Source organism: Caulobacter sp. S45, assembly GCF_009765965.1.
Lineage (GTDB): Bacteria > Pseudomonadota > Alphaproteobacteria > Caulobacterales > Caulobacteraceae > CAHJWH01.
This window is the reverse complement of the sequence record NZ_LMUL01000014.1, coordinates 520,815-635,692: the sequence shown is the minus strand read 5'-3', so window position 1 is coordinate 635,692 and position 114,878 is coordinate 520,815. Positions and strand designations below refer to the sequence as shown.

The 114,878-nt window shown below is 67.1% G+C and carries 95 protein-coding genes, 3 tRNA genes and 1 pseudogene (1 of these 99 only partly in view); 42 read left to right on the top strand and 57 right to left on the bottom strand.

What is annotated here, in order from left to right:
- Positions 1-241: the start of an HNH endonuclease gene (locus tag GSQ87_RS10045; protein WP_158915317.1), read on the bottom strand. It extends 320 nt beyond the left edge of the window; the window shows 241 of its 561 coding nt (coding positions 1-241); the start codon lies at positions 239-241; its stop codon lies off the left edge, out of view.
- A 432-nt stretch (positions 242-673) separates the two neighbouring features.
- Here GSQ87_RS10045 and GSQ87_RS10040 point away from each other — a divergent pair, with 432 nt between their 5' ends.
- On the top strand, positions 674-3,331 hold the full coding sequence (locus tag GSQ87_RS10040; protein ID WP_158915316.1) for an EAL domain-containing protein: 2,658 nt from the start codon (positions 674-676) through the stop codon (positions 3,329-3,331).
- A 75-nt stretch (positions 3,332-3,406) separates the two neighbouring features.
- Complete coding sequence (gene cysQ / locus GSQ87_RS10035) at positions 3,407-4,219, top strand: 3'(2'),5'-bisphosphate nucleotidase CysQ (protein WP_216839198.1); 813 nt, start codon at positions 3,407-3,409, stop codon at positions 4,217-4,219.
- Positions 4,220-4,231: 12 nt separating this feature from the next.
- Here the strand turns inward: cysQ and GSQ87_RS10030 are convergent, their stop codons facing one another.
- Both GSQ87_RS10030 and otsB read right to left on the bottom strand, forming a co-directional pair.
- Positions 4,232-6,016, bottom strand: a complete 1,785-nt coding sequence (locus GSQ87_RS10030; protein WP_216839417.1) for a glycoside hydrolase family 15 protein — start codon at positions 6,014-6,016, stop codon at positions 4,232-4,234.
- Between the two features lie 92 nt (positions 6,017-6,108).
- Positions 6,109-6,858: a trehalose-phosphatase gene (otsB, locus tag GSQ87_RS10025; protein WP_158915313.1), complete on the bottom strand. Its 750-nt coding sequence runs from the start codon at positions 6,856-6,858 to the stop codon at positions 6,109-6,111.
- 217 nt (positions 6,859-7,075) lie between these two features.
- Between otsB and otsA the strand changes: the two genes are divergently transcribed.
- Positions 7,076-8,473 (top strand): alpha,alpha-trehalose-phosphate synthase (UDP-forming), encoded by a 1,398-nt coding sequence (otsA, locus tag GSQ87_RS10020; RefSeq protein WP_158915312.1) that lies wholly within the window; start codon positions 7,076-7,078, stop codon positions 8,471-8,473.
- A gap of 29 nt (positions 8,474-8,502) precedes the next feature.
- Here otsA and GSQ87_RS10015 read toward each other — a convergent pair.
- Positions 8,503-8,576: transfer RNA gene (locus GSQ87_RS10015), tRNA-Cys, on the bottom strand.
- A 122-nt stretch (positions 8,577-8,698) separates the two neighbouring features.
- Between GSQ87_RS10015 and GSQ87_RS10010 the strand changes: the two genes are divergently transcribed.
- The 5 genes from GSQ87_RS10010 to GSQ87_RS09990 all read left to right on the top strand — a co-directional run bounded on the left by GSQ87_RS10010 (position 8,699) and on the right by GSQ87_RS09990 (position 12,763).
- A complete protein-coding gene (locus tag GSQ87_RS10010; protein ID WP_158915311.1) occupies positions 8,699-9,340 on the top strand; it encodes a protein-L-isoaspartate O-methyltransferase in 642 nt (213 codons plus the stop codon).
- Positions 9,341-9,440: 100 nt separating this feature from the next.
- The gene (locus GSQ87_RS10005) at positions 9,441-11,147 is read left to right on the top strand and encodes a TolC family outer membrane protein (RefSeq protein ID WP_158915310.1); all 1,707 of its coding nucleotides are present in this window, start codon (positions 9,441-9,443) and stop codon (positions 11,145-11,147) included.
- Positions 11,148-11,317: 170 nt separating this feature from the next.
- Positions 11,318-12,163 carry a hypothetical protein gene (locus GSQ87_RS22460; protein ID WP_216839196.1) on the top strand — a complete coding sequence of 282 codons (846 nt, stop codon included), beginning with the start codon at positions 11,318-11,320 and terminating at the stop codon, positions 12,161-12,163.
- Positions 12,164-12,244: 81 nt separating this feature from the next.
- Positions 12,245-12,544 (top strand): PsiF family protein, encoded by a 300-nt coding sequence (locus tag GSQ87_RS09995; protein WP_216839195.1) that lies wholly within the window; start codon positions 12,245-12,247, stop codon positions 12,542-12,544.
- Positions 12,545-12,678: 134 nt separating this feature from the next.
- Positions 12,679-12,763: transfer RNA gene (locus GSQ87_RS09990), tRNA-Leu, on the top strand.
- A 27-nt stretch (positions 12,764-12,790) separates the two neighbouring features.
- Here the strand turns inward: GSQ87_RS09990 and trpC are convergent.
- From trpC to GSQ87_RS09975, 3 genes are read right to left on the bottom strand one after another with little or no spacing between them, the layout of a single operon-like run.
- Positions 12,791-13,576: an indole-3-glycerol phosphate synthase TrpC gene (trpC, locus tag GSQ87_RS09985; protein ID WP_158915309.1), complete on the bottom strand. Its 786-nt coding sequence runs from the start codon at positions 13,574-13,576 to the stop codon at positions 12,791-12,793.
- Positions 13,573-14,607 (bottom strand): anthranilate phosphoribosyltransferase, encoded by a 1,035-nt coding sequence (gene trpD / locus GSQ87_RS09980; RefSeq protein WP_158915308.1) that lies wholly within the window; start codon positions 14,605-14,607, stop codon positions 13,573-13,575. Before trpD ends, trpC begins: the two co-directional genes overlap by 4 nt.
- The gene (locus tag GSQ87_RS09975; protein ID WP_158915307.1) at positions 14,607-15,200 is read right to left on the bottom strand and encodes an aminodeoxychorismate/anthranilate synthase component II; all 594 of its coding nucleotides are present in this window, start codon (positions 15,198-15,200) and stop codon (positions 14,607-14,609) included. Before GSQ87_RS09975 ends, trpD begins: the two co-directional genes overlap by 1 nt.
- Before the next feature lie 160 nt (positions 15,201-15,360).
- Between GSQ87_RS09975 and GSQ87_RS09970 the strand changes: the two genes are divergently transcribed.
- Positions 15,361-15,555: a hypothetical protein gene (locus tag GSQ87_RS09970; RefSeq protein WP_158915306.1), complete on the top strand. Its 195-nt coding sequence runs from the start codon at positions 15,361-15,363 to the stop codon at positions 15,553-15,555.
- 48 nt (positions 15,556-15,603) lie between these two features.
- Here the strand turns inward: GSQ87_RS09970 and trpE are convergent, their stop codons facing one another.
- Entirely contained in the window at positions 15,604-17,142 is a 1,539-nt protein-coding gene (trpE, locus tag GSQ87_RS09965; protein WP_158915305.1) for an anthranilate synthase component I, read from the bottom strand.
- A 27-nt stretch (positions 17,143-17,169) separates the two neighbouring features.
- Complete coding sequence (locus tag GSQ87_RS09960; RefSeq protein ID WP_158915304.1) at positions 17,170-19,071, bottom strand: peptidylprolyl isomerase; 1,902 nt, start codon at positions 19,069-19,071, stop codon at positions 17,170-17,172.
- 209 nt (positions 19,072-19,280) lie between these two features.
- Between GSQ87_RS09960 and tpiA the strand changes: the two genes are divergently transcribed.
- A complete protein-coding gene (tpiA, locus tag GSQ87_RS09955) occupies positions 19,281-19,988 on the top strand; it encodes a triose-phosphate isomerase (protein WP_158915303.1) in 708 nt (235 codons plus the stop codon).
- Between the two features lie 43 nt (positions 19,989-20,031).
- Here the strand turns inward: tpiA and GSQ87_RS09950 are convergent, their stop codons facing one another.
- Positions 20,032-20,652: a YceI family protein gene (locus GSQ87_RS09950; RefSeq protein ID WP_158915302.1), complete on the bottom strand. Its 621-nt coding sequence runs from the start codon at positions 20,650-20,652 to the stop codon at positions 20,032-20,034.
- Positions 20,653-20,867: 215 nt separating this feature from the next.
- Here GSQ87_RS09950 and secG point away from each other — a divergent pair, with 215 nt between their 5' ends.
- The 5 genes from secG to GSQ87_RS09925 all read left to right on the top strand — a co-directional run bounded on the left by secG (position 20,868) and on the right by GSQ87_RS09925 (position 24,592).
- The gene (secG, locus tag GSQ87_RS09945) at positions 20,868-21,431 is read left to right on the top strand and encodes a preprotein translocase subunit SecG (RefSeq protein ID WP_158915301.1); all 564 of its coding nucleotides are present in this window, start codon (positions 20,868-20,870) and stop codon (positions 21,429-21,431) included.
- Positions 21,432-21,475: 44 nt separating this feature from the next.
- Positions 21,476-23,110: a CTP synthase gene (locus tag GSQ87_RS09940; protein WP_158915300.1), complete on the top strand. Its 1,635-nt coding sequence runs from the start codon at positions 21,476-21,478 to the stop codon at positions 23,108-23,110.
- Between the two features lie 19 nt (positions 23,111-23,129).
- Positions 23,130-23,411: a hypothetical protein gene (locus GSQ87_RS09935; RefSeq protein WP_158915299.1), complete on the top strand. Its 282-nt coding sequence runs from the start codon at positions 23,130-23,132 to the stop codon at positions 23,409-23,411.
- Positions 23,412-23,555: 144 nt separating this feature from the next.
- The gene (rpmF, locus tag GSQ87_RS09930) at positions 23,556-23,738 is read left to right on the top strand and encodes a 50S ribosomal protein L32 (protein ID WP_158915298.1); all 183 of its coding nucleotides are present in this window, start codon (positions 23,556-23,558) and stop codon (positions 23,736-23,738) included.
- A 95-nt stretch (positions 23,739-23,833) separates the two neighbouring features.
- Positions 23,834-24,592 (top strand): SDR family NAD(P)-dependent oxidoreductase, encoded by a 759-nt coding sequence (locus tag GSQ87_RS09925; RefSeq protein ID WP_158915297.1) that lies wholly within the window; start codon positions 23,834-23,836, stop codon positions 24,590-24,592.
- A 4-nt stretch (positions 24,593-24,596) separates the two neighbouring features.
- Here GSQ87_RS09925 and GSQ87_RS09920 read toward each other — a convergent pair whose 3' ends face one another.
- Positions 24,597-25,523: a polysaccharide deacetylase family protein gene (locus tag GSQ87_RS09920; protein ID WP_254062866.1), complete on the bottom strand. Its 927-nt coding sequence runs from the start codon at positions 25,521-25,523 to the stop codon at positions 24,597-24,599.
- Positions 25,524-25,527: 4 nt separating this feature from the next.
- Positions 25,528-26,799, bottom strand: coding sequence for an SGNH/GDSL hydrolase family protein (locus GSQ87_RS09915; protein WP_254062865.1), 1,272 nt, complete (start codon positions 26,797-26,799; stop codon positions 25,528-25,530).
- 210 nt (positions 26,800-27,009) lie between these two features.
- Between GSQ87_RS09915 and GSQ87_RS09910 the strand changes: the two genes are divergently transcribed.
- The gene (locus GSQ87_RS09910; RefSeq protein WP_158915296.1) at positions 27,010-28,128 is read left to right on the top strand and encodes an NADH:flavin oxidoreductase/NADH oxidase; all 1,119 of its coding nucleotides are present in this window, start codon (positions 27,010-27,012) and stop codon (positions 28,126-28,128) included.
- A 10-nt stretch (positions 28,129-28,138) separates the two neighbouring features.
- On the opposite strand, the gene GSQ87_RS09905 is transcribed toward GSQ87_RS09910, so the two are convergent.
- The 6 genes from GSQ87_RS09905 to GSQ87_RS09880 form a co-directional block, all read right to left on the bottom strand.
- Complete coding sequence (locus GSQ87_RS09905; protein ID WP_216839193.1) at positions 28,139-30,313, bottom strand: prolyl oligopeptidase family serine peptidase; 2,175 nt, start codon at positions 30,311-30,313, stop codon at positions 28,139-28,141.
- Positions 30,314-30,483: 170 nt separating this feature from the next.
- Positions 30,484-31,362: an alpha/beta fold hydrolase gene (locus GSQ87_RS09900; RefSeq protein ID WP_158915295.1), complete on the bottom strand. Its 879-nt coding sequence runs from the start codon at positions 31,360-31,362 to the stop codon at positions 30,484-30,486.
- Between the two features lie 163 nt (positions 31,363-31,525).
- A complete protein-coding gene (locus GSQ87_RS09895) occupies positions 31,526-33,700 on the bottom strand; it encodes a TonB-dependent receptor domain-containing protein (protein ID WP_158915294.1) in 2,175 nt (724 codons plus the stop codon).
- A 157-nt stretch (positions 33,701-33,857) separates the two neighbouring features.
- Entirely contained in the window at positions 33,858-34,514 is a 657-nt protein-coding gene (locus GSQ87_RS09890) for a CAP domain-containing protein (RefSeq protein ID WP_158915293.1), read from the bottom strand.
- 57 nt (positions 34,515-34,571) lie between these two features.
- Positions 34,572-35,834, bottom strand: coding sequence for a multidrug effflux MFS transporter (locus tag GSQ87_RS09885; RefSeq protein WP_254062864.1), 1,263 nt, complete (start codon positions 35,832-35,834; stop codon positions 34,572-34,574).
- A 112-nt stretch (positions 35,835-35,946) separates the two neighbouring features.
- Positions 35,947-36,642: a MarC family protein gene (locus GSQ87_RS09880; RefSeq protein ID WP_158915292.1), complete on the bottom strand. Its 696-nt coding sequence runs from the start codon at positions 36,640-36,642 to the stop codon at positions 35,947-35,949.
- A gap of 194 nt (positions 36,643-36,836) precedes the next feature.
- On the opposite strand from GSQ87_RS09880, the gene GSQ87_RS09875 reads away from it, so the two are divergent.
- The gene (locus GSQ87_RS09875) at positions 36,837-37,685 is read left to right on the top strand and encodes an oxidoreductase (protein ID WP_158915291.1); all 849 of its coding nucleotides are present in this window, start codon (positions 36,837-36,839) and stop codon (positions 37,683-37,685) included.
- A gap of 6 nt (positions 37,686-37,691) precedes the next feature.
- On the opposite strand, the gene GSQ87_RS09870 is transcribed toward GSQ87_RS09875, so the two are convergent.
- A complete protein-coding gene (locus GSQ87_RS09870; protein WP_158915290.1) occupies positions 37,692-39,011 on the bottom strand; it encodes an APC family permease in 1,320 nt (439 codons plus the stop codon).
- Positions 39,012-39,198: 187 nt separating this feature from the next.
- Between GSQ87_RS09870 and GSQ87_RS09865 the strand changes: the two genes are divergently transcribed.
- The 3 genes from GSQ87_RS09865 to GSQ87_RS09855 all read left to right on the top strand — a co-directional run bounded on the left by GSQ87_RS09865 (position 39,199) and on the right by GSQ87_RS09855 (position 42,751).
- Entirely contained in the window at positions 39,199-40,233 is a 1,035-nt protein-coding gene (locus GSQ87_RS09865; RefSeq protein ID WP_158915289.1) for a 5-methyltetrahydropteroyltriglutamate--homocysteine methyltransferase, read from the top strand.
- 236 nt (positions 40,234-40,469) lie between these two features.
- The gene (locus GSQ87_RS09860) at positions 40,470-42,362 is read left to right on the top strand and encodes a thiamine pyrophosphate-binding protein (protein WP_254063134.1); all 1,893 of its coding nucleotides are present in this window, start codon (positions 40,470-40,472) and stop codon (positions 42,360-42,362) included.
- A 17-nt stretch (positions 42,363-42,379) separates the two neighbouring features.
- Positions 42,380-42,751 (top strand): cytochrome c, encoded by a 372-nt coding sequence (locus GSQ87_RS09855; RefSeq protein ID WP_158915287.1) that lies wholly within the window; start codon positions 42,380-42,382, stop codon positions 42,749-42,751.
- Positions 42,752-42,785: 34 nt separating this feature from the next.
- Here the strand turns inward: GSQ87_RS09855 and GSQ87_RS09850 are convergent, their stop codons facing one another.
- Positions 42,786-44,240, bottom strand: a complete 1,455-nt coding sequence (locus GSQ87_RS09850) for an amidohydrolase family protein (RefSeq protein ID WP_158915286.1) — start codon at positions 44,238-44,240, stop codon at positions 42,786-42,788.
- A gap of 78 nt (positions 44,241-44,318) precedes the next feature.
- Positions 44,319-45,347, bottom strand: a complete 1,029-nt coding sequence (locus tag GSQ87_RS09845) for an aldo/keto reductase (RefSeq protein ID WP_158915285.1) — start codon at positions 45,345-45,347, stop codon at positions 44,319-44,321.
- A 177-nt stretch (positions 45,348-45,524) separates the two neighbouring features.
- On the opposite strand from GSQ87_RS09845, the gene GSQ87_RS09840 reads away from it, so the two are divergent.
- Positions 45,525-45,614: transfer RNA gene (locus tag GSQ87_RS09840), tRNA-Ser, on the top strand.
- 667 nt (positions 45,615-46,281) lie between these two features.
- Positions 46,282-48,090, top strand: coding sequence for a DUF885 family protein (locus tag GSQ87_RS09835; protein ID WP_254062863.1), 1,809 nt, complete (start codon positions 46,282-46,284; stop codon positions 48,088-48,090).
- 87 nt (positions 48,091-48,177) lie between these two features.
- On the opposite strand, the gene GSQ87_RS09830 is transcribed toward GSQ87_RS09835, so the two are convergent.
- Positions 48,178-50,421, bottom strand: a complete 2,244-nt coding sequence (locus GSQ87_RS09830; protein WP_158915284.1) for a CocE/NonD family hydrolase — start codon at positions 50,419-50,421, stop codon at positions 48,178-48,180.
- 100 nt (positions 50,422-50,521) lie between these two features.
- Positions 50,522-51,343: a LytTR family DNA-binding domain-containing protein gene (locus GSQ87_RS09825; RefSeq protein WP_158917530.1), complete on the bottom strand. Its 822-nt coding sequence runs from the start codon at positions 51,341-51,343 to the stop codon at positions 50,522-50,524.
- Positions 51,344-51,828: 485 nt separating this feature from the next.
- Between GSQ87_RS09825 and GSQ87_RS22725 the strand changes: the two genes are divergently transcribed.
- Complete coding sequence (locus GSQ87_RS22725) at positions 51,829-52,305, top strand: hypothetical protein (protein ID WP_254062861.1); 477 nt, start codon at positions 51,829-51,831, stop codon at positions 52,303-52,305.
- A 290-nt stretch (positions 52,306-52,595) separates the two neighbouring features.
- On the opposite strand, the gene GSQ87_RS09815 is transcribed toward GSQ87_RS22725, so the two are convergent.
- Positions 52,596-53,501 carry a LysR family transcriptional regulator gene (locus GSQ87_RS09815; RefSeq protein ID WP_158915282.1) on the bottom strand — a complete coding sequence of 302 codons (906 nt, stop codon included), beginning with the start codon at positions 53,499-53,501 and terminating at the stop codon, positions 52,596-52,598.
- A 171-nt stretch (positions 53,502-53,672) separates the two neighbouring features.
- Here GSQ87_RS09815 and GSQ87_RS09810 point away from each other — a divergent pair, with 171 nt between their 5' ends.
- From GSQ87_RS09810 to GSQ87_RS09795, 4 genes are all read left to right on the top strand, one after another.
- Positions 53,673-54,518 carry an alpha/beta fold hydrolase gene (locus GSQ87_RS09810; protein ID WP_158915281.1) on the top strand — a complete coding sequence of 282 codons (846 nt, stop codon included), beginning with the start codon at positions 53,673-53,675 and terminating at the stop codon, positions 54,516-54,518.
- A gap of 132 nt (positions 54,519-54,650) precedes the next feature.
- On the top strand, positions 54,651-55,640 hold the full coding sequence (locus GSQ87_RS09805; RefSeq protein WP_158915280.1) for a zinc-dependent alcohol dehydrogenase family protein: 990 nt from the start codon (positions 54,651-54,653) through the stop codon (positions 55,638-55,640).
- 56 nt (positions 55,641-55,696) lie between these two features.
- Positions 55,697-56,443, top strand: coding sequence for an SDR family NAD(P)-dependent oxidoreductase (locus tag GSQ87_RS09800; RefSeq protein WP_158915279.1), 747 nt, complete (start codon positions 55,697-55,699; stop codon positions 56,441-56,443).
- A 191-nt stretch (positions 56,444-56,634) separates the two neighbouring features.
- Positions 56,635-56,964 carry a hypothetical protein gene (locus tag GSQ87_RS09795; RefSeq protein ID WP_158915278.1) on the top strand — a complete coding sequence of 110 codons (330 nt, stop codon included), beginning with the start codon at positions 56,635-56,637 and terminating at the stop codon, positions 56,962-56,964.
- A 108-nt stretch (positions 56,965-57,072) separates the two neighbouring features.
- On the opposite strand, the gene GSQ87_RS09790 is transcribed toward GSQ87_RS09795, so the two are convergent.
- The 6 genes from GSQ87_RS09790 to hutI all read right to left on the bottom strand — a co-directional run bounded on the left by GSQ87_RS09790 (position 57,073) and on the right by hutI (position 64,486).
- Positions 57,073-58,263, bottom strand: a complete 1,191-nt coding sequence (locus GSQ87_RS09790) for a CehA/McbA family metallohydrolase (RefSeq protein ID WP_158915277.1) — start codon at positions 58,261-58,263, stop codon at positions 57,073-57,075.
- 423 nt (positions 58,264-58,686) lie between these two features.
- Positions 58,687-59,265, bottom strand: a complete 579-nt coding sequence (locus GSQ87_RS09785) for a HutD family protein (protein WP_158915276.1) — start codon at positions 59,263-59,265, stop codon at positions 58,687-58,689.
- A complete protein-coding gene (gene hutU, locus GSQ87_RS09780; RefSeq protein WP_158917528.1) occupies positions 59,262-60,929 on the bottom strand; it encodes a urocanate hydratase in 1,668 nt (555 codons plus the stop codon). The genes GSQ87_RS09785 and hutU overlap by 4 nt, the downstream gene beginning before the upstream one ends.
- A gap of 4 nt (positions 60,930-60,933) precedes the next feature.
- Positions 60,934-61,752, bottom strand: a complete 819-nt coding sequence (hutG, locus tag GSQ87_RS09775; protein WP_174241423.1) for an N-formylglutamate deformylase — start codon at positions 61,750-61,752, stop codon at positions 60,934-60,936.
- Positions 61,749-63,284, bottom strand: a complete 1,536-nt coding sequence (gene hutH / locus GSQ87_RS09770; RefSeq protein WP_158915275.1) for a histidine ammonia-lyase — start codon at positions 63,282-63,284, stop codon at positions 61,749-61,751. The genes hutG and hutH overlap by 4 nt, the downstream gene beginning before the upstream one ends.
- Entirely contained in the window at positions 63,281-64,486 is a 1,206-nt protein-coding gene (gene hutI / locus GSQ87_RS09765; RefSeq protein ID WP_158915274.1) for an imidazolonepropionase, read from the bottom strand. Before hutI ends, hutH begins: the two co-directional genes overlap by 4 nt.
- Before the next feature lie 81 nt (positions 64,487-64,567).
- On the opposite strand from hutI, the gene GSQ87_RS09760 reads away from it, so the two are divergent.
- The 5 genes and pseudogenes from GSQ87_RS09760 (at position 64,568) to GSQ87_RS09740 (ending at position 69,569) form a co-directional block, all read left to right on the top strand.
- Complete coding sequence (locus GSQ87_RS09760) at positions 64,568-65,929, top strand: formimidoylglutamate deiminase (protein WP_254062860.1); 1,362 nt, start codon at positions 64,568-64,570, stop codon at positions 65,927-65,929.
- Positions 65,926-66,406: pseudogene (locus GSQ87_RS09755) on the top strand (GntR family transcriptional regulator). The gene GSQ87_RS09760 and the pseudogene GSQ87_RS09755 overlap by 4 nt, the downstream one beginning before the upstream one ends.
- 322 nt (positions 66,407-66,728) lie before the next feature.
- On the top strand, positions 66,729-67,991 hold the full coding sequence (locus tag GSQ87_RS09750) for an MFS transporter (protein WP_158915273.1): 1,263 nt from the start codon (positions 66,729-66,731) through the stop codon (positions 67,989-67,991).
- Positions 67,992-68,312: 321 nt separating this feature from the next.
- Complete coding sequence (locus GSQ87_RS09745; RefSeq protein ID WP_158915272.1) at positions 68,313-68,891, top strand: RNA polymerase sigma factor; 579 nt, start codon at positions 68,313-68,315, stop codon at positions 68,889-68,891.
- A gap of 3 nt (positions 68,892-68,894) precedes the next feature.
- A complete protein-coding gene (locus tag GSQ87_RS09740) occupies positions 68,895-69,569 on the top strand; it encodes a zf-HC2 domain-containing protein (protein WP_158915271.1) in 675 nt (224 codons plus the stop codon).
- Between the two features lie 214 nt (positions 69,570-69,783).
- Here GSQ87_RS09740 and GSQ87_RS09735 read toward each other — a convergent pair whose 3' ends face one another.
- Positions 69,784-70,131: a cupredoxin domain-containing protein gene (locus GSQ87_RS09735; RefSeq protein ID WP_158915270.1), complete on the bottom strand. Its 348-nt coding sequence runs from the start codon at positions 70,129-70,131 to the stop codon at positions 69,784-69,786.
- A gap of 373 nt (positions 70,132-70,504) precedes the next feature.
- On the opposite strand from GSQ87_RS09735, the gene GSQ87_RS09730 reads away from it, so the two are divergent.
- The 3 genes from GSQ87_RS09730 to GSQ87_RS09720 are packed head-to-tail and all read left to right on the top strand — an operon-like array spanning position 70,505 to position 73,756.
- Positions 70,505-71,182 carry a class I SAM-dependent methyltransferase gene (locus tag GSQ87_RS09730; protein ID WP_158915269.1) on the top strand — a complete coding sequence of 226 codons (678 nt, stop codon included), beginning with the start codon at positions 70,505-70,507 and terminating at the stop codon, positions 71,180-71,182.
- A gap of 1 nt (position 71,183) precedes the next feature.
- The gene (locus GSQ87_RS09725) at positions 71,184-72,245 is read left to right on the top strand and encodes an amidohydrolase family protein (RefSeq protein ID WP_158915268.1); all 1,062 of its coding nucleotides are present in this window, start codon (positions 71,184-71,186) and stop codon (positions 72,243-72,245) included.
- An 8-nt stretch (positions 72,246-72,253) separates the two neighbouring features.
- Complete coding sequence (locus GSQ87_RS09720) at positions 72,254-73,756, top strand: hypothetical protein (protein WP_158915267.1); 1,503 nt, start codon at positions 72,254-72,256, stop codon at positions 73,754-73,756.
- 125 nt (positions 73,757-73,881) lie between these two features.
- Here the strand turns inward: GSQ87_RS09720 and GSQ87_RS09715 are convergent, their stop codons facing one another.
- Complete coding sequence (locus tag GSQ87_RS09715; RefSeq protein WP_158915266.1) at positions 73,882-74,994, bottom strand: radical SAM protein; 1,113 nt, start codon at positions 74,992-74,994, stop codon at positions 73,882-73,884.
- Positions 74,991-76,235: an O-antigen ligase gene (locus GSQ87_RS09710; RefSeq protein ID WP_158915265.1), complete on the bottom strand. Its 1,245-nt coding sequence runs from the start codon at positions 76,233-76,235 to the stop codon at positions 74,991-74,993. The genes GSQ87_RS09715 and GSQ87_RS09710 overlap by 4 nt, the downstream gene beginning before the upstream one ends.
- A gap of 356 nt (positions 76,236-76,591) precedes the next feature.
- Here GSQ87_RS09710 and GSQ87_RS09705 point away from each other — a divergent pair, with 356 nt between their 5' ends.
- Positions 76,592-77,731 (top strand): nucleotidyltransferase family protein, encoded by a 1,140-nt coding sequence (locus GSQ87_RS09705; RefSeq protein ID WP_158915264.1) that lies wholly within the window; start codon positions 76,592-76,594, stop codon positions 77,729-77,731.
- Here GSQ87_RS09705 and GSQ87_RS09700 read toward each other — a convergent pair.
- Genes GSQ87_RS09700 through GSQ87_RS09685 form a run of 4 tightly spaced genes read right to left on the bottom strand, consistent with a single transcriptional unit; the run spans position 77,683 to position 82,224 of the window.
- A complete protein-coding gene (locus GSQ87_RS09700; protein WP_158915263.1) occupies positions 77,683-79,266 on the bottom strand; it encodes a B12-binding domain-containing radical SAM protein in 1,584 nt (527 codons plus the stop codon). The two genes, GSQ87_RS09705 and GSQ87_RS09700, sit on opposite strands and share 49 nt — an antisense overlap.
- On the bottom strand, positions 79,263-80,066 hold the full coding sequence (locus GSQ87_RS09695; protein WP_158915262.1) for a class I SAM-dependent methyltransferase: 804 nt from the start codon (positions 80,064-80,066) through the stop codon (positions 79,263-79,265). Before GSQ87_RS09695 ends, GSQ87_RS09700 begins: the two co-directional genes overlap by 4 nt.
- Positions 80,063-80,881, bottom strand: coding sequence for a bifunctional 2-polyprenyl-6-hydroxyphenol methylase/3-demethylubiquinol 3-O-methyltransferase UbiG (locus GSQ87_RS09690; protein WP_158915261.1), 819 nt, complete (start codon positions 80,879-80,881; stop codon positions 80,063-80,065). Before GSQ87_RS09690 ends, GSQ87_RS09695 begins: the two co-directional genes overlap by 4 nt.
- A gap of 2 nt (positions 80,882-80,883) precedes the next feature.
- Positions 80,884-82,224 carry a B12-binding domain-containing radical SAM protein gene (locus tag GSQ87_RS09685; RefSeq protein ID WP_256375885.1) on the bottom strand — a complete coding sequence of 447 codons (1,341 nt, stop codon included), beginning with the start codon at positions 82,222-82,224 and terminating at the stop codon, positions 80,884-80,886.
- 124 nt (positions 82,225-82,348) lie between these two features.
- On the opposite strand from GSQ87_RS09685, the gene GSQ87_RS09680 reads away from it, so the two are divergent.
- Positions 82,349-83,266 (top strand): hypothetical protein, encoded by a 918-nt coding sequence (locus GSQ87_RS09680; protein ID WP_158915259.1) that lies wholly within the window; start codon positions 82,349-82,351, stop codon positions 83,264-83,266.
- Here the strand turns inward: GSQ87_RS09680 and GSQ87_RS09675 are convergent.
- From GSQ87_RS09675 to GSQ87_RS09665, 3 genes are read right to left on the bottom strand one after another with little or no spacing between them, the layout of a single operon-like run.
- Positions 83,243-84,793, bottom strand: a complete 1,551-nt coding sequence (locus tag GSQ87_RS09675; protein ID WP_158915258.1) for a hypothetical protein — start codon at positions 84,791-84,793, stop codon at positions 83,243-83,245. The two genes, GSQ87_RS09680 and GSQ87_RS09675, sit on opposite strands and share 24 nt — an antisense overlap.
- Complete coding sequence (locus tag GSQ87_RS09670; RefSeq protein ID WP_254063132.1) at positions 84,790-85,488, bottom strand: bifunctional 2-polyprenyl-6-hydroxyphenol methylase/3-demethylubiquinol 3-O-methyltransferase UbiG; 699 nt, start codon at positions 85,486-85,488, stop codon at positions 84,790-84,792. The genes GSQ87_RS09675 and GSQ87_RS09670 overlap by 4 nt, the downstream gene beginning before the upstream one ends.
- The gene (locus tag GSQ87_RS09665; protein ID WP_158915256.1) at positions 85,488-87,554 is read right to left on the bottom strand and encodes an NAD(P)-dependent oxidoreductase; all 2,067 of its coding nucleotides are present in this window, start codon (positions 87,552-87,554) and stop codon (positions 85,488-85,490) included. The genes GSQ87_RS09670 and GSQ87_RS09665 overlap by 1 nt, the downstream gene beginning before the upstream one ends.
- A 275-nt stretch (positions 87,555-87,829) precedes the next feature.
- Between GSQ87_RS09665 and GSQ87_RS09660 the strand changes: the two genes are divergently transcribed.
- Positions 87,830-89,011 carry a glycosyltransferase family 4 protein gene (locus GSQ87_RS09660; protein ID WP_158915255.1) on the top strand — a complete coding sequence of 394 codons (1,182 nt, stop codon included), beginning with the start codon at positions 87,830-87,832 and terminating at the stop codon, positions 89,009-89,011.
- Here GSQ87_RS09660 and GSQ87_RS09655 read toward each other — a convergent pair.
- Genes GSQ87_RS09655 through GSQ87_RS09640 form a run of 4 tightly spaced genes read right to left on the bottom strand, consistent with a single transcriptional unit; the run spans position 89,008 to position 95,081 of the window.
- Positions 89,008-90,276, bottom strand: coding sequence for an oligosaccharide flippase family protein (locus tag GSQ87_RS09655; RefSeq protein WP_158915254.1), 1,269 nt, complete (start codon positions 90,274-90,276; stop codon positions 89,008-89,010). The two genes, GSQ87_RS09660 and GSQ87_RS09655, sit on opposite strands and share 4 nt — an antisense overlap.
- A complete protein-coding gene (locus tag GSQ87_RS09650) occupies positions 90,273-91,682 on the bottom strand; it encodes a hypothetical protein (protein WP_158915253.1) in 1,410 nt (469 codons plus the stop codon). The genes GSQ87_RS09655 and GSQ87_RS09650 overlap by 4 nt, the downstream gene beginning before the upstream one ends.
- A gap of 19 nt (positions 91,683-91,701) precedes the next feature.
- Positions 91,702-92,913, bottom strand: coding sequence for a glycosyltransferase family 4 protein (locus GSQ87_RS09645; RefSeq protein WP_158915252.1), 1,212 nt, complete (start codon positions 92,911-92,913; stop codon positions 91,702-91,704).
- Between the two features lie 2 nt (positions 92,914-92,915).
- A complete protein-coding gene (locus GSQ87_RS09640) occupies positions 92,916-95,081 on the bottom strand; it encodes a polysaccharide biosynthesis tyrosine autokinase (RefSeq protein WP_158915251.1) in 2,166 nt (721 codons plus the stop codon).
- A gap of 385 nt (positions 95,082-95,466) precedes the next feature.
- Here GSQ87_RS09640 and GSQ87_RS09635 point away from each other — a divergent pair, with 385 nt between their 5' ends.
- A complete protein-coding gene (locus GSQ87_RS09635) occupies positions 95,467-97,188 on the top strand; it encodes an ABC transporter ATP-binding protein (RefSeq protein WP_158915250.1) in 1,722 nt (573 codons plus the stop codon).
- A gap of 56 nt (positions 97,189-97,244) precedes the next feature.
- Here the strand turns inward: GSQ87_RS09635 and wecB are convergent, their stop codons facing one another.
- From wecB to ribA, 7 genes are all read right to left on the bottom strand, one after another.
- Positions 97,245-98,396, bottom strand: coding sequence for a non-hydrolyzing UDP-N-acetylglucosamine 2-epimerase (gene wecB / locus GSQ87_RS09630; protein WP_254062858.1), 1,152 nt, complete (start codon positions 98,394-98,396; stop codon positions 97,245-97,247).
- Entirely contained in the window at positions 98,393-99,508 is a 1,116-nt protein-coding gene (locus GSQ87_RS09625) for an NAD-dependent epimerase/dehydratase family protein (protein WP_158915249.1), read from the bottom strand. Before GSQ87_RS09625 ends, wecB begins: the two co-directional genes overlap by 4 nt.
- Entirely contained in the window at positions 99,498-100,535 is a 1,038-nt protein-coding gene (locus GSQ87_RS09620; RefSeq protein ID WP_158915248.1) for a polysaccharide biosynthesis protein, read from the bottom strand. Before GSQ87_RS09620 ends, GSQ87_RS09625 begins: the two co-directional genes overlap by 11 nt.
- Positions 100,536-100,743: 208 nt before the next feature.
- Positions 100,744-102,207 (bottom strand): glycosyltransferase family 2 protein, encoded by a 1,464-nt coding sequence (locus tag GSQ87_RS09615; protein WP_158915247.1) that lies wholly within the window; start codon positions 102,205-102,207, stop codon positions 100,744-100,746.
- Positions 102,208-102,298: 91 nt separating this feature from the next.
- Complete coding sequence (locus GSQ87_RS09610) at positions 102,299-102,877, bottom strand: cytochrome b (protein ID WP_158915246.1); 579 nt, start codon at positions 102,875-102,877, stop codon at positions 102,299-102,301.
- 67 nt (positions 102,878-102,944) lie between these two features.
- Complete coding sequence (ribD, locus tag GSQ87_RS09605; protein WP_158915245.1) at positions 102,945-103,910, bottom strand: bifunctional diaminohydroxyphosphoribosylaminopyrimidine deaminase/5-amino-6-(5-phosphoribosylamino)uracil reductase RibD; 966 nt, start codon at positions 103,908-103,910, stop codon at positions 102,945-102,947.
- A gap of 17 nt (positions 103,911-103,927) precedes the next feature.
- A complete protein-coding gene (gene ribA, locus GSQ87_RS09600; protein ID WP_254062856.1) occupies positions 103,928-104,572 on the bottom strand; it encodes a GTP cyclohydrolase II in 645 nt (214 codons plus the stop codon).
- Positions 104,573-104,782: 210 nt separating this feature from the next.
- Between ribA and GSQ87_RS09595 the strand changes: the two genes are divergently transcribed.
- Together GSQ87_RS09595 and GSQ87_RS09590 are read left to right on the top strand one after the other, a co-directional pair.
- Positions 104,783-105,982 carry an acyltransferase gene (locus GSQ87_RS09595; RefSeq protein ID WP_254062855.1) on the top strand — a complete coding sequence of 400 codons (1,200 nt, stop codon included), beginning with the start codon at positions 104,783-104,785 and terminating at the stop codon, positions 105,980-105,982.
- 176 nt (positions 105,983-106,158) lie between these two features.
- On the top strand, positions 106,159-106,926 hold the full coding sequence (locus GSQ87_RS09590; RefSeq protein ID WP_174241422.1) for a class I SAM-dependent methyltransferase: 768 nt from the start codon (positions 106,159-106,161) through the stop codon (positions 106,924-106,926).
- A gap of 239 nt (positions 106,927-107,165) precedes the next feature.
- Here GSQ87_RS09590 and GSQ87_RS09585 read toward each other — a convergent pair whose 3' ends face one another.
- Positions 107,166-107,543 (bottom strand): hypothetical protein, encoded by a 378-nt coding sequence (locus GSQ87_RS09585; RefSeq protein WP_158915243.1) that lies wholly within the window; start codon positions 107,541-107,543, stop codon positions 107,166-107,168.
- A gap of 36 nt (positions 107,544-107,579) precedes the next feature.
- A complete protein-coding gene (locus tag GSQ87_RS09580; RefSeq protein ID WP_158915242.1) occupies positions 107,580-108,299 on the bottom strand; it encodes an SDR family NAD(P)-dependent oxidoreductase in 720 nt (239 codons plus the stop codon).
- A gap of 104 nt (positions 108,300-108,403) precedes the next feature.
- Between GSQ87_RS09580 and GSQ87_RS09575 the strand changes: the two genes are divergently transcribed.
- Positions 108,404-109,321 carry a LysR family transcriptional regulator gene (locus GSQ87_RS09575; RefSeq protein WP_158915241.1) on the top strand — a complete coding sequence of 306 codons (918 nt, stop codon included), beginning with the start codon at positions 108,404-108,406 and terminating at the stop codon, positions 109,319-109,321.
- A 74-nt stretch (positions 109,322-109,395) separates the two neighbouring features.
- Here GSQ87_RS09575 and GSQ87_RS09570 read toward each other — a convergent pair whose 3' ends face one another.
- The 4 genes from GSQ87_RS09570 to GSQ87_RS09555 all read right to left on the bottom strand — a co-directional run bounded on the left by GSQ87_RS09570 (position 109,396) and on the right by GSQ87_RS09555 (position 114,676).
- Positions 109,396-111,219, bottom strand: a complete 1,824-nt coding sequence (locus GSQ87_RS09570; RefSeq protein ID WP_158915240.1) for a DUF885 family protein — start codon at positions 111,217-111,219, stop codon at positions 109,396-109,398.
- A 245-nt stretch (positions 111,220-111,464) separates the two neighbouring features.
- On the bottom strand, positions 111,465-112,199 hold the full coding sequence (locus tag GSQ87_RS09565; RefSeq protein ID WP_158915239.1) for a GntR family transcriptional regulator: 735 nt from the start codon (positions 112,197-112,199) through the stop codon (positions 111,465-111,467).
- Position 112,200: 1 nt separating this feature from the next.
- Complete coding sequence (locus GSQ87_RS09560) at positions 112,201-113,094, bottom strand: N-acetylmuramic acid 6-phosphate etherase (protein WP_158915238.1); 894 nt, start codon at positions 113,092-113,094, stop codon at positions 112,201-112,203.
- Positions 113,084-114,676, bottom strand: a complete 1,593-nt coding sequence (locus GSQ87_RS09555; RefSeq protein ID WP_158915237.1) for a sodium:solute symporter — start codon at positions 114,674-114,676, stop codon at positions 113,084-113,086. Before GSQ87_RS09555 ends, GSQ87_RS09560 begins: the two co-directional genes overlap by 11 nt.
- Between the last annotated feature and the right edge of the window lie 202 nt (positions 114,677-114,878).

Genomic DNA, 114,878 nt, shown 5'->3' with positions numbered 1-114,878 from the left:
CCGGCGCGCGGTCCTGGGCGATGTAGCTCTTCAGCGCCACCACGCTGGGCAGGCGCATCTCGAACGAGGGCGAGCGGACCACCTGATCATAGGTCGCCACCACGTCCACGCGGTCCAGGAAGACCGACTTCACCACTTCCTGCCACGGCCACAGCGACAGAGGGTAATAGGACAGCGGCCGGAAATCGGCGTTGAGCACCAAGGCCGGCCAACCTGACGGCGGCCGCTTGAGGACGTGCATCGACGCCCCCGCACCACCCCGTTCTACGCTCGAAACGACTGCTTGGCTGAAGACAGGCCTCCGTCGATATCGACCGGGGAGTCACTCCGCTTCCCCGGATACGTCAAGCCTTAAGCGATTCCCGGCGACATCTCTATGACAGCGTGAGCTTATTGATCGAGGCGGCGCGGTCGGGACGGCTGGATGTCGACGCGCGGGCGGGGAAACCTCCTGGGCAGGGCCTAATCAGTATTGATGAGGCGTCTGAAGCCCGACCTCGGCCCCAAATGCTGGAGAGCCGGCCGTGCGCCTCTTAAGGCGACGGTCATTAATCACGGGTAACTCGGAAATGTAGGATTGCGGCGCAGGCCGCGCGCGTGTCTTCGGACGGGTGCTCGATCAGGGGTGTGATGGATGGCGGCAGCGCCGCGTAGGCGTGCGGAGGAGCGCAGATTGGCGCGCCCCCGCACCGTACGCGAAAAGCTGGCCGCCCTGGTGATCGTTTCCGTAGGCGTCGCGGTCGCCCTCGTTCCTGGCGTGCTGATCCTGATCGGACACGTCGGCGCGGCCCCGGGGTCCCTGGCGGCGAGCCTCGCCGCCAGCCTTGTCGCCGCCATCCTGGCCTTGATGTTGGGTCTCGCGGTCGCCTGGCGTATGCAGCGGACGATCACGGGTCCGATCGTCGCCCTGACCCGCTCCATGGCGGAGCGTAAGGCGGGCGAGTTGCTCCGTGGTCCTGACGAGGTGGCTGCGGGGGGCGAGATCGGCGATCTCGTCGACGGCGTGAACCGCATGCTGGGCGAGATTCGCGCTCGCGACGTCTCCATCGCCGCGCATGTGGCGGGCCTTGAAGACGAGGTCGCTTCGATCTCCTCGGACCTTCGCCTGGCCAAGGACGCCAGATCCGCCGCCTTGGCCAGCGTGGGTGATGAGATTCGTGCGCCCATGACCGGTGTCGTGGCGATGGCGGAGATGCTGGCCCTGGGCCAGTTGCCCGTCCGCGAGCGCCGCCTGGCCCAGGTCATCGCTAAATCCGGCTCCAGCCTGCTGGCGAGTATCGACGATCTGCTCGAGGCTTCTCTTATCGAAGACGGCAAGGTCGATCTGACCCCGGCCCCCCTGGACCTTGCCGAGTTGGTTGAGGATGTCTGCACGCTGTTCTGGGAGCGGGCGAAGGCCAAGGGCCTCGATCTGGCGGCCTATGTCGATCCGGCCGTTCCTGCGCGCCTGGCGGCCGATCCGGTGCGTCTGCGCCAGGTGATCGGCGTCCTGCTCAACAACGCCATCAAGCTTACCGAGACCGGCGGCGTCCTGATCGAGGTCGAACCCGACGAGACGGCCGGCGTGCGTATCTGCGTGCATGACACCGGGGTCGGGGTTCCAAAGGACAGGATCAACGCGGTGTTCGGTAGGGCGGGGCTGGGCCTGGCCAACTGCAAGCGGCTGGTGGACGCCATGGGCGGTCGCCTGTCGGTCAACAGCGAGGTCGGGCGGGGCTCCACCTTCGCCTTCCGCCTGCCGGCCGAGGTGTTGGAGCCAGCCCCTCCCTGGCCCGAGGGGCCCAAGGCCGGCGCGCGGGTCCATCTCGCGGTGCAAGGGATGTCGAGCCGCCGCGCGCTGTCGCGGTATCTGACGCGCGCGGGTTATTCGGTGGCGTCCGCCTCGGGCGATCGCGCCGCCCTCCGGATCGCCGACCCGGCTTCGCTGAGGCGTCAGGTGCAGGACGCCGTGCCGACCATCTGCATCGGGATCTACGGCGACGCCGCGCCTCACGATCTGCAGCGCGCCGGTTACGCCCAGGCGGTGCTGATCCAGCCCTTCCGCCGAGGCGACCTCGCGGCCCTGTTGCGCCAGGTCCAGGCGGGCGAATTGTTGAACGATCCCAGCGCCGATATCGGGAAGACGCCGGCGTTCGGCGGCGCGTCTGGCCTGGCGCCGGTGCGCACCGCCCAGGTGCGGGCGCGATTGGTCGACCCCCAAGTGGCGGCCCAACTGGAAGCCATGGCGGCGGATGGGCGCACCGAGTTCGTGTCGCGCGTCTACGGCCTGTATCGCGAGAATGCGCCGGACAGCGTGGTCAAGTTGATGGACGCGGCCTCGCAGGGCGACGCCGAGGGATGCGCCAAGGCGGCGCATGCGCTGAAATCCATGAGTTTCAATATCGGGGCCACCGCTGTAGCGGAGTTGGCTGAGGACATCGAAACGGCCGCCCGCAACGGGACGGCGCCCACAGCCCTGGACCTGGCCGAGCTTCAGAGCCTGCTGAGCGCGACCGTGGCCCATGCGAGCGTGGCGGCCACGCCAGCGGCCCGGGCCGAGCCGGCCTCCGCCATTCCGGCGGCCGACGCCGAACTGCTGGCCGAGATGGAGAAGGGGCTCGCCGAGGAGGAGATGAGCCTCGTTTACCAGCCCCAGGTGGATCGCGACGGAGAGCGGATCGTGGGGGTGGAGGCCTTGCTCCGCTGGACCCATCCGGTCAGGGGCCCGATCAGCCCCGCCATGTTTATCCCCGTGGCCGAGCGTTACGGTCTGATCTCGCGGATCACCAATTGGGTGGTCGACCGGCTGTTGGCCGAGACCCGTTATCTGCGGGGGCTGCAGGTCGCCTTCAATGCGTCGGCGATCGAGTTCGGGGAACCGGATTTCGTGGATCGCATCGTCGGGCTGATCGAACGCCACGGATACGATCCTCGCCGCCTGGAGGTCGAGATCACCGAAACCGCCATCCTCCAGAACGAAGTCGCCGTGCGCCGCAACATCGACCGCCTGCGCGAACTCGGCCTGAAGGTTGCGCTGGACGACTTCGGCGCCGGCCACTCCAGCCTCGGGCACTTGCGGCGCTATCCGTTCGACAAGCTGAAGATCGACCGCGAATTCATTACCGACTGCTCGCGCGACATGCAGGCCGCCACCATCGTCCACGCCGTGGTCAGCATCGGCCGGGCGCTCGGCATGAAGGTCATCGCCGAAGGGGTGGAGACCGAGACCCAGCGCAAGTTCCTCAAGGTCGCCGGCGTCCATGCCATGCAGGGCTATCTGTTCGGCAAGCCGGTCTCGGTGGACGAACTGGCCTTCATGCTCTCGCGCAAGGAACGCCTCGAGCGGGCGTGAGCGGGTCTCGAAGCGGCTCGCCTGCCGGCTTCAGCCGTGACACAAGCCGCGTCGATGCAGACAAACGGAGCAGCGATGGGCGAGCTTGATCGCAAGGCCTTGCTCGAGGGCCTGGTCGAGGCGTCGCAGGAGGCGGGAAGGGCGATTCTGGCGATCTACAGCTCCGACTTCGCGGTCAGTGTGAAATCGGACACCTCGCCTGTGACCGAAGCCGACACCGCCGCCGAGGCGATCCTGTTGCGGGCGCTGGCGAAACTGGCGCCGGGCGTCGTCGTGGTGGCCGAAGAGGAATGCGCCGCGGGCCGCATACCCGATGTCGCGGAGGCGTTCTTCCTGGTCGACCCGCTCGACGGCACCAAGGAGTTCGTGCTGCGGCGCGGTGACTTCACCGTCAATGTCGCCCTAGTGGAGCACGGCCGACCGACCCTTGGCGTTGTCTATGCGCCGGCGCGTGGGGCCATGTACGCCGCCGACGTGGCTGCGGGGGTCGCCTGGGCCAGCGAGGTGGGTCCGCAGGGCGAGGGCGCGCGACGCCCGATCCGGGTCCGCCAGCCGGGCGAACGCCTCGTCGTCGTGGCCTCGAAGTCCCACAGCACGCCCGGGACGGACGCCTACCTTGCGGATTTCCAGGTCGAGACCCGGGTCTCGGTGGGGTCGTCGCTGAAGTTCTGCCTGGTGGCGGCCGGCGAGGCGGATCTCTACCCACGCCCTTCGCCGACCTGCGAATGGGACACCGCGGCGGGCCACGCCGTGCTGTCGGCGGCGGGTGGGGCGGTCTTCGGCCCCGACGGCGCGCCCCTGACCTACGGCAAGCCCAACTTTTTCAATCCGGGATTCGTGGCGTGCGGCCCGTTCGATCCCAAACCCATCGGCCCGTTCATCGACTGACCAGCGACGGCCCTACCGCATCGAGGACCAGGGCCGGCTGAGCAGGGCGGCGCAGTTGATCAGGCCCACCAGCGAATAGGTCTGGGGATAGTTGCCCCATAGCGCCCGGTCGCTCAGCCCGATGTCCTCGGTCAGCAGGCCTGCGTGGGTGCGCCGGGCCAGCATCTCCTCGAACAGCTCGCGCGCCTCATCGATGCGGCCGACCTCGTACAGCGCCTCGATGAACCAGAAGGTGCAGAAATTGAACGCGGTCTCGGGTGCGCCGAAGTCGTCCGGCTCGGCGTAGCGGAACATGTAGGGGCCGCGCCGCAGGTCGGTCTCGACCGCCGCCACCGTCGCCTGGAAGCGGGGGTCGCTGGCGCTCATGAACTGCAGGTCCACCAGCTGCAGCAGGCTGGCGTCCAGTTCCTTGCCGCCGAAGCTGCCGGTGAAGTGGCCCAGTTCGGCGTTGAACGCTTCCGCCTCGATGCGGGCGTGAATGGTGCGCGCACGGCCCCGCCAGTAGTTGCGGCGCTCGGTCAATCCTAGAGCGTCGGCGGTCTTGGCCAGGCGGTCGCACGCCGCCCAGCACATCACCGAGGAGTAGGTGTGCACCCGCGCTATGGTGCGGAACTCCCACAGGCCGGCGTCGGGCTGGTCGTGCATGGCGAAGGCGCGCTCGCCGACCTTTTCCAGCGCCTCGAAGTCGGCGACCGTGGCCTCGCGCAGGAAGCGCTGGTCGTGGAAGGCCTGGACCAGGGGCAGGATGATCTGGCCGTAGACGTCGTGCTGGTGGTGCTCGTAGGCTTGATTGCCGACCCGTACCGGCCCCATGCCGCGATAGCCGGGCAGGGTGTCGACGGTCCGTTCGTAAATCGCCGGCTCCATGCCCACGCCGTAGACGGGCTGGACGTGGCCGCCGCGCGACTGGCTGACGATGTTGCGCAGATAGCCGAGATAGTTCTCCAGGATGTCGGCGGCGCCCAGGCGGTTCAGCGCCTGGACCACGTAGTAGCCGTCCCGTAGCCAGCAGTAGCGGTAGTCCCAGTTGCGGCCGCTGTCGGGCGCCTCGGGGATCGAGGTGGTGAGGGCGGCGACGATGGCGCCGGTCTCCTCGTAGGCGCAGATCTTCAGGGCGATGGCGGCGCGGATCACCGCCTCCTGCCACTCCAGCGGCACGGTCAGGCTTCGCACCCATTCCCGCCAGGACGCCTCGGTATCCTCCAGCATCTGCAGGCAGGTGCTGAGCAAGCCGCCCGAGAAACCTTCGTCCGGGCCTAGGAAAAAGGCCAGCGTCCCTTCCAGGCGGAAGGTGCGCGCCTCGGTGACGTGGCTGACCGGGCAGTTGGTGCTCAGCCGCAGCGTCACGTCCGAGCCGACATAGCGGATGTGATTGGAGCCGGAGGTGCGCTCGGCCAGTTGGGCGCCCCAGTCGGCGGTGGGCTTCAGCCGCACCCGGATGCGCGGCGCGCCGGACAGGGGGCGCACGATCCGCACGAAGGCAGTGGGCCGATAGATGCGGTTGTGGCGGCGGAACCTGGGACAGAAGTCGATGATCTCCAGCGTGGCGCCGTCTTCACAGACCAGTTCGGTGCGCAGCACCGCGGTGTTGCGCAGATAGGCCTGACGGGTCTCCACCACCCCTTCGGCCTCCACCGACCACATGCCCTGGGCGTCCTCCGCCTCTGGAGCGACGCCGCTCAGCAGGTTGGAGAAGAACGGGTCGCTATCCACGCGGGGGGCGCAGGCCCAGACGTAACGGCCCTGGCGGTCGATCAGGGCGCTGATCGCACAGTTGCCGATAGGCGCGAGGTCCATTTCGTGGCTGGGCTTGGGCGGCTCCAGGTCCAGGGCTTCGGCTGACGCTACGGTGTGGAGGGAGGGGAGGGGCGAGGTCGGCGAAGGGGGCATCACGTCTCCAGGCTTCGTTCCAGCCATTGCAGCACGTCCTCGACTCCGTCCAGTCGATACCGCGCCAGGGTGGGGCGCGGCTGTCCCACCAGCACTCCGAAGCCGCCCAGGGCTTTCGCGGCGGCGAAGGCGTGCTCGTCGGTCAGGTCGTCGCCGACAAATACCGGCAGACCCATGTCGAAGGGAGGCTCGGCCATGAAGGCGCGCACCGACACGCCCTTGTCCGTCCCGGGCGTCTTCAGTTCAATCACGTCTTCGCCGGGTTGCAGCGCGAGGCCGCTTTCGGCCAATAGGGCCGCCAGGGCCTCCACCGCCGCCCGCGCCTGGGGGGCCTGGCGATAGTGCAGTGCGAAGGCCAAGCCCTTGTCCTCGACTAGTACGCCCGGCGTCGCGGTTGCGAAGGCTTCCGCCTGCTGTCTGGCGTCCGTCAGCGCGGGGTGTGGCGCGGCGCGCAACACGCTTCCGTCGGGTCGACGGCGCTCCAGGCCGTGCACGCCTGCGGCCGCCCCAACGCTGCGCTCCAGGATTCGATCGATGGAGGTGAGATCGCGGCCGCTCACCGCCGCGATCCTGCCCTCGAGCGCTCGCCCCAGGCGTTGCAGCAACAAGGTCCGGCGCGCGAGGGGCTGAACAGCTTCCGGCGTCGCCTCGAAACCGGCGAGCGTCCCGTCTATATCGAGGAAGAGGCTGATCTCACCTAGGCGTAGCGGCGTTGGACGAAGCAGGGGGTGGGGGAGGGTGTCGATCATCATTTCCGGAAAATGGAGGGAGTCGCTCCATCGGTGTTGCACGTCATCGCGACAGTATCGGAATTTTGATCTGAACCGCAGCGCAGCAAAACGGTTTCGGTAGGAGGCGGGCGCCTCGTGTCCGCCCAAGCGCGGGGCTCAGCGGGTGTGCGGAGCGGCGAACCGATCGCCGCGCGCCGGCCGAGCGCCGCCTTGTGAGCATTGCGGGAGCTTGTCCTTGAGTCGTCTGGTCGTGATTTCCAACCGTGTCAGTATGCCGACGCAGGCGGGCGCCGCCACCGCGGGCGGCCTGTCCATGGCGTTGGCCGCGGCGCTTCGGGAGTACAAGGGCGTCTGGTTCGGCTGGAGCGGGCGCACCACGCCGGAGTTCACCGGCGAGCTCTCCACCGAGATGACCGAGGGCGTCACCGTCGCCACGGTCGACCTGGAAGAGCAGGACATCCAAGAATACTACAACGGCTTCGCCAACGAGACCCTGTGGCCGCTGTTCCACTACCGGATCGACCTGTCGGCGTTCGAGCGCGCCTACGGCCAGGGCTATGAACGGGTCAACACCCGCTTCGCCGAGACGGCCCGGCCCCTGATCGATGACGAAGACCTGGTCTGGGTGCACGACTACCACCTGATCCCGATGGGGCGCGAGCTTAGGCGCATGGGGGTTGCGAACCCGATCGGCTTCTTCCTCCACATACCCTGGCCCAGCCATCAGCTGTTCACCGCCCTGCCTCGACACCGTCAACTCGTCGAGTCCATGTTCCAGTACGATCTTGTCGGCTTTCAGACCGAGGACTACCTCGAAGCCTTCCTTGAATACGTGCGCAAGGAGGCTGACGGCGAGGTGCTGGAGGATGGGCGCGTGCGCGCGTTCGGCCGCACCATCCACGCCCAGGCCTTCCCCATCGGCATAGACGCCGACGCCTTCAAGCAGATCGCCGACTCCATGACCGCAGCCCAGAGCTGGGACCGCATGGTCGCCAGCACCTATGGTCGTTCGGTGATCGTGGGCGTGGACCGGCTCGACTACGCCAAGGGCCTGGAGGAACGCCTGTTGGCCTATGAGCAGTTCCTGACCGACAACCCGGAGCGCCTGGGGTCGGTGGAGTATCTGCAGATCGCCCCGCCCTCGCGGGAAAACGTGGACGCCTACCAGGATATCCGCGCGCGGCTCGACGCGCATTCCGGACGGATCAACGGAGCCTTCTCGACCATCAACTGGGCCCCGATCCGCTACGTGATCCGCAGCTATGGCCGTGACGAGCTGGCGGGCGTGTACAGGGCCGCGCGGGTCGGGTTGGTCACGCCGTTGCGCGATGGAATGAACCTGGTGGCCAAGGAATACGTGGCCGCCCAGTCGCCCCGCGATCCGGGCGTGCTGATCCTGTCGCGCTTCGCCGGCGCCGCCGCCCAGATGACCCAGGCCTTGATCGTCAATCCCTACAGCCGCGAGGACGTCTCCGACGCTATCCGCCGCGCCCTGTCGATGGACCTCTCGGAACGCAAGCGCCGCTGGGAGATTCTGATGGAAGGCGTCCAGCGCAACGACGTCGCCGCCTGGCGCGACGACTTCGTCGCCGCCCTGAGGAATACGCGGGTGCAGACCAAGGCTGTCGCTTGAGGGTCGAGAGGGCGCGCCGACGAGCGCGTTGGAGGCCTGGCCCGGAATCGAACCGGGGTACACGGATTTGCAGTCCGCTGCGTAGCCTCTCCGCCACCAGGCCGCGCTGAGCGCGTGTGCTCCGCTAACAGAACGTCGAAGCGGGGGCAAGGTAAGCTCGCCCGCATTGCGTTCCGGTTAAGCCGCGACCTATAAGGCCGCGGGTTTCAAGTTAGCGAGGCGGGGATGACGCTCGATTTCACCACGGCGCGCGTCAACATGGTGGAGAATCAGGTCCGCACCAACGACGTCACGGATCTGCCGATCCAGGACGCCATGCGGGTGATTCGCCGTGAGCGCTTCTGTGCGCCAGGCAAGGCCTACCTGGCCTATGCCGAGGGTCCTGTGGAGTACGCCCCGGGCTGGTCGCTGATGCAGGTCCGCGACACCGCCAAGATGCTGCAGGCGATCTTCCCGGTCGAAGGCGAGACGGCGCTGGCCATCGCGGCCCCCTATGCGGCCGCCGTGCTGGCGCGGATGGGTTTGGCCACGACGCTGCTATTGCCGCCGGGCGTGGATGTCGCCGCCGTGACTGACGCGCTGGACGATCCCCGCATCAAGGTGGTCGGCGGCGACTTGCAGGCGCTCGATGCCCTGGGAACCTTCGACGTGGCGATCTGCGAGGGTGCGGTCGCGCGCACGCCCCAGGCCTGGCTCGACGTGATCGCGGTCGGCGGTCGGCTCGGCGTGGTGGAACGCACGGGGCCGGGCGGCAAAGCCCGCCTGTTCCTGCGGGGCGAAGAAGGGCTGATGTCCACCCGCGAGGTGTTCGACGCCAGCCCGCCGATGCTGCCCGGTTTCGATCTCCAGCCCGGCTTCGCGTTCTGAATTCCCGTCCGCGTCCGCGCGGCGTGAACAAAGCTTAACTGGCGGGCCCCCAGGATGGCGATCTAATCGCCACTCCAGGTTTTGGTTTTGGGGCGCCCTCATGTTCAGCCGTCGCGCGTTGGTTTGCGCCTCCGCCGTTTCCACCGCGTTGTTCGGCGGCGCCGCCTCGGCGGAGACCCTGGCCGACGCCATCGCGCTCGCCTACCAGTCCAACCCGACCCTGCTGGTGCAGCGTGCCCAGCAGCGGGTGTTGGACGAGACCTATGTCCAGGCCCGCGCCGGCTGGCGTCCGAGCATCAGCGTCGGCGGCCAGGCCTACTGGTCGCGCACAGACTTCGGACATGAGAGCCTCAGCACCGCTGCGATCGGCAATGGCTCCACCGGCTCCAGCACCGGGCTGGGGAGCGGGTCCTCGACGATCGGCAGCGGCAGCACGACGCCGATCCCCACCGCCGGGCTGGGCGGCCACTATGAATACAACTACGGCTACGGCCAGATCACCGCGACCCAGCCCCTGTACACAGGCGGCAAGACGGCCGCGACCGTGGATGCGGCGGAGGCCACCGTGCTGGCCGGACGCCAGGGACTGCGCGGGGTGGAGACCACCCTGGTCCAGAACGTCGTCACCGCCTATGAGGACGTGCGCCGCGACCAGCAGATTCTGAAGATCCGCACCGACAACGCCGCCCTGTTGAGGGATCAGCTGAGCGAGACCCAGACCAAGTTCCAGGTCGGCCAGCTCAACCGCACCGACGTGGCCCAAGGCCAGGCCCAGCTCTCCTCCGCGGAGGCGCTGTTGGCCACCTCCAAGGCCCAGTTGCAGATCAGCCGGGCGGAATACACCGCGGTGGTTGGCCAGAACCCTGGCGAGCTCGCTTCCGAGCCTGCGCTCCCCGGCCTGCCGGCGACGGTCGACCAGGCCTTCGACGCGGCGGAGGCGGAAAGCCCCTCGCTGCTGCAGGCCCAGATCACCGAGCAGGCCTCGCGCTCCAAGATCGTCGCCGCCAAGGCCGCCAACCGGCCGACCGTGTCCGCCCAGGCCAGTTTCGGGGCGGAGGGGACGCTGGCGCCGTTCGGCGTGCGCGATTTCGACCGAGTGGTGTCGGGGGCGCTGGTCTACAGCCAGCCGATCTTCACCGGCGGGGTGAACAGCTCGCTGATCCGCCAGGCGATCGAGCAGAACGGCTCGGACCGCATCGCCATCGAAGGGGCGCGTCGTTCCATGGTTCAGGCGGTGGCCCAGGCCTGGAACACCATGCAGGGCGACAAGGCCAGCGTCATCTCCAACGTGCAGCAGGTCAGCGCCGCCGAGGTGGCCTACGAGGGGCTGCGCGAACAGTACCGGGTGGGGCTGTCCACCACCCTGGACGTGTTGATCCAGCAGCAGACCCTGGAGAACGCCCAGCTTTCCCTGGCCCAGGCCCGGCACGACGAATATGTCGCCGAGGCCGCCCTGCTGGCCGCCATGGGGCGGCTGGAGGTTTCGGACCTGGTGCGGGGTGTGCAGCTCTACGACCCGGCCAAGTCGTTCAACAAGGTCCGACACGCCGGTTCCACGCCCTGGGAGCCGCTGGTCGCCGCCATCGACATGGTGGGCGAGCCGGACCTGGGCGCCGAACGGCCGACAGTCCCATCGACGGTCGTTTCCGGCGACGTCGACATGGTCCCGGCCGACCGGCCGCCAGCCGCCAGCCAGCCCCTCTCCACCGTCCAGCCGACGACGCCGCTAGCCGATCCCGCGCCTTCGGACCCGCCGAAACGCCTTGGCGATCACCCGCCCGCGGAGCCTTTCTCGCCCCATGACTGACATGCGCCCGGAGCCGTTCGGGCGGCGCTCTCGCGAGGATGAACGGAACAGTCAGCTTGGGTTCAGCCTTTAGTCGGCGTATCGATAGCTGCAACCGTGATCGATGGGGAACGCATATGCCTTTATCCACCGCGCTAGTACGACCGACGATGTTGGCTGTCGCGCTCTGCATGGCGGGTTCACCCCTCGCCAGCGGCATGGCGGCCGCCCAGCAGCCCTCCTATGGCTATCCCGGCCAGGGCCAGCCGCCGCAGAACAACTATCCGCCCGGCGGCGACCAGGATCAGGACGGCGGGCCACCGCCTCCCGGCTATGGTCAGCAGCAACCGCCTCCGGGTTATGGCCAGCAGGCTCAGTACGGCCAGCAAGGCTACGCTCAACAAGGATATGGGCAGCAGGGCTACGGCCAGCAGCCGCCGCCTCCGCCGCAAGGCTACGATCAGCAGGGGTACGGCCAGCAACCCCCGCCGCCACCGCAGGGCTATGGCCAGCAAGGCTATGGCCAACCCGGCGACCAAGGACCGCCTCCGGGCTATGGTGGCGACCAGGGCGCGCCTCCGCCGCCGCCCGGCTACGATCCCAATGCGCCTGACGCCCAGAACGACCCGGCCCAGGACCAGCAATACGCCGCCGCTGCTCAAGACTGGGCGACCCAGAACTGCGTGAAGTCCGGCGGCAACGTCGCGGGCGGCGCCATCGTCGGCGGCGCGCTTGGCGCACTGCTGGGCTCGGGTCTGGCCGGACGTCACAGCCGTGGCACCGGCGCCCTGGCCGGGGCCGCGGGCGGCGCCATCCTGGGCGGTGCAGTCGCGGCGAACAGCGGCGGCGCCACCAGCCCCGGTTGTCCTCCGGGCTTCGTGGTCCGTGGCGGTGCGCCGGGCTTCGCCTATGGCGGCCCGGTGCTCTATGCGGCGCCTCCGGAGTACAACCCTTGGTACTTCTACGGTGGTCGTTGGCTGTACCGGCCTTATCCGTACCATAGCTGGTACGCCCGCCATCACTACCGCCGCTATTGATCGTCAACTGCGGGGAGGGGGCTTGCATTAGCCTCCCTCCCTGCGGTTAAGATCGTTCCATCCTATTGAGGGGGGACTGAGATGCGCGCTCTACTCGTGATCGCCGCCGCCACGGCCATGCTGGCCACCGGCGCCAACGCCCAGTTGTTCAAACCCAAGCCCAAGCCGGCCGCCGCAGCTGCGCCCGCGCCAGTTGCGAAGCCGGCATCCAAGCCGCTCTTCGGTGGCGTCAAGTCCACGCACACCTCGTCGACGGCCACGACCCACGACGGCAAGCCCCGCACCGCGGTTTCGCTGGACTGCTCCAAGCAGGCCGACGCCAAGGGCCTGCACGGCAACGACCGCAAGAAGTTCCGCTCGAGCTGCATGAAGGGCCACTAAGAGGTCTTAGGTTGAGCTTCGGCGCAGCGGGTTCTCTCGCTGCGCCGTTTCGCTAGAGGCTGGACCCGCGCCCACCTCCTGTGGCATCTAGCGCGACCTGTCGGAACGCCTCTTTGAAGCTGTCCGATCGGATCGCGGGCGTGGTGGAATTGGTAGACGCGCCGGACTCAAAATCCGGTTCCGCAAGGAGTGTCGGTTCGACCCCGACCGCCCGCACCACCTTCATTCGATTTGAAAACCGACGCTTCAGACGCGACCTAGCAGGGCGCGTGTCGCGGCGGCGACGTCCGCCTGGCGCATCAGGCTTTCCCCCACCAGCATCGCCTTGGCGCCGGCCCCTTGCAGGCGCGTCGCGTCGGCGTGGGTGAAGATGCCGCTTTCCGCCACCAGCAGAGCCCCCTGGGGCGCCAGAGGGGCCAGCCGCTCAGTCACCGCCAGATCGGTGACGAAGGTGCGCAGGTCCCGATTGTTGACCCCGAGCAGATGGGCGCCGAGTCGGGCGGCGCGGGTCATCTCGGCCTCGTCATGGATCTCCACCAGGGCGTCCATGCCGAACCGCGCCGCTTCGGCCAGGAGGTCGGCGGCCAGGGCGTCGTCCACCATGGCCAGGATCACCAGGATCGCGTCCGCGCCGAGCGCCCGGCTTTCCGCCACCTGCCATGGATCGACCAGGAAGTCCTTGCGCAGCACCGGCAGGGTCGTCGCCGCCCGCGCCTGCTGCAGATAGCTGTCAGCCCCCTGGAAGCTTGGCCCGTCGGTCAGCACCGACAGGCAGCTGGCGCCGCCCTCGGCGTAGGCTTGCGCCAGGGCCGGCGGGTCGAAGTCGGCGCGGATCAGGCCCTTGGATGGGCTGGCCTTCTTGATCTCGGCGATCAGGGCGAGGTGGAGCGCGTCGGTCAGGGCCTTGGCGAAGCCGCGCGGCGCCGAAGCGGCCTTGGCGGCGGCGTCCACATCGGCCTGGGACCGCGCGCGCTTGCGCTCGGCCACGTCGCTCCGCTTGTAGTCGGCGATCCGGGACAGGACGTCGGTCATGCGTGGGTTGTCTCGGGCGAAGCGTTGGTGAGGCGGACCAGCGTGTCCAGGGCGGCGCGGGCGCGGCCGTCGTCGATCGCCTGGGCGGCCAGCATGATGCCGTCCTCCAGTGTCTCCACCCGTTCGGCGACGAGGAAGGCCGCCGCCGCGTTCAACAGCGTCACGTCGCGATAGGGGCCGGGGCGGCCGTCCAGCAGGGCGGACAGGGCGCGGGCGTTCTCCATCGGGTCGCCGCCGCGCAGGTCGTCCAGGCTGGCCCGCTTGAGGCCCACGGCTTCTGGGGTGATGTTGAACAGGCGCACGCCGCCATCGCGCCACTCCACCACCTGGCTCGTGCCGGTGGTCGTCAGCTCGTCCAGGCCCGATCCGTGCACCACCCAGGCCCGCTCGCTGCCGAGCGCGCCCAGCACCCGAGCCAGCGGCTCGGTCAGGCGGGGATCGTAGACGCCCAGCACCTGCCGTTGCGCGCCCGCCGGATTGGACAGGGGGCCGAGCAGGTTGAACACGGTGCGGAAGCCCAGCTCCTGGCGCACGGGCATGACGTGGCGCATGGCCCCGTGGTGGGCGGGGGCGAACAGGAAGCAGATACCGGCCTGCTCCAGCGCCAGGCGGGACTGGTCGGCGGTGGCGGCGATATTGACCCCCAGCGCGCCCAACACGTCGGAGGAACCCGAGCGCGAGGACAGGGCGCGGGTGCCGTGCTTGGCCACCTTCAGCCCCCCGCCGGCGGCCACGAAGGCGGCGGCGGTGGAGATGTTGTAGGTGTGGCTCCCATCCCCGCCCGTGCCGCAGGTGTCGATCACCTGATAGCCGTGTTCGAGCATGGTGGCGGAGCGGCGCATGGCGCGGGCGCAGGCGGTGATCTCGCCCACCGTTTCGCCGCGCATGCGCATGGCGGTGACGGCGGCGGCGACCTGGGCGGGCGTCGGCTCGCCGCGCAGGCAGGCGGTGAAGAACAGCTCCGCATCCTGCTCCGATAGGGTCGCCCCATCGGCCAGCCGCGCCAGCAGGGGCCGGAACGCCTCAGACATCAGGCCGGAACCTTGGAAACCTTGACGCCGGCCGAGGTGAGGAAGTTGGCCAGCAGGCGATGGCCGCCTTCGGTGGCGATCGATTCGGGGTGGAACTGCACGCCCTGGATCGGGCGATAGGCGTGCCGCACGCCCATGATTTCGCCGTCTTCGGTCCAGGCGGTGACGTGCAGCGTGTTGGGCAGGCTTTCCGGCTCCACGGCCAGGCTGTGGTAACGGGTGGCGGTGAAGCCGTCCGCCAGGCCCTCGAACACGCCTTCGCCCCGGTGGCGGATCGGGCTGGTCTTGCCGTGCATCAGCTGTTTGGCCCGGATCACCTTGCCGCCGAAGGCCTGGCCGATGGCCTGGTGGCCGAGGCAGACGCCCAGGATCGGCAGGTCGTCCGGCGCTGCGGCCAGCAAGGGCAGGCATAGGCCCGCTTCATTGGGCGTGCAGGGACCGGGAGACAGCAGCACCGCGTCCGGGCGCATTTCGAGCGCTTCCTCGACGGAGAGGGCGTCGTTGCGGCGCACGACGGTTTCCGCTCCCAGCTCCTCGAGATAGTGCACGAGGTTGTAGGTGAAGCTGTCGTAGTTATCGATCACCAGGATCATGGTAGCCTGTTGGTGCTCCGAGGGCGGCTGGAGGGTCTTAAGCGGTGAACGGTCGCGGTGAAAGCCCGGTGGCTCAGCTTCGCGGTGAGACACGCCTCGTTAACCTCGCTCGGCGTTCTTAAGCGCTATGCTGAGTACGCCGAATCGCACTGTGAAGACGATGCCCTCACTAGATGAAGCTCGCGCCAAACTGATCGCCCCTGAGCGGCGCGAGCGTATCGTGCCCTTGCTCGCCGCCGCCGGCCTCGCCGCCATCAGCGCGCTCGCGCTGGCCGCCTCGGTGATCCTGGGACCGCCGCCGGGCCTCGAACGGACCCCGGCGACGTCGGCTTCGGTGCTTCACAGCCAAGGCTAGGCTCGGTCCGCCGGACTCGAGCGCTTCCCGGGCCGCTTGCACTTCAGCTCAGGCGAACCGCCAGGCTTCCTCCGCCGCCCGGCGCAGGGCGCCGGACTTGTGCAGGGTTTCTTCGTACTCGGCGTCGGGATCGGAATCCGCCACCACCCCGCCGCCGGCCTGGACGTACATGGTCGCGTCCTTGAACAGCGCCGTGCGCAGCAGGATGCAGGTGTCCACCTCGCCCATGACCGAGATGTAGCCCGCGGCGCCGGCATAGGTCATGCCGCGCTTTTCCGTCTCCAACTCGTCGATGATCTGCATCGCCCGCACCTTGGGCGCGCCTGACAGGGTGCCGGCGGGCAGGGCGGTGAGCAGCACGTCGACGGGGTCCAGGTCGCGGGGAGCGTCGCCCTCCACATTGGAGACGATGTGCATGACGTGGCTGTAGCGCTCGATGGAGAAGCTTTCGGTCACGCGTACACGGGGCTCGGTAGATCGGGATGGGGCGCCGGCGGTGTCGCCCAGCTTCACCGCGCGGCCGACATCGTTGCGGCCGAGATCCAGCAGCATCAGGTGCTCGGCGCGCTCCTTGGGATCGGCCAGCAGCTCCTTTTCCAGCGCGAGGTCCTGCTCGGGCGTCGCGCCGCGGGGCCGGGTGCCGGCGATGGGGCGGATGGTGACCTTGCCGTCGCGCAGCCGCACCAGGATTTCGGGACTGGAGCCGGCGAGTTGGAACGTGCCGAAGTCCAGGTAGAACATGAAGGGCGACGGGTTGAGCCGTCGCAGCGCCCGGTAACAGGCGAACGGCGAGAGGGTGAAGGGCGCGCGGAACCGCTGGCTTGGCACCACCTGGAAGATGTCGCCCGCCTCGATGTAGCGTTTCGCCCGCTCGACGATGTCGCGATAGGCCCCGCGGGTGATCGGCGAGGTCAGCGGTGTCTGGACGGCGGTGGGCTGCGACTTGCGGGCGGCGCGATTGCGATCCAGGGGACGCGCCAACTCGGCCTCGGCCTCGGCCAGACGCTCGAGGGCTGCGGCGTAGGCGGTCTCCGCCGACTCGGCCGAAGGGCGCACGGAGGTGACCAGCACGATCTCCTGGGCCACCGAATCGAACACCGCCACGATCGAGGGGCGGGTCATCACCGCGTCGGGCAGGCCCAGCGCATCGGTCTTGGCCGGACCCAGCGGTTCGGCTAGGCGGATCATGTCGTAGCCGAGCGCCCCGAACAGGCCCGCCGCCATGGGCGGCAGCTCGCTCGGCAGCTCGATGCGCGAGGTCTCCACCAGGCGGCGCAGGGACTCCAAGGCGGGCTTAGGTTCCGGCTGATAGTCGCCGGCCTCGATCCCGCCGTCGCGGGCGATCTCGGCGCGGTCGCCGTAGCAGCGCCAGACCAGGTCCGGCTTGAGGGTGATGATCGAATACCGGCCGCGCCAGGCGCCGCCCTCCACCGATTCGAACATGAAGGCGAAGGGCTTGCCCAGGCCGATCTTCAGGTAGGCGGAGACCGGCGTCTCCAGGTCGTCGATCAGACGGGTCCAGACCACCTGGGCCTCGCCCCGGCCATAGGCTTCGGCGAAGGCGGAGGCTTCTGGCTTCACGCTCAACGGCTTAGCGCTCCCGGGGTCTTCCACTCACTGCCCCTGGCTCGGCGCGCCCCCAAGCGCGGCGCGGGCGCGCTTGTAGTCGATCTTCGGCTTGACGATGTCGCGGGCGGCGGTGCGCAGGGCGGCGGCCAGGTCCTGGACCACGCTCTGGCTGGCTCCGCGACGCAGGTTGGCGGCGCTCTGGGAGACGTCCTTGCCGGACGCCGCCACCGGGCCCTGCACCTTGGCGACGAGCACGCCGACCTTCTTGACGTCGGGACCAGAAACCACTTCGCCGGGCTTGGCCTGGAAGACGCGCGAGAGCAGCTCGTTGCTGAAGGTCTGACCTGCCGCCTGGCGCTGCACGCCCACGCCATGGCCCAGCGTCGCGCCGGCGCCGGCCGCGGCCGCTTCCATGGTCTGGCCCTTCTTCACCTGGGCGACGATGGCGTCGGCCTTGGCTTGGAGGCGGGTCGTCAGGTCGCGCTGCATGTAATAGCGGGTGAGCATCGGCCGGATTTCGTCGAGCGGCGGAGGCGCGGGCGGGACGATCTTTTCCAGGTGCAGGGCGGCGTATTCGCCCTGGCCGAGGTCGACCAGGTCGGTGTCCGCGCCGGCGGCCAGTGCGAAGCCCGCCTGCAGCAGCTTGGGCGGCAGGGGGATGCGCTGGGGCTGGGCCGTCAGGCTCATGCCCTGGGCGGTGACGCCGGGCAGGGTCGCCGTCTCCACGCCTAAAGCCTTGGCGGCTTGGAGCATGGTGGAGCCGCCCGAGCGGGTGTCCTCGTACTTCTGCACCTGCTTGTCGATCGTGGCCTGGGCGGCGTCGTGCTTCACCTCGGCTTCGAGCTTGGCGCGCTGCTCCTCCAGCGTGGCGTTATGGCCGGGCGTGGTCTTGACCAGCTTCAGCACCGCCAGCCCCAGATCGCCCTGAACCGGGCCCTTCACGTCTCCGTCGGCCATGGCGAAGGCGACGTCGGCGATCTTACGGTCGGCGATCGCGGTCTTGGGGCTGTCGTTGTAGTTCAGCGGCTGGACGTTCAGGCTCTTGGCGATCAGCGTCGCGTCTTCGCCCTTCTTCAGCCGGGCGGCTACGGCGCCGGCCGAAGCGGCGTCATGCACGGGAATCTCGATCACGGTCCGCTTCTCCGGCGTGGACAGGCTGTCCTTCTCGAAGTCGAACCGCTTCTGCACCGCCGCGGGGTCGGCGGTGGTCTTGAGCACCTGTTGGGCCGTGCTGAAGCGCACCAGGGTGAAGACGCGCGCCTCCGGCCGGGCGAGGGCCTGGGCGTTCTGTTTGATGAAGGTGTTGAGCTGGACGTCGGTCGGCTGGGCGGGCAGGGGAACCGCGTTCGGCCCCAGCACGAAGTAGGAGAAGGTCCGGCCCTCGGCGGTGTAGGCGGCCTGCAGCGCCGAATAGAGCAGCGGCGCCCGCATCCCGGCGGCGACGCCCGAGACGAACTGGGTCTGGGCGAGCTGGTCGCGCAGCACGCCTTCGAACTCCGCGTCGGTCATGCCGATCTGCTGGACGAACTGTTCATAGGCCTGGCGGTCGAAGCGCCCGCTGACGGCGTTGAAGAAGCGCGGCGCCTTGCGGATTTCGTCGACGATCAGCTTGTCCGAGGGACGGACGCCCGAGCGGGTGAGGAATTCGGCAAAGGCTTCGTCGGCGGCGATCGAATCGGCGACCTGGCGATCGACGCCGTGGGCAAGGGCGTCCTGGGCCGTGATGGTTTGGCCGGATTGCTGATTGTACTGCTTCAGTTCGTCGTCGAACATCTGCTTGAAGCGGGCGCTGCTGACGCTGCGCGAGCCCGCCTGGATCACGTTATCGCCCTGCACGACGCTGTTGACGCCTCGCAGCGCGAAGGTCGCCAGGACGCTCGCCATCACGAGAAAGATCAGCACCTTGGCGACAGGCGATTTGGCCAGCGCGCGAAACTGAGACAGCATTGGAGCTTGGAACCTTCGAAGACCGAACCCGCCCTATAGGGGAGGGGTGCGGGCTGGAGCAAGGTCGGTCGTCTCGCCGCGTCAGCGTGACAGCAGCCTCGCCATGGCTTAGCAGCACTTGACCGGCCCCAACGCCGACCCCCGTCAACCGCCGCGAGACCCTGGATTTGAACGAGACGCCGCGAAAACTCGTCGCCGGAAACTGGAAGATGAACGGCGCGTCCTCCGCCCTGCACGAAGCGAAGGCGCTGTCGGAATCTTTGAGCGCGCAACCGGCCAACTGCCGCGTCGCGTTGTTTCCACCCGCCGTCTTGATCCATCGCATGGCCGAGGCCCTGGCCGGGGGCCCGGTGGCGGTCGGCGCCCAGGACTGCCATGTGGAGGTCTGCGGCGCCCACACTGGCGATCTCAGCGCCGAGATGCTGCACGAGGCCGGGGCCAGCATGGTCATCCTCGGCCACTCCGAACGGCGGACCAATCACCGCGAGAGCGACCAGGACATCGCCGCCAAGGTTTCGGCTGCGCTGCGGGCGGGGCTGGAGCCCATCGTCTGCGTCGGCGAAACCCTGGAGGAGCGCGAGGCGGGCGACGCCCTGGCCGTGATCGAAGCGCAGGTGCGCGCGTCCTTGCCGAAGGAATTGGCCGGAAAGCCGTTCGCGGTGGCCTATGAGCCGGTCTGGGCCATCGGCAGCGGCCAGACGCCGACCCTGGCGCAGGTGGAGGAGGTGCACGGCCTCATCCATCGCCTCCTGGCGGAAGGCTTCGGAGCGGCGAACACGACGCCGGTGCTCTATGGCGGGTCGGTCAAGCCCGGCAACGCGGCGGAACTGATGGCCGTGCCCGGCGTGGACGGCGCCCTGGTCGGCGGCGCCTCGCTCAAGGCCAAGGACTTCCTGCCGATCGTGCGCGCGACCTGAATTAGCGGCGCGCACGATCGCTGGCGGGGTTGGCTGGCTGGTCTCAGCCGCCCTTGCGTTCGAACGCGGCGCTGACGATCAGGGTCACGTCGTCGCCGATCACGCCGGCGTACTTGGTCACGCCGAAGTCGCTGCGCTTGAGATGGCCCGACACCTCGAAGCCGGCGATGTAGGAGATCCCGATCGGGTTGCGTCCGGCGCCGTTGAAGTGGACGTGCAGCGACACCGGCTTGGTGACGCCATGGAAGGTCAGGTCCCCGCTCACATCGGCTTCACCCGCGCCCGTCGGCCGCACCGAGGTCGAGTTGAAGGTGATGGTCGGGTACTTGGCTGCATCGAACCAGTCCCCGCTCTTCAGTTCGCCGTCGAGCGTCGCATTGGTGGTGCTGACGCTGGCGGTCGGAATGCTGACCTGGAGTTGGCTGGCCTCGGGATGGGCGGCGTCGAGCGTCAGCTTGCCGCTGGCTCCGGCGAAATCGCCGTACCAGGTGGTGAAACCCATGTGCGACACGCTGAACAGGACCCGGGTGTGATGAGGCTCGATGACATAGGAGCCGCCCTTGACCGCGGCGGGATCGGGATTGGCGGGACCGGCCTGGGTGGCGGAGGCGAGCGTCAGCAGGGCCAGGGCGCTCAGGACGGCTAGGGGCTTATGGTGGCTCATGGGTTGTCTCTTCATGGACGGTGGCCGCGGCGGCGACGATCCGTATAGAGCGCGCGGCCGAACCGGCTGCAACCCACGGCGTTGCAGTTGGCCGTCGGCTCTTTCGTCCCCTCGCTCTGGCGCCCTGCGGCGGTCGGTGTTACAGGGCGCGCTTGATCTGCGGCGCCCCACGCCGCATCTGTCGTTCTCCTTCATCGTGGATCGCGCTTCACGCCATGCTGCTCGGCTTTCTCCTCGTATTGCTGGTGCTTATCTGCATCGCCCTGACCACTGTGATCCTGCTTCAGCGATCCGAAGGTGGGGCGCTCGGCATGGGCGGCGGTCCCTCCGGTTTCATGTCCGCGCGTGGCGCGGGCGATCTGCTCACGCGCACCACCGGCATCCTGGCGGCGGCCTTCTTCGTGCTCTGCCTCCTGCTGACCATCCTGACCGGCCACATCCATAGCGGCGCCTCGGTGGTCGACCGGCTGAAGGTCGAGGGGCTGAGCCCGGACGCGCTCAATCATGCGATCCGGCCTGCGCCTGCGCCCGGAGCTGCCGCTCCCCCGCCGGCTTCGCAGTTCGACGCGCCGCGTCCCGAAGTGCACACGGCTCCGGCAACCGCTGGCGCCGCCGTCTCGCCGCCGACTTCGACATCCGGCGCCGGAACCCGTGGCGACGCCGCCAGCCAACTCGGCTATCAGCCCGCGCCGCAGACCACGCCCACGACTGCGCCCAACGCCGCCGCGCCCAAGCCTGCGCAGACCCCTTCCTCGAACGGACAAAGCGCGCCGAAGTGAGGAAGATGTCCGGCGACCGCGAATCAGCGGTAAGCTGAACGCCCATGGCCCGCTATATCTTCATCACCGGCGGCGTGGTGTCTTCGCTCGGCAAGGGGCTGGCGTCCGCGGCCCTTGGCGCACTGTTGCAAGCACGTGGCTACAAGGTCCGGCTGCGCAAGCTCGACCCGTACCTCAACGTCGACCCAGGGACGATGAGCCCCTATCAGCACGGCGAGGTGTTCGTCACCGACGACGGGGCCGAGACCGACCTCGACCTCGGCCACTACGAGCGCTTCACCGGCGTGTCCGCCACCCGTGGCGACAACATCACCACCGGCCAGATCTACAAGACCATCATCGAGAAGGAACGGCGAGGCGACTACCTCGGCGCCACCGTCCAGGTGATCCCCCACGTCACCAACGAGATCAAGAACTTCGTCCTGTCCGACGCCGGCGACGCTGACTTCGTGCTGGTGGAGATCGGCGGCACCGTGGGCGACATCGAGGGTCTGCCCTTCTTCGAGGCCATCCGCCAGCTTGGCCAGGAACTGCCGCGCGGCCACGCCGTGTTCGTGCACCTGACGCTGCTGCCTTTCGTCAAGACGGCCGGCGAGATGAAGACCAAGCCGACCCAGCACTCGGTGCGCGAGCTACGCGCCATCGGCATCCAGCCCGACATCCTGCTGTGCCGCTGCGAGCAGCCGATCCCGCCTGACGAGAAGCGCAAGATCGCCCTGTTCTGCAACGTACGCGAGACCGCCGTCATCCAGGCCATGGACAGCGCCAGCATCTACTCGGTGCCGCTGGACTATCATCACGAGGGCCTGGACACCGAGATCCTGTCCGCCTTCGGCATCCACGACGCGCCCAAGCCGAACCTGGAGCGCTGGCAGGATATCGCCGAGACGCTGGAGCATCCCGACGGCGAGGTCTCCATCGCCATCGTCGGCAAGTACACGGTGCTCAAGGACGCCTACAAATCCCTGATCGAGGCCCTGATCCACGGCGGCCTGGCCAACCGGGTCAAGGTCAATATCGACTGGGTCGAGTCGGAGGCCTTCGAGGGCGAGCCCGGCGCGGCGGCGGCGCGACTTGAGGGCGTGCACGCCATCCTGGTCCCCGGCGGCTTTGGCGAGCGGGGCGCGGAAGGCAAGATTCGGGCGGTCCAATTCGCCCGCGAGCACCGCGTGCCCTATTTCGGCATCTGCTTCGGCATGCAGATGGCGGTGATCGAGGCGGCGCGGAACGTGGGTGGCGTCGTCGGCGCCTCGTCCACCGAATTCGGCCCGACCGACGAGCCTGTGGTCGGCTTGATGACCGAGTGGGTTCGCGGCAACCAGGTCGAGCAGCGCACCCACGGCCACGACCTGGGCGGCTCCATGCGGCTCGGCGCCTATGACGCGGTGCTGACGCCCGGCTCCAAGGTCAGCGAGATCTATGGCGGCGCCGCCATCTCCGAGCGCCACCGCCACCGCTATGAGGTGAACATCGGCTATCGCCAGGTGATCGAGGGGGCGGGGTTGCGCTTCACCGGTTTGTCGCCGGACGGCGTGCTGCCCGAGATCGTCGAGCGCGAAGACCATCCCTGGTTCGTCGGCGTGCAGTTTCACCCCGAGCTGAAGAGTCGGCCGTTCCAGCCTCATCCCTTGTTCGCCAGTTTCGTGGCCGCCGCCCTGGAACAGAGCCGGTTTGTTTGAGCGGTCGGGTCGGCGCTAGGTGAGCGAGTCCATATCCGCCATTTGGATGTCCCGGCTCGCAGCCTTGATCGGTGTCTCTGCGATCTTCGCTGAGAGCTGGTACGCGACGCACAGCGTAAATTATTTCATCTTCGGCGCGGGTTGCCTGCTGTTCGCCCTCTGGATTCCCCTCGTTGGCTGGGTGATCGCAAGGCGGGGCGGCAAAGCTCTGTGGCACCTTTGGATCGCCATGCCGCTCCTGCTGGAAACGACCCTGCTCGGCTACCTCACCGTCGCTATCGCATTCTTCCACGGCAGCTGAATCCAACCCGCGATATCATTGGCGACGGAGCCGTCTTGCGCCGATCCACATCTTGCGGCATAAGCCACAGTTCAACGGCGGCTTCACGGCCGCCGATTCTATTTCCGTACGCTGACGCGTTCTGTCCTTCGACGAGACCTTCCCATGGCCGTTCCCAAGCGCAAAACCTCGCCCTCGCGGCGCAACATGCGGCGCTCGCACCACGCGCTGGAAGCCAACAGCTTCGTGGAAGACAAGGACACCGGCGAGATGCGCCGTCCGCACCACATCGACCTGAAGACCGGCATGTATCGCGGCCGTCAGGTGCTCAACATCAAGGAAGACTAGGTTTCCTGGTCTTTGCTGAACGCGACGCGGCTCCCGGGTCCCTCGGGAGCCGCAGTCGTATCTAAGCTGCTTCTCCAATCTTCGGAGCCCACCCCATGAACATCGACCTGTCCTCCAAGACGGTGCTGGTGACGGGCGGCGGCCGAGGCATTGGCGCTGCCGCGGTGCGCGCCTTCGTTGAAGCCGGGGCGACAGTGGGTCTGCACTATCGGGCCGACCATGCGGCGGCCTCCGCCCTCGCGAACGAACTCGGCGACAAGGTGGTGCTGCTCCAGGCCGACCTCGCCCAGGCCGAGGCGTGCGAGCGGCTCTGGCGCGAGGCGGTTGAGCGTCTCGGCCATGTGGACGTGCTGGTGAACAACGCCGGCGTCGCCGTGGGCTCGCCCAACGAACCGGATTCGCAGACCTGGCTTTCGGACTGGGAGCGGACCATGGCGGTGAACCTGACCGCGCCGGGCCTGCTGTGCCGGGCGGCCGTGGCCCACTTCAAGCCACGCGGCGGCGGCCGGATCATCAACATCAGCTCGCGAGCCGCCTTCCGGGGCGACCAGCCGGACTATCTGGCCTATGCGGCGTCCAAGGGGGGGCTGGTGGCCCTGACCCGCTCGCTGGCCCGTGGCTATGGCAAGGACGGGATCGCCGCCTTCATCGTGGCCCCGGGGTTCACTCGCACCGAGATGGCGCAGGACTTCATTGACCAGTACGGCGAGGACTACGCCGTCAACGACATCGCGCTCAGCCGGCTGACCGAGCCCAAGGACATCGCGCCGACCCTGGTGTTCCTGGCCAGCGGCCTGGCCGATCACGCCACCGGCGCCACCATCGACATCAACGCGGGCTCCTACGTGCACTAAGGCTTTAGCGGCAGACCTTGTCCAAGCCGGCGAAGATGGTCGCGTCCGGACGTGGCGGCACGGCCAAGCCTCTGGCCCTCATGGCGTCCTCGAGCGTATCGGGCCCCGGCGGGGCGGTCAGGTCCAGGTCGATCCGGTAGAAGGGATCGCGCTCCGCCTGCGGTAGGGTCACGAACTGAAAGCCGCGCGACCTGTACAGCTCCAGCAGGCGCGGCAGCATCCGGGCGTCGAACGCCCCGGCATGCATCAGCAACACGTAGGGAATGTCACGCCCGAACAGGGTCTGGGACATGCCCCTGTAGTAGCCGATACTTTCGACCGCGGCCGTCAGGTAGTCGTGCTCTAACCCCGCGATGGCCACCGTATCGCCCTTGGCCACGCAGCGCGCATAGGGATCATTGAAGGCGTAGTCGCTGAAACTCATCGTGACCTGGGCGATGCGGTATCCCTGGCTGGCCAGGAAGGCGCGCACGCCGGCGCGCTTCTCCGGCGTGTCGCCTTGGCTGAGGAAGGGGAAGCGGAACCAGCGCCAGTCCTGGCCGGGCATTTCCCGTTCCAGCACCGACCGGTTCTTCAGGACGTCGGCCTCGAACGCCTCCAGCGTATGGGTGTTCAGGTTCATGTGCGACCAGCTGTGGTCGCCGAGCGGAAAGCCTGCTGCGCGCCACGCCGGCAGGACCGAGCGGGAGGCCGGCTCCTCCACTTCGCGCACGCCGTTGACGAAGCCGTAGACCGGCGGCAGGCCTTGCGCCTTCAGGGTGGCGAGGAGGCTCTGGGCGATCTCCAGCCGTATCTGGCCGGCGGGAAGCGCGGCATGGGCCGGCAGATCGTCGAAGGTGAAGGCGATCTCCTGCGCGCGGGCCGACGTCGCCAGCAGGCCGAGCATGGCGAACCCGAACGCCAGCCCTCTTAGGCCGATCGAACGCGTCATGAGCTCACCTCGCGAACAGGGACAAACGGATAGCGTCGGCCATGGCCCGATAGCCGACGGCGGAAGGGTGCAGATGATCGCCGGAGTCGTAGCCAGTTCGGAGGCGATCCGGTTGCGCAGGGTCGCGCGCCATCGCGTCGAAGTCGATCACAGCGTCGAAATGGCCGGGCGCGCGAATCCAGGCGTTGACCCGCCGCCGGTCGGCCTCGTTGGCGGCGTCGGGGTGGTAGTAGGCCGAGCCTCCGAACGGCAGGATGGTGGCGCCGATGGCGCGTATCCCATGGGATCGGGCCTGTGCGACGATCTGGGCGTAGGCGGCCAGGATGTGCTCCACCAGGGCGTCGTGGGCTTGGGCGTTCGCGGGCGCTTCACGGGTCAGTGTGCCTAGATCGTTGACGCCTTCCAGCAGGATCAGGCTGCGCACGCCGCTCTGGACCAGCACGTCGCGGTCGAGCCGAGCCATGGCGTTGGGACCCAGCCCGTCCAGCAGCATCCGATTGCCGCCGATGCCTGCGTTCAGCACCCCGACCCCTCGCGTGGCGGCCGAGACCTGCAGCCGATGCGCCAGCACGTCGGGCCAGCGGTCGTTTCCGTTGGTGGTGGCGCCATGGCCATCGGTGATTGAGTCGCCCAGTGTCACGACGGATGAAGCGCCCGATCCGGCGGCGACGTCCACGCCGGAGAGCTGGAACCAGTGCTCGATCTTGCGCGCGTCGGGGAGATCGGGGGCCGAGACCTGGTCTCCGTGGACGAGGTAGGAGGTCGCTCGCGATCCGGGGTGGCTGGTCTGGCGAGCGGGCGCGGTGTCGATATGCAGGCTGACCGTCAGATTGGCTTGGGCCGGGAGGGCCATCACAACGGGGTCGGACCAGTATTCCGCACCGGCCGGCAAGGTGACATCGGTCGACCCGCTGAAGGTTAGGGGGTGATCCGAGGCTGCGTCGATGGCCGCCGTACCTGGAGCAAGCGCGCGGGCCACGTGGACCGAGGTGAGGTGGAGGGGCGTGGTTCCAAACGCATTGGATACCCGCACGCGCACCTTTGGGCCGCCTATCGAGAGGTGAACGACCTGGCGCAGGGTGGCGTCTTCCAGGTCCTGAGGGGCGAGCGCATTCTGATCTTCCGGGACTTGCTGCGAGGCGGCCCACGAGCCGACCCAATGCGTCGGAGCCGGCGCGGCGTTGGCGGTCGCGCCCGACATCGCGATCAGGAGGCATGCGCCGCCAGCCGCGAACTGGCTGATATGCGCCCAGGCGAGGCCTCTTCTTTCGGTCATCTCGTCCCCATGTCATTATTTTCGTTAGCGGTAACATTAGACTCAAACGGTCCCCGACCTCAACTCCGGCTTGCGCTTGGCCAGAGCTTATGCCGGAAACTGCTCGCCCCTCTCTGGGGCGTGCAGGCTGGCGGCGGCGGGGCGATCGGGAGTAGGCGTAACGGGTCATGCCGGTGGCGTGCACGATCCGGGAACGACCGAGGAACCGTCATGAGCCTTCTGTTCACGCCCATCACCCTTGGGGGCCTGACGCTGTCCAACCGGATGTCGGTCGCGCCGATGTGCCAGTACAGCGCCCGGGATGGCGTGCCCCAGCCTTGGCACAGCCAGCATCTGGGGACGATGGGCCTGTCGGGATGCGGACTGGTGACGTTGGAGGCGACCGCCGTCGAGCCGATCGGCCGGATCACGCCGGGCGACCTCGGTCTTTGGGACGACACCCAGGAACAGGTCCTCACCGAACTGCTTGAGGACCTGCGGACTTACAGCGATGCGGCCTTCGGCATTCAGCTCAGCCATGCCGGCCGCAAGGCCTCGTGCAACGCGCCTTGGGTCGATCGGGGACGTCCGCTTACGCCAGAGGAAGGTGCCTGGGAGACCTGTGGGCCCTCCGCCATCCCGTTCGACGAAGGCTGGCATACGCCCAGCGTCCTGGATCAGGCCGGCATGGCGCGGATTCGAGACGGCTTCGTCCAGTCCGCCCGCCGCGCCGACCGCGCCGGCTTCGAGCTGCTGGAGCTGCATGGCGCCCATGGCTACCTGCTGAGCGAGTTCCTCTCCGCCCTGGCCAACACCCGCGAGGACGCCTACGGCGGCAGCTTGGCCAACCGGATGCGCTTCCCGCTGGAGATCGCCGCCGCCGTGCGCGAGGTCTGGCCCAGGTCCAAGGCGCTGGGCGTGCGGCTCAACGGGTCCGACTGGGTGGAGGGCGGCGTCGTCCCGGAAGACGCCGCCGCGTTCAGCCGTGAACTCAGGGAGCTCGGCTTCGACTTCGTGCATGTCAGCAGCGGCGGCCTGGCGGCCCACGCCAAGATCCCCGGCGCCCAGCCCGGCTATCAGGTCCCATTCGCCCAGGCGGTGAGGGCGGCCGTACCCGATATCGCCGTGATCGCGGTGGGCATGATCACCGAACCGCGCCAGGCCGAGGAGATCGTATCCTCCGGCCAGGCCGACATGATCGCGCTCGCCCGCGCGGTGCTGGACGATCCCCGCTGGGGCTGGCGTGCGGCGGAGCAGCTCGGCGCCCCATCGCACATTCCGGTCCAGTACGAACGCGCCGGCAAGAAGACCTGGGCCGGCTACACCTACGCCCACCACGAACTGAGCTGAGCAGCCGCTCCTATTTCAGCTGCTCCTCCAGGAACTTGACCGTCGCCGTATCGGCCTTGAGCCAGCTCTCGCGGCGCAGGAAGCCGTGAATTTCGTTGGGGATGACCATCTCCTCGAACGGGGTGTGTTGGGCGGCCAGCCGCTGGGCCAGGTCGACGGTCTGGTGGAACGGCACGTTGCGGTCATCGTCGCCCTGGATCAGCAGCACCGGCGAGCGCCAGGTCGCCACATCGGCGTCGGGCGACGACTGGAAGGCCAGCTTCATCGCCTCGTCCCAGTCGCCCTTCTCGTATCGGCCGTCGGGCAGGCCGCGCTCCTTGACCAGCAGGGCCGACCAGTCGTGCACCCCGTGCATGTCCACCCCGGCCTTGAACACGTCCGAATTGCGCGATAGCGCCAGGCCCGTCAGGTAGCCGCCGTAGGAGCCGCCCCAGATGCCGATCTTGGCCGGGTTCACCCCATGCACCTGTTGCAGGAACTTCGCGCCGGCCTGGACGTCCTGGTATTCCGCAGCCCCCGCCGCGCCGGCGTGCAGGGCGTGCTCGAAGGCCTGGCCGTAGCCGATCCCCAGCCGGTAGTTGATCGACAGCACCGTGAAGCCGTGGTTGGCCAGATACTGGTTCACCGCATAGGCGTTGGCGTAATAGTCCATGTAGTGCCAGCCCAGCACCATCTGCCGCTTGGGCCCGCCGTGGACGAAGATCACGCCGGGCTTGGGCGCCCCGCCGTCGTCGCGCTGGAATAGCTGGCCCTGCACCACCTGGCCGTCGGCGGCCTTGAAGCTCACCAGCTTGGGGACCACCAGCGCCTGGGTGGGGAAGTCCGCCGGGACGCCCGACGCCACCTCGCGCCGCCCGTGGCCGGCCATATCGACGGAGGCGACCGTTGCAGGCGCCCTGGGGCCGGCGGTGATGAAGGCGACGCTGTCCTCGCCCGCGATGGCCGGGTTGGTCTCGACGCCGTCGCCCGAGGTCAACGGCGAGGGCGCGGCCCGGTCGACCGGAACGCGGAACAGGTGACGGCGGTCGTCGTCGCCGGGCGCGGCGCCGGTGTTGGCGCTGTAGACCAGGAAGCGGTGGTCGCGGCTCGGGACCACGTCCTCGACCATGAAGGGGCCGGGCGTCAGCAGCAGGGGCGCGCCGCCTGCGGCGGGGATCGAGTACATGTGTGGCCAGTCGTCGAGATCGGCCATGAACACCAGCCGGTCGCCCACCGCCCAGGCCAGGTTCGCCCGCCCCGCGATGTCGGGATAGGAGCCGGCCAGGGTGTCGGGGCTCTTCCACACCAGATGACCTTCGCCGCCGCTCACGCTTGCGGTCCAGATCGACCAGGGCCGGGGCTTCTGGGTCAGCATCGGTTCCGGCGGGCCGCCCGCGCCTGGGCTGCGGGTGAAGGCGATGCGGGTCCCGTCCGACGACCAGGCCGGTGCGGAGTCGCGCCCGGTCGACGGCGCCAGATAGGTCAGGGGCTGGTCCTTGCCGACGAACACCCCGATGAAGGCGTGGTCTCCGCGCCGGGATTCGAAGGCTAGGCGCGTCCCGTCCGGCGACCAGACCAGCTTGGCGTCCTTGCCGCGATCGAAGAACAGGCGTTCGGGCTTGCCGGCTGCTTCCTTGCCTATCCCGTCCTTGCCTGCGCCATCCTTGGTCATGCCGTCGAGCGAAGCGGTCCAGACCTGATCGTCCTTCACATAGGCCAGCCGGCCCTTGGCGGAGAGGGCGGGCGCATCGCCCTCGGCCACCTTCACCGGCGCGCCACCGGGCAGGGCAATGGACCAGATGGTCACCTTCGGCTGTTCGGGGTCGGCCGTGGGGTCGGGATCGAGGTGGCCGTCCGCGGGCCAGTTGGCGTCATGGTCGCCGCCGCGCACATAGACCAGGCGGCCGCCGTCCGGGGTGAAGCTGAGCTGGGTCAGCTCCTGACCGTCGTCCTCGGTGTAGTGGGTGAGCTGGCGCGGGGTGAACTTCGGGCCGTCCGCCGTCCAGACGTTGCGCACGCCGTTGACGTCCTGGACCCAGGCGATCCTGTCTGCCCGCTCCGCCGCTGTCAGGTCGCTGACATAGGGATAGCTCAGCACCTGCTTGAGGGTGAAGCCACCCTCCGCCGCTGCCGAGGGCGAAGCCGACATCGGCAGGATGGACGCGAGGATTGCGACGTAAGCCGCCCGCACAGGCTTGATGATCACGTAAGGCCCCAAGATCGCCGCGCTTATGCGCAGAACAGCGGAGCCGACAGTCAGTGGCGGTTACAACCCTGTCAAACAGAAGGTTATCCCTGTGCGCCCTTCGCCAATCGGATAGCGGCGCGGCGCATAAGAATTAGACGAGCCGAGGCGACGGGTGGTGGGAGATGCGCTCAGCAGGCCTCTTGCAGAACGGGGATCGCCTCCACCGACGCGGGGATTTCCACCAGCTTCGGCGCGGCGATTTCGGCGTAGCCTGGAATCGCCGCCTCGAGCTGCTGCAGCAACGGGCCGGTCGGCCCGTCGTTGAGGAAGTGGTCGGCGCCCGGTGCAATGGAGAAGCGCAGGCCGCCCTTGTTCCACCGGTTGAGCGTCTGGGCCACCTGAAGCGGCGCGAAGTCGTCGCGGTCGCCGTGGACGGAGTGCAGCGGCATGGCCAGCCGCTTCAGCGCGGACCGCATCCGGCGCAGCTGCCGCCGCTGGCCCTTCACCTCGGTGATGGCGTTGCGCAGGTCGCGCGGGATGACCGGCCAGCAGCGGGCGCCCAGCTCGACCAGCAATCGCGCGGTCGGGCCCAGTTCGCCGAAAAAGCCGGAGAGCAGCAGCAGAGAGTCGACCCGATCCGGGTGGTTGGCCGCCATCAGGGTGGCGATGGCGGCGCCGTAGGACTGGCCGACCAACAGCACCCTTTGACCGGGAACCGGGTCCAGCAAGGGGGCCAACGCCTTTGCCTGCACGGTGATGTCGGGCACGCAGACCTCGGGCTCGGAACAGGCGAAGCCCGGCCGGTCCACCACCACCATCTCGCGGTTGAAAGGCAGGTCCGCCATCGCCGGAGACCAGTATTCCGCCCAGGATGGCGCGCCGGTGATCACCACGATCCGCCAGGGCGCCGGCGTCAGGCGCGGGGTGCGCAGGGCGGACAGGGTCCAGGGATAGCCGCCGCCGGCCGGGAAACTGAAACGCTCCACCACATCGGGCGAATATTCCTGGCTGACCGGAAGATGCTCGCGTCGGTTACCATGGCCGCACGACCATGCCGCGTAGCCCATCTGTAGTATTCCGCGGGGACGATGACGCGCACTCACCCTTGAACCTCCATAGTCAAGGTCGGAACGCAGAACATAGGCATGGGTTCGGTTAAGCTTGGCTTTATCGTAAACTTGTCCGGGTGCGGCGCGACTTCGGCGCCACAGGGTGAGGGAGGGGTTTCACTCAGAATCCCAGCGCCACCCCGCCATAGACGGTGCGGCCCGGCGCGGGCTCGATACCGTCCTGGAACGCGCGCGAGTAATAACGAACGTCGCCGAGATTGGAGACGCCGCCGAGCAACCGCACCTTGCCGGTCAGATACCAGTCGCCCGCGATGTCCAGCACCGTGTAGCCGGGGATCTTGGCCGGGACGAAGCCGTCGCCGGTGTTGGCCGACTGGTCGCTGTCCTGGAAGAACTGGGAGCTGACCGACACCCCGGTCAGGCTGACGCTGTAGCGGTGGTCCTCGCGCCAGGTCACGCCGTACTTGCCGAGCGCATGCGGGGCGTAGGCGGGTGTCTTGCCGACCTGGCCGAGAAGGTCGCTATGGGTGAAGCGGGCGTCCAGCAGCTGCAGGTTGGCGAACACGCTGAAGTGCCGTCCGTCCGGATGGGCCGCCAGGAAATCGTAGGAGATCTCGCCCTCGAAGCCCCGGTTGCGGGTGTCGCCGGTGTTCTGGTCCAACGTGTCGATATTGTTCAGCGCGATGGTCTCGATGCGGTTGTCCAGGTCGATCCAGAACAGGTCCGCATCGTAGAACAGCCCGGTCAGGGGTGTGCCATGCACCCCGCCTTCGTAGGTCACCGACTTGGACGGATCGGACAGGTTGCGCGGCAGGGTGTTGGTGAAGGGCGACGCCACGTCGAGGAACCCGATCGGTCGCCAGCCCTGGGTGACGCTGAAATAGGTCTCGTTCTGACGACCGAAATCGTTGCCGACGCCGATACCGAACAGCGGGACATTGCGGTTGGCGTTCGCGTTCAGCAGCGGGCGGGTCAGGGTAGGGGGAATGATGGACTCGTCCACCGACACCTCCTCGTGCTCCAGCCGCACCGAAGGCACGAGGTGGAAGCGGTAGGGCAGCCGCCAGACGTTCTCGGCGAAGATCGACTCGTAGTTCGAGGACCGCGCCTGGCGCAGGCGCGCAGTCCCGTCGTGATCGTCGCGCGGCGCCAGCAGGTCGTCGCCGATCCACTGCCGGAAGGGCGCGTCGTCGTGGTAGATATCGACCCCCACGGTGAAGGCGTCGCCCTTCCCGTAGCGCTTGCGCAGCCGCAGGTCCGCACCCTCGCTACGATACAGTTGGTCCTGCAAGGTTGTGGTCGCCGGTGCGACGCCCGCGACGTCGTCGGCGGCGGAGCGGCTGGCCAGGTCCTGGTAGGCGATGAACGCCTTGCCCTCGAAATGCCAGCCATCGCCGAAGTCGCGCTCGTGGGTCAGCACCGCGGAATAGCGGCTGACCCAGTCCTCGTTGTCGGGTGTGGGCGAGAACGACGGATCGCGCTTGAACTGGGCGTAGCCGATCCGCCCCGGATCGCCCGCCCGCGCATCATAGGCGTGCAAGTCCAGCGCCCAGAGCTGCTGCGCATCCGGCCGATAGCCGATGTAGAGGTCGCCCTGGCGCACGTCGCTCTGGGCGTTCTGGCGCTCCCCGTCGGAATGCACGTAGCCGAAGCTGGTGCGGAACTCGAACGGGCCGCGGGTCCCCTCGATCACGTTGTAGGTCGAATAGAGCCCGTCGCTCCCACCGACCTGCTCGCTATAGCCGGTCAGCGGCTCGCCGGGCTTGGGGCGCTTGGAGACGAAGTTGATCGCCGGCGTGGCGTCGGGCCCGTAGGTGAGGCTGGAGCCGCCTCGCAACTCCTCCACCTGGCTGATCCCCTGGGGCAGGGGCAGGTAGTTCAGGGTCGGCGACCCGATCCAGTCGGTGGTGATGGGCACGCCGTCCTGCAGCACCAGGACGTAGCCCGACGCCTGCGGATTGCCGAGGCCCCGGTAGCCCAGGTTGACCTGGGTCGGCGTCTGCTGCTCGCTGACCAGGACGCCCGGAGAATGCACGAACACCTGCTGTAGGTCGTTGGCGACGACGGTGGGTTGCTGATCCAGCTTGGTGACGTTGGTTTTCTTGGTGACGGTGATCTTGGTCCCGGCCACCTCGGCCATGATGTGGTCGAGCTTGGCCGGCGTGTCGTCGTGCTTGGAGGCGGTGACCTGCACCGGGGAGACGGCGACAGCTCTGCGGGGTTTGGATGCGGGCCCGCCCGGCTTGTCGGAGGATGCAGTCGACTGGGCCTGCGCCGCGCTCGTGCAGATGGCGAGGGCGCCCAATCCCAGCAGGGCGCTTCGACGCTTCGACATGAAAAATCCCCGGGCGTGGCGAGACGTCGTCGTCATGCGCCGCGTCCATCCTAAAACGTCACGGTTTCACCTTGAAAGGGGCGACGCGGCGTTTGTCCAGAACCGTGACCTTGTCGGCCCGCGCGGCGGGGAGCGGCTATCGGCGCCCGTGCCGGCTTCAGGAGCCTGAACGCTCGAACGCCCCGGTCGCCAACGGCCCGCTGAAATCGATCACGCACATGGCGCGATAGGCCCGGTGCGGCCCGCAGGCGACGCCGGCGAAGCGCAGGTATGGGTCGAACACGTCGGCGCGATGGCCGCGGTTACGCACCCCGTCGTCGACCACGAAGGCGCGCACCACCCCCTCGGCCGTGGTCTCGCCATAGGCGATGCTTTCCGCGACCACGCCGCGCATCGGGCCGTAGCGGCGCACGCGGTCGGCGGGGGATGCGCCGTTGGAGCTGATGTGGCCGACCAGCCCACGCGGCCCCTGGTCCTGCACCTGGTCGGTCGCGGCGCGGGCCAGCAGCGCTGACGAGGTCAGGGCGGGAAGCGGCTTCTGGCGCTCTAGGAAGACGATCGCCTCGTCCACCGCGGCCACGCCTTCATTGGTCATGCGGTCGCCGTAGCCCTGCGGATTGTGCAGCAACCGGCCCTCGAACAGCCCGCGATACCGGCGCAGGGTCTGGGCGAAGGCGGCAGGATGGGCGCGCACGTCATTGATCTCCGCTAGCACCTCGCGGTCCATGTCCGGCCGCTCCTGGGCTTGAGCGTGTAGGGCGGGGACGAGGGCGAGCAGCAAGCCCGCGAAGGGCGAAAGGCGTAGATGGCGCATGGTCTCGCCTATGCGGCAAGCTTTGAGGCGAGAGGTTGGCGGAGGGGGCGCGGCCTTTTAGTGCGCAGCCGAAACAAATGGGCTGGATGCGTGCTGGGCGCGAAACAGCTTGCCGCGTTCGGCGTAGAGCACGGCCCCCAAGGCCCCGATCCCGCAGACCAGATAACCGACGGGAATGGGGGTCGCTGTCCCGTGGAACTGCTGGCCGATGAAATAGCCGATCAGCGAGGCCCCGATCATGCTGATGAAGCCCTGCAGTGAAGAAGCTGCGCCGGCGATGTGGCCCATTTTCTCCATGGCCATGGCGTTGAAGTTGCCCGAGGTCAGGCCGAAGGTGAACATGGTGGCGGCCTGCAATGCGGCGAAGATCACCAGGGTCTCGTGGCCGCTGATCGCGATGGCGGTGTGGATGGCGGCGAGGACGATGTAGGCCAACAGGGCCGAGTGCGACAGCGCCCGCATCCCCAGCCGCCCCACCAGCCGCGCGTTCAGCAGCGAGGCCAGGGCGATGAAGCTGGCGGCGATGGCGAACACCACGGTGAACAGGTTCGCTGCCTTGAAGGCGTCCGCGAACACCTGCTCGGACGAGTTGATGAAGCCCAGCAGGCCCCCGAACACCAGGGTCTGGGCCAGGGTGTAGCCAATGGCTTCCCGCGTCGTCAGGGTGATGCGGAAGGCTCGCAGGATGCGCGACGCCTCAATGGGGGTGCGATCCTCCGGATGCAGGGTTTCGGGCAGCTTGAAGCTGGCCCAGACCAGCACCGCGGTTCCCATGGCCGCCAGGGCGCCGAAGATCCATGGCCAGGGCGCCACCAGCACGATCGCTTGGCCGAGCGTCGGCGCTAGCACCGGCACACCCATGAACACCATCGACGACAACGACATCACCCGCGCCATGTCGCGCCCGGAATAGCAGTCGCGCACGATGGAGACCGGCAGTACCCGGGTGGCGGCGGCGCCGATGCCTTGCAGCACGCGGGCGGCCAGCAGCAGTTCGAACGAACGCGACAGCGCCGCCGTCAGGCTGAACACGATGTACAGGCCAAGTCCGACCAGCAGCACGGGGCGGCGGCCGAACCGGTCGGCCAGCGAGCCGTAGATGATCTGGGCGCCGCCAAAGCCCAGCATGTAGCAGGTGATGATCAGCTGGCGCTTGTTCTCGTCCGACACCCCCAGCGCGCCGGCGATGGCGGGCAGGTTGGGCAGCATGGAGTCGATGCCGAGCGCGCCCAGCGCCATCATCGCCGCGATCAGCAGCACGAACGGGACGAAGCCCATGCCGTGGGCGGCGGCTGACGGGGCGGCGGAGTTCGAGGACATCGACGCTTTCGGGCTGGAAGGATGGGCGACGATGCGCCGCTCACCTCGGCATATAGGTTCTCCAGTTTTGACGAAACCTCGGCTTTAGCCTCGACCGGACGGACGTGTCGCCTCAGACGTGCTTGATCGTGTCGATCAGCCAGGGCCGCAGCAGGCTTTCCGCGCCGTTGCTCAGGATCTGCACGCCGATGCAGAGCAGCAGGAAGGCGGCCAGCCGGGTGACGACGCGCGCGCCGGCCGGTCCCAACCGCGACAGCACGCGACCGGAAAAGGCGTAGAGCACCCAGATGAGCACGCAGATGGCGATCGCGGCCAGGGTCAGGCCGGCGAAGAAGGGCAGCACCGCGCGCCCGTCGTTCGGACGCTCGGACGCCAGGGCGATCGCCACCGAAATCGATCCGGGTCCGGTGGTGAAGGGCATGGTGAGTGGGAAGAAGGCCACGTCCTCCGCGCCCCCGGCGGCGGGGGCGGCGTCGTTCTGCTTGCGGTCTTCGTGGGTCTCGGGGGCCATCAGCAGGCCCCAGGCCCGGATCGCCACCACCAGGCCGCCCGCCACCCGGAGCGCGCCCAGGCTGACGCCGAAGAAGTTCAGGATATAGCTGCCCAGCCACAGCGATCCGAGCAGGATACACAGCGAATAGAACCCGATTTGGCGCGCCAACACCAGGCGCTCGGGGTGCGTGCGGTCCTGCGTGACGTTGTAGAAGGTCAACGCGGCGCCGACCGGATTGACGATCGAGAACAGGGTCGGAAACCCCAGCAGGAAGGCGCCGAGCAGGCTGCCGACGGGAAGCAGGCCGAACTCCAACTGCTGATCCTTTTTGGGCGAGACGACGTTAGGGAGGGCGACGGCCAGCCCCTGCGCCGTCGCCTCACTCTACCAACCCCGATTCGGTTCGCCACCCTTCGTGTGGCGCTCGGCTATCGGGAACGCGGCTATGCATCGCCGCCGTGCACGCCTAGACCATCGCCGCCTCGCTAGCCGCCACGGAACCGACCTCGATGACCGACACGACCCCTTCCATCTGGTTCATCACCGGCTGTTCGACCGGGTTCGGGCGCGACCTCGCCCGTCTGGTGCTGGAGCGTGGCGGTCGGGCCGTGGTCACGGCGCGCGACAAGGCGCGCGTGGCCGATCTGGTCGAACCGGGTGGCGAGCGCGCCCTGGCGCTCGATCTGGACGTCACTGATTCCGCTCAGATCGCGGCGGCGGTGGAGGCGGCCGAGGCGCGTTTCGGCGCGATCGACGTGCTGGTGAACAATGCGGGCTATGGCTACCAGTCCACCATCGAGGAGGGCGAGGACGCCGAAATCCGCGCTCAGTTCGAGGCCAATGTGTTCGGCCTGTTCGCCATGACGCGCGCGGTGCTGCCGGGCATGCGCGCGCGGCGACGGGGTCGGATCCTGAACCTCAGCTCGGTGGCCGGGCTCGCCGGCTTTCCGGGCTCGGGCTACTACGCGGCGTCCAAGCATGCGGTGGAGGGCTTCTCCGACGCGCTGGCGGCCGAGGCCGCGTCCTTCGGTGTCCACGTCACCTGTATCGAGCCGGGTCCTTTTCGCACCGACTGGGCGGGCCGGTCCTTGAAGCAGACCGCCAGCCATATCCCGGAATACGCGGAGACGGCGGCCGCCAGGCTCAAGAACACCGCCGCCGGCAGCGGTCGCCAGGCCGGCGATCCCGTCCGCGCAGCCCAGGCCATGATCCAGGTCGCCGAGATGGACGCGCCGCCGCGTCACCTGGTGCTGGGCGCCTGGGGCGTCGATGCGGTGGTCAAGCGCCTGCGCTCGGCCCTGGACGAGGTCGAGGCCTGGCGCGAGACGTCCGTGGCGACGGACTTTCCGGACGCCTGAGCCGTTTCAGGCCGCTCGCACCTTCAGGCGTCGGGCGGCGGCGTACCAGCCGATGCTCGCCGCCAAGGTCCCGACGAGCCCGAGCGCTTCCCAGACCGAGGCGTGGATGGCGATCCACACCATGCCGGCGATCCCGATGGCGGCGGCGACGATCAGGCCCTTGAATTTGAGGGGAGGGCCGGCGAGCGCCACCTGGCGCCGCTGCAGCATAACCGCCGCCAGGCAGCCCGCCATATAGACCACCACCGTGGTCAGCGAGGACAGGGTGGCCAGCTCGGCGAAGCTCCCGCTCAAGGCCAGGAGCGCGGCCAGGCCGGCGTGCAGCAGGATGGCCGGGTAGGGCGCGCGTGTGGTGCCGGAGACGGCGCCCAGGCCCCTGGGCAACAGACCCTGCCGCGCGAAGGTGTACAGCAGCCGAGGGGCGCTCAGCGCGTCGCTGGCGAGATAACCCAGCATGGAGATCGCCGCGCCCACCAGCAACAGCTGGCCCAGGACGGGCGAGATGCTCCCCGCCGCGTCGGCCAGCGGCGCGGAAGAGCATGCAAGCGCCGGCCCCAACACGCCTTGGGCGACGATCTGGATGGCGATGTAAAGCGTTGTGACCAGCCCCATCGCGCCGAGCAGGCCGAGGGGCACGTTGCGTTCAGGCCGGCGGACCTCTCCGCTCAGGCTCAGGGCCGTCTCCATGCCCTGAAAGGCGAACAGGGCCAGGATCATTGCTCGGCCGAAGCCGGCGCTCGGACTGCGGCCAATCGCCGAGATCGGATGGCCGAAATGCAGGTGCGCCGCGCCCACGGCAAGCAGCACCAGCAGCGGGATCAGCTTCGCCCCCGTCATCACCCCGACCAGCCGCACGCCGGGTGTCGCGCCCGCGATGTTCACCACCGCGAACATGCCCAGCAGGGCGACGATGAAGGCGTTGCGCCCCGCGCCGTGTCCGATCGACGGCAGGACGCGCGCCAGGCTGTCGGCGATCGCCGCCGTGATGCCGGCCGCGGCCAGCACCGCGCCCAGCCACACCAGAACGCCGATCACGAAGCCGGCGAGCGGGCCGAAGGCGGCCTGCACATAGCCGGCGGGACCGCCGCTGGTCGGGACGCGGCTACCCGCCGCCGCGAAGCACAGGGCGACCCCGCCCATGGCGACCGCACAGGCCAGATAGACCAGAGGCGCCGCGGCGCCGACTTCGCGCGCCAGGGTCGCCGGAAGGACGAAGATGCCTGCGCCCACGACGGTGTTGAACACCCCGGCGCCGAGCCCCCACGGACCCAGCTCCCGTGCGAGGCCGTGTCCGCCATGATCCCGGAACGCCGCTTCGTCCGCCATGCAACGCCCCTGGATATCGCCGCGCCCCGAAAACGCCGCCAACGTCGCCATAGCTATGCGCAGGATTTGGAGGCGCGAGAAGGGGTTGAGCCCGCGTCCCGGCGATCCCAGGTCCAGGTTGCCTCGAACCGCCGACTGTGGAAGTTTGCCGTCAAAATCAATTCAACCAAAATTAAAGGCCGCACCCATGCTCCTTCCGACGTCCCTGGTGGGCTCCTATCCTCAACCCGACTGGCTGATCGACCGCGAGAAACTGGCCGGCCGGTTCCCGCCCCGGGTGCGGGTGCAGGAACTGTGGCGCGTGGCCCCCGAATACCTCGAACAGGCGCAGGACGACGCCACCCTGATGGCCATCCACGAGCAGGAGCGGGCCGGCCTGGACATCATCACCGACGGCGAGATGCGCCGCGAAAGCTATTCCAACCGCTTCGCCACCGCGCTCGAAGGCGTGGACATGGACAATCACGGTACGGCCCTGGATCGCAGCGGCCACCCGAACCCCGTTCCCCGCGTGGTCGGCAAGATCCGCCGCAAGCACGCCGTACAGGTCCGCGACGTCGAGTTCCTGCGCAAGCACACCGACCGCATGACCAAGATCACCGTGCCGGGTCCCTTCACCATGGCCCAGCAGGCGCAGAACGATTTCTACGCCACCACCGAAGAAATGGCGCTGGACTACGCAGCGGCGGTCAACGAGGAGATCCGGGACCTGTTCGCGGCCGGTATCGACATTGTTCAGATCGACGAGCCCTACATGCAGGCCCGCCCCGACGCTGCGCGGGAATACGGCCTGAAGGCGCTCAATCGCGCCCTGGACGGTATCCAAGGCCGCACGGCTATGCACATCTGCTTCGGCTACGCCCAGATCATCCACGAGCGTCCGGAAGGCTATTCGTTCCTGCCGGAACTGGCGGAATCCAACGTGCAGCAGATCTCCATCGAGACGGCGCAGTCCAACCTCGACACCTCGGTGCTGGAGAAGCTGCGTGGCAAGACCATCATCCTAGGCGTGCTGGACCTGTCCACCTCCGAGATCGAGAGCGCCGAAGTGGTGGCGTCCCGCATCCGCCGCGCCCTGCCTTATGTGAACCCGGAGAAGGTGATCGTGGCCCCCGACTGCGGGCTCAAGTACCTGTCGCGCGACGTGGCCTTCGGCAAGATGGCCGCCATGGCGGCGGGCGCTAAGCTTGTCCGCGACGAACTCGAGCGCAAGGTCGCGTAAGGGGCTTCATCTTTTGAACTGTCCTCCCGTCACGCTCGGATTCGTCTCGGCGCGACGGGAGATGTTCTCGCATCGATTGTGATTTAGCCTAGGTCGACAAGCTCGATCAGTACGCCTACCATTCGCCCAAAATGAATCCGATTTGATAAGTCGGAACATGGGGTGGAAGCGTGGAAGACCAGGCTAATCTCGGACTCCGTCGACGCAATTTCCTGAAGGGCGCCGCATTGAGCGGTGTGGCCGCGACCGCGACGGCCGCCTCGACCCTAGCTCAGGCCCAGCCTGGGCCATCCCAGCAGGGGACCTCGGACCCCAACACGCCGCGCCGCCAGGGCGCCGTGACGCTCAAGGACGAATCCACGCCGCGCAATCGTGAGCTCACCTATTCGAGCTGCGGTGGCGACTACATGGTGGACGTGATGCGCAGCCTTGGGATCGAGTATTTCGCCGCCACCCCTGGCAATACGTTCATGGGGCTGCACGAGGCCATCATCAACTATGGGATGACCACCGCGCCGAACCTGCGCTTCCTCACCACCATGCACGAGGAGGCTTCGGTGGCGATGGCCCACGGCTACGCCAAGATCGAAGGCAAGCCGATGGCCTGCGGGATGCATACCGCGGTCGGGCTGCAGCACGCTTCGATGGCCATCTACAACGCCTGGTGCGACCGGGTTCCGGTGTTCATGATCACCGGCGCCTCCATCGACGCCACGCGCCGTAATCTCTGGGTTGACTGGGACCACGCCGCCCAGGACGGCGCGGCCATGGTGCGCGACTACACCAAGTGGGACGACCAGCCCGGCTCGCTGCGCGCCTTCGGCGACTCCGCCGTGCGCGCCTACAAGTTCGCCATGACCCCGCCCTACGGGCCGACCCTGCTGGCGGTCGACACCCTGATGCAGGAGGACCCGATCCCCGGCGACAAGCCGCCGCCGATCCCCCGCCTGCCCAGCTTGTCGGCCCCCGCGGCCGAGGAAGGCGCGGTGCGCGACACCGCCAAGATGCTGGTGGAGGCGGAAAATCCAGTGATCTTCGCCGACCGCTGCGCACGCACGCCGGAAGGCCTGCGCCTGCTGGTCGAGTTGGCCGAGGCGTTGCAGGCGCCGGTGATCGACAGCAGCAATCGCCTCAACTTCCCCTGGCGGCATCCGCTCAACCAGACCGCCAGCCAGCGCGGTCTGATCTCGCGCGCCGACGTATTGCTGGAGCTGGAGCCCGGCGATCCCTTCGCCGTCTCGGCCGAGCGGTCGCCAGATGGCGAGGTCCGCTCCCTCATGCAGTCGGGATCGAAGCGGATCACCATCTCCTCGGTCGACCTGTACATGAAGTCCAACTACCAGGACTTCCAGCGCCTCCCGCTCGACGTGGATCTGGCGATGGCGGCCGACGCCCAGGCCACGCTGCCCTCGCTGATCGAAGAGGTGAAGCGCCAGCTTCCCGACAGCCGCAAGGCCGCCATCGCCGCGCGAGGCACCCGCTTCGCCCACACCCACCAGTTGGCGCTCCAGCGCGCCAGGGACGCGGCGACCTACGGCTGGGACGACAGTCCGATCTCCATGCCGCGCCTGTGCCAGGAGCTTTACGCCGAGATCAAGGACGAGGACTGGTCGCTGGTCTCGGGCACGCTGTTCCAAAGCCACTGGCCCCAGCAGCTCTGGAGTGCGGACAAGCACTACCAGTACATCGGCGAGCAGGGCGGGGCGGGGATCGGCTATACGGCGCCGGCGACCCTGGGCGCGGCGCTCGCCAACCAGAAGCACGGGCGGCTCAGCGTCTGTATCAATGGCGATGGGGATCTGATGTTCGGTCCCGGCGTGCTGTGGACGGCGGCTCACGAGAAGATCCCGCTGCTCTACATCATCCACAACAACCGCGGCTACCACATGGAGATCATGCAGCTCCAGGCGATCGCGGACCGTCGCCAGCGCGGGATCGACCGGGTGCATATCGGCTGTGAGATCGCCAATCCCAACATCGACTACGCCATGCTCGCCCGCAGCATGGGCGTCTACGGCCAGGGACCGATCGACAATCCGCGCGATCTCGGCCCAGCCATCCGCAGGGCTATCGAGGTGGTGAAGAAGGGCGAGCCGGCGCTGATCGACGTCGTTTCGCAGGGCCGGTGAGGGCGGAGGGGTCGACGATGCGCAGAGCTTCCTTCGTCCTGGCGGTCTCCAGTGTTCTAGCCGCGGCTCTCCCAGGCCTGCCGGTCCAGGCTCAGGTGACGGCCGGGCAGGGCGACGCCGGCCATGGGCGTAAGCTGTTCCTGGCGGACGGCTGCTACCAATGCCACGGCACGTCGGGCGAGGGTGGCGGCGTGTTCGGCCCCAAGCTCGCGCCCGCCCCCCTGTCGTACGAAGCGGTCCTGCAGCAGCTCAGGAGTCCACGCGCCCGTATGCCGGTCTACACCGCCAAGGTGCTGCCCGACGCCGGGGCCGCGGACATCTACGCCTATCTGCGCAGCATCCCGAAGGCGAAGCCGGCGTCGGAAATCCCGCTGCTGAACCTGAAGTGAGGCGCGGGGGGTGGAGCCGCGCCGGAATGCGCCTCTAGTAGACGCCGATGGCGGACTTCATCGCCTCGAAGATGGCCGAGGTGCGATAGCCGACGCCGGACTTGAACACCAAGGGCATGTGGTCGAGCGCCGAAACGTTTGCGGTGGGATCGCCGTCCACCAGGATCAGGTCGGCCTGCTTCCCCGCCTCGATCGAACCGACCGCCTGCTCGCGGCCCAGATAGCGTGCGCCGTTCAGGGTCGAGATCTTCAGGGCTTGGGGAAAGCTGAGGCCTTCCTCGACCAGCAGTTCCACCTCGCGCCGGCCCGAGTAGCCGGGAACCACGCCGCCGTAGCCGGTGGGATCGGTGCCGGCCAGCATCACGCCGCCCATGTCCACGAAGCGCTTTTCCATCCGCATCAGCTTGGGGAAGAAGGCGGCGTACTGCCGTCCCCGATCTGAGGTCTGGGTCTGGGTCCAGCGCGTCTCGTATGAAGACAGCCACTGTGGGGCGAGCAGGTCGCGGGCGGCGGCGGGGGCCTCCGGGCGGCCCGCCGAGAAGGTCTCGAACACCGTCAGGGTGGAGGTCAGCGCCACATGATGGTCGATCAGCCTATGTATCAGGGCGCCGACCTCGGGCCCGTCGGGGTCGAGCGCGTTCAGCGAGGCGAGCGTGGCCGTGGGCGAGGGACAGGCGTCGGGCGTCTTGTCCTTCACGAAGTCGGTGGCCACCGCGAAGCTGTGCTCCAGGTTGTCGATCCCCAGGTCGATGGCCTCGCCATAGGTGATCGAGCAGAGGTGGCCGGTGAGCTTCAGCCCTCGCGCATGGGCGGCGTCGATGGCGGCTTTCAGTTCGGCGCGGGAGAGATAGTTGTAGGCCTTGAACGAGGTCGCCCCCTCGTCGGCCCAGAAGTTCACGGTGCGCGTGGCGTCGGCAGGGTCTTTCAACGCCACCATCTTGGAGGTCAGCAGGTGCTGGCCTTCGAGATAGGGCCCAGTGACGTCCATGTCGGGGCCGGGCTGGCGTCCGGCGGCGATGGCGTGGGCGGTGTTGATGTCGCCATAGGTCGCCAGTGTGCCGCCGGTGCGAAGCGTGGTGGTCCCGCCGGCCAGATAGAGCCGCGAGAAGCTGTAGGGGAACTCGCCGTACTCGCCGCCCTTGGGCGAGGGGTAGAACATGTGCTCGTGCACCATGACGAAGCCGGGCAGCAGGGTCTTGCCGGTTCCCTCGATCACCGCGACGCCCTGCGGCGGCTTCAGGCGGGCGGAGGGGCCGATGGCGGCGATGCGGCCATGATCGACCACCACAGTCATGTCGCGCCTGGCTGGCGCGCCCGTGCCGTCGACCACCTCCACATGGGTGAAGGCGATGCGCGGCTGGGCGTAGGCGACGAAGGCTGTGTCCGACGGCGCGAACCCGGTGACTGGATCGGCCGCGGGTTGGGCGTGCGCCGCCGCTGCGGATAGAACGGTCGCCAGGGTAGCCAGGGCGAAGGCGGGCTGACGCATCACGATTCCATGTCCAAGAGGCGGGAATGGTGAAGCTGCGCCGGCGCCGTCTTCGCCGCAAGCCTTCTCAGGCCGCGATCACACCGGCGAAGGGTTGCGCTCCCGGAAGATGTCCTGGTGCCAGTAGGGATAGGCGGCCGTGATCTTGCTTGCCGCGTCCAGCCGCGCCACCTGCTCGGTCGTCAGGTTCCAGCCCACCGCGCCGAGGTTCTGGCGCAGCTGTTCCTCGTTGCGCGCGCCGACCACCACGGTGGAGACGGTGGGCCGCTGCAGCAGCCAGTTCAGCGCCACCTGAGGGATGGTCTTGCCGGTCTCGCCAGCGACCGCGTCCAGCGCGTCGACCACCTTGAACAGGTACTCGTCGTCCATCTGCGGGCCCTTGTCGCCGGTCTTGTGCAGTCGGCTGGTCTCCGGCAACGGCTGGCCACGGCGAATCTTCCCGGTCAGCCGTCCCCAGCCCAGCGGGCTCCAGACGACCGCGCCCACGCCCTGGTCCAGACCCAGGGGCATCAACTCCCACTCGTAGTCGCGCCCGATCAGCGAATAATAGGTCTGGTTGGCGACATAGCGCGGGTAGCCGTACCTGTCGGAAACGGCCAGCGACTTCATCAGGTGCCAACCGGAGAAGTTCGACACGCCGATGTAGCGGATCTTCCCCTCGCGCACGAGCTGGTCGAGGGTGGACAGCACCTCTTCCGGCGGGGTCAGGGCGTCGAAGCCGTGGAGCTGGAACAGGTCGATATAGTCGGTCTGCAGCCGCTTCAGCGCCTTCTCCACCGTCGCGACCAGGTGGTGGCGCGACGAGCCGACCGCATTGGCCGCCTCGCCGGCGCGGAAGGTGGCCTTGGTCGAGATGATCACGCTGTCGCGGGGACGGCCCTTCAGCGCTTCGCCCAGCACCTCCTCGGCCGCGCCGGCGGAATAGACGTCGGCGCTGTCGAACATGTTCAGGCCCGCATCCAGGCAGATGTCCACCAGCCGGCGGGCCTCGGTCACGTCGGTGTTGCCCCAGGCCTCGAAGAACTCCCCCTTGCCGCCGAAGGTGCCGGTGCCGAAGCTCAGGACCGGTACGGTGAAACCGGACGCGCCGAGACGTCGAAATTCCATGATGGACTCCATTGCACGGACGAAGATCGCCGACGCGCCTGCGCCAGCCTGACGCAGGGGATGTAGGCCGCGACCGGCCCAATTCAACGCGCGACGGCCGATGGATGGGCTTTGAACCAAAGAGGCGTTCGGCTCGATTGCCAGACCGCTCCGAACCAGCTAAGCCCGCACGCTTCTGGTGACGTGGCCGAGAGGCTGAAGGCAACGGTTTGCTAAATCGTCATACCCGAAAGGGTATCGTGGGTTCGAATCCCACCGTCACCGCCATTAACTAATAAAGCCAAGGTTTTGCAGAGTTGTGTGGGTGTAAAACCTGCCGACCACAAGAGCGCGCGGAGTTCAAGCCAAAGTCTCCCTAGCAAAAAATTTGACTATTGGCGCGAGCTGGCGGTATTTGTTTTTACTTTGCTGCGGAGAAGCCGTCACGGCTACGGTTTTGGTGTTGATGGCGTGGATTTGGAAGTATTTACAATTCTTGCGGTTTCGAGCGCCGTTTGAGCCGTCTGACTGAGGCGGCGCGATATTCTCTAGAAAATTTCGGCGTTCTCTCAGAGAGTTTCCCCGACCGCTGAGCCGGCTCCCTCACGCGAAACCGTTGCGCAACAAAGGATCTGACCCACCGGGTAGAGATTGCCGATGCAATTCACTGGCCGCGTGACGGCAGGTCTTCACCAGGTCGACGAACGCCGGCCCAAGCGTGCGTGCGCTCGCGCGGCGCGCGCGCGCCGCACATGTGAGAAACCGGAGCGGCGCTGACTCCTGCTATGGGCGCCAAGCGGTCCTAGCGAGCAGCCGGGAGCTCGCCTTTCGTTTGACCGGCCCAGGTGACAATAGACTATGCGCTTTGGGATCGTGGAAGCCGCTGCGATCAAGGCTGAGTATAGGAAGCTGGCGTGATGAGCTGCATGGCGTCAGAATCGGAGGAAATCCAGTCGTGAACCATTTCGACCGCCGCAGCTTCCTGGCCACCGCGGGCGCGGCGGCGCTGGCGGGGACCGCCCATGCGCAGCAGTCGGCGTCCGGCGTTGAGGTCGAGCTCAACAAGGCCTTCGATGACATCTTCGACCAGAACCTGGACCATAGCCCGGAGCAGGTGAGTTCGCTGGGCCTGGACAAGGGCGCGCGCGCGGCGGCGAAATCAAAGCTGCACGACGGCTCCCTGGCTGCGGTGGAGCAGCGCAAGCAGGAGACGGCCGCCAACCTCGCCCGCCTGCGCAAGATCGACCGCAAGGCGCTGACTGGCATGGCGGCGGTGGACTACGACTGCGTGATCTACAACCTTGAGGCCGCCGACGAGGGCAATCGGCGCTTCGCCTATCCGACCGGTAACTCGCCCTATGTACTGAGCCAGATCAGCGGCGCCTATCAACAAATCCCCGACTTCCTCGACAGCCAGCACACCATCGCGACGAAGGCGGACTGCGAGGCCTACGTCGCGCGCTTGAGCGAATTCGCCCGGCTGATGGACCAGGAGGTCGAGCGCGTCCGCCATGACGTGGGGCTGGGCGTCGTGCCGCCGGACTTCTGCATCGCCAGCGCACTTAGCCAGATGAAGACCCTGCATGCGCCGGCCGACAGGTCGACCTTGGTGTCGTCGGTGGCCGATCGCGCCAAGGCCAAAGGGATCGACGGCGACTGGCGGGGCGAAGCGACCAAGGTCTACGAGCAGCAGGTGCTGCCGGCGCTGGACCGCCAGATGGCGCTGATGGAAGGCCTGAAGGGCAGGGCGACGCATGAGGCCGGCGTCTGGCGCCTGCCGGACGGCGCGGCCTACTATGCGCTGGCGCTGCGTATCCGCACGACCACGACCATGAGCCCGGCCGAAGTACACAGGCTGGGCCTGGACGTCACCGAGGATCTGAACGCGCGCGCCAACGTGCTTTTCAAGAAACTGGGCATGACCCAGGGAAGCGTGGCGGAGCGCTACCGAGCCCTCTTCAAGGACCCGAAGTATCTTTACCCCAACACCGATGAGGGCAAGGCCAAGGAGGTCGCCGATCTCAACGCCCTCGTGCAGGACATGCAGGCGCGCTTGCCGGCCTATTTCGGCGCCCTGCCGAAAACGCCGCTGGAGATTCGCCGCATCCCGCCGGCAACGGAGCAGGGAGCGTCCACCCACTACACCAGCGGCAGCCTGGATGGGACGCGGCCGGGCATCTACTGGCTGAACCTGCGGGATACGGCCGAAGCGCCCTTCTGGGATATGCCGACGACGACTTTCCACGAGGGCATTCCCGGCCACCATCTGCAGAACACGCTTCAGCGCCAGGCCGACCTGCCGCTGATCCGCAAGGTTGGCGGCTTCGGCGCCTATGGCGAGGGCTGGGCGGTCTATTCCGAGCAACTGGCCCAGGAGATGGGTTTCTACAAGGACCATCCCGAGTGGGAGTTGGGTTACATCCACGACGCCCTGCTGCGGTCGGGGCGCCTGGTCACCGACACCGGCCTGCATGTCCTAAAGTGGAGCCGCGAGCGGGCCAGCCAGGCCCTGGCCGACATCGACGGCGATCCGATCACGCTCGCCCAGCAGGAGATCGAGCGCTACTGCGTCACGCCGGGTCAGGCCTGCAGCTACATGGTGGGCAAGGTGACCATCCTGCGCCTGCGGGAGAAGACCAAGGCCGCGCTGGGTCCACGCTTCGATATCCGCCAGTTCCACGACGCGGTCCTGCTCTCCGGCTCCATGCCGCTGACGGTGCTGGAAGGACGGGTCGACGCCTTCATCGCGGCGCAAAAAGCCTGAGGCGGGTTCTGTTAGCGCAAATTAATTGGCAGAAAACCCGAGAGGCAGGCGGTAAGATTGAGGCTTCGAAAGCGTATTTAGTTCGTGTTACATAATCGGCAACTCAATATAACTGCCTGTTAGCCAGCGAATGCGTAATGGCGTCTTGGCATCGGTGATGGATTCGTCGCTGACATCCTTTCCGGTTCCATAGTTGATCTGCATGTCAGGGCGCTTGGGCACGCCGACGACAGCGACGATGCGGCTACCCGGAGAGAGCAGACGAGCCGTGAGGGTCTGACTCTGGAAGGTCAAGGTCGTGCGGCGGCCGGGGACAAGCAGGCGCCGGTGCGTCCCATCGGCCATGTAGCTGGCCCGGCCGAGGTAGGAGGCCAGCGATAGGTAGCGGCCGTCGGCTCGCTGCTCATAGAAGGATATGGCGAGATCGAAGTCGCGCTTGTTGATCTCGACCGCGAACCGTCCGTGGAACAGGCCGTCGACCTCTGTGGCGCGGGCCAGCGGCGCGGTGGTGTAGACCAGGGCGTTGCGGGTGTCCGGGCGATCTGTCGATGGCTGATAATCCGCATCGCTGCGGTCGGCCAGGTTCACCTCGAGTTCAGGCCCAAGAGCGCTTGAAGCCGGGGCCGTGGGACTGAAAAGCAGGCGGTCGCCATCGCGTCGCGTGGTGAGGTGGAGCCGCAGGCGGTGGTTCGCCATCTGCGAGAGGGCGGGGACATGGCGCCATCGGTTCGCGCCCATCACCTCGAAATTGATCCGGTCTTTCAGCACTTCCGGCAGGGGCGAGCCGTAGAAGACGTGGTCGAACCATTTCAGCCGGATGTCCTGGAGATCGATCCGGGCCGCCGGGTCGATGGCGTAGCCGTCGACGACGGGCAGGACGCCGGTCTGCATCGCCGTATGGTGGTAGGGGCCAACCAGCAGGCGATGGTCGGCCGACGGCCGATAGCGGTAGTGCTGCTCCAGGTAATGGAGCGCTCCGACCATGCCGCCGTCGTAGTAACCCGTCTCGACGAACACCGGGATGTCCACCCCGGCGAACTCACGGCCATAGGGGATCAAGCGTCGCCAATAGGCATCGTAATCCGGATGGTTCAGCCAGGTGTCGAACACCGGATTGGGCTTGCCGTCGATCTTGTCCAGATCGCGATAAGGCCGGCCGCTCGCGTACCACTTGCGCTCCAGGCGGTCCCAGCGGGCCGTATCGCCATAGGTCTTGTCGTCCAGGCTCTTAGTGTCGGTCGTGTAGAACGGCCACGGATAGATGAAGCTCTGGAACACGTTGCCCTGCATGGGGGTATCGACGCCGGGCGCATTGCTGGCGTTGGTGGCTATGGCCTTCAGCGCGGCCGGACGGTGCTTGACCGCCGCCCATTGGGTCGAGGCGTTGTAGCTGCCGCTGAACATGCCGACCCGTCCGTCGCTCCATGGCTGGCGGGCGAGCCATTCGATCACCGTGGCGGCGTCCGCGCCGTCGTGCTCGTACGGGGTGACCGGGCCGGGGCTGCGCCCCTTGCCCCGCGTATAGGCGACCACCCCAGCGTAGCCGTAAGCCGCCATCTTCACTGCGTCGGCGAAGCTCCAGCGGTCGTTGGCATAGATGGTGAAGTTCAGCAGGGCGACACGCTTAGGCCGCTCCGTCGAGCGTGGCCGTACCAGCAACGCGTCGATCTGCGCGCCGTCCGGCGTCGGGATCAGCAACTGGTCGTCGATGTGGAAGCGTCGTTCAGCGTCGGCGCGGATGAGCAAGGGGGAGGTCGACATCAGGACTTCCCAAGCTGCTAGCGCTTCCCGGGTCGAGACCACCTCAGCGCCGGACGGGCAAACGGCCAGAGCCACGCCCAGGCACGCCTTCGCCGCCTCGTCGTAGGCCCGGTGCAGTTCGTCCAGGTCGGCATGCCACCAGGGCAGCACGTCCGCCATGCGCCGGTTGGACAGGTCGCCGTACGACTCGGCGAACGCGCGTCCGAAGGCCGATGGAAAGGCCATGCCGTCCTGCGCGTAGCGCTGCGCGCGCGTGTAGGTGCGCCAGGGGATCAATCCATCCGCGGGGCTGGGTTCCGTCCGGCGGTAGAGCGCCTGCAGCTTCGCTAGCGTGTCCTCCGCTGTGGCGTAGCGCCCGGCGGCGAGTTGCAGGCGATAGAGCCTAGTCAGGTCGGTCGAACTGGTCGCGGCGGTGTAGGCGGGGAGCAATGCCTCGGCGGCGCCCTTGAACTGGGCGGCGTCGGCGTCGGCTGCGACCGGTGGACCGCCTTTTTCGGCGAAAGCGTTGTTGGCGGGGATGGCGAAGGTGGCGCAGAGCGCGACCGCGAGGCGTCGGAAGGCAGGGGGCATGGGCGTCTCCAGTCGCCGGACCGGTAGCCGAACGCAGAGGACGCGGAGGGAAAATCGGCGAACGGGCGCCGGGATGAGGCGAACAACTCTAAGCCGTCGGTCAGAGGACCCGGTCGCGGAGGCTCCGAGCGCCGGATCGACTCGCAGGCACCGCCTGGCCGGTTCTCATGTGCAGTAGCATGCGGCCACCACCGGCCGGCTCGACCCGCTCGACGCAGTCGAGATTGACGATCCACGAGCGATGGACGCGAGCGAACCTGGCCGGGTCGAGCGTCTGTTCGAATTCGGACAAGGTCATGCGCACAAGATGGCTGCCATCCAGCGTTGTCACCTCCGCGTAGTCGTCGGCCCCGCCGATACACACTACGCGTTCGAGGTCGATGGGCCGGAGGTCGTCGCCGTCGCGGATGAAGTACCGCGACGGCTCGGGGACGCGTGCGCGTTCCACCTCGGGATTGGCGACCGTCGGGCCGTCGCTGGCCGACGGCTCTTCGGCGCTCGGCGAAGGCGCGGCCTTGCCGAGCTGCGCATAGGTGAGGGCCGCCAGGACCGCGTAGGTAGTCACCTCCTCGAGCAGTTGCCAGGCTGATCCTCCCGTCGGGAAGGCGCGCACCGAGAACTCGGTCAGCGAGGCGCCGTTGGCCAGGCCGAGCAGGACGATCAGGAGCCAGAACGATAGCAGGGCGAAGGCGGCGCAAAGACCGACATGGCCGAGGGTCTGGACCAGCAGGCCGCGCCCGACCAGCCGTGTGACTATCAGGTGGCGCGCGAATGCGCCGAAGATCACCACGGGCACGGTATTGGCCGCCCCGCCGACCAGGGCCGCGCCAAAGCTCAATCCGAGCGCCGCCCAGACCGTTATCGTGTAGGCCAGAAACACTAGGCCAATCGCGAGCAGATCGGGAAAGTGTCGTTTAGACATGGGCGCCGGTGTATTAGAACAATAAATCATCCCGCCCTGTGGCCAGACTGTCATGGGCGAAGCTCTAACGCAGCGTGCGTATGGGAGCTACGATAAGGACCTCTGAAGGGTCGCAAAAGCCCTATCTCGTCGCGCGCACAAGTTCATTCATCTGAAAAGTCGGCCTTATCCGGCAGCCATCAAGCGACAAAAAACATGAAGGGTCGCGTCCGACCCGTGGGCCCGGAAGTCGGATTTTTGAATGCCGGGGTCGACCCGTTTCCGGGCGCGGACTCTGGAAGGCGACATCGGGAATTGTCGGGCTTGAGGGCCGAGGAGCGAACTCCGCAAACGTCGCCTAAGGGTCGAAAGTTGGTCTAACTCATGGACTCGTCGGCGAGCGATGTCCGCTATCAGGCGTCGCAACTATGCCCGAAGGCCTCCACTCGAGTCGCTCAGTGGCTATCGTGGACTGGTCTGCGCGCATCCATCCCCGCGGAAACAGCTTGAGTCGCATCAGCGCGGGCCTGCTCGGCGGCGCGCAAGGCTTCCATGGCCGCTCGGCGGCCTTCGGCTGCCGCTCGCATGCCTTCCTCTCGCGCTTGAGCCGCTTCGATGCGCGCTTCAGCGGCTGCGCGCCGGCCTTCCTCTGCGGCCCGCAGCCCATCTTCAGCTGCGCGCCGTCCCGCCGCCCGGGCACGCTCGCCCTGCTCCCGTGCCCACTGAAGTTGGGCTTCGACCTGCTGGCGGTTCACGGCATGGTCGGAGTAGACCTTCACCACACGTCCTTCGTCGTCACCATAGATGAGGACCTGGTGCGCGCCCGAAAGACGATCCGGACGACTGCCGTCGCGAACCACGACGACCTTATGTCCGTTCGCATCATCTGCGGTGATGACTTCGCCGCCAGCGCCGCCCTTGACTTGCGGGGCCGCTGCAAGCGCCCCCTGGGGCAGGACCGCCAGGCTGAGCAGAATCATTGAGGCGCGGATCAGGGCCGGCCTCGGCTTTGCGATACGCCGATCAAGCATAGGCGAAAGCTCCCAGGGCGACCAACGGCGTCACGGCCATCAGCAACGCGCCGATGGCGGAAAGTGTGTTGAGGGTGCGGCTCATCGTGTTTCTCCAGGTCTGTGGGGTTGAAGTCCAGATCCTGGCGATGGAGTACAGTTCCTGCGCTCAGAGATGTAGTTAAATGCACGTCATGACGCGAATTTAAGAATATGAACTCCACGTAATTATCTTTGAGTTCGCATCTTCTTGGAAGATTTGTTCAAATTCTCCGGCTTCCGGCAGGGCCTGCCGCGATGAGCTGGTCCAGGCCTGACAGGAAGGTCTTCAGGACGGATGACGGATTGTCCGGCCGGTAGCCGACGGCGAGGTCGATAGTGGGCGGCTCGCCCCTCAAGGGCCGGCTCACCACCGACCAAGGCAGCAGCGGCTCGACATAGGTGGGCAGGAGCGCCACGCCGCGGGTGGAGGCGACCAGCGAAAGCCCCATGGCGAAGTTGTCGATGTGGTAGCTCGGCGTGAGATCGACGCCGCTCCGCCGCAGATAGTCGTCGACCACGGCCCGCAGCACATGCGGGACGTCGGAGAAGCCGACGAAGGTTTCGCCCTCGAGGTCGCGCGGGTCGACTTCCGATGCGGCGGCCAGGCGGTGGTCGCTCGGCAGGATGGCCACGAGCGGTTCCCGTGCGATGACCTGATAAGCGACGTCTGGTTTCGGTTCGACCCGCAGAAAGCCGAGGTCGATCTCGCCCCTCTGCAGCGCCTCGGCGAGATCGGGCGAGTACAGGCTCGTCACCTTGAACTCGATGTTCGGCAGCTCGCTCCGAAGGATGCGGGTGACGTGGGGCAGCCAGTCGACCTCCTGACCGGTCAGGAAGCCGACCGAGAAGACCGCCTTGGCAGGCTTGGCCGCGCGGCGGGCCGCCTGGACGGCCTCCGCCGCCTGGCTGACCGCAAGGCGGGCTGGACCCAGGAAGGCGCGGCCGGCGTCGGTCAGCTCCATGCCGCGCGCGCCCCGGGTGAAGAGCGCCGTACCCACCTCCAGCTCCAGGTCGCGGAGTTGGCGGCTGAGCGAGGGCTGGGCGGTGTGCAGCCGCTTTTCGGCGGCTAGCGTGACGCTGCCTTCCTCGGCGACGGCGATGAAGTAGCGGAGGTGGCGTAGCTCCATGCCGAACCCATGCCTGTGAGATATACCTGCGCAGCGTACAAAGTCTTTCTCAGGTGAGGGGGCAAGCCCTAAATCATCGCTTGTCACACAGGAATGACGGTCCCGACGGCAAGATTAATGGCCGCAGCGCTCGCCAACTCCGCCACAGCCTGCCGCCAAAGGAGAGGCGCCATGTCCGCCGAGCATACCCATTTCACCGCGCCGACGCAGTTCGTCGAAGCCAAAGGCATCCGCTTCGCCTATCGCCGCTTTGGGCGGGCAGGGGGTGTCCCAATCGTCTTCAACCAGCATTTTCAGGGTACGCTGGATCACTGGGACCCGGCTGTAACCGACGGCCTGGCCAAGACCCGCGAGGTCATCCTGTTCGACAACGCCGGCGTCGCCAGCAGTTCGGGCGAGACGCCCTCCAGCTTCCAGGAAATGGGGGCCAACGCCATCGCCTTCATCGAGGCGTTGGGGCTCGACAAGGTCGACGTGTTGGGCTTCTCGATCGGCGGCATGGTCGCCCAGGAGATCGTCCTGCAAGGCGGCGACCTGGTCCGCAAGCTGATCCTGGTCGGCACCGGCCCCCGCGGTGCGGACATGTCCGCCAGCCAGTCGGCCGCGATCTTCGCCGCAAGCTACGACCCGCCCGAACACCTCTGGCTGAAGGTGCATTTCTCGCCGTCCGAAGCGAGCCAGGCCGCCGGTCTCGCCTTCCTGGAGCGCAAGCTGCGCCGTCAGGATCGCGATCCGCTGGTCGGCGAGCAGACGGTGAACGCCCAGATCGCTGCGATCGGCAAGTACATCGCCTATCGCGAGGTCGAGGGGTATCTCGATTACCTCCGGACCATCCGTCAGCCGACCCTGATCGTCCAGGGCAGTAATGACGTGATCATCCCGACTTACAACTCCTACGTCATGCAACAGAATCTGCCCGACGCGCAGCTCGTCCTGTTCCCCGACGCCAACCACGGCTCGTTCTACCAGTATCCGCGATCCTTCGTCGCCTATGCGACGGCCTTCCTCGACGCCTGACTGCGCCGCCTCCCGCCCTTCTTCCAGGGACGGCTTCGACGGGGTGGCGACGAACGCCACTACAGCGACTTCCCCGAATATCTAGCCCCGCTGACCGCGGCGGCCTGACCACCTTCACGAGAGGACATCATCATGAGCCGCAAGATCATCTTCGAGCAGGCGGGCGAGCCCGAGGTCCTGCAGTACCGGGACGTGGAAGTCCCCGCGCCAGGCCCCCACGAGGTGCGCATCGCCGTCAAGGCGATCGGCGTCAACCGCGCCGAGTCCATGTGGCGGCGCGACGACTACATCGAACCGGTCAGCTATCCCGCCGGCCTCGGCTACGAGGCTGCGGGCCTGGTGGACGCGGTGGGCGCCGAGGTGACGGGCTTCGCCGTCGGCGAGGCGGTCAACCTGATCCCGTCCTTCTCGATGAACCAGTACACCACCTATGGCGAGCTGATCCTGGCGCCCGACTACGCGGTGGTGAAGCAGCCGGAGGGGCTGTCCTTCACCGAGGCCGCCTCGATCTGGATGATGTTCGTCACCGCCTACGGCGCCCTGATCGAGGACGCCAAGGTCGGGCCCGGAGACGTCGTCCTGATCCCGGCCGCCTCTAGCAGCGTGGGTCTGGCGGCGATCCAGCTCGCCAACTTCGCCGGCGCGACGTCCGTGGCGCTCACCCGAACCTCCGCCAAGCGCCAGCAACTGCTCGACGCCGGCGCCAAGCATGCGATCGCGACGGAAGAGAGCGATCTGGTGGCTGAGGTGATGCGGATCACCGACGGCAAGGGCGCGCGCGTCGCCTTCGATCCCGTGGGCGGCCCGACCTTCCCCAAGTTGATCTCCGCGCTGGGCTTCCAGGGCCTGATCTATCTCTACGGCGCCCTGAGCGAAGAACCGACGCCGCTGCCGGTGCTGGAGATGATCGCCAAGATGCCGACGCTGAAGGCCCATAACATCTGGGGCACGAGCGGCGACGAGACCCGGCGCAGGGCGGCGGTCGACTATGTCCGACGCGGCCTGGAGACCGGCGCGCTAAAGCCGGTGATCGATCGGGTGTTCCCCTTCGACCAGATGATCGAGGTGCACCGCTACCTCGAAACCAACGGCCAGTTCGGCAAGGTCGTCGTCACCCTTTGACCTCCCCAGGTGGGCGCCGACCGTGGCGTCCGCCCTTCCCACCAAGGAGCCACACCATGTCCCCCTGCAACGGCAAGACGGCGCTCGTCACCGGCGCCTCGCGCGGCATTGGACGCGCCGCGGCGCTCGCGCTCGCGAAGAACGGCGCCCAGGTCCTGGTCCACTATGTCCGCGGCGCCGAAGAAGCCCGCTCGGTCGTGGAGGAGATCCGCGCTTCGGGCGGCCGGGCGGAAGCCATCTGCGCCGATCTCGCCAAGCCCGACGGTCCGCGCGAGTTGGCCGCCAAGGTGCGCGCCATCGTCGGCGAGCGGCTGGACATCCTGGTCGCCAACGCCGGCGTATCGAAGGTGGCGACCCTGGAGGAGACGACCGTGGAGGACTTCGACGGCCTCTTCGCGGTCAATGTCCGCGCGCCCTACTTCCTGGTCCAGCAGCTGTTGCCGATCCTGAAGGAAGGCTCCAGCATCGTCTTCACCTCCTCGCTGGCGGCGCACGCGGCGCTCGGGAACATCTCCGCCTATGCCGCCACCAAGGGGGCGATCGACACCCTGGTGAAGCATTTCGCCTTCATCCTCGGACCGAAGGGCGTGCGGGTGAACGCGGTCGCTCCGGGCGTGGTGGACACCGACATGTCGAGCTTCGCCAAGACCGACGCCGGTCGCGATCTTACCCTCGGCATGCAGGCGCTGAAGCGCATCGCCCAGCCTGACGACATCGGCGGCGCCATCGCCTTCCTCGCCTCCGATGCGGCGCGCTGGATCACGGGCGACACGCTGCGTGTCGATGGCGGCGCGAAGCTTTGAGGGCCGGCAACGTCGGAGAACCGGAGCGACGCTCCTGTCTATTATGGATGCTGAGCTGCCCATGCTCTGCGGAACGTCGCTCCACTGGATTTCTTCAAAACGCAAACGCGCTCACGGACACGTCCGAGGCCCGAGGCCCTGGGACTGGGCCTGGGGTAGCCTGGGCGCGTATGTCGGGCTAATTCCCTCGCATGGCACGAACCAAGCAGAGCCCCGAGTTTGAGATTGAGGTCGATGGGGAGCCTTATGTCTGGCGGCTTCAACGCCAGCCCCAGTGGTCCAGCGACGCTGCGGATTGGCGCGGCATGGCGATCGCGGTGCGTCACAAGGAGGGACAGCGCGAAGCCGTGCTGGAGTTTCCACCGGGCCGGCAGCCCAGATACGGCGCGCCGCAACTGCAGTCCTCCCAGATCGCTCCGGACCTGGTGGCGAAAGCCATCGCCTCCGCCATCGTGGCGGGATGGGAGCCGCAGTCCCGGGGCAAAACGGTCGCCATCGTCGTGGATGCGACCGGCGGCTGACGCATTGAGGCGGTACTGTCAGCTCAAATCCGCCGAGGTCGGGTCTTCAGCCGCAGATCCCGAATGTCTGCAGGCCGGAGAGGCGCCAACTTTCGCTATGGACGCTTCTCAGAATTGCGGGTCGAAATTGAAGCAAATGGCGTTCGACAGGGCGATCATATCGCCGCTGAGCTTCATCGAGCCTGGGACCTCGGGGTAGGGCGTTTGAGGTCCGTGCACCTCGACGCGGTAATAGGTCCGCGCGGTGGTGATGGGCGTATCGGTGAAGACCGCTTCGGGGTGAGCGCCCGTGAGGCTCACGGTCGTGAACTTCTCTCCGTCCTTGATCACGTCCACCGAATAGGCGGCGGCCCGATCCATGCGGCCGACAAGCGCCACATGAAAAGCCACGGGCTTGCCGGTCGGCTTGGCGTTGTCGCCCTGCATCATGTCGGGGTGGCCGTCGTCGTCCAGGTCCGCGGTGAACTCCACGCGCGGGTCATAGGGATTGGCGCTGATCGACACCCGGCCATTGGTCAAGGCGTCGACCACGGCGTGGCGCGTGCGGGCCTTGGCGAAGACCCAGGTGGTGGGGGTGCCCACGTTGTTGATGTACGCCTCGTAGGTCAGCGGCGTGGCCTGGTCAGGGGTGTCGGGAACGCCGTGGTGGCTGTCGCTGCCGCCTCGTCCGGTCATCTTGCGGCCCGACTTCAGCATGTCGTCCCAGATGTGCATGTTGATGGCGTTGGTCGCCCAGACGGACGAGTTCCACGCCTCCACCGAGTCCACGAAGTCATAAGAGAAGGCGAAGGCGTCGTGCGTGCCCGGATGATTGGCCGACAGGTGCACGCCGAGCTTCCTTTTCAGGGCGGCTATGACTGTGTCGCGGTCGTCGGCGATGTCGTAGAGCGCTTGGTGGTCATAGGGGACGGCCGAGATGATGGTGGCGTGGCCACGGTGGGTGGTCCACTCCGCGCCGTAGAGCAGCAGCATCCGGTCGGATCGATATTCCGGGTCGACCCAGATATTGTGGGCGACATCGCCGTTCACGTGGTTGTCGTGGTCGGAGATGAGCAGGTAGTCCATCCCGGCGTGGTCGGCGAGCGCCAGGATCTTGCGCACCGGATTGTTGCTCGAATCGCGGCTATGGCGCGAGTGAATGTGCAGGTCGCCCTTGAGCCATACGCCGTCGGTGAGGCTGGCGACCTGCGGGATGGTGGTTGGCGGCCGATAGGGTGTGGCGTGGACCGCGCGCGGTGGGGTCGCACCGGCGGCGAGAAGGGTCGCCGCAGCGAGAGCGGCGAAGACGGAAACACGCATGTGGCGCCCTTTGGTCGAATCGGAATCGCCGGCCATCCTTGCCGTAAGCCGATGACAATTTTGCGGATGTCGCACCAGGGCTGTCAGGCCAATTTCTAAAGCCCAGAGATTGACCTTATCTTCCCGAAATTAGGCGATCGCCGCCTATGACCAGACTTCAAAGGCGTAGTTGCGTCGCGCCCGAACTATCGGCCGACTGACCGGGTGTATTTTTGTCCAGAAGGCGCGGTAAATCGCAGCGTGAGACGTCAATGGTCGTCCGATTTGGCCCACGAATTCCGACAACCGCCCTGGCGAAATGTTTCCGGCTCAAAACGACACTAATATTGTGATCTATGATGTGAGAACTCATCGCCAGTTTGGAACACGGGAACCTGTTGTCATTGACCCCTGCCGACAGCAGAGTTGTCAAGCTACGACAGGCTACCGCTTGTTCCGTTGCAAAACCCCGGTTCCCCGATGTGTCGCTGCGCTGATGACGACCTGCCAACCGTCGCCGGCGAAGGGCGCTGTTTCACCACGCCCGTCTTCGAACCGGAGGGCGTCGAGGCGCTTCAGACGGATGTCGCCAGCAAAGCCGGCGGTCAGGGCGACGAGAAGGTCGACGCCGTCCGAAAGCGCGATGTCGGTCGCGACCCGGTGCAGCGTCGCGGTCGGGCCGCCACGCCGGACCATAACGTTCAGGTCCTGGACCGGCTCGATGACCTCGGCCCTACATGCAAGGTCGCCGGGAAAGGCGAACGGTCCGCAGGAGGGATCGAGCTCCACCGACGGACGCCCGTCGAACGACAGCCGCATGGCTCCTTCAAGCACTACGAGCTGGCGATCCACCCCTGGGAATGTGGAGAACGCCCCGCTGGCGTTGACGGTCGCCACGCTCACACGCCAGTCGAAATCGAACCCCGCGCCTTGAGGGTGGACAGCGATCTCCTGGGTTGTTCCGCCCCCGTCCTTCCAGGCGACGGCCGTCCGGGCTAGGGCGGGGAGGAACGCCGCTCTCATCCCAGGATGCCGGGCAGGTCGAGGCCCTGCTGACGGGCGGAGTCGATCGCCAGGTCGTATCCCGCATCGGCGTGTCGCATGACGCCGGTGGCGGGGTCATTCCAGAGCACGCGTTCGATCCGCTTGGCGGCGGCTTCGGTGCCGTCGCAGACGATGACCATTCCGGCATGCTGCGAAAAGCCCATGCCCACACCGCCGCCGTGGTGAAGCGAGACCCAGGTGGCCCCGGACGCCGTGTTCAGCAGCGCGTTCAGCAGCGGCCAGTCCGACACCGCGTCCGAGCCGTCGCGCATCGCCTCGGTCTCGCGATTGGGCGAGGCGACGGAGCCGGAATCCAGATGATCGCGCCCGATCACGATCGGCGCCTTCAGCTCGCCCGACGCCACCATCTCGTTGAAAGCCAGGCCCAGTCGGTGCCGATCGCCCAGTCCGACCCAGCAAATGCGCGCCGGCAGGCCCTGGAACTTGATCTTGCGGGCGGCCATGTCGAGCCAGGTGTGCAGGTGGGGATTGTCGGGGATCAGCTCCTTCACCTTGGCGTCGGTGCGGGCGATGTCCTCCGGATCGCCCGACAGCGCCACCCAGCGAAACGGCCCGATCCCGCGGCAGAACAGCGGGCGGATGTAGGCCGGCACGAAGCCCGGGAAGTCGAAGGCGTTCTCCACGCCCGCCTCCTTGGCCATCTGGCGGATGTTGTTGCCGTAGTCGACGGTGGGCACGCCGGCCGCCTGGAAGTCGAGCATGGCCTGGACATGCTCGGCCATCGACGCCTTGGCGGCTTCCTCCACCGCCTTGGGGTTCTGCTCGCGCGCGCCGAACCAGCGCTCCAGGCTCCAGCCCTTGGGCAGGTAGCCGTTGATCGGGTCGTGGGCCGAGGTCTGGTCGGTCAGCAGGTCGGGCCGCACGCCGCGCTTGAACAGTTCGGGCAGCAGCTCGGCGGCGTTGCCGAGCAGGCCGACCGAGACCGGAGCCTTGTCGCGACAGGACTGCTCGATAATGGCCAGCGCCTCGTCCAGGGTCTCGGCCTTGCGGTCGAGATAGCCGGTGCGCAGACGCATCTCGATGCTGGAGGGCTGGCATTCGATGGCCAGACACGAGGCGCCCGCCATCACTGCCGCCAGGGGCTGCGCTCCGCCCATGCCGCCGAGGCCCGCCGTCAACAACCAGCGGCCCGACAGGTCCCCGCCGTAGTGCTGGCGCCCCATCTCGACAAAGGTCTCGTAGGTGCCCTGAACGATGCCCTGGGCGCCGATATAGATCCACGAGCCGGCGGTCATCTGGCCGTACATGGCCAGTCCCTTGCGATCGAGCTCGTTAAAATGGTCCCAGGTGGCCCAGCGCGGCACCAGGTTGGAGTTGGCGATCAACACGCGGGGGGCGTCGGCGTGGGTGCGGAACACGCCCACCGGCTTGCCTGATTGCACCAGCAGGGTCTCGTCGTCGCCCAGCCGGCGCAGGGTCTCGACGATCTTGTCGAAACTCTCCCAGTCGCGCGCCGCCCGGCCGATGCCGCCATAGACCACCAGCTCCTCGGGGCGCTCGGCCACGTCGGGGTCCAGGTTGTTCATCAGCATCCGCAGGGGGGCTTCGGTCAGCCAGCTCCGCGCGGTGCGCTCGGTTCCCGTGGCGGCGCGGATGGTGCGGGTCTTGTCGAGGCGGGTAATGGGCTCAGCTCCGCGTAAAGGTCAGGCAGGCCTGGAGGACGTCGGTCAGGGTCGCGCGCAGCGGCGCGGCCTGGTCGGGGCGGTAGGGTGCGGGCCAGCTTTGCGGCGTGGGCAGGACGTCGGGATCGTCCATGTAGCCGCGACAGGCCAGCTCCATCTGGATGGCGTGGACGCCGTCGCCGGGCTGGCCGTAATGGCGGGTGGTCCAGCCGCCCTTGAACCGGCCGTTGGTCGCCCGGCTCAGCCCCGAGGCGTCGCAGGCCGCCTCGACCGCCGCCGTCAACGCCTCGTCGCAACTCGCGCCGCTGTTGGCGCCGAGGTTGAACTGGGGCAGCTCGCCCTCGAACAGGCGCGGCATGCGCGAGCGGATCGAGTGGGCCTCATAGAGCACCACCCGGGGATGATCGGCCCTCAGGCGTACGATCTCGGCGGCGAGGGTGGCGTGGTAAGGCGCGAACCAGGTCTCGCGACGCGTGGCGATCTCCGCATCGTCGGGTTCGGCGCCGGGACGGTAGAGCGGCTCGCCATCGAAGGTTTCAATCGGACAGAGCCCTGTGGTGGTCTGGCCGGGATAGAGCGAGGCGCCGCTCGGGTCGCGGTTGACGTCGATCACCGTGCGCGAGATCGTCGTGCGCACCGTCGTCGCGCCGAGCCCGGCCGCGAAGTCATACAGCCGCTCGATATGCCAGTCGGCGTCCTTGCGTCCCAGCCAAGGCGAGACCAGCCGCGCCTCGATCTCCGCCGGGATTTCGGTCCCGGTGTGCGGGATGCTGACGATCAGCGGGGCGTCGCCGCGATGGATTTCGAGCCAGGACGGGATCATCGGGCGATCCAGGGCAAATGAGCCTCCCCGGCCGCCGTGGCGACCTGTCCGCTGGCGACCAGCTGGATCGCCGCCGCCATGTCGGGATGGAACAGACGGTCGTCGTCCAGATGCGGGACCACCTTGCGGACCAGCCCTCGCACGCCTTCGAGCGCCGCGCTGGAGGCCAGGCCCGTATGGAAGTCGCAGCCCTGGGCGGCGGCCAGCAGCTCGATCCCGATCACCGCGACCGCATTCTCCACCATGCCCATCAGGCGCCGTGCGCCATGGGCGGCCATGGAGACGTGGTCCTCCTGGTTGGCGGAGGTGGGGATGGAGTCGACGCTGGCGGGATAGGCCCGCTGCTTGTTCTCCGACACCAGGGCGGCGGCGGTGACCTGGGGGATCATGAAGCCGGAGTTCAGGCCCGGCTTGGGCGTCAGGAAGGCCGGTAGGCCCGACAGGGCCGGGTCGACCAGCATGGCCGTGCGCCGCTCCGACAGCGAACCGATCTCGCACACCGCCAGCGCGATCATGTCGGCGGCGAAGGCCACCGGCTCGGCGTGGAAGTTGCCGCCCGACAGCGCCTCGCCCGTATCGGCGAAGATCAGCGGGTTGTCGGTGACGCCGTTGGCCTCCGTCGCCAGCGTGTCGGCGGCCTGGCGTAATACATCGAGCGCCGCGCCCATCACCTGGGGCTGGCAGCGCAGGCAGTAGGGGTCCTGCACGCGGGTGTCGTTGACCAGGTGCGAGGCGCGGATCGCCGAGCTATCCATCAGTCTGCGGAGCGCATCGGCGGCTTCGATCTGGCCGCGGTGGCGGCGCACGGCGTGGATGCGCGGATCGAACGGCGCGTCGGAACCCTTGGCCGCCTCGGTCGAGAGCGCGCCGGTCACAAGCGCGGAGCGGAACAGCACCTCCGCCTCGAACAGGGCCGCCAGCGCGAAGGCGGTGGAGAACTGGGTGCCGTTGAGCAGGGCCAGACCCTCCTTCGGTCCCAGCACCAGGGGCGTCAATCCCGCACGCGCCAAGGCGGTGGCGGCGGGCAGGCGCTGGCCTTCGAAGGCCGCGTCGCCCTCGCCGATCATGGCGCAGGCCATGTGCGCCAGGGGCGCCAGATCGCCCGAGGCGCCGACCGAGCCCTGGGCCGGGATGATCGGAATCACGCCCTTGACCAGCATCGCCTCCAGCAGGGCGACGGTCTTGGGCTGCACGCCGGAAAAGCCCTGGGCGAGGCTGGCGAGCTTGAGCGCCATCATCAGCCGCACCACCGCCACCGGCGACGGCTCGCCAACCCCCGCGGCGTGGGACAGGACAATATTGCGCTGCAGCTGCTCCAGGTCCTCGGGGGCGATGCGCACGCTCGCCAGCTTCCCGAAGCCGGTGTTGACGCCGTAGACCGGCTCGCCGTGCGACAGGATCGCCGCGACGGCCTCGGCGCTGGCGGCGACCTTGGGCGCACAGGCCGGGTTCAGGCCGACTCCGGCGCCGCGATAGACCGCCCGCCACTCCGGCAGGGTCACTTCGCCGGGGCGCAGGTTCACGCTGTTCATTGTCCACTCCAGACGCGGGCATGGAGCGGGTTGAGCCCCATGCGGTAAACGAGTTCGGCCGGGCGCTCGACGTCCCAGATCGCCAGGTCGCAGCGCTTGCCCGCCTCCAGCGTCCCGGTCTCGGCGCCCATGCCGAGCGCGCGCGCCGCCTCGCGGGTGACGCCGGCCAGGCACTCCGGGACGGTCATGCGGAACAAGGTCGCGGCCATGTTCATGACCAGCAGCAGCGAGGTGAGGGGCGAGGTGCCGGGATTGCAATCGGTCGCCAGCGCCATCGGCACACGGGCCGCGCGCAGCGCCTCGACGGGCGGGAGCCGGGTTTCGCGCACGAAATAGAAGGCGCCGGGCAAAAGGGTCGCGACCGTACCGGCCCGGGCCATGGCTTGGACACCCGCCTCGTCCAGATATTCCAGGTGATCGGCCGACAGCGCGCCGAATTCTGCGGCGAGGGCCGCGCCGTTCAGGTTCGAAAGCTGCTCGGCGTGCAGCTTGACCGGTAAGCCGTGGGCGCGGGCGGCCTCGAACACGCGCCGGGTTTGGGCCGCGGAAAAGCCGATGCCCTCGCAGAACGCGTCCACGGCGTCGGCCAGGCCCGCGGAGGCCGCCGCCGGGATCATCGCATCGCAGACCAGATCGACATACTGCTCCGGGTTATCGGCGAATTCCGGCGGCAAGGCGTGGGCGCCCAACAAGGTCGTCGTCACCGACACCGGCCGGACCCGGCCCAGGGTCCGGGCGGCGCGGAGGCTCTTCAGTTCGTCGGCCAGCGAGAGCCCGTAGCCGGACTTGATCTCAATCGTGGTCATGCCTTCGGCGATCAGGGCGTCCAGGCGGGGCAAGGCGGTGGAGACCAAGGCCGCTTCGTCGGCCACGCGCGTGGCTCGCATGGTGGAAAGGATCCCACCTCCGCTAAGCGCAATCTCCTCATAGCTCGCACCTGCAAGGCGCCGCTCGAACTCCTGGGCGCGGTCGCCGCCGTAGACGAGATGGGTGTGTGGGTCGATCAGCCCCGGAGTGACCCAGCGCCCCTCGCCGTCGATCGACTCCTCGGCCTCCAACGCGGGCGCCTCTCCCGCCGGACCGGCGTACAGGATGCGACCGCCCCGGGCCGCGATAAGCCCGTCTTCGACGATCCCGAGGCCGGGCAGAGTCGGGGCGAGCGTCGCCATGCGGACATTTCGCCATAACCGCTCGCACCGCATCGCCCGTTTCCTTCGGCGGAGGCGGCCTCTTGCCGCTCGGTTCAATATGTATAGACATATCTGCGAGGCAAGGATTGTCTAGTGACCGAGGCGCACTTCTTTTTTGACCAAGCGCTGACGCCGGCCGGCTGGGCGTCGCAGGTGCGCATGAGCGTGCGCGACGGGCTGATCGTGACCCTTGAGCCGGGATCGCGCCCGGCGCCGGGCGATCGGACCGCGGCCATCGGCCTGCCGGGTCTCGGCAACCTGCATAGTCACGCGTTCCAGCGGGCCATGGCCGGCCTGACGGAAATCAGCGGCTCAGGAGCGGACAGCTTCTGGACTTGGCGAGAGGTGATGTACCGGTTCCTCGGGCGCCTTGATCCTGAGGCGGTGCAGGCGATCGCCGCCATGGCCCAGGTGGAGATGCTGGAAAGCGGCTTCACTCGGGTCGGAGAATTCCACTATCTGCACCACGACGTGGACGGCGCCCCGTACGAGGACCCGGCGGAGATGGGCCGGCGTCTGGCAGCCGCCGCCCAGGAGAGCGGCATCGGCCTAACGCTCCTGCCGGTGTTCTACGCCCACTCGGGCTTTGGCGGCGCCGCGCCCAGTTCCGACCAGAAGCGCTTCCTGCATACGATCGACGGCTATGCCCGCCTGTTGGAGGCCTCCCGCGCCGCCTTGGAGGACCTGCCCGACGGCGTCCTGGGGATTGCGCCCCACAGCCTGCGCGCCGTGACACCGCAGGAGTTGGCGGCGATCACGCCCTTGGCCGACGGCGGTCCCATCCACATCCATGTCGCCGAGCAGCTCAAGGAGGTCGAGGACAGTCTGGCTGTGCTCGGGCGACGGCCGGTGCGCTGGCTGTTGGATCATGCCCAAATCGACGAGCGCTGGTGCTTCGTGCACGCCACGCACTTGGATGACGATGAGGTTCAAGCGCTGGCCCGAAGTGGGGCGACGGCGGGCCTGTGTCCGGTGACGGAAGCTAATCTCGGCGACGGGGTGTTCCCCGCTGACCTTTTCCTGGCCGCCGGCGGCGTCTTCGGCGTCGGCTCGGATTCCAATGTCAGTATCGACGTGGCCGAAGAGTTGCGTCTGCTCGAATACGGCCAGAGGCTGACGCGCCACGGCCGCGCCGTTCTGGCAGGGGGGCCGAAGCGGTCTACAGGCGCGAACCTCTACAAGGTGGCGCTCTGCGGCGGCGCCCGGGCGCTCGACGGCGCCGAGGGTCTTGTCCCTGGCGCCTCGGCGGACTTTCTCACCCTGGACCCAGAGCATCCCAGCCTGGTGGGGCGCAGAGGAGACGCCCTTCTCGACAGCTGGATCTTCGGCGGCGCCCGGGCGGCGATCGACGGCGTGTGGCGCCGGGGCCGTCAAGTGGTGGCTGGCGGCCGCCATCTCGGCCGTGCGACCATAGCCGCGAGCTATGCCGCCACCCTGAGGAGACTACTCGATTGACCGTTCCGCCGCCGCTGCACCAACGTATTCGCAGCGGTATCGAGGCCCGTATCCGCTCCGGACAATGGCCGCCAGGCTATCGGGTCCCGTTCGAGACCGAGCTGATGGCCGAGTATGGCTGCGCCCGGATGACGGTGAACAAGGCCATGGCCGCGCTGGTAGAAGCCGGGCTGATCGTTCGGCGCAAGCGAGCCGGATCGTTCGTGGCCCGGCCCAAGCTCCATGCCCCAGTGCTGCACATTCCCGAAATCCAGACGGAGATTCTCGCCCGCGGCGAGACCTACGCCTTCCGCCTAGTCTCGCGGCGCGTACGCGCGCCACGCACCAAACAGCCCGACGAGGTCCAGTTGGCGGCGGGCGGCCTGCTTGGTGATTGACCGGCGCACCTGGAGGGACGGAGAAAACGTCACTCGGGTGCGGCTCCAGTTCTCCGGCGAGACCTACGATCTGGTGGCCCGCTTCAGGCCGGGTGCCTGATTCCGGCTACGGTTTTGGCATCGGTTCAGCGCCGCCGCCGTCGTGCTGCGCCTTGTAGCGGTGGGATATGCTGACTTCCTCGTAGACGAGGAACGGCCGGAAGCTGACAAATTCCATTTTAGTCTGACAATGCCGCTTGTCCCCTTACAGCGACGACAAGACGGCCGCGCTTTCCCGTTGGTCGGGCGCTCGATGGGGATTACCGTCCAGATATAACAAGAAACGGGTGGGGCGGATGAATACCGGAGTGGTGAATGCTTCTGAGGTGATCGACTCCCGATCGTTGGGGCCCTTTCAGTGGCTCATCCTGATTGGCTGCGGCTTGGTCGCGGCGCTTGATGGCCTGGACACCCAGTGCATCGGCTACACTGCGCCCATGGTTGCGGCGGCGGTCAGGGTGCCCATGCACACCATCGGCCTGATCATCTCGGCGGGCTTGGTCGGCGCCACTATCGGCGCCTTCACTTTCGGCCCGGCGGCCGACCGCTTCGGGCGCAAGTGGCCGCTGGTGCTGTCCTGCACCCTTTTCAGCATCTTCACCTTCACCACCATCTTCGCCCATACGCTGCCGCAGATCCTGGTCATGCGCTTCCTGGCCGGCCTGGGTTTGGGTGGGGCGGCGCCGAGCTTCCTGGCGCTGGGAGGCGAATACTCGCCGCGCAGGCTGCGCGCCATCGTGGTCAGCTCGCTCTACGCCGCCTTCCCGCTCGGCGGGGTGGTGGGCGGCCTAGTCGGCTCCCAGTTGATCACCCACGTGGGCTGGAAGTCGGTCTTCGTGCTGGGGGGCCTCGGCCCGGCGGCCATGGCGGTGCTGGTGGCGACCACCTTCCCGGAATCCCTACGCTTCCTGCTGGCCAAGGGCGAGCGCAGCGCGCGGCTCGGCCAGATCCTGGGGCGCATCACCGGCGAGAACTATGCGGGCGTGACCTTCACCTCCAACGTCGGCCAAGTTGAGCAGGGCTCCGGCGTCGTTCCCCTGTTCACCGAGGGCCGGGCGCTGACCACCCTGGTCCTGTGGGTCCCCTTTTTCACCGCCTTCCAGGCCGTGCTGTGCATCAACACCTTTGCTCCGACGATATTCAAGATCGCGCACATTCCTCTGGCCACCGCGACCTTGATGCTGGTGGCGGGCAATCTCGGCGGCGTCTGCGGCGCGATTGCGGTCGGAGCGGTGATGCGGAAGTACGGCCCGTTCGTGATGCTGGTGCCCTTCATGATCATCGGCGGCATATCGACGGCCCTGCTGGGGTCGCTGACCTATTCCCTGCCGCTGCTGACCGTCGACCTCTTCGTGGAGGGGGTGACGCTGGGCGGCTCGGTGTGCGCCCTGTTCGCCCTGGCCGCCGCCGTCTATCCCACCCGCATGCGCGGCTCGGGGATCGGCTGGGCCAGCGGCATGGGGCGGGTCGGTCAGATCGTCGGGCCGCTGGTGCTGGGAGCCATGGTCGCCCAGCATGCCGGCGTGCCACAGATCTTCTTCGCCATGGGCGCGCCGTCGGTGGTGGGCGGCCTGGCGATCCTGGGCCTCTTGCCCGCACGCAAGCAGATGGACTTCGGCGGCGCCGAACCGGTCGCGGCGCATTGACGGCAACTAGCCCTGGGCCGTCCTGATCCGGCTGGAGCAGAACCGGCAGGGCATGCGCTTTCGGGGCAGTGTCAGACCAAATTCACACATGGTGATTTAAACCGCCCGCCCTCGCCAACGCCTTACGACGTCGATGCTTGCTGCGCCCACCATGCCCGCGAAAACGAGTGTGACGCCAGAGGCCGCCGACTCTTCAGTTTGGTCTGACAATGCCTTCAATCGCATTCGGCGCTCCAAGATTGTCGATTCTCCATGAAACCATTCCGCCGCTGGCGGGCACTCACACGCAGGGAACATCCTGCGATTTCGAGTGGAATATCGATGGGGGCCAATCAGCCTAAGCCGCGTAGCGGGCGCGACAGCGATCAAGCTTTGATGTCGCGTATTCTCGCGCGGGACATGGCGGCGTTCGAAGATCTCTATCGCGTTTACCGCCCGCGCCTCACCCGCTTCCTGTCCAAGCTGCTGCACCGTCCCCAGATGGTCGAGGAGGTGATGAACGACACCCTGATGGTCGTGTGGGATCGCGCCCATTCCTTCAACGGGGCCAGCCAGTTGTCGACCTGGATTTTTGGCATCGCCTATCGCAAGGCGATGAAAGCCTTGCGCCGCCAGGACGATCCGGTGGAGGACCCGTGGGCCGACGCGCGTGTCAGCTCCGAGCCGACGCCCGAAGAGGCGTTGGGCAAACAGCGAGCCCAGACGTTGCTTCTCCACGCCATCGGCCAGTTGTCGCCCGATCACCGCGCGGTCGTTGAGTTCACCTACTTCCATGAGATGGGGTATCGGGAAATCGCGGAGATCATGAGGTGCCCCGTCGATACGGTCAAAACGCGGATGTTTCACGCGCGCCGCAACCTCAAACGTCAGCTAGCCGGTGAACTGGCAGATTGGGTCTAGACCATGACTACAGCCGATATCATCAGCATGAGCCGTGACCCGCATCGGGCCATACAGGAACTTTTGCCCTGGTACGTCACCGGCACGCTCGTCCCTGAGGAGGCGGCCATGGTGGAGGCCCACCTCGCGACCTGTGAGGCGTGTCGCGCCGAACTGGAGACCGATCATGCGTTGGGCGCCATGGCGGCTTCAGCGTCCTTGGACGTGGAGCGGGGTTGGGCCGCACTCAAGACCCGGGTCGAAGGCGACGCGTCGCGCCGGCGTATCAGCCTCCGGCGAAGGGTGGCCGCCCTATCGCATCGCCGGCCCACCTCAGCCAAACCTTCCGCCAGGCGGTCCGGCGGCTGGGCGGTGGCGGCCAATGCCGCGAGCTTGATGCTGATCGCCGGCTTCGCCTGGATCTGGGCGCACCCGCAGCACGCACAGTACCATGTCCTGTCGGCGCCTCAGGTCGCCAGCCCGGGCAACGTGGTGGTCATCTTCAAGCCGACCACGTCCGAACAGGATATGCGGGAGATGCTCCGTGGCGCCAAAGCCCGCCTGGTCGATGGCCCCACCGCGAGCGACGCCTATGTCCTTCACGTGGCGGATGTTGAGCGCGCCGCCAGCCTCACCAAGCTTCGCGCCAACGGCCGGGTGATCCTGGCCGAACCCATCGATGGCGACCGCGGTCGGTGAGACGCCTCGGCCGACGACGATAATGGGTCTGTAGGCTTCGCCTCGCGACACGAGCAAGCGGCCTTACGCGCCTGTTGCGTCGCCGCCAGCGTCATCAGGCTGAGCCTGGAGGAGGCGCGCAAGACCTGGGAACCCGAGAACGGCGCGCCAAAGATCAAGCGCGCCGCCGGTTCGGCAAGCGGCGGGCTGCGCCCGAACCGCTCTCAGTAAGGCTTCAACGCGCCGCGGCCGTCAGCACGCCCCGCATCGTCGAGTGGTATAGGCAGTAGATCTGGTAAGTGCCGTCCTTCTGCAGGGTCAGATTGGCGCTCTGGCCAGGGTTCAGGTGCAGGTCGAAGCTGTGGTCGCGCGCCGTCACCGTGTGGCCGACGGTGTCGTCGTTGACCCAGTGGATGGTGTCGCCGACCTTCAGACCTGTGGGCAGCTTCCCGTAGTCTGCGCCGTTGATGTGGACGGTTATGGTCCGTCCCGGCGGCTGAGCCGCAAGTGCGCCGGCCAGCGCCAGGCCGCCTATCAGGCCCGCGCTCCAGGCCCCAATCTTCAGCTTCGTGTTTCGCGCCACGCATCCCATCCTATGTTCCTTTACCAACCCGGCTGTCCGTTTGGACCCCCGTGAGTGCCGCGTGGGGGCGCAACGGTTTAAGTCTGCGGTCGCCGACGGTGGCGGGCGGCCTACGACTTAAGCGCGCCACCCTGACCGCAGGCCGGAACGAGGGCGCCCAGGCGGATACCTTCCTTCCGATCGAACCGAGACTCGATCCCAGCCGCGTGCGGCTCGCTTGGTGAGCGAGCAAGGCCGGGCGCGTTGAACCGTCCGCAGCGATCCCGGCACTCAGGGATCGACAGCGGGGTGACGCCATGATCTTCAAATCATCTCCGCGCTTGCTTGCGAGCGCGCCCAAACTTAGGAGCGCGCCCGTCGTGCGGGCGGTCTCGTGACCGCGCTCGGCGTCCGCGAGGCGTACCGGCTGTGGGCGCCCACCTATGCCGCCGAGACGGCGATCTCGTCGATCGACGCGGCGCTCGTGGGGGAGCTGACGCCCGACCTCTCGACGGCCCGCTTGCTCGACGCCGGGTGCGGCGAAGGACGCCGGCTGCGCGACACCGGGGCGGCCCGGACGGTGGGCGTCGATCTCAGCCCCGAGATGCTGCAGGCCGGCGTCGGCCTCGACATCGATCGCCCGGGCTTAAGGACGCTCCAGGGCGACGTGCGCGCCTTGCCGCTGCCGGATCGCGCCTTCGATGTCGTCTGGTGTCGCCTGGTCGTCGGCCATCTGCGGGAAATCGAGCAGGCCTACGCTGAGCTTGGCCGCGTCGTCGACCACGGTGGGCTGGTCGTGGTCACCGATTTCCACCCCGAGGCCCAGGCCGCCGGCCACCGCCGCAGTTTCCGCGCCAACGGCCAGGTGCACGAGATCGAGCACTACGTACATACGTTGCAGAGCCACCTTGCGGCGGCCGGCGCCGTGGGCCTGCGCCTGGACGCCCTCCGTGAGGGCTGCGTGGGCCCCGATGTCCGTGAGTTCTACGAGCGGGCCGACCGTCTGGCGCAATACCGCGAGCACGTCGGCCTGCCCGTGGTCCTCGCCCTCGCGTTCCGGCGAGAGGGCTGAGGTGCGGCTCTTGATCAACGCCGGCAACTGTTCCGTCGCCGTGGCCGGCGGCGAGATCGTCGCGGCCGGCGATCGCTTCGACGTGGTGCTCAACATGCCCGACGCCGAGGTCCGGCCGGGCCTGATCAACGCCCACGACCACCTGCACCGCAACCACTACGGCCGCCTCGGCCGGCCGCCCTACCAGAACGCTCCTCAATGGGCGTTGGATATCCAAGGCCGCTATCGGGACCACATAGCGGCGCGTCGCCAGCGACCGCGCCGGGAGGCGCTGGAGGTCGGGGCCTGGAAGAACCTGTTCGCGGGCGTGACCTCCGTGGTCCACCACGACGCCTGGGAAACGGAGTTCGAGCAGGACTTTCCACTGCGCGTGCTCAGGATACGCAACGCTGACTCCGTGTCGATGTCCTCGGACCTCGGGGAGCTGCGCGACGACGGCCTCTTCTGCCTTCACTTGTCCGAGGGGATCGATGGCGTCACGGCGGACGAAGTGCGACGGCTGGCCGAACTCGGCCTGCTGAACGATCGGCTGATCGCCGTGCATGGTCTGGGCATGGACGAGGCGGGCGCGGCCTGTTTTCGCCGGTCGGGCGCGGCCCTCGTCTGGTGCCCCAGTTCGAACCTGTTCCTGTTCGGCCGGACCGCGGGCGAGCCGCTCCTTTGCGAAGGTGTCGATGTGCTGCTGGGCAGCGACTCGCGCCTCACCGGCGCGGGCGACCTGTTGGACGAAATCCGCTGCGCGCGCAGCCTCGGCGTCCTCAGCGACGCACGGCTCGAGGACGCGGTCGGCGCCACGGCGGCGCGGCGTCTTGGTGTCGCCATACCGACGCTCGCGCCCGGCGCCCCGGCCGACCTTGTTCTCCTGACCAAGCCCCTGCTGGAGGCTCGGACGGAGCACGTGGCGCTCGTGCTGGTCGGGGGCGTTCCGCGCGTCGCCCGAGCCGACGTCGCCGCCGCCCTCGGCCCGATCTCGTCGCGTGGCGAGGAGATGCGGGTTGGCCCCGTCACCCGCTGGACGAACCCATTTCCCGTTGGCTCAACACTCACAAGGCCGGTCCCATGAGCTCAAGATTGAACCCTTCCACCGCCCTGAGCGGCGCGGCGAGCGGTCTCGCCCTGACCCTTGCCATGGGCTGGCTCTGCGCAGGCTCGACTGCGCAGGCGCAGGAAACCCCGGTGCCGGCGCAAGGCGCAGCCGCCGATCAGGCCGCCGCGCCGCAGCCAGCCCCGGCCGCGGATCAGCCGCCGGCCCCGCAACCGGGTCCGGCCCCAGCCCAGCCGACGGAGGCCCATCAGAGCCCGCCCTCGGATCAGCAGGCGTCCACGCCGACGGCGAAGCTGCCGTTCACGAACATCAACAACCCCTTCGTGAACGAGCATATGGATCTGCTGTCGACGAACAGCCTCTGGGCGCTGTTCGACGAGCGGCTGGTCGTCGCCAATGGGCAGCCGTCATGGCTCAGCCGCGGCGAAGGCAAGACCGAGTTCCAGGGCAATTCCAAGGGCGGTTATGGGGCTCAGCTCTCGCTCAACGAGGCGGATGTGGTTTACGAACCGCGCTTCACCGACTCGCTGAGCGCCAACATCTCGTGGGCCTGGCAGAACCACCACGAAAACCGCATGGACCTGATGGAGGCATTCCTCAACTACCTGCCGCCCCAGACCGGTCCGGTCGGTTTCCAGCTCCGCGCGGGTCTGATGTGGCCGGAAATCTCGCTCGAACACACGACGGGCGGCGCCTGGAGCGTAGTGAACACCATCACGCCGTCCGCCATCAACACCTGGGTCGGCGAGGAAGTGAAGGTGGTCGGTATCGAGCCGACCCTGCGCTTCGCCCTCGGCGACCAAAACTTCACCACCACCGCGGCCGTGTTCGAATTCAACGATACGGCAGGAACCCTGCTGTCGTTCCGAGGATGGGCGCTCGACACCCTCAAGGCCACCGCCACGTCCGACTTCCCCCTACCGAACCGATCCCCTTTCTTGGACCGGGCCCAGCAGAACGCGACGGAGTCGACGGACAATGTCGACCATAATCCAGGCTGGTACGCCCGAGCCGCCTGGGCCCCTCCCTGGCCGTTCGGCCTGTCGGTGTTCTACTACGACAACCGTGGCAATCCGCAGGTTTTCCAGTCCGACTTGCAATGGGGCTGGCGCACCCGGTTCTGGAACGTCGGCCTGAACGCCGATCTCACGCCCACCACCAAGCTTCTGGCGCAAGGAATGGCCGGCTCGACCATCATGGGCGCCGACACGGACGGGGAACCCTGGGTCCACACCAACTACCAGTCAGCCTATGTGCTGATTACGCAGAAGCTCGGACCGTGGTCCGTCACCGGCCGCGCCGAGACGTTCGCCACCCAGGAGCACGGTAGCGAGATGCCGCCGGGCAGCGGCGAGAATGGCTGGGCGCTGACGGCCGCCGCGCGCATAAACCTGACGCGCAACCTGACCTTCCTGGCCGAGGCCATGAACGTCGAAAGCGATCGCGACAACCGAGTGACCCTCGGCGACCTGGCCTCGCCCTTTGAGAGCCAAACCGTGTTCCAGTTCTCGCTCCGCTACAGGATCTGACCGACCCATCCGCCCTCAGGCGATGAACGGAACGCCCCGTTCATCGCCTGCAGCGGATTTCAGCCGTGTCGTATCTGCCCGGGACCTGGCGTGGGGCGACCGTCTTCGACGGGAAGCCGCGGAGGCTAGAGCGCCTGGCGCGGGACGCCGCCAAATCCGCTGCAGCATCGGCTACACGCGGGCAGCAGCCCGCCCGCCTGGCGCAAGGTGCGCCGGAGCTCGCCAAGGTGTTCGTGGTTCCAGATCGAGGCCAGGCTCTGCTGGCGGATGTTGCCGATCGGAAAGCGGAAGCAGCGGCCATGAACCGGGATCGCCTCGCCGTCGGGATCGATCATCAAGATCCGTGAGGCGTCATGGCAGGTGCGGCCGACAGGAACTTCAGGTCGCCGGTAATAGGTTTCCAGCGCTGCCACGCTCGTCAGGCCGGGCTGGATGAGGACCGGGAAGGGATAGACCTCCCGCTCGATCTCCTGCAGCTCCTCCGCCAGCAGCTCCAGTTCGATCTTGCCAGGATCGGTCAGGAATACATTGGACGCGGTGGCGTGCAGCGCGTGTGCATACTGCGCATTGTGTCGTTCGGCCTGGTCCGCCGTGACGAAATTGTTGTGCAAGAGACCGACCCGCTTCAGAGGCAGGCGGCTCATCTCCCGCAGGAATGGCCGTAACGACCCGACGTTCAGCTCCGTGATCGTGCAATAGACCGAGATATCCGGCGCGCCGGGTTTCATCGCCAGCGCCTCGATGCCGGCGACGGCCCGGGCATAAGAGCCCGAATGCCGGCGGATCTGGTCATGCACGGCCTCGGGGCCATCGAGCGATACGGCGAGATTGCGGCACTGACCGTGGGCGAGGTCTTCGAGATGGCGGGTCAAGAGCAGGCCGTTGGTCGTCACCGACGACTGCAGGCCGCGTTCCCGCGCCATGGCGAGCGCCTCGCCGATCGGCCGCCAGGCCAGGGGCTCGGTAAAGGCGAAGCCCAGGTGCGCGGTTGGGCAGAAGGCGGCCATCTCGTCCACGACATGGCGGAACAGCTCGATCGGCATCGATCGCGTCTTGGCCCCGACTAGGTTGGCGCCGAAATTCGTTTCGCTATTTCCTGTGCCGACGTCGCACATGACGCAGTGCAGATTGCAGAAGTTGTTGACCCCTAGAACGATGTGCGTAGGCCCAAACAGAAGCCGGTCTGGAAATAGCCGTTCGTTGAGCGCGCGCAGACGGGGGTGCGCCGGACGCTTCATCGCCGTGACCCGCCGGAGCGTGTCCGCAAGGGCGATCCTTCCGCACCCTCCGTCGGGACGAGGGTCTTGCCAAGCAGCACGCAGAGGGCCGTGGCCAAGCCGCCTACCGCCAGCCACCACGCCTGCCACTGGCCGAAGCTGACGGCGTTGATGCTCAGATAGGCCATCGCGGTGGCCGCGGCCGTGGCCCCATAGAGCCGGTCTCGCCGCGCGCAATCGCTGATACGCCGCCACAGCCATAGCCAGAAGCAGATCTCGAGCATCGCGCCGGGCAGCCCGAGTTCGTACCACACCTGCAGAGGCGCGCTGTGCGGGTGCAGGGGGATGAGCCCGGGGAAGGTGCGACTGGCGTCCAGACCCGCCCCGCGCGGGAAGGTCCCGGCGAGCTGCTCGGCGACAAAGCTCCAGATGCGCAGGCGATCCGACCACGACGGCGGCAGCGCCGTCTTGAACTGGGCGTAGAGCTGCAGATGGTCTACGGCCAGCATGACCCCGGGAACAGCCAGCAGATAGGCCGCCGTCAGAAGGGCGAGGACGCCGGCCCCTCGCGGTCCCAGCCGAAGCACGAGCAGGAAACTCCCGAGCCCGACCCCCAGCGCCAAGGTGGGCGCGACGCCCCGCAGGACCAGCATGGAGAGCGGGGCAAAGGCCATCAGCACCAGGGCGAGGCGTGGCCGGCCCTGGCGCATAAGCGCCACACCGAGCGGCCAAGCCACCACGGCGACGACGTAGCCGCCCTGGGCCAGGTCGGCGATGAGCCGGTCGAGCCGGACCTGCTGATGGGTGAGGGCGAGTAGGAGGGGATAGAGCTTGATCCCGGTGAGCCCTTCCCCGACCACCACAGGCGTCGCAGCCAGGACGCCGTAGGCGATCCAGCTCAAGGCCTTGCGGGCCGAACGCTCGTCCAGCCGCCTCAATCCTGTGATCAGGGCGGGGCACAAGACGAGCAGGAGCGCCATGTGCCCGATGGTGAAGTGGCTGAACGCCTTGGCGCTGTTGAACACGCGGAGATTGGAGGCCGGCGACCAAGCGATGCTGATCGCCGCCCAGATCACCAGCGCCGCCAGGATGAGTATGCCGCTGACGTCTTCGCGTGTGGGGCGGGCCAACGGCAGGCAGAGCAGGCCGACTATGCCAGCGACCGGCGCGAAGCCCCGCACGCCGAGATACAGGCACAGCGGCGTGCTGACCGCCAGGGCGACGCACAGGCCGAGAAGGACCCGCTGGGTGCGCGCTGGCAAGTCGGCCGAGCGCGGCGCCTCCGGCGGGACACGGCTGGGGCTGGGCGCCGAAGGCCTTCCTCTCCAGCGGTCGGGCGAGCTCGAGACAGAGGCCATGCACTCATGGGGTTTGGATGGCTGGACGTGCGAGGTAGGTCGCCGCGACTGCATGAAAAGTTCAATCGGCCGCCGCCGTACACCTTCGGTTCGAACGATTCACCGGCGAAGGGGAACAAAGGAAGTGTTGAGGTTGGGCGACGAAGGGTCGGTGGATGGCAGAGACACGGGACGCCGATCCAGAAATCTCTCCTGAAGAGATGCGCCGACGCGTCCTCTGGGCCCGGCGCCAGGGCCGCCCAACCTGGTTATGGCCGGATGTGTCGATCGAAGCCTGGCGCTCGGCCCTGACGGGAATCCAACGCGTGATCCGCATCCTGCTCGCCGACGCGCCGCGCGTGCGGCTGGAGGGCGACCCGCAGGCCATCGGGCTTGCAGCCTACACCTCAGGTGTGGGGCCGCTTCTCGGCCTCTGGCTCGAACAGGGCAGGCTGCAGACCAGTCCCGCCATCGCGGTCACGCTGGCGCGACATCTGGCTCACAATCGCTTGCGCGCCAGCAGCATGACGCAGACGGCCGTCGAGATCGTCGGGCGACTATCCGACCAAGGCGTCCAGGCGCTCGTCCTAAAGGGCGCACACACGGGCTGGAGCTACTTTCCGGAACCGGGCGCGCGCCCGGCGTCCGATATCGACCTCCTCGTCGCCGCCGAAGACGTGTCCAAGGCCGAAGCTGCGATGGAAGGCTACGGCCTCAGCTTCATGGGGCGCAGCCAATGGGAGAGCTGCTGGTCGCCATCCGCCAGCGAACAGACACCCCGCTCGCTCACCTATGTCCATGCCGAAGATCCCTGGTCGATAGATCTGCACAGCTCGCTGAACATCTCCGCAGGCTGGGGCACGCCGTTGGCCGGGCTCGACCTGATCCATCCCATGGCGAGCGGCGGCCGATGGCTGGCCGATCCCCGGGCCAGCGTCTTGGATCAACCGCTGCTGCTCCTGCATTTGGCCACCCATGCCGGGGCCGGGTGGCAGAACCTGACCCTGCTGCGGCAGGTCGAGCTCGTGCTGGTGATCCGCCAGGATCTCGCGGCCGGGAAATTGTCCTGGGATGCGTTCGTCGATATCGGCGCCAAGACGGGGGCGATCGGCTACGCCTATCCCGCGCTGCGCGTGGCGGAAAGCCTGGCGCCCGCCACGGTGCCGAAGGAAATCCTCGAGCTCTGCGCGGCCCGCGCGCCTTGGGCGGTGCGAAGCGCCTTGAAGCAGCTGACCCCGGCGACGGCTCAGCGGATCGACCGCAACTCGATGGCGGAGCACTTCATGTGGGCGGTCGGCTGGCGAGGACGCCTGCGCCTGCTGGCCCGCGACCTCTTCCCCGCCGACCGGTCCTGGCCGGAATTCCGCAGAATCTACGAAGAGCGGGCCTGGCGCCTCATCAGGGGCAGGGTCAGCCAATGAGACCGCTCACCCGGCGCCCGTTGTGCTTTCGCTGACGCCGACGGGCGTAGGTGACCGTAGGCCTGGGTGTCGTCGGGGACGATGCGGGCTAGCTTGCGGATGCGGCGCAGAAGCCGCGGGTCGTCGTAGTTCCCCTGTTCCCAGCGCCGCCAGGCGGCCGCTTGGCCCAACAGCTTGCCCCAGCCGCGGGTCTGGCGGTCGTGCACCGAGGGAAAGCGGCTCTTGAGGATCAGTTCGAAGTCCTCGGCCCGTGCCTTGAGCTTCTGTTCGAACCAGGGCAGGCGGGGATTTTCGTGGGTCATCCAAGCCACCCACTCGGGCTTGATCCACTCTTCAAGGGAGTCGGGCGTGCCCTCGTTGGCGTCGACGTCGCCGTAGGTGCTCTGCCGCTGCGGGGTGGGCGTGTAGAAATAGCTGATCAGCTCCATCGCCGGGTTCACCGCTTTTAGTTGGCGGATGAAGGCGAGGGTGTTCTCAAGTTGCAGTTCCGGCTCATCAGGATCGCCGAAGACGAACGAGAACTCCGGGATGATGCCGTGTTCGCGAGTCTTGGCGGCCGCGGCTACGATCTGGTCGGTGGTGATCCCCTTGTTCATTTTCGCCAGCACTTCGTTCGAACCGGACTCGGCGCCGCAGAACACCATGGTCAGGCCCGCTTCGCGCAACGCGCGCCACGTCGCGTCGGAGAAGCGGTTCAGGGCGTCGACCCGCGCCTCGCACCACCAGCGTAGGCCCAGCGGCTTCATGCGTGCGGCCACCTCGCGCGCGTGGGGCTCGTTCAGGAAGAAATTGTTGTCGTAGAAGTGGACCGAGTCCATGCCGTGGTTGCGGACCAGGAAGGCGAGATGTTCGGCGGTGCGCTCGGGCCCCTGCACCTTTTCACGCCGGCCGAAGACGCTGATCACTCCGCAGAAATTGCAGCCGTAGGGGCAGCCGATCGAGGCTTGGTAGACGCCCGACCGCCGACCAAGCACGGTGGGCTGCAGGTACTGGTCCACATCGATCTTGTGGTAGGGCGGCGCCGGTAGCTCGTCCGGACTCTTCCAGATGCGCTCCTTTCCGATCCAGTTCGAGCCGTCCGGTTGGCGGAAGGCGAGGCCCGCGATGGTCTTCGGATCGCGTCGGCCGTCGATCGCTTCGAGCAGTTCCAAGAACGTGTGCTCGCCTTGCCCCCGCACGACCCAGTCGACATAGGGCGCATTCAGCACCGCGTCCGTATAGAGGCTGCCGAAGTTGCCGCCCCAGATGATCGGCAGGTCCGGAAACCTTAGCTTCACACCCTTGGCCAGCGGTACGGCGCTGACCAGTTGCGGGCCGGGCATGACGGTCATGGCGACGGCGCGGACGGGATCGTTCCCGGCCGCCTGCCGCTCGACATGGCCGATGATCGTGGCCAGCACGTCGATATTGGGCAGGTTGCCGTCGACGATCTCCCAGCTGACGTCGTCCGGCAGGGCGGCGCCGATCGCCATCACCGACAAGGGAAAGCGCCGGTTCGACGGGCGCGTGGCGCGTGGGTTCACAAGGATGATCAAGGCCGCGCACCGATCCAAAGGTCAAAACGGGACGGCGCACGCGCGCCGCGCAGCTTCGCCGTCAGCGGGCGAAGCTCGTACCAGAGCGGGTAGAGGACCCGCGACCTGCGCCACGCCACGCCGGCGGCCGTCGCCGTCGCGGCCAGCCGCGCGCGGGTTAGGAATTCGATGAAGGGCAAGGACATCAGCGTTTCGGCCCGCGAGCCGAAACGCCGGGACGCGTCGGCGATCTTTTCCGCCACCATGGCCAGGCCGTCCGCTTCGCGGCGATAGAAGGGGGAATCCAGGATCACGAGTCGGCCGCCCGGCCGCACCACGCGCGCCGCCTCCGCCAGGACGGCGGCGAGGTCGGTGGCGTAGTGCAGCGAGGCGTTGAAGACTGCGATGTCGAAACTGTGGTTCTGAGCCGGGATCTGGTCGAAGCCGGCGACGGCGATCTGCATCCGTCCGTCCGCCCTTTGCAGGAAAGGCTCGCTGGCGCCGAGGCCGTCGATGCGATCGTCGCGGATATCGAGCGCGAGGGCGCGGTGCCCCTCCCGCGCCACCCGATAGCTCAGCCAGCCATTGCCGGCCCCGAGGTCGAGTAGTTCCAGCGGCCGGCCGAGGGTCGTGGCCATCGGGCGGATCACCCGACGGCGGAAGGCGTCGAAGCTGCGGGCGCGCACCGCCCATTGTCGCGCGAGCGGGCCGGATTGGATGTAGGGCAGGGCGAACAGCTCATCGCCCGCATAGCCGCGCCCCTCCGCTTCACGCTGGACGGCGTAGTCCTTGGCGAACCTTTGCAGTGAGGACGCGCTCATTGAGCCTCTGCGCCGGTTCGCTCGAAGCGGTAGAGGATGTGGTCGCCAAGCCCCGAAAGGGGCGCGGCCAAGCTGCGGTCCAGGGTTTCCAGCGTCCGCAGAAGCTGCGGATGGCGCGAAACCCACGGCTCCGCGGCGCTCGGCGGGACGAAGACGCCCACGCCTCGTCGGCCTGCCGGCCGGAACCAGGGGGCCATGGCGCGTTCGAGGTCTTGGCGGCGATGATAGCGGACGGTGAACTCGCGGCCGCCCAGGCGCGCGGGCTGGTCGCCGGCGGCGAGGCGTCGGAGGACGTTCTTGGGCCGCCGATGCAGGGTCTCGACCAGCCACTCGCCAGGGCAGACGCAACCGAAGATCACCAGCAGGGCCGGCGCGCCTGGGCGCAACAGCTTGGCGAGGCCCGCCGCGAACGGCGCCAGGTCGCTGACACAGTTCAGAGCTGCGAAGTTGGAGTAAGCCCCGTCGAACCGCGCCTCGATCCGGCCCGCCAGCTGGGCCAGGTCCTCCGCTGCGCAGGTTTCCGCGCTAGCGCCGGCGCTAGCCCGGAACTTGGCGGACGCCATCTGGACCATCCGCGGGGAGGCGTCGGTCAACAGCACCTGTCGCCCGCGCTCGACCAGCCATAGCGCGTCTTCGCCCGTGCCCCCGCCGATCTCGATCAGGCTCGCGCCAGGCGGGAACGCCTGCGCCAGCGCCGTTCGTACGGCGCGCCTCTGGGCGGCGACGCTGAGCCAGGGGGAAAAGCGCGCGTCGAACCGCTCGGCGACGGCGTCGAAGGCTGCGGCGGCCGCGGACGAGACCTGTGGGGACGTCACGCTCAGGCCTCGAGCGAAAGCTGGAACGGACGGGGCGAACGATGGTGGTGGGCGTCTACCTCGAGGCGGCTCCAGGCGCCGTCGTTATCGACGCCAGCCTCCACTTCCGCATGCAGGACGTTGCGGACCTTGCGGTAGAGCGCGGTGGAATAGGCGCCCTGGAACAGCATGGCCAGCTCGCCTGTGTCCTTCCAATTGCGCTGGCGGCCCAGCTGGGCTTGAACCTGGGCATGGAACTCTGTTCCGGGGAGCGGGTAGGCCACCGACACGCCGATCTCGTCCGGCCGCTCCGCACGGATGAGGTCGCGGGTGGAGAGGATGTCCTCCCAGTTTTCCGACGGATAGCCGAGCTGGATGAACCAGCAGGCGCGCACGCCATGCGCCTTGAGCGTGCGGGTCGCCGTACGCGCGGCCTCGACGGTCGCGCCCTTGTCCATCGCATCGAGCACCTTCTGCGAGCCGGACTCGACGCCGAGCCAGACCTCGCGCGCGCCCGCCCGGGCCAGGGCGTCGACCATGGCGTCGGTCATGAGATTGACCCGGGATTGGAGGGTGAAGGGGATGCGGCAGCCCGCGTCCTCGATGAGCTGGGCCAGCGTCGTGGTCCAGTCGACGTCGAGACCGAAGATGTCGTCGGCGAACCAGATATGGTCCGGGGCGACCCCGACCTTCAGGCGCGCAATCTCGCGCACCACATCGGCGGGTGAGCGCACGGTGTAGCGGCGGCCGAAGGTCGGCTTCGCACACCAGTTGCAAGTGTAGGGACAGCCTCGGGAACTCGCCATGTTCCAGGAGAATTCGCCGTGCGCGCCACGCCAGGCGCGGCGGTAGGCCTCGATGTCGAGCAGGTCCCAGGCCGGCGGCGGCAGGCCGTCGAGATCGCGGATCGGGCCGCGAGGACGCGTGGTGATCAGGCCTGCAGATCCTGGCAAGACCAGGCCGGCGACATCGTCGCTCGAGCCTTCGGCGTGCGCCCAGATGCGCACGAGTTCGGCCACGGCCATCTCGCCTTCGCCAAGCGCCACCGCCTCCGCGCCCGCGGCCAGATAGAGGGCCGGATGATCGGCCGCGTCGGGACCGTTGACGACGACCCGGCTGCCTCTCGCCCGCGCCGCGCCGACCATCGCCAAGGCGGTCTCCCGCCGGGTCGTGGTGCACATCTTGGTGAGGAAATTGAAGTTGTCCTCCATCACCACGACGATGGTCGGCCTGTGCGCCTCGAGCGCGGCGGCGAAATCCTCGACGCCAGTGGCGAAGGTGGCGTCGAACATCGCGACCTGATGGCCATTATCCCGCAGCATAGAAGCAAGTATCAATGTCGATAATGGGGAATACGGCTTCATTTTTGCCAGTTGCTTGGCATCTATATTCAGAAAATACGAATGCGCCAGAAGAATCATTTGCGGCTATCCAACCGTTTCGAGTATAAAAATGCGCTAAAATCAACCATGGGCTTTTGGATTGACATTGACCGTCGCGCCCCTGCAGCTCTTGATCATGAACAGGCCGGTGGTGATCCGGAGCGCCGAACCTGCTGTCCTCGCTGCGGCCGCCGAGGCGTACGCCGCCTGGCCAGTGGGCCGAGCCGCGGACGGTCCCGCGATCGAGCTGGAACTGACGCTCGGCGATGCGGCGTCCAGCGAACCGACCCGGATCGAGGTCGAGGGTGCGCGCCTGCGGTCGATAGGTTCAGGCTTCGAATTTGGGGCCGATGCGCGGACCTTGACGGCCTTCTGCAAGGTTCCGTGGGATCTGGTGGGACAGCCCGGCCGTCTGGCCAGCGAGGCGCTCGACACCTTGTTGCTGTTCCTGTTGACCCGATCGGGGCGCACGCCTGTCCACGCCGCGGGAGTGATGTGCGGCAAGACCGCGGTGCTGCTGGCTGGCCCGAGCGGATCGGGCAAGAGCACGCTCAGCCTTGCTGCTATGGCGCGGGGTCTGAAGATCCTTTCGGACGACACGGTATACATCCAGCTGCAACCCCGCTTGCGGGTCTGGGGATTCCCACGCCCTCTGCATGTGTTCCCGGCCGATGCGCCCGGGTTCATTCAGGAGACGCGTCTGCGCGCCGGTAAGCTGAAGGCCGTCGTGCCGCTGACGCCCGGGTCGGAGGCGCCTGTGGCGGACCACGCGGCCGTCGTGCTGTTGGAACGGGACGATCAGATCCGGCTGGACCCGATCGAGGCCTCGGTCGCGACGAACGCACTGGCGCGGCTGGAGCCCGGTTTCGATCTCTTGAGGCGGGAATCCGCCGAGGCGGCCGCGGCCTTGACGGCGTCCGGCGCCTGGCGGCTGACCCTGGCGCGCGATCCCGCCGCTGCGATCGACATGCTGATGACGCGGTTCGGTTCCGGCGTCGCTTCAGCCGTGGCGGCGTCCTTCTAGGGGCGCGGACTGGCAGCGGCGGCGGTACGGCTCGGCCATCTCCTCCAGCCGTTTCAAGGTGTCTCCGATCGGCGGCGGCGGGCGCCAGGCGGCGCGTACGGATCGGGCGGGCAGGCTGGCGATGCGCGACGCCACATCGGCGACATCGATGAGCTCGGCCTGGCCGCGCGCGACGAGTCCTGGAAAGGCGCCGAGCGCGCCCGGATCCAGGAACAATGCCGGGACGCCGAAGGCGGCCGCCTCAGCCGAGGCGCCCGACGCCAGTGAGACCAGGGCGCTCATGCGCCGTAGCAGCGCCGGCAGCGGGAACTCGGACGCCGCCTCGACCACCACATTGGGCCGCTGCATCGCCAGCAGGTCATGGTGTTCGGCGTCCTGAAAGGGCGATGAGGCCGGATGCCGGCGTATCCACCAGCGCCAGGTGGCGGGCGCCGCCTGGATCTGCCGCGCCAGCGTCTCCCAGACCGCGCGTCGCCCGCCGATCGGCTGTAGGGCGACCAGGATCTCGCGCTCGAAGCCGACATCGGACATGGCCGCAAATCGCTCATCCCAGGCGCATGTGCCGACGGCCCAGTCGTCCAGATAGGGGGCGAGCTGCGAATGCCCGCCATGGAGCGCTGCATGCCAGCGCGACGCCCGGCCGTCGCCCCATTGCGCGATGTGCTGCGCCTCCTCGGCCGTCCAGGTCCAGAAAGCGGCGGGCAGGGTCGAATAGCCGTGCTCTGGAAGCCGCCGCCAATGATAGGCCCTGTGCCTGCCCTCGTGCGGGCAATGCTGGAGATCGACGCACAGCACACCCTCCCTGCGGCAGGCGAGCGCGAAGGCCGGGCCGAGCCCTGCATAGTAGGTGACGACGAAGGCCAGGCGCGGCCGAACGCGGCGCAGGACCCGCTGGAACTGCGAGGCCGCCGCCGCCGTCGTGCAGGCCCGCTTGTGAATCCGGCCGAGGGTGAGGGATGGGGCCTGGACGCCCTGATCGCGCAAGGCATCGAGAACAGCGGTATGATCGGGCAGTTCGAGCCGGAGCCTCCGACCAAGCGCCGCCGCCAAGGCGCCGCCGACGGCGATTCCGTTGGCGGCGAAGGTCGGACGCGCCCAGGGCAGGCGATCCAGGCCGCCGGGCTGCATGAGGAAGGTCGTCCGGCCCTGCCGCTCCAGCGCGGCCATCACCGCCTCGCCGTGACGGTCGCGCCAGGCGCCGGAGAGTTTGTCCAGCGACACCCCGTCGCCCAGCAGGATGGCGTCGGCGGGTCTCGGCCAGGGCCGCCAGTGTTCGAGATCGCGGCGGCTCTTCCAGGCATTGCTCAGCGGGGTGGCGAGACCTCCGGCCAAGCGCTCCATGGCCGAGGGGCGTGGTTGGGCGGTGTCGCCGCCGTTCGCCCTGAACATGTCCAGGAACAGGTCCATCCGCGCGAGCGGCCACAGATCGACATCGCCGCCACGCCAGGTGGCGACATCGAAGCGCTGCTCGATTTCGTCGACAAGCTCGAGATGGCGCTGCTGGACCGGCATGGCTGGGCGGGTCATGCCGGCGGCTTCCGCTTGCGGAAGCCCACGGGAAGGTAACGTTCGCCCGGCATCAGCCGGCCTTCGCGATCGAACAGGACGTCAGGCGCCATTTGGGAGGGACGCGCCTCGAGGACGACGTCGAAACCCTCGGCCGCGATGATATCGCAGAAGCGGAAATTGGTGGTGTGCAGAAACAGGAGGCCGCCCGGCTTCAGGCAGCGCGCCAGGTCGACGACGCTCCGCTCGAAGTCCTGGAAGCGCATGAGGGGTTCGCTGCGCTGAGCGCGCGAAACGGTCAGATCCCCGTGGCAGAGCACGGCGAGGCAGAACACCGCGTCGTAGTGATCGCTGGGCTCGTTGCGCGCGCTCGATCCAACCTCGAAGCCCATTCGGGCTTCGTTCGAACGGTGCGATCGCGCAAGGCAGGCCGCGATGTTGGCTGGATCGATGTCGACGCCCTTGATGACCGCCGAGGGCAGGCGTCGCCGAAGGCTGAAAGCCTCCTCGCCGTGAGAGCATCCGAACGACAGCAGGCGAGGGGAGGCGGCGTCCCGGAGCGCGGCCGCCGCGAAGTCGAACAGCCACGGATAGCGATCCGGAAGCGTGTGGTTATAGGGTTGGAACCGGCCCTCGACGGCGGGGCGCAGGCGCCGCGCGAGCTCGAACCGGACCCGCCGCCAGGACGCCCGTCCCAAAGACAACGCTTGGCGCATCACGTCATGGTCCATAGGCGCTCGCCAGAGACGGCCAAGCCGGGGTCGCCGGCGAGGTGGCGATCGATCTTATCGAGCACCTCCTTGAGGGCGGTGACCTGGAGGTCCCGGGAACCGCCGGCGATGTGCGAGGTCAGAAAGACGTTGGGCAGACGACGCAGGGGAGCGGCGGCGGCCGGCGGCTCGACTTCGAACACGTCGAGGCAGGCGAAGATGTCGCCCCGCTTCAATCGCGCGAACAGGGCGTCCGGATCGATTAGGGCGGCGCGCGCGATATTGATCAGAACCGTCCCCGGGCGAAGCCTCGCCAGTTCTGCGGCCCCCAGAAAATGGCGAGTCCCAGGCGTCAGGCCGCGATGCAGCGAGACGATGTCGGCGGCCAAGGCCTCCCCGAGGGCGACCGCCGAAGCGCCCGCCTGCCGGATGTCGTCGGGGGCGGCGTGTTCGGAAAAGACGGCGACGGTCGCCCCCGCCGCCAGCAGGCGCGCCGCGAAAGCGCGGGCGTTGGCGCTCCAACCGAGCAGACCCACCTTCGCGCCTCGCAGGTCCCGGATCGGGCTGGCGGCGGCCGCGCCGAGACCGTGCAAAGGCCTGGTCTTGCGCCACGCCCCCAGCAAGGCGCTCTCCAGGCCGACGGCCGCGACGGCGGGCCGGAGTCCCTGGGCCGTGTACAGCGCCAAGCCCTTCCAGCCACCGGGCTGTGGCGTTGTTCCCCAGCCTCCGCGCCGCATGACCTGGTCGGAGATGAACCCACGGCGGCGCGCCAGGATCGCGAGTCCAAGGGCGAACTCGGCGACGCTGTCGGCATAGGCCTGGCTGGCGTTGACCAGCGCCACGCCGCGGTCCAGCAGCAGGTCCGGCCGATGCCTTGCAAAGGACAGACCCACCACACCGGCGACGCGAAGATTGGGCAGCCGCTCGAGGATATCCTCCGTCACGACGGCCGGACCGGTCCCCAGCAGGGCCGAGTCGATGTCCGGGCGGGGGCGAGGCGAGCGCAGGACATCCTCCAGGGCGACGAGCGGCCGCCCAGCCGGTGTCGCCGCCAGGATGGTCATCAAGCTCCCAGCGTTGACGATCAGTATCGGCCCGCCGGCTGGGCGTCTTGGCTGGGGCTGAACACGGACGGGGGGCGTCGGCCGGGCGATACGGCCGCTAAAGCCGGCCTCGATCAGCTCGGCCAGTTCAAGCGACGGCGCGAGGGCGGCCAGACTGTGCAGGGGCTCAACGCCATCGTCTATGGCGTCGAGGAACGCCACGTGCTCGGCCTCGAAGCCATCGCCCACGGCGGGCGCGGCGATCTCGCGGACTTGACCGGCGGCGACGATGCGAACGCCCGCGTCGTCAATCTGGCAGCTCTCGCCCGGGGTGTGGAAGCTGTAGGCCTCTCGCCGCTCGCCGGCGGTGTTGTCGCATAGGAAAACGCCCTGCGCGCCGTCCGGCCAGCGCATGAGGGCGGAGTATCGCTCGCCGTCGGCGATGGCCGTTATCTCTTCGGGCAGGCCGTCCATGACGTAGAGCAGGGCGTCCAGCGCGTGGATTCCGTTGGCCGTCAACCAACTGGTTGCGCCGAACGGTGGCAGGACGCCGAACGCCGGCTTGTGGAACACCGCCTCGCCATAGCGCCAGCCCGCTCGACCCCCGCGTTTGCGGACCTCTGCGAGCGAGCGGTAGAAACGCCGGTTGTGACCGCCGACGGCGATCAGGCCTTTGCGTTTGGCCGCTTGCGCCATCTCACGAGCTTCGGCGTGGCTGGGCGCGATCGGCTTCTCGACGAACAGATGCTTGCCGCATCGGAGCGCCGCCATGCCGAGCTCATGGTGCATGCGCGCGTCGCCGAACAGATAGACCGCCGTTATGTCGGGGCGGTGCAGCGCCGAAAGGGCGTCGCCGCTGTTTCTCGCGAAGCCGAACCGCTCCTGGGCCATGCTCGCCCGGTCCGTGCGCAGGTCGCAAATCTCGACGAGCTCAAGCCGGCCACGTCTCCGCAGGCGGCTCAGCACCGGCAGGTGCATCAGGGCCGAGGTCTCACCGGCGCCGATGACGAGCGCGCGCGTCGGAGCCATCGCCGTCAGGCTTTCAGAAACAGCGCGCCGAAGGCGATCGCATGGGCCGCGTCCACGTTCCCGCCGCTGAGGAAAAGCCCACGGGTTAGGGGCCGCGGAGGCTTGGCTATGGCAGGAAGGCGGCGCCGTGTCATGGTGCAGGTAAGTAGCCCCAGTCCCCGCGAAACGTTCAACGCCGGTGAACGCGGCCCCGACCGCGGGGCACTCACGCTGGAAGCTCGGAGGTGAGAGAAACGGATGGGCGGAACACGGACGCCGATCGTCGAGGGGCCGCCATGCGCATTCTGATGGCCTGCATGAAGTTCCCGACGGCGCCGGGACAGTCCTACCTGACCACCGAGCTCGCCCAGGCGCTGGTTGCGGCCGGCCACGTGGTCGAGGTCCTCCTGATCGATTGGGACGCGGCGCCGGGGGCGCCGGACGGCCCGTGCGCGGACTGGAAGGACGTGCGGGTGGTGCGCTGTACGCCGAGGCTGATCGGGGGCCTTGGCGGGCTGGTTCGCAACGCCAGCAAGTTCGTGCTGACCGGCCGCCGCGCCCGGCGATTGGCGCGCGACCACTTCGACCTCGAACGGTTCGACGCCTTCATCGCCTGGACGCCGGTGCTGGCGTTTGGGTCCTGTGTCGGCCTGGCCCGCAAGGCCGGCGTCGCGCGCCGCCTCCTGTTCATCTGGGACTTTTTTCCCGACCACTATCACGAGATCGGCCGCATTCCGGGCGGGCCGGCCCTATGGCTCGCCCGCGCCTTGGAGCAGCGGCTCATGGACCAATTCAACGTCCTGCTCTGCACCCTGCCGCAGAACGCCGACTATCTGCGCCGCAATTTCCAGGTGCGGGCGGCCCAGGCCGTGCGCGTCACGCCGATCTGGTCCGACGTCGCCCCGATCCCCGACACCGACCGATCGACCGTCAGGCGGCGCCACGACCTTCCGCAGGATCGGCCGCTCGCTGTGTTCGGGGGCCAGCTGGTGGAGGGGCGCGGTTTCGACCAGATGCTGGCGGCGGCCGCGGTTGGCAGGGAACGGGGTTCGCCGCTGCTGTTCCTGTTTGTGGGAGACGGCCGGCTGGCGCCGATGCTGAGCGCGCAAGCGAGCGACAATGTCCTCTGGCGTCCAGCCATGCCGCGGGAGGCCTACCTGCAACTGTTGACCGCCTGCGACGTCGGCATGGTCGCCACCGTCCCCGGGGTGAGCTCCTTCACCATCCCCAGCAAGACGCTCGACTATCTGCGCGCGGGATTGCCGGTCGTCGCGGCCCTGGAGGCGGGCAACGACTTCTCCGCCCTGCTGGAGCGATATGGCGTCGGACGGGCCGTACCGTTCGAAGACCCCGACGGCTTCTTCACCACGGCCGAGGCGTTGGCGGCGGGCCCATCGGTCGACGCCGCCGCCCAGCTATGCCTGGAAGAGGTGTTCCACGTTCGCCATGCCGTGGCGTCGGTTCTTGCCGATCTCTAGAGCGGCTTGGCGGAGGGGTTCGCGCCGCTCGGCGCGGGCGTCGGTCGCGCTCTCAGCAGGAACGCCGCGCTGACGCATGTCGCGGCGATGGCGTAAGCGACGAGGTAGCCGGTCTGCAGCGCCGCCACGTCGCCGAGCAGGGTGAGGGCGACGGAGACTGCAGCCATCACGGTGAGCGTGCCCATCTCGATGCCGGCGTAACGCAGAGGGCGGCCGTTCGCGAAGGCCGTGTGCATCGCCAGCGACGGCCAGACCCTGAGGATATCGCCGACCATGTAGGTGCGGATCATCGCGGCGGCCGGCAGATAGGCGTCCGACAGGAAAAGATGGATCAGAAGCCGCGAGGCGAAGGAGAAGACCAGCAGGATGCAGGTCGTGACCCCGGCCGTCACCAGCCAGCTGCGGACCAGGAAGGCGCGCCGGTGGCCGCTGTCGAGGGTCGTGGCCAACTGGGGCACGAAGACCTGGATCAGGAACAGGCCCACCAGTTGGGTCGACAGGTCCGAGATGCGGCTGGCGGCGAGCCAGTAGCCCAACTGGGTGACGCCGAAGTGCTCGCGGTAGATCCATCGCAGGCCGAACGCCACGATCGACGCGTACCCTGTCGTGGCCGCGATGGCCGCCGAATAGCGCAGCAGCGTCCTGACCCACGGCCAGCGGCTGGGGCGAGGGATGAACGGCAGGCCCAACTGCAACGCCCAGGGCAGGGCCAAGCAGCATGTCACCAGCGAGCCGCCGGCGAAGGCGAGCACCGCGCCGGCGGGGTCATGGGCGGTGATCCGCCAGGCCGCCGCCCCGGCCCCCGAGACCAGGCCGGCGGCCTGGGCCGAAAGGCTTTGCGCCACGCGCTTGCGGCCGGTCAGCAGCGCGCACCAGATGCCCCCGGGCGCGCTCAACAGGGCGGTGGCCGCGATGGCCAGGACCATCGGCCACGCGGTCGGGGAGCCGATCAGGATCTTGGACACCAGCCCACCGCCGACGAGCATCGGCAGCAGCACCAAGGGGACGGTCGTCGACCAGATGGCGAAGGCGGCGCTTTGGGTCCGCATGAGGTCCTCGACGTCCCTGGCCGCGGCGGCCTGGCGGATCACGCCGTTCTCGGCGCCGCAGAGCGCCAGGACGTTGAGCAGGGCGGCGAACAGCATGAGCTGCGAAAACACCGCGAAGCCGCTTACCGGCAGGAAGCTGGCCGACAGCTTGAACAGGCACAGCGCCGCGACGACCCTGAGCGCGAAGAAACCCGGAACCCAAATGAGCTTCTTCACGAGGACCGCGCCTCCGGACTCGTGATCACGGCTGCCGAAAGCGTCCGGCCTCGGCGATGCCAGAGCCAGATCGGGATCCAGACCGCGAGCTCCGCATAGCCGTCGGGCGTGAGGAACACCTGGTTGTTGGCGGGGAAGTAGAACATCATGCCGGTGGCGAGCGCGAATAGCACCGCGGCGGGGTCGCTCATCCCGGCGGCCGCCTCACGCCACCAGATTCCCCACATCAAGCCGATGACGGCAAGCACAGGCAGAGCCCCGACAAAGCCGACATCGTTGGCGATCCAGGTCACCAGGCTCGACCAATAGTGCTCCTCCGACCAGCCGTTTTCACCATTGCGGTAGGTGTAGGTCCGCTGATGCGGGGTCGGGTCCCGGGTGAGCGCCTCGTAGGCCGCAAGGGCCACGGGCGAGTGGCCGACGCCGAATGCGGGCTCGAACGGCTTGTCGAGCGCGAGGTCCAGACCGTAGTAGCCCGAGCAGGTGGAGAGGATAAACAGGGTCAGGCCGAAACGCTGATGCGGGGGCAACCAGGCGATCCAGGGATTGTCGAGGTCGGCGCAAATATTGGTGGCGTTGGCGCATACGGTGGTGCGGGCGAAATGGGCCACATTGAGCCGCTCCTCCTTGCGCTCGGTGTACAGGCCCTGGGCGAGGTAGACGAACACGACCGCCACCAGGCCCCAGCGCCAGTGCCGGCGAAACACCTCGAGCCCGCTTTGGGTCGACGCCCAATGACGGCCATACGAGACGAACGCCGCCGAGACGCCGATGACGAACAGATCGGCGATCTCCTTGTCGGTGCCGCGCATGATCGAGAACACGACCGAGGACGCCGCCGTCACCGGCAAGGCGAGGCGGCCGATCCAGCCGATATCGCGCCAGCGCAAAATCCCGAGCGGCAACGCCGCATAGACGAGCGGCGCGAACGCGGCGCGTAACAAGGCGACGCCCATGTGCTGACCGGCGGTGGTGGTGAGATGCACCTGCAGCATCTTGTAGGCCGCGCCCTGATCGCGCAGGGCGTCGAGCACGTCCCACGGCGGCCGGCCGGTGTAGGCGTAGCTGGTCGGCGCCAGCAGCAGCAGCGACGCCGTCGCGCCGAGCACCAGAAGCGGGGTGAGATAGGGCAGGGGCGCGGTGACGCGGGTGGGACCCGTCGATCCTGCCCACGCGGCGCCGCCAATCGTCAGCACGCACAGCGCGACGTAGCCGATCAGCCGCGCCCAGTCGTCGCCCCGATAGATCGGCCAGTTGATTGGCCAGATCAGGAACAGCAGAAAGGTGATGGCGATGTAGCCGATCACCAGGGTCAGGGGCAGCCGAGGCAAGCCCGAGGGCGTCACCACCGGCAGCATCCGAGGGATGGCGGGCGGGGGCGCGGCCGGGGTTTCGGTCTGGATCAAGGCTTGGCGCCGGAGGGGGTCATGACGCCAAGTGAGTACCCTCGAGCAGGCGCAAGGTTTGGTGCACGCCCTGCTGGAAAGCCATATTTCGCTGATAGTAGGTCCTGCCCTTCAGCCCCATCTGCAACAGGGCCTCGCTCGGCGTGTCCGCGAGCGCCGCGAGGGCTTCGGCCAAGGCCCCCGGATCGCTGGGCGCGACCACCAGCGCCCCCTCGGACTCGGTCAGAAGCTGCGCGGCCTCGCCGGCGAGACCTGCGGCAATGGGGCGGCCGCTTGCCAGATAGGCCTGGATTTTGGAAGGCAGGGTGATCTTGAACAGGGGATGGTCGGTCAGGTGCACCAGAAGGGCGTCGGCGCGGGCGAACACCTCGTTGATCTCGGTCTTGGCGATACGGGGATGGATTTCCAGGTTTCGCAAACCGAGCTCGCGCGCATAGGCGTTCAGCGCCGACGCTTCCAAGCCATCGCCGTAAAGCCGGATCAGGATATCCGGGCGATGATCCTGTAGGCGCGCAGCCGCCTGGAGCACCGTCTCAAGTCCCTGGGCCCGACCAAGGTTGCCGCCATAGACCACAACAAAGCGTCGGGGGACGAGGGGCGCTGGCAGGCCGGACTGACAGGGCTCGTTGTCGGCCCAATTGCGGATCGTGACCAAGCTTTCGGCCGACACACCGCGCGTGATCAGCACCCGCCGGATGCCTTCCGACTGCGCCACGATCGCGCTGGAGCGCCAGTGGACGAAGGCGCAGAGCCCTCCCACCAGACGCATCAGCAGAGGCCCTCCCGTCATGCCCGTGGCGGCGAGGCTGTCTGGCCAGAGGTCCTGGATGTCCAGCACGAACGGAAGCCGTCGCACCAGGCCGGAGAGCGCGGCGGCCAGTCCGACCGTGATGGGCGGGTGATAGACGTAGGCGAGATCAAAGCGATCGCGATGGACCAAGAGATAGGTCAGCACCGAAAGGAAGAAGGACAGATAGTTCAAGGACCGGCGAAACGCGGACGCGTCGTGGCTCGGATAAAGCGGCAGCCGCACGACCTCGACGCCCTCTATCCACTCGCGCTGAATCGGCTTCAGCCGATAGCCCGGATAGAGCCGGCCTGTCGGATAGTTCGGAAATCCAGTCACCACCGTGACCTCGTGCCCGGCGGCTTGGAGCGCGCGGGCGAACTTCAGGCCCTTGATGACATGGGATTCCGGCTCGAACCATTGGGTCAGGTACAGGATGCGCATGTTCAGCGCCGCCGTCCGGCTACGGGGTTGGTCGCAAACATGGTCAGCACGCCGCCCAACACCTGGGCCCTGTCGAGCCGACCCAGCGCCGCGCGGACGCTGGCGGCTGGGACCGACCTGCTCGCCACGACATAGATGACGCTCTCCACCGCCGAAGCGACGAGGGGGGCGTCGGCGAGGTCGATGACCGCCGGGCCGTCGATGATCACGTGGTCGAACCGGTTCTGTAGCGCTTGCACCAGCCGCGCCAGTCCGTCGCCGATCAGCAGGTCCGCAGGATTTGGCGCCCGGGCGCCGGCGGTGACCACCGACAGGCCTTTGAATTCGGTCGGGCGCAGGATGGTCTCGATGTCGTCGCCGTGCATCAGGAAATCACTGACGCCGGAAGTGTTCTTCAACCCGAAGGTGGCGTGAATCGACGGCGAGCGAAGGCTGGCGTCGACCAGGACCACGGTGCGCTGGGCCCGGGCAAGGCCCCGCGCCAGGGCCACGGCGGTCGTCGATTTCCCTTCCTTCGGCCGGGTGCTGAGGACGGCGAGGGAGTGGGACACGCCCTTCGAGGCCGCAAGTTTCAGATTGGCCGTAACGACGAGGTAGGACTCGGCAAGGGGGGACTGTGGGTCCCTCATGGCCTCCAGCGGCGTCTGCACCTTGAGTTTGGGCGCGACGCCCAACAGGGGCAAGCCGAGCTTTTCCAAACATTCCTCGGGCTCGGCCACCCCGTCTTCGAGCTTTTCCAGGACCGCGATGGCCGCGAGGGCTATAGCGCCGCCGGCCAGGGTGAACAGGAGAATGTTGATCGTGAGGTGCGGAGAGGAGGGCTTGCTCGGCAGCTTGGCCGCATCGACCACGGCGACATTGTTGTTGTCGGCGCTGCCCGCGACGCCGATTTCCTTGTAGCGCTGAAGCAGGCCTTCGTAGAGTTCGCGATTGGTCTCGGCATCGCGCTGGTAGATGTTGTACTGGATCGCGCGTTGGCGCTGGTCGGCGAGCGAACCTTTCAGGGCGTTGACCCGCTGGGTGAGCGCCTTCTCCCGCGAGGATGCAGCTTGGTAGGTTTGCTGCAACGCCGTGCGCACGCGGTTCTGTTCGCCTTGGATCGCCGTGTCGAGGGCCTCGACCTGCGCATGGGCCGCCTTGGTCGCGGGATCGCCGGCGGGGAGTTGCACCACCGCCTTGGCATAGTCGGCGGCGGCGTCGGCACGCTTGTCGCGCAGCAGGCCGATGGCTCGATAGTTCAGGGCGTCGGCGCTGGCGCCAGGCTGGTCGCTGGCCGCGGCCAGGCGACTGGCCGCCTGGATGCGCTCGGCGGCGGCCCCATTACGCGCGGAGTTTGTCGCGATGAGGTCGTCCGTGACCAACGACCGGGCTCGGTCGGGATCGGCGCCTGGGACCTTCGAATTGTCGCCGGTCGTGGGGAGGTCGATGATGCCTTGGGCCGCTGCGTAGTCCGCGGCCCGGCGCTCGGAACTCTCCAGCTTCTCGCGAAGCTGATCGATCCGGGTCTCCAGATATCGGCGGGCGTAGTCGGACCCTTCCCGCCGGCGCTCCAGGGTGCTGGCGATGAAATCCTCGCTCCAACGCTGAGCGAGCTTTGCCGACAACTCCGGTGACGGGGTCGTCGCCGCGACGTCCACCAGGCTGGAGCCGTGCGTGGGGGCCACGACGACGTGAGCCAGCAGGATCAGGCCGGCGGCCTCGGTACGCTTGACGTGGTTCGCCGCTCCCGAAGTCTCCGCGAATGCATCGCTCTTACCGAACATCTTGAAGAAGGCCGGATCGTCGATCACGCCGATGTCGCGAGCCACGCGCTCGGCGAGGGATTGCGTACGCATCAGACCATATTGGGTTTGGTAGAATTCTTGGTCGCCGATGGAAACGTCGCGCGAGATGGCGCCGATGTTTACGACCTGCGCCGTCTCTCGTGAGATTTGCAGCCGTTCGGTCGAGGTGTACTGGTGATGCGTAAGCAAGGTGACGACGACACCCAGTACGGCGCCGCTGGCAACGCCGCCGATGAACACCCAGCGCCAGCGGAGAACGATGTGCAGAAGCCGTTTCAGGGAGAGCGGACGCCCAGGCCCTCGATCCTCAATGAGGCCAGAGGACGTCGCCAAGGTGACGGCGCCTGACGCCACACGCAGCATCTGCGGCGAAATGCTATTCATCAGATGGGCTCCGGGAGGGGCGGGCCAACGCCGGCTTGCTTCGGGGGGAATGAGATCGAGGCCCTGCCTGAACAGGGCCGCCCCAGATCCGAGCTGCTCTTCGCGCGTGGCGTACCGCGACCATTGAATTCCCTCGGACGCCACTTCGGCGGTTCCCGGGTCAGTTCCAACCTTCGGCCTGGGAGTTCAAAAGCGCGGCTGCCTTCCACGCCGCGGCGGCGGCGAGCGTCGATCTCCGGCTCGCATGAACCTGAAGCCTCTGGAACGAGACTAACGGTATCGGGCGCCGATCAACGCCGCGCCGGCGCCCAAAGGCCGAGAACCGATGCCAAAACGTGCCCCTGGCGCTTCAATTCCGTCGGGCGTGGGTGCGGAGAGCGCGGCGTTGATCGGCGCCTTTCTGGCCTTCGCCCGCTGGCGCGCCGCGGCGGCGGCGGCGCTGATCGCCCTCGGGTCCGTCTTCGACGGTCTGGGCCTGCTGTTCCTGGTGCCGGTGTTGGGTCTGGTGATGGGACCGCAATCCAGCCCAGGCGGCGGCCGGTTGGCGCGCCTCGTCGAGACCCTCGTTGGCGACTATCCCCCCGCCTGGCGGCTGCTGATCCTGCTTTCAGTCTTCGCGGCGCTTATGCTGGTCAGGGCCTGTGTACTGCAGCTGCGTGACCGGGCGACAGAGGTCCTGCAGCTGGAGTTTGTCGAGCACGTCCGGCTGCGCTTTGTGCGTCGGCTCGCTTCGGCGGGCTGGCCGGCGGTGGCGGGGGCCAATCATGCGCGCGTCCTGCAGGCGCTGAGCGTCGAAATCCACCAGGTCGGCGTCGCCTCGGGTGCGGGGCTGCTGGCCGCCGTCGCCCTGGCCATGTTGGTCGGCCATTGCATCCTGGCCCTGGTTCTGGCCCCCCTGGCCGGGCTGGTGGCGATCGTCTTCGCCATAGGCGCGGGCATGATCAGCCGACTTTACGTCAACCGTTCCAAGGCCCTGGGCCGGACGATCATCGAAGCCCATGTCGGCATGGCTGAGGGGGCCACGGCCTTCATGGGCGGTCTCAAGCTCGCACTCGCCCAAAGCCTGGAGGGACGCTTTGTGGCCGGCTACGCGGCCGCTGCAGCCAGTTCGGTCCGGGATCGGGTGCAATTCCAGGCGTTGCAGTCCACCCTCAGGAGTTTGACATCGGGCGGTGCGGCCCTGGCGGGGGCGTTGACCCTGTTCGTCGGCGTGGAGGTCTTCCACCTCTCCGCGCCCATACTGATCACCCTGCTCGTGGTGCTTTCGCGCATGGGCGCCCTGGCCGCGACGGTCCAGCATGGGGTCCAGCAGATCGTGCACAGCCTGCCGGGGTACACGGCGATCCTGACCGTCGAGGCCGAGCTTGCACCGGGCGAGCGGGCGTCCGCCGCCCTGATCTCAGCGCCCTCCTCGTCGAACGGGGACGCGGCGCTGGCGTTCGTCGGGGTGGACTACAGTCATGATCCAGCGAGTGGTCGCAGGCCGGAGCTGCTCCGGGCGAGCCTCGCGATCCGCACCGGCGCCTTCGTCGGCGTCGTGGGACCGTCGGGCGTGGGCAAGACCACCCTCCTCGATCTCGCCGCCGGCCTCCTGAGTCCACAATCAGGCGCCGTCTACGCCTTTGGACAAAGGCTCTGCGGTGAAGTTCTGACCCGACATCGCGAGCGGCTAGCCTACGTCGCCCAGGACCCTTTCCTGTTCAACGATACGGTCAGGGCCAATCTCGCCTGGTCAGCCCCGGGGCGGTCCGACGCCGACATGATGGAGGCCCTGGAAGCCGTTGGGGTGCGGCGTCTGTTGGAGCGCCTGGCGCAAGGGCTCGATACGCGCATTGGGCACCGGGGCGCACTCCTCTCCGCCGGAGAGCGGCAGCGGCTGGCCTTGGCGGGCGCGCTTCTGCGCCGACCTCGCCTATTCCTGCTGGACGAGGCGACCAACGCCATCGACGTGGCGGGCGAGGAGGCTATCCTGAGGGCCATCGCGGCCCTGCGGCCGCAAGCCACCATACTGATGGTCGCGCATCGGGCGGAGAGCCTGCGCTTCTGCGACGAACTCCTGGAACTACCGGACCTGGTGTTCAGCTCGACGACGCGCTCAAACCATTGAAATCGAAGCGTCGTTCCAGCAAGCCGTAACGCTTGCCGACGTCTTCGGGCAGGGCGTCACGCCTCCCGCCAGACCGTGCGCCGGACGTAGTCTGTGTAGGACAGGATGATCCGGACGACCTTGTCCGACACGTCCGGCGCCGCGTAGTCGGCCGGCAGGTGCACCGTACGCGTCCCGCCTCGTGCGGCTTCGAAGCGGCCCTGGCTCTCCAAGATCTCCAGCCCCTGCAGCACGCGCTCGGGATCGAGCCCGGTCATCATGACCACAGCCTCTTCCATCGCCTCGGGCCGTTCATGGGCCTCGCGCAGGTTCAGGGCCGGGAAGTTCAGGATCGCCGACTCCTCGCTGATGGTGCCGCTGTCCGACAGCACCGCGCGGGCGCGCAATTGCAGGGCGTTGTAGTCGAGAAAGCCAAAGGGCTTCAGCAGCTGCACCCGGGGATCGAAGGTCAGGCCCAGGGCGTCGATACGCTTGCGTGTGCGGGGATGGGTGCTGACCACGACAGGCTCGTCATAGCGCGCTGCGACGGCGGCGAGGGTCTGGACCAGCCGCGTGATCTGGCGGTCGCTGTCCACGTTCTCCTCGCGGTGACAGCTCACCAGCAGGAAGCGGCCCTCTACCAGGCCCAGGCGCGACAGCACGTCCGACGCTTCGATGGCTGCCCGCTGATGGTTCAGGACCTCGAACATCGGGCTGCCGGTCTTGATCACCCGGTCGGGAGGGAAGCCCTCGGCCAGCAGGTATTCGCGTGCGATCGAGGAGTAGGGCAGGTTGATATCAGACGTGTGGTCGACGATGCGCCTGTTGATCTCTTCGGGCACGCGCTGGTCGAAGCAGCGGTTGCCGGCCTCCATGTGGAAGATGGGGATACGCCGCCGCTTGGCCGGGATCACCGCCAGCGCGCTATTGGTGTCGCCGAGCACCAAAACCGCATCCGGTTGTTCCGCCGCCAGAACCCGGTCGACCGCAACGATGACCTGACCGATGGTCTCCGCCGCCGAGACGCCGGCGGCGTCCAGGACGTGATCGGGCGCGCGCAGACCGAGATCGCGAAAGAAGACGGCGTTGAGTTCGTCGTCATAGTTCTGGCCGGTGTGGACCACCACGTGCTCGGTCGTGCGATCGAGCGCCGCCATCACCCGCGACAGCCGGATGATTTCCGGCCGCGTGCCGAGGATGGTCATGACCTTGAGTTTGCGGCCGATCACAGCGTCATCGCCACGGTGTCGGGTCGCTCGCGGTCGAATACCTCATTGGCCCAGATCACAGAGACCATCATGCCGTCGCCCACATTGGTCACGTCGTGGGTCCAGCCGGGCACGGTCTCCACCACCATCGGACGCTCGGCCGAGGTGCGAATCTCGTGAGCGTCGCCACTTACGATGTGACGGAAGCGGAACAGGGCCTCACCGTGCACGATCAGAAACTTCTCGACCTTGCTGTGGTGGTAGTGGCCGCCGCGGGTCACGCCGGGATGCGCCGTGAAATATGAAAATTGGCCGCTGGCGGGCGTCTTGAGCATCTCGGTGAAGCTGCCGCGCGCATCGGTATGGGCTGCCAGCGGATAGCTGAACTCCTCGGCCGGCAGGGCGGCGACGAAGGTGGCGTAGAGCGCACGCTCCAGGCCGGAGCCCACGGAGCCGACCCGCCCCGACGCGCGGCCAGAGGCGAACCCTCGGACCAGGCTCTCGACCTCGCCCACCGTCGTCTGATGGATCGCGCCGGTCTCCACCATGCCGCTTTGGGTCGGCGGCGCCGCAACAAGGGCGCGCCATTGATCGATCAGGTCGTCGACATAGAGCAGCATCAGGGGAGCCGCCGGATCGTCCACTCGGATCGGGAGGCCGCGCGCCAGGTTATGGCAGAAGGTGGCGACCACCGAGTTGTAGTTCGGCCGCGCCCATTTGCCGAACACGCAGGGCAGGCGGCAAACCGCGACCGTCGCCCGTCCGTCGCGCGAGAGGTCGAGGAGCGTTTCCTCGATGGCGCGCTTGTTGCGGCCGTAGTCGGTGTCGTCGCCGGCGCGGATCGAAGAGCTAACGATCACCAGCGGCCGCCGTCCGCTCCGGGCGATCGCATCGGCGACCCGACGGGTATAGGCCTCCGTGCGGGTGAACTCGGTCGGATCGGTCGGGCGGATCGCCCCGGCCAGGTGGAAGACCACGTCGGCCGCCGCAATCATCCGGTCCTCGTCTTCGGGAGACGTCTCGCGCGTGAGTGGAAGCACGCGAGCGTCGGTCTCGCCGAGACGGACGACGAGGTTGCGGCCGAGGAATCCTGCAGCTCCCGTCACCACGGCTGTACTTGTATTAGGCAGCATCTGCGAGGTCTCCCGCAATGAAGGCGCGAACATATGGCAGTTTCTGCAGGATATCCGCCATCTCCGTCACACTGAGTTGGCGCGTGTTGTCGGAATTGAAATCGCCAGCGCGTGAGACCTTGATCTCGCCCGTGCTTATGTAAGCGTCGTAGTTCAAATCGCGATTGTCAGGAGCGATGCGGAAATACTCGCCGTGATCTTCAGCAAAGGCCATTTCCTCGCGGCTGAGCAGGGTCTCGAACCGCTTCTCCCCGTGGCGCGTGCCGATCACGCGCACCGGATGGTCGGGCCGGCCCATCACCAGCAGCACGGCGCGGGCCAGCCGCTCCAGAGTCACCGCCGCGGCCCTTTGGACGAACAGGTCCCCGTTCTCACCATGCTCGAAGGCGTAGAGGCAGAGTTTCACCGCCTCATCGAGCGTCATGACGAAGCGCGTCATCCCGGGGTCGGTCAGGGTGATCGGCTGGCCTCGCCGCACCTGGGTCATGAACAGGGGCACCACCGACCCGCGCGAGGCCAGCACATTGCCGTAGCGGGTCCCGGCGATAACCGTGCCGCAGCCCGCCGCCTCGCGGGCCTTGGCCACCATCACCTTCTCCATCAAGGCCTTGGACATGCCCATGGCGTTGATCGGGTAGACCGCCTTGTCGGTGGACAGGCAGACCACGCGCTTGACGCCGTTGCGGATGGCGGCGTCCAGCACATTGTTGGCGCCGAGCACATTGATGCTCACCGCCTCCACCGGATGGAATTCGCAGGACGGGACCTGCTTCAGGGCGGCGGCGTGATAGATGAAGTCGACGCCGCGGGTCAGGGCCTCCATGGCGCGGAAATCGCGAACGTCGGCCAGGTGGTATCTTATCCTCGGATCGCCGAAGCTCTGTCGCAGGTCGTCCTGCTTCTTCTCATCACGACTGACGATCCGGACCTCGGCGATAGGTAGGCTAAGGAAATGACGCAGGATGGTCGAGCCGAAGGAGCCGGTGCCCCCGGTGATCATCAGCGTCCGGCCAGTGAAGTCCTGCATGGCGTGTGCTGACAGCTTTCGCAGTTCCCGATGAACGGCTCCGGTCGGTGGGTACCGGCTCGCAGCGGAGCCGTTCATCGGGCTTTAAACTTTCGCGCAGCCGCGCCGCGCTCATTCGGCGTGGACGGACGTTTCGGAACGCCAGCCTCCACGCCGACGCTTGTCGCGGCGCGGTGCTCCTGAGACTGGGTTTCATGCGGACTACGGCTCAGGTCAGAGCGCCGACCCGTTTCTGGCTGCCCCAGGTCTGGCGACCGCTCAAGAAAACCGCCCAGCCCCAGATGGCGCCGATGTGGCGTAGGATCTGAAAGGTGAACGGCTCGATCAGGGAGGCGAGGAAGGCGTGGCCAAACGAGCCGGCGGACTTGTCGCCCAGCCAGCGGCGATACAGATAAAGCGCCCAGAGCTGGAAGGAGAAATCGACTAGGATCTTGGCCCCGATCACGCCACCCACGGGCGCGAGCACCGAAAGCCTGCCTTGGGCCAGGTAAGTGCACAGCAGCACGAAGGCGGTGAGGCCGTATACCGGCTGCAAGGTGTCGATGGCTTTGACCGGCAGCATCGCCAGGCCCAGCGCGCCGTAGCGCCGGTTTCCGACCATGTCGCGATACCAGTACTGGGTCTGTAGGAAGCCGCCGAACCAGCGCCGCCGCTGGCGCAGGAAGGCGAGCGGCGTGCTCGGGGCCTCGGTCTGCGCCTGGGCTCCCCCCAGCACCCGGGTGGTCCAGCTCCGCCCATGCAGGACGCCGTAGCGTTTCAGCCGATGGATCAGCTCGTAGTCCTCCACCAGGCAATCCGGATCGAAGCCCCCTACCTCCAGGGCGGCGGCGCGGCGGAAGCCCGCGAAGGCGCCGGAGATCAGCAACAGGCTGTTCAGCCGCATCCAGGCGTAACGCGACAGGAAGTTGCGGATATACTCGTAGGTCTGGAACCATTCGAACACACGCCCGGAAGGGGTGTTGGCGCACACCGGGGTCAAGATGCCGGTTGCGGCCACCAAGTTGGGCTCGGTGGCGAAGGCTTGGCGCACCACGGCGATTGCGTCGGCCTGCAGTAGGGTGTCGGCGTCCACGGTCAGGACGATGTCCTCGTCCAGCAGGGGGAGGGCGGTATTCATCGCCCGCGCCTTGCCGCCGCCGGCCAACCTCAGCCAGTGGATCTTCGGGTGGCTGGTCTCGATCGTGCCCAGCGGCGGCGGCCTAAGGCCATAGAGCTTAGCCAGCACTTCCGGCGTGGCGTCGGTCGAGCCATCATCGACGATCAGAATGCGATCCGGGGGCTCGGACTGGGAGAGCAGCGCCGATAGCGTCGCCGGCAGCACCAGCGCTTCGTTCTTGGCGGCCACGATCACAGCCAGCGACACCTTCGAGCCGCTCCTGGGGGAGGGGGTGCGGCGCACGAGCAGGGGCAGCGTCAGGCAGAAGGTGAGGACTAGCAACAGGGTGTCGTAGGCGACGTACAACAGCCCGGCGGACCAGACGAACACGCCGTGCAGTCCAAACGGCGCGCCCAGCAGCAAAACCCAGAGGACCAGCACCCCCATGTGGATGGCGCGGCTGGCCAGAGGCGTGGGCGGCGGCGAGCGGCGCGGCGACTGGGCGGTCAGCGCCTTGCCCAGGCTGTCTTCGGGCTGGCCGGGGACGGCGCGGGCGAATTGTTGGAGGTCTGCCATGAGGTGTTCCGGTTGGAAGATCGGGCGAGAGCGGGCGAACGGCGGGCTGGGAGGACCGTCGTTTCAATCCCGGCTTCGCGATTGGGCAGGCTCAGGGATGCTTGCCCGGCAGCATGCGCTGGAGTTCCGGCTCCCTGTCGATCCACTGGTGCTTCAGGGCTGCGGCGACGTGCAGGCCGAACAGGGCGTAGAGTACGTAGGCCAGCGCCTTGTGGACGGCGAACAGCAGGTCGTGGAAGTGCTCCTTGGGAACTGCAGGCAGATGGGCGATCTGCGGGATGCGAGGCCAGGGGGCGAGCCAGAACAGCTTCATCGGGTGGGTCGGGCCGTCCTTCCAGGCCGAATCGTGTAGCCACCCCGACAGCGGGATGGCGAAGATCAGGACGTACAGGGCGATATGGGCGGCATGGGCGGCCTTGCGCTCCCAGCGCGGATAATCGTCCGGCAATGGCGGCGCCGGATGCGTGGCCCGCCATAGGAGGCGCATGATCGCCAGACCAAGAACGGTGATGCCGATCGACTTGTGGGTGTCGATGGCCGGCCGTACCCAATCCTGCGGCCACTTGTCCGCGAACCAGACTAGGATCAGGTTGATCGCGATCAGGATCGCGATGGCCCAATGCAGGACCATCGCCATGCCTGTGTAGCGAGCGGTTGAGCGGGACGTCATCGCGCGTCTCCATCCGTGGTCGTCATGCGATCCATCTTTGTCTTTCGGCGCCGGGATACTGGCGCTGTTAAGGTTGGGCGGAGGCCAGGCGCGTACGAACCTCGACGCGGTCCGGATCTCCAGGCAGCGCGCTCCGCTGAAAGACGACCTCCTCGTCCCAGAGCTCCGCATCCAGGAAGGCTTGGCGCACGGTGGGGCCAGCCTCCACCAAGGCGGAAAGCACGCCTGCGGCCCCGAGCTTGTCCAGCAATGCGGGAATGTCGGTGTGGAGCGAGGCGTCCAATCCCCTGGCGGCGGCCGCGTCCAGGTAGGCTCCGGGGGTTCGGCCGCGCCGGTCCAGGATCGCCAGCCGCCGACGCCGGCCGGGATGGTCGGCGACGTGGCGTACCGTGAAGGTCGGATCGTCGGCCAGGACAGTGCCCGAGCCGGTGATGATCGCCTCGCAGCCACGCCGAAGCCGATGGGCGTGAGCCAAGGACTGCGGTGAGGTAAATGTCTTTGCGACAGGAGGCGGGATCATGCCGCTCCGCACGTCCAGCGCCGTCTTGACCAGCACCCAGGGACGGCCGGTGCGCGACAGCTTGGCGAAAGGCGCGATCAGCCGCCCGGCCGCACGCGCGAGTTCGGGCGCATCCGGATGGTCCAGCTCCGAGATCATGGCCACCGCCAGCCCAGCCTGCCCCAGGCGCGCGAAGCCCACTCCGGGCGCGCGCGGGTGTGGGTCGAGCGCGCCGATCCAGACCGCGCGAACGGGCGTCGACAGCAGCGCCTCCGTGCAGGGCGGCGTGCGCCCGGTATGGCTGCAGGGCTCCAGCGTCACCACGGCGGTGTGAATGCGCTCAACCAGACCCGCGGCCCGGCAGGCCGCAATCGCGGCGGCTTCGGCGTGGGGCTGGCCGGCCCGCACATGGGCGGCTTTGGCGAGCACCTCGCCAACCGCGTCCAGCAGCACGCAGCCGACCGGCGGGTTGGGCGCGGTGGCGCCGACGAAGGTGTGGGCCTCCTCCAGGGCGAGGCGGAACGCGTCAGCCACCCTGCTGGCGCGTCCGATCATCCGCCAGCCTCGCCGGTGGGCAGCCGATGCCCCATCTTGTCGCGCTTGGTCGCCAGGTAATGGGCGTTGTGCGGGTTCGACGGCAAGACGAGCGGAACGTCTTCGCGCACCCTGACTCCATACCGTTTCAGCGCCACGCCTTTCGACGGATTATTGGTCAGTAGCCGGATGTCGTCCAGACCGAGCGCCTGGATGATCTCAGCCGCCACACGGTAATCGCGTGCGTCGGTTGCAAAGCCCAGCGCGGTATTCGCCTCGGCGGTGTCCAGACCGCGGTCCTGCAGCTCATAGGCGGCGACCTTGTTGGCCAAGCCGATCCCGCGCCCCTCATGGCCGCGGACATAGATCAGCGCGCCGCTGCGGTTCTCGCCAATCAGGCGCAGGCCGGCGCGGAGCTGTTCGCCGCAGTCGCAGCGCAGCGACCCGAGCGCATCGCCGGTCAGGCACTCCGAATGCACCCGCACCAGGGCGCCGGGCTCCGGGTCGCCTCGGACCAAGGCCAGATGCTCAACCCCGTCCGCCAGGCCGCGAAAGGCCCGCATGAGCAGACCTTCCGCCGTATAGGCCGACGGCAGGTCGGCGCGAGCGACCTCCTCGACCAGACTGAGACGATGAAAGGAGGACGCAACAGCTTTCTGCATCAAGACGGTCTTTGTCGTTCTGCAATCTGGTGGCCGGCGCGGGATCAAATGCAACGACCTTGAGACCGTTAGTGCCGATGGTGTGCGGCAAGGTTCACGTCGACCGATTGAACGCTGGAGCCGCCAAGCCGCACAGACGCTCGACATGGCGGGGCTAGGCCGCGGTAAAGGATATCTCGGCATGACCCCGCGACGTTGGGACTGGGCGCTGTGATCGACCTTCCAGGTGGTGGCCGCGAAGCTGCGCCCGAGTGGCGCAAGCCTGGATGGTTGGCGAGGGTAGGCGCACACCTCGGTTCTGGCCGACGTGTCTTTCCATCGATCGAACAACGTTTGATTGATGCGCAGATGCGGCCGTCCGGCTTTGACTATATGCGCTTCGGCCTTGCACTCTCGGTGATATTCTTTCACAGCCTCGAATTCAGTTCTCGCACCCCCGCTCTGTGGATCTTGACCCACCGCCCATTCAATGTATGGGACATCTCCATCGTCCCGATGTTCTTCACTCTGAGCGGTTTTCTTGTCGCCGGCAGTTTGGATCGAGCGAGATCGCTTCTCGATTTTATTGGATTCCGGGTGCTCAGGATTTTTCCGGCGCTGGCCCTCGATACGTTACTCTCAGCAACGATTTTCGGTGCGGCGCTGACCACATTGCCGCTGCACGCCTATTTTCAATCACCAGTATTTCGCGCATATTTTCTGAATATGTTCGGTGGTATTCATTATTTTCTTCCAGGCGTATTCGTTAAAAATCCATATCAATTTGTGAATATCCAACTTTGGACGATACCATATGAATTGAGTTGCTATCTGATGCTTCTCGGATTGAGCCTGGCTGGGATCTACCGTCGCAGGGCGATCTTCTTAGCTGTCTCGCTCCTTTTAATCCTGTTTTTCCAAGCCTGGCTGCCGCTTTTGAGCATAAAAGACTACCGTCATGGCTTGGTTGCGACATCTTTCCTGGGGGGCGTCGCCATGCATCTGTATCGCGACCGTATTCCTTGGAGCCCGTGGATATTTCTACTCTCACTTGTGGCGATGGCGGCCGCCGCCGCTATTCCACACATGGTGCAATACTTACCGATTCCGCTGGCGTACGCGACGATCTTTCTCGGAACGTTCAATCCGAAGCGAGTGTGGCCTATCAACGGGGGCGACTATTCGTATGGGATGTACTTGTACGGCTTCCCCATAGCCCAAGCCTTGATCGCCACGCTTCCGGCCGCGCGGATATGGTACGTTAACTTTGTTCTCACGACGCTCGCGACGGGCGGCGTGGCCCTGTTGTCCTGGCGCTTCGTCGAGAAGAAGTGTTTGGCTTTGAAGCCCAAACTCTTCGCATTCAACGCCCAGCTGCTGAAACTGCGGCCGCGAGGCGTTACGTCATCTCAGCCGGCCCGGTCGGAATAGGGGGGAACGCGGCCAGCCGCCGCCGAATCTCCAGCTCGTATGTGGGCCGGGGGCTCAGATACAGGCGCGCACCGGACATAAATCCCGTCGCATACCCACGGTAAAAGCTCGAGGCGAGCTTGACGGTAAGCTCGACCGGACGCCGTATGCGTCCCGCCACTGAAAGGGCCAAAACAATGAAGCTTCGCCTCGCCGCCGCCGCGGCGATCGTGGGATTGACGGCCGTGCACGCCGTCGCCCAGACCCCCTCGCCGAACATCGCCGCCGCCGTCGCCGACGCAGGGCGGCCCGAGAAGGACACCAAGCTCGACGCCTCGCGCCATCCGGCCGAGATGGCCGCCTTCGCCCGGATCATGCCCGGCGAGGTGGTGATGGATGTTTGGCCGGGCGGCGGTTACTGGAGCCGCATCTTCTCCAAGGCGGTCGGTCCCAAGGGCCACGTCTACGCCTACGTTCCGGCCGAGATCGCCGGCTTCAAGTCCGATCCCGTCGGCGTGGCCAAGGCTATGGCCGCCGAACCCGGCCGCGAGAATGTGGAAGAGGTGTCCCAGCCTCTGGGCGACGAGCCCCCGGCCGACTTCCACAACACGATGGACGTCGTTTGGACGTTCGAGAACTACCACGACATGCACAATAGCTTCATGAAGGGCGCCGACGTGAACGCCTTCAACAAGGCGGTCTTCTTCGTGCTGAAGCCCGGCGGGTCATACGTGATCGTCGACCACGCTGCGCCGGCTGGCTCGGGTCTGAAGAACACCGAAGACTTACACAGGATCGATCCCGCCGCCCTGCGCGCCGAGGTCGAGAAGGCCGGCTTCCGCTTTGAAGGCGAGAGCAAGGTGCTGGCCAATCCCGAGGACCCGAAGACCGCCAAGATCTTCGACCCGGCCATCAAGGGAAAGACCGACCGCTTCGCCTATCGGTTCGTGAAGCCCAAGGCCTGACGCCAAGCGCCGCTAAAATACGGGCGGAGCCGTCGGCTCCGCCCGACGCGCCCTCAGGAACAGACAAGTTAGGTGATGAATCCGCCCTTCCTCGGCTGCCTCGCCATTTGGAGGCGGTATAATAGGTGAGATAACGATTTTCCTAAATTCAACCGCTCGCGACAGACCATCTTAGCCTGCCACGGCGAGTTAATCTGTCAATACAGTCGGGCGAGGCGCCCCCACGGCCTACCACGCTATCACCTAGTCGCGGGGGATGTCTTCTGTAGCAGTACGTTCAGCTGCGAGAGCGGGCCGATGGGGATCAGTTCGTAGGTCAGAAAGCCCTCCCGGGTCAGCGGCAGCGCCTCGAGCCAGGATTGCGCCTCTTCGCGGCTCGACGTGCCGAGGATCATGACGCCGCCTGGTCCGTCCTGGCGTCCCCAGAACTGTTCGATCTTGCCCTCGAGGTATTGCCGGGTGACGACCTCCACCTCCTCCCGCATGAGCGCCTCCGCCTGGGTGGGCGTAAACGGTTTGACCGCGTTGATGGCGAGGAACTTGGCCACTGCGAACTCCTTGGTCGTGTGGATCTCGTGATGATTGATCGGCCGCCCCATATTCGGAATGCGGCCCAATTTGAGCGCCAAGATCCCCCTGCTGCTTTCAGGCGCTCACCACTTGCCTGCGTGCGCGCCGCCGTCGACATGGAGTACATCGCCGGTAACCTGGCGGGCCTCGGTAGCATAGATAACCGCGTCGACAATGTCTTGAACCTCGGAAATCGTGCCCAGAGGCGATAACGTCTTCAGGAAATCCTTGGGGTTATTCTTGTGCAGTGGTGTGTCGACCACGCCGGGCGCGACCGTATTGAAGCGGATGTTATGCTTGGCGTACTCGTTGGCCAGGCTGCGGCTGATGGCGTCGATGCCGCCCTTGGTGATCATCGGCACTGAAGCCGTCAGGCTGGCGTTCGGATTTTCGATCAGGGAGGTCGTGATGCTGACCACGCTGCCGCCCGATTTCTGCTTCAGCATCTGCTTTACCACTTGCTGGGTGATGTAGAAGAAGCCGTCCACATTGGTCGAGATCAGCGCGCTCAAATCGTCGGCAGAATAGTCGATGAACGGCTTGGCGATGAAGATGCCCGCATTGTTCACCAGCGCGTCGACCCCACCAAACTTGCTGACCGCAGCGTCCACCACCTTTACCGCGGTGGCGGCGGCGGCAATATCGCCATCGACCCGCACCAGCTTCTCGGACTGTGGCAGCTCGGCAGATTGGGAAACGGTGCGCGAGGTGGCGGCGACATTGTACCCCTTGTCGAGGAAACCCTTCACCACGCCGGCGCCAATGCCTTGCGACGCGCCGGTAACGATAACTGTCTTGCTCATGATCTGCACTCCCTTGAGAACGTGACCAACGCTACCCGGCTTGCGCCTTCTCGATTAGGTGGAAAAATATAGAATTACTTTCTCATTTATGAGAAAGTAACGTCATGGCCGATCTGAACGACATCGTGGTCTTCGTAAAAGTTGCGCAGCTCGAAAGCTTCAGCCGGGCAGCGCGCGCACTCGGCATGCCGGTTTCGACGGTAAGTCGCCGGATCGCAGAGCTGGAAGGCGCGCTCGGCGTCGTCCTGCTGCAAAGAACAACGAGGAGCCTAACCCTGACTTCGCAGGGGCGCGATTATTTCAATCAATGCAGCGAGCCGCTCAACCTATTGGTCGATGCCGAGCGAGTATTGACCCAGACGCAAAGGATGCCCGAGGGGTTGCTGCGGGTGTCCGTCCCGGTGACCCTGGGGCAAGACATTTTCTTGGAGTTCATCTCGGATTTTCTTAATAATCATCCACGTATCAAAATTGACCTTTTCATCACCAATATTTTCCTCGATCTGATCGTGGAGAATATTGATGTTAGTATTCGTTTTGGCGACTTAAAGGACTCCGCCTTGGTTGCGCAGAAATTAGGTTCGCAAATCCGCTACATTGTTGCATCTAAAGATTATTTACAGGGAAGGGGGCTGCCAGTCGAGCCGGATGATCTCGTATCGCATTCCTGCGTGCTTCTAAACGCTAAAAACAATGAAGGAGAGTGGGAATTGATCAGCGGGCAGAAGCGAAAAACGATTTCCGTCCTCGGCCCGATTGCTAGCCGGGATTTCCAGTCCGTCAGCAGCTTTGTCTATCGTGGGCACGGCGTCGGCTTCCTGCCTTCGAGCTATTGTGAGGCGAAAATCGAGACCGGCGAGTTGGTGAGATTGCTTCCAGAGTGGACGTCCAAGCAGGTTGATATTCATGCCGTCTATCCAACCCGGAAATTCCGACCAGCGCGGCTACAGCTCTTTCTGGAGGCATTGAAAAGTTGGAAAGACGCTCCCTGGACGTCGCCAACGGCGGAGTTGGGCGCTTAGCGCTCTGCACACTTCTTCTTGCCTAGCCGACTTAGGCGCAACCGGGCGACGTGCCGAACGCTGGCGTCGTCTTCCTAGCTCTTCACCGTGCTGATGTAATCGTCCACCCGCCGCCCCAGCACCTCCAGCGGCATGGCGCCGGACAACAGGCCCGCGTCGTGGAAGGCCTTGATGTCGAACTTCGCGCCCAGCGCCGCCTTAGCGCGGGCGCGCTGGCCCTCCCAATAGGTGTGGCCGATCTTGTAGCTGCAGGCCTGGGCCGGGATGGCGCAGTAGCGGTTGACCTCGCGGGTGGTGAAGCCGACCGCGTCGCCCGTCAGGTCGCCCAGCGTTTGAACCGCCTTCTCCTGGCTCCAGCCCATGGTGTGCATGCCGGTGTCGACGATGCAACGTCCGGCGCGGAACATCTGCCCCTTCAGCCAGCCGATGCGGCCGAGCGGACTGTCGTCGTACATGCCGATCTCGTTGGCCAGTTGCTCGGCGTACAGGGCCCAGCCCTCGCCATAGGCCGAGAGGTACATGTTACGCCGAAGGATCGGGATCTCGGTCGATTGCAGGGACAGGCCCATCTGCAGCTGATGGCCCGGCAGACCCTCGTGGTAGAGGGTGGTGTCGAGGTTCCAGCGCGGCCACTCCGCCGTGTCGTGCAGGTTGAAGCGGATGTAGCCCGGCCGCGACCCGTCGAGCGAGGGCGGTTCGGAATAGGCTCCAGGCGCGCCGGAATCGATCGCCGCGGGTATGGCCCGCGCCTCGACCTTGTAGGGCGGCAGGCGATCGAACACGGTCGGCAGGCGCGCCTTTACGGCTTCGAGCTTGGCCTGCAGATAGGCCAGGAGCTGGGCCTTACCCTCGGGTGTGTTGGCGTAGAACTGGGTCGGGTCCTTGAACAGCGCTTGCACCCGCTGGCCGAGCGAGCCCTGGGTCAGGCCCTGCGCTTTCAGCAACACATCAAGACGCGCGCCTATCTCCTTGGCTTCGTCGAGGCCGAGCTGATGCACCTCCTTCGGGGTCATCGAGGTCGTGGTGGTGTAGCGCAGGTTGGCGGCGTAGAAGGCCTCGCCGTCCCTGAACCGCGAGATCCCCGGGACGTGGCCGGCCTGGGCGCGCGCCGCCTTCACCGTCGTCATCTGGCGGTCGAGCGCGGGCAGGATCATCGTTTCGTGCAGATGCGCCGCCCCCTCTGCGTAGCGGGCGGGCAGGCCCTTGTCGGCGGCCCGCTTGGCGAGGCTCGCCACCACGCGGGACTGCGAGGCCGGGACGCGGATCTGGCCCATCTGGGTCAGGGTGATGTCGATCAGGAAGTCCGGCGGAACCACGCCCTTGGCCGTATCGTGGCGGAAGCGCTCGGTATTGTCGTCCAGTGCCCCGGCGAGCGCCTTCATGCGGTCGAGATAGGCCTCGGCGCCTTCCGCATCCTCGACCTTGTGCTTGTTCTCCAGGAAGTCCGGCACGCCATGGTAGGCCCCGGTGATCGGGCTCAGGACGTAGCAGGAGGGCGAAAAGCCGTCCGTACCGCCCATGTCGAGCGCGAGCACGCGACGGCGGGATTCGACCATGTAGGCGACGGTGTCGTAGTTGACGGCGTCCATGCCGGTCAGCGCCTTCCGGTCGATTGCGGCCAGACCCTGCGCCTGGCGCGCCACATCGGCCCGGTCGCCTTCGATGCCGACCCGGCTGACGTCCTTCAGCCTGTGCTTCAGAGGCGCATTGGCGCCAGTATCCAGCCCAAGGTCGGTCGCGCGCTCGGGGTCGCGCTGAAGCTCCTCAGCCCAGAACGTGTCGAGCAAGGCGGTGAGTTTTTGCCCCTGGTCCGCCCCGGTCGCATGCGTTGCGGCGTGCACGGGGGCGGCCACGCCTGCGGCGACGGCGGATGCGAGCAGTTGGCGACGATCGAGCATGATGGTCTTCACCCCAAGGTCGCGAGGTGTTTCCTCGCGAGGCTGCTGAACGGTAGTCAAAGATGGCGGTCTACGCCAATGCCGGAGATCGGGCGCAAACTGGTTTCGATGAATAGGGGAGATCGGAGGTTGGGGGGGCGTCGCAACGGGTCGTAGGCGTAGTAGTGTCCAAGAGCGTCGCCCGACAAATTCCCTCTTGCCGGTACGCCCATGGATTCAAAGGCGCTAAAAACGCAACCCTAATGCTAGTCGGGCGGACAGCGAAGTTCGCTCACGAAGTCGTAGCGATCGCCACGGTAGGCCGACCGGGTGAACTCGACAGGCGTGCCGTCTGCAAGCCGGGTCAGGCGTTCGATCCGCAACACCTCGGAGTTTTGTCGGATCGAAAAAATGCCGGCCTCCGTCGGGGTCGCAAGCGAGGCCCGTATCCGCTGCTGGCCTGTGACGGGATTGAACCCCCCGGAGCCTAGCGCAGCATAGAGTGAGTCTCCGAGTTCACTCAGATTTGGCAGGAAGCGCGCCGGGACGACGGCGTGTTCGATCGCCAGGGGCTCGCCGCCGAGCAGGCGTACGCGCCCAAGCCGCGCCACCGAAGTCGTCTGTGAGATCTCTAGCGCGGTGGCTTCCTCATCAGTCGGCGTCGCATAGGTGCGGAACATCCAGATGACGCCCGGACTATCCCCTCGGCGCCGAGCGTCTTCGCTGAAGCCGCTCAGGATGGAGCCCGGGGCCTCGATCCGGGGGGCGACGAAAGTGCCGGAGCCCTGTTTGCGGAAAAGCAGCCCCTCCTCGATCAGCTTCTCGATGGCCTTGCGGATGGTGACCCGCGACATGCCCGTCATTTCCATCAGGTCGCGCTCTGAGGGCAGGGCGTTGCCTGGGTCTATCCCGCCATCGTTTATATGTCTGCGTAGATTGGCGGCGAGCTGAAGGTAGAGCGGAGTGCTGTCGTCGGCGCGCGCAGCGAGTTTCTCGCGCATATCAGGATCGCCTGTTGGCGTGTGCATCAAGAGCTGCACGCAGGTTTTGGTGGTTATCAACTAACAGTTTATCGGCTTGCGCCGAATCGATGCCTGTCGCCAGAAGGACAGCTTTCTTGATTTCGTCGCCCGCTTTGGCCATGGCTTCCCGAGCGGCCTCTTCGTCAACACCCGTAAGTTGTTTTACGATGTCTCGGGCCCGATTCGACAATTTCTCGTTAGATACGCGCATGTTGACCATTAGACCACGGTAGACAAGGCCGCACCTTAACATAGTGGCAGTTGAAAACAGATTCATCATGGCCTTTTGGGCGGTTCCCGCCTTCATCCGCGTGGAACCGGCGATCAGTTCGCTGCCTGTATCAGCGAGCAGGGGATGTTCGGCGTGCTCGAGCACCGGGGTCCCAGGATTGTTGGATATGCCGATCGTCAACGCCCCTCTCGATCTGCCGTAGCGGAGCGCCGAAACGGTGAAAGGCGTGCGTCCGCTCGCAGCGACGCCGATCATGACGTCGTTCGTCCCCACGCAGACTTGTTCAAGCTGGGCGACGGCGTCTTCCTCGTCGTCCTCGGCGCCTTCGGCGCTCTGCGAGAGCGCCGTGATTCCGCCCGCCAGGACATAGATCAGCCGCTCCTCGGGCCATCCATAGGTGGGAGACAGCTCGACTCCATCCTGGACGGCGATGCGGCCGGAAGTGCCGGCGCCGGCGTAGATCAGGCGACCGCCCAGCATCAGTCGCTCGGCCGCCGCCTCGCTGGCCAGGGCAAGGTTGCGGAGTTGGCTATGGAGGGAGGCTACGGCCGCCAGTTGACCTTCCAACATGGCTTCCACTGCGAGCAGGGTCGGCCAGCGATCTATCTCGACGAAACGAGTGTCCACGGTTTCAGTCGACATTCAAAACACCTTGAAAGTGAGGAGGATTGACCTGTTCGCGGACCTTCGAGCGGCCCAGCACGCAGGTCAGGAAAGACGCTCCAGCACCCAGGCAGAGTTGCCATGGGAACGCGAGACGTCGAAGCGTATCCGGCAGGCCGAGCCGATCGGCGACGTAGGGCTGGAGTAGCAGGATCACCAGGAAACCAACACCCAGGGCCGCCATCACCGAGGCGGCCGAACCGCGTCGCGTAAAGACGGCGGTGAAATAAACGCCGAGTAGGCCAGCATAGGCGAAGTTCATTACAGACAGAACGAAATCCAGCAGGGGCGCGTTTGTATAGCGCTGCCAATAGAAGGACAATATGGCCATGCCGAGCGTGGCGAGCCCTGTCACGGCCATGCCGATGCGTCCGGCGAAGACATAGTGCGACTCCGGAGCTGGGACCCCTCGCGCGCGCCAGGGCCGGTAGAAGTCCTGCACCAGCACCGACGACATGGCGTTGAGCGCCGACATGGTGGTGCCGACGGCGGTCGCCAGCACGCCGGCGGTAGCCAAGCCCCTCAGGCCCGGAGGCGTCTGGGTCAGAATGAAGCGCATAAACACCGTGACGTCGCGGTGTCCGGAGCCGGGATGGGCCTGGGATAGCGTGTGGCCGCCCATTAGGTCCGGGCGAGTATAGACGACGTACAACAGCGTACCGATAGCGATGAAGACCGCCACCACCGGAATTGTCGTGAGCACGGAAAGATACAGCCCACGCGACCCCGCCCTCGCGTCCTTGCAAGCCAGAAGACGTTGGGTTGTGTCTTGGTCCAGGCCGAAATTACCGATGTAGAGCAGGGTGACGCCGGTAATGATCGCGGGAAGGGAGAAGGGGCTTCTCAGGTTCCAGGAAAACTCGAGCAGGCGGAGCTTGTCGTTGCCGTCCGGTGTGGATGTCAGGCCGGACAGCAGTTGAGGCAGCGGCGCGTGCACCTTGGAGGCCAGAAGCGCCAGAATCGCCAGGGCGGCGACGGAGTAGGTCGTGAACTGGATCAGGTCGATCCAGACGATCGATCGAAGACCGCCATGGAAGGTGAACAGAAAAGAGGCGATGATCAGGATCGTCGCCGCGACCATGACGCTGGAGGCGCTCACATCGTTGGCGATGATCATCGAGACGGCGATGGCGGCGAGATACAGGCGGGCCCCCCCGGCGAGAATGCGCCCGACCACGAACATCGCCCCAGCCGCCCGCATGGCGGCTGAGCCGAAGCGCCGCCCCAGCAGTTCGTACACGGTCGTGACGCCTTCCCGATAGAACCGGGGCATGAGCACCCGGGCCACGAAGACAGCAGCCAGCAGGGCGCCGATATTGGTGCTCAGATAGGTGAAGTCGCCGCGGAACCCATAATCAGGTCCGCCGAGGAAGGTCGCCGCGGACTGGGTCGTCGCCAGGACGGAGATGGCGGCCAACCAGGACGGCACAGCTCCGCCGCCGAGGAAATAATCTCTCGCATCCCGCGTTTGCCGCCGACTAAGTATTGCGCCGGCGGAGGCGATGACGAGAAAATATCCCGCAATGACGCACCAGTCCAGAAGTCCGAACTGCCCGGTCATGTGTGCTCCAAGTCCGACCACCCATCAAATCTACTCACAGTCGACCTTCATATGCGCGAAGACCGGTCATGCTGGCGTTTACCAATTCCTGTCGGATGGACAAAACGAATGATGGCTGGCCCCGGTGTTCCCGGAGCCAAGCCATCGGGACGTCGCTTCAGCTGGCTTCAGTGGCGCGCCGTCAGCGAGAATGAAAACGCCC

Coding starts and splice junctions, on each gene's coding strand:
- cysQ (WP_216839198.1), top strand. CDS start 3,407: ATGGGCGAGCTTGATCGCAAGGCCTTGCTCGAGGGCCTGGTCGAGGCG.
- GSQ87_RS10030 (WP_216839417.1), bottom strand. CDS start 6,016: ATGGACCTCGCGCCTATCGGCAACTGTGCGATCAGCGCCCTGATCGAC.
- otsB (WP_158915313.1), bottom strand. CDS start 6,858: ATGATCGACACCCTCCCCCACCCCCTGCTTCGTCCAACGCCGCTACGC.
- GSQ87_RS10010 (WP_158915311.1), top strand. CDS start 8,699: ATGACGCTCGATTTCACCACGGCGCGCGTCAACATGGTGGAGAATCAG.
- GSQ87_RS10005 (WP_158915310.1), top strand. CDS start 9,441: ATGTTCAGCCGTCGCGCGTTGGTTTGCGCCTCCGCCGTTTCCACCGCG.
- GSQ87_RS22460 (WP_216839196.1), top strand. CDS start 11,318: ATGGCGGGTTCACCCCTCGCCAGCGGCATGGCGGCCGCCCAGCAGCCC.
- GSQ87_RS09995 (WP_216839195.1), top strand. CDS start 12,245: ATGCGCGCTCTACTCGTGATCGCCGCCGCCACGGCCATGCTGGCCACC.
- trpC (WP_158915309.1), bottom strand. CDS start 13,576: ATGACCGACGTCCTGTCCCGGATCGCCGACTACAAGCGGAGCGACGTG.
- trpD (WP_158915308.1), bottom strand. CDS start 14,607: ATGTCTGAGGCGTTCCGGCCCCTGCTGGCGCGGCTGGCCGATGGGGCG.
- GSQ87_RS09975 (WP_158915307.1), bottom strand. CDS start 15,200: ATGATCCTGGTGATCGATAACTACGACAGCTTCACCTACAACCTCGTG.
- GSQ87_RS09970 (WP_158915306.1), top strand. CDS start 15,361: ATGCCCTCACTAGATGAAGCTCGCGCCAAACTGATCGCCCCTGAGCGG.
- GSQ87_RS09960 (WP_158915304.1), bottom strand. CDS start 19,071: ATGCTGTCTCAGTTTCGCGCGCTGGCCAAATCGCCTGTCGCCAAGGTG.
- tpiA (WP_158915303.1), top strand. CDS start 19,281: ATGAACGGCGCGTCCTCCGCCCTGCACGAAGCGAAGGCGCTGTCGGAA.
- GSQ87_RS09950 (WP_158915302.1), bottom strand. CDS start 20,652: ATGAGCCACCATAAGCCCCTAGCCGTCCTGAGCGCCCTGGCCCTGCTG.
- secG (WP_158915301.1), top strand. CDS start 20,868: ATGCTGCTCGGCTTTCTCCTCGTATTGCTGGTGCTTATCTGCATCGCC.
- GSQ87_RS09940 (WP_158915300.1), top strand. CDS start 21,476: ATGGCCCGCTATATCTTCATCACCGGCGGCGTGGTGTCTTCGCTCGGC.
- rpmF (WP_158915298.1), top strand. CDS start 23,556: ATGGCCGTTCCCAAGCGCAAAACCTCGCCCTCGCGGCGCAACATGCGG.
- GSQ87_RS09925 (WP_158915297.1), top strand. CDS start 23,834: ATGAACATCGACCTGTCCTCCAAGACGGTGCTGGTGACGGGCGGCGGC.
- GSQ87_RS09920 (WP_254062866.1), bottom strand. CDS start 25,523: ATGACGCGTTCGATCGGCCTAAGAGGGCTGGCGTTCGGGTTCGCCATG.
- GSQ87_RS09915 (WP_254062865.1), bottom strand. CDS start 26,799: ATGACCGAAAGAAGAGGCCTCGCCTGGGCGCATATCAGCCAGTTCGCG.
- GSQ87_RS09910 (WP_158915296.1), top strand. CDS start 27,010: ATGAGCCTTCTGTTCACGCCCATCACCCTTGGGGGCCTGACGCTGTCC.
- GSQ87_RS09900 (WP_158915295.1), bottom strand. CDS start 31,362: ATGGGCTACGCGGCATGGTCGTGCGGCCATGGTAACCGACGCGAGCAT.
- GSQ87_RS09895 (WP_158915294.1), bottom strand. CDS start 33,700: ATGTCGAAGCGTCGAAGCGCCCTGCTGGGATTGGGCGCCCTCGCCATC.
- GSQ87_RS09890 (WP_158915293.1), bottom strand. CDS start 34,514: ATGCGCCATCTACGCCTTTCGCCCTTCGCGGGCTTGCTGCTCGCCCTC.
- GSQ87_RS09885 (WP_254062864.1), bottom strand. CDS start 35,834: ATGTCCTCGAACTCCGCCGCCCCGTCAGCCGCCGCCCACGGCATGGGC.
- GSQ87_RS09875 (WP_158915291.1), top strand. CDS start 36,837: ATGACCGACACGACCCCTTCCATCTGGTTCATCACCGGCTGTTCGACC.
- GSQ87_RS09870 (WP_158915290.1), bottom strand. CDS start 39,011: ATGGCGGACGAAGCGGCGTTCCGGGATCATGGCGGACACGGCCTCGCA.
- GSQ87_RS09865 (WP_158915289.1), top strand. CDS start 39,199: ATGCTCCTTCCGACGTCCCTGGTGGGCTCCTATCCTCAACCCGACTGG.
- GSQ87_RS09855 (WP_158915287.1), top strand. CDS start 42,380: ATGCGCAGAGCTTCCTTCGTCCTGGCGGTCTCCAGTGTTCTAGCCGCG.
- GSQ87_RS09850 (WP_158915286.1), bottom strand. CDS start 44,240: ATGCGTCAGCCCGCCTTCGCCCTGGCTACCCTGGCGACCGTTCTATCC.
- GSQ87_RS09845 (WP_158915285.1), bottom strand. CDS start 45,347: ATGGAATTTCGACGTCTCGGCGCGTCCGGTTTCACCGTACCGGTCCTG.
- GSQ87_RS09830 (WP_158915284.1), bottom strand. CDS start 50,421: ATGCCCCCTGCCTTCCGACGCCTCGCGGTCGCGCTCTGCGCCACCTTC.
- GSQ87_RS09825 (WP_158917530.1), bottom strand. CDS start 51,343: ATGTCTAAACGACACTTTCCCGATCTGCTCGCGATTGGCCTAGTGTTT.
- GSQ87_RS09815 (WP_158915282.1), bottom strand. CDS start 53,501: ATGGAGCTACGCCACCTCCGCTACTTCATCGCCGTCGCCGAGGAAGGC.
- GSQ87_RS09810 (WP_158915281.1), top strand. CDS start 53,673: ATGTCCGCCGAGCATACCCATTTCACCGCGCCGACGCAGTTCGTCGAA.
- GSQ87_RS09805 (WP_158915280.1), top strand. CDS start 54,651: ATGAGCCGCAAGATCATCTTCGAGCAGGCGGGCGAGCCCGAGGTCCTG.
- GSQ87_RS09800 (WP_158915279.1), top strand. CDS start 55,697: ATGTCCCCCTGCAACGGCAAGACGGCGCTCGTCACCGGCGCCTCGCGC.
- GSQ87_RS09795 (WP_158915278.1), top strand. CDS start 56,635: ATGGCACGAACCAAGCAGAGCCCCGAGTTTGAGATTGAGGTCGATGGG.
- GSQ87_RS09790 (WP_158915277.1), bottom strand. CDS start 58,263: ATGCGTGTTTCCGTCTTCGCCGCTCTCGCTGCGGCGACCCTTCTCGCC.
- GSQ87_RS09785 (WP_158915276.1), bottom strand. CDS start 59,265: ATGAGAGCGGCGTTCCTCCCCGCCCTAGCCCGGACGGCCGTCGCCTGG.
- hutG (WP_174241423.1), bottom strand. CDS start 61,752: ATGATCCCGTCCTGGCTCGAAATCCATCGCGGCGACGCCCCGCTGATC.
- hutH (WP_158915275.1), bottom strand. CDS start 63,284: ATGAACAGCGTGAACCTGCGCCCCGGCGAAGTGACCCTGCCGGAGTGG.
- hutI (WP_158915274.1), bottom strand. CDS start 64,486: ATGCGGTGCGAGCGGTTATGGCGAAATGTCCGCATGGCGACGCTCGCC.
- GSQ87_RS09745 (WP_158915272.1), top strand. CDS start 68,313: ATGGGGGCCAATCAGCCTAAGCCGCGTAGCGGGCGCGACAGCGATCAA.
- GSQ87_RS09740 (WP_158915271.1), top strand. CDS start 68,895: ATGACTACAGCCGATATCATCAGCATGAGCCGTGACCCGCATCGGGCC.
- GSQ87_RS09715 (WP_158915266.1), bottom strand. CDS start 74,994: ATGAAGCGTCCGGCGCACCCCCGTCTGCGCGCGCTCAACGAACGGCTA.
- GSQ87_RS09695 (WP_158915262.1), bottom strand. CDS start 80,066: ATGAGCGCGTCCTCACTGCAAAGGTTCGCCAAGGACTACGCCGTCCAG.
- GSQ87_RS09685 (WP_256375885.1), bottom strand. CDS start 82,224: ATGAAGCCGTATTCCCCATTATCGACATTGATACTTGCTTCTATGCTG.
- GSQ87_RS09675 (WP_158915258.1), bottom strand. CDS start 84,793: ATGACCCGCCCAGCCATGCCGGTCCAGCAGCGCCATCTCGAGCTTGTC.
- GSQ87_RS09670 (WP_254063132.1), bottom strand. CDS start 85,488: ATGCGCCAAGCGTTGTCTTTGGGACGGGCGTCCTGGCGGCGGGTCCGG.
- GSQ87_RS09665 (WP_158915256.1), bottom strand. CDS start 87,554: ATGGCTCCGACGCGCGCGCTCGTCATCGGCGCCGGTGAGACCTCGGCC.
- GSQ87_RS09660 (WP_158915255.1), top strand. CDS start 87,830: ATGCGCATTCTGATGGCCTGCATGAAGTTCCCGACGGCGCCGGGACAG.
- GSQ87_RS09645 (WP_158915252.1), bottom strand. CDS start 92,913: ATGCGCATCCTGTACCTGACCCAATGGTTCGAGCCGGAATCCCATGTC.
- GSQ87_RS09640 (WP_158915251.1), bottom strand. CDS start 95,081: ATGAATAGCATTTCGCCGCAGATGCTGCGTGTGGCGTCAGGCGCCGTC.
- GSQ87_RS09625 (WP_158915249.1), bottom strand. CDS start 99,508: ATGCTGCCTAATACAAGTACAGCCGTGGTGACGGGAGCTGCAGGATTC.
- GSQ87_RS09620 (WP_158915248.1), bottom strand. CDS start 100,535: ATGCAGGACTTCACTGGCCGGACGCTGATGATCACCGGGGGCACCGGC.
- GSQ87_RS09615 (WP_158915247.1), bottom strand. CDS start 102,207: ATGGCAGACCTCCAACAATTCGCCCGCGCCGTCCCCGGCCAGCCCGAA.
- GSQ87_RS09610 (WP_158915246.1), bottom strand. CDS start 102,877: ATGACGTCCCGCTCAACCGCTCGCTACACAGGCATGGCGATGGTCCTG.
- ribA (WP_254062856.1), bottom strand. CDS start 104,572: ATGCAGAAAGCTGTTGCGTCCTCCTTTCATCGTCTCAGTCTGGTCGAG.
- GSQ87_RS09590 (WP_174241422.1), top strand. CDS start 106,159: ATGAAGCTTCGCCTCGCCGCCGCCGCGGCGATCGTGGGATTGACGGCC.
- GSQ87_RS09580 (WP_158915242.1), bottom strand. CDS start 108,299: ATGAGCAAGACAGTTATCGTTACCGGCGCGTCGCAAGGCATTGGCGCC.
- GSQ87_RS09575 (WP_158915241.1), top strand. CDS start 108,404: ATGGCCGATCTGAACGACATCGTGGTCTTCGTAAAAGTTGCGCAGCTC.
- GSQ87_RS09570 (WP_158915240.1), bottom strand. CDS start 111,219: ATGCTCGATCGTCGCCAACTGCTCGCATCCGCCGTCGCCGCAGGCGTG.
- GSQ87_RS09565 (WP_158915239.1), bottom strand. CDS start 112,199: ATGCGCGAGAAACTCGCTGCGCGCGCCGACGACAGCACTCCGCTCTAC.
- GSQ87_RS09560 (WP_158915238.1), bottom strand. CDS start 113,094: ATGTCGACTGAAACCGTGGACACTCGTTTCGTCGAGATAGATCGCTGG.
- GSQ87_RS09555 (WP_158915237.1), bottom strand. CDS start 114,676: ATGACCGGGCAGTTCGGACTTCTGGACTGGTGCGTCATTGCGGGATAT.